Annotated in this window: 89 protein-coding genes, 5 tRNA genes and 1 pseudogene (1 of these 95 only partly in view); 41 read left to right on the top strand and 54 right to left on the bottom strand. The window is 39.3% G+C overall.

Features of this window, described 5'->3' with window-relative positions:
- From ACEXOE_RS23065 to ACEXOE_RS23040, 6 genes and pseudogenes are all read right to left on the bottom strand, one after another.
- Positions 1 to 512, bottom strand: a pseudogene (locus tag ACEXOE_RS23065) (hypothetical protein); the annotation flags it as partial.
- A gap of 555 nt (positions 513 to 1,067) precedes the next feature.
- Complete coding sequence (locus ACEXOE_RS23060; protein ID WP_394751238.1) at positions 1,068 to 4,811, bottom strand: beta strand repeat-containing protein; 3,744 nt, start codon at positions 4,809 to 4,811, stop codon at positions 1,068 to 1,070.
- A 231-nt stretch (positions 4,812 to 5,042) separates the two neighbouring features.
- Positions 5,043 to 10,055 (bottom strand): beta strand repeat-containing protein, encoded by a 5,013-nt coding sequence (locus tag ACEXOE_RS23055; protein WP_394751237.1) that lies wholly within the window; start codon positions 10,053 to 10,055, stop codon positions 5,043 to 5,045.
- 194 nt (positions 10,056 to 10,249) lie between these two features.
- Complete coding sequence (locus ACEXOE_RS23050; protein ID WP_394751236.1) at positions 10,250 to 12,193, bottom strand: OmpA family protein; 1,944 nt, start codon at positions 12,191 to 12,193, stop codon at positions 10,250 to 10,252.
- A 9-nt stretch (positions 12,194 to 12,202) separates the two neighbouring features.
- Positions 12,203 to 13,156, bottom strand: a complete 954-nt coding sequence (locus tag ACEXOE_RS23045) for a PorP/SprF family type IX secretion system membrane protein (RefSeq protein ID WP_394751235.1) — start codon at positions 13,154 to 13,156, stop codon at positions 12,203 to 12,205.
- A gap of 16 nt (positions 13,157 to 13,172) precedes the next feature.
- Entirely contained in the window at positions 13,173 to 16,634 is a 3,462-nt protein-coding gene (locus tag ACEXOE_RS23040) for a T9SS type B sorting domain-containing protein (protein WP_394751234.1), read from the bottom strand.
- Between the two features lie 406 nt (positions 16,635 to 17,040).
- Here ACEXOE_RS23040 and ACEXOE_RS23035 point away from each other — a divergent pair, with 406 nt between their 5' ends.
- The gene (locus ACEXOE_RS23035; RefSeq protein ID WP_394751233.1) at positions 17,041 to 18,630 is read left to right on the top strand and encodes a peptide chain release factor 3; all 1,590 of its coding nucleotides are present in this window, start codon (positions 17,041 to 17,043) and stop codon (positions 18,628 to 18,630) included.
- A gap of 51 nt (positions 18,631 to 18,681) precedes the next feature.
- On the opposite strand, the gene ACEXOE_RS23030 is transcribed toward ACEXOE_RS23035, so the two are convergent.
- The 24 genes from ACEXOE_RS23030 to ACEXOE_RS22915 all read right to left on the bottom strand — a co-directional run bounded on the left by ACEXOE_RS23030 (position 18,682) and on the right by ACEXOE_RS22915 (position 40,662).
- Entirely contained in the window at positions 18,682 to 18,993 is a 312-nt protein-coding gene (locus tag ACEXOE_RS23030) for a DUF3467 domain-containing protein (protein ID WP_394751232.1), read from the bottom strand.
- 63 nt (positions 18,994 to 19,056) lie between these two features.
- Entirely contained in the window at positions 19,057 to 23,355 is a 4,299-nt protein-coding gene (rpoC, locus tag ACEXOE_RS23025) for a DNA-directed RNA polymerase subunit beta' (protein ID WP_394751231.1), read from the bottom strand.
- 64 nt (positions 23,356 to 23,419) lie between these two features.
- Positions 23,420 to 27,229: a DNA-directed RNA polymerase subunit beta gene (gene rpoB / locus ACEXOE_RS23020; RefSeq protein WP_394751230.1), complete on the bottom strand. Its 3,810-nt coding sequence runs from the start codon at positions 27,227 to 27,229 to the stop codon at positions 23,420 to 23,422.
- A gap of 129 nt (positions 27,230 to 27,358) precedes the next feature.
- Positions 27,359 to 27,736 carry a 50S ribosomal protein L7/L12 gene (gene rplL / locus ACEXOE_RS23015; protein ID WP_394751229.1) on the bottom strand — a complete coding sequence of 126 codons (378 nt, stop codon included), beginning with the start codon at positions 27,734 to 27,736 and terminating at the stop codon, positions 27,359 to 27,361.
- 57 nt (positions 27,737 to 27,793) lie between these two features.
- Positions 27,794 to 28,309 (bottom strand): 50S ribosomal protein L10, encoded by a 516-nt coding sequence (gene rplJ / locus ACEXOE_RS23010; RefSeq protein WP_394751228.1) that lies wholly within the window; start codon positions 28,307 to 28,309, stop codon positions 27,794 to 27,796.
- Positions 28,310 to 28,330: 21 nt separating this feature from the next.
- Complete coding sequence (gene rplA / locus ACEXOE_RS23005) at positions 28,331 to 29,020, bottom strand: 50S ribosomal protein L1 (protein ID WP_394751227.1); 690 nt, start codon at positions 29,018 to 29,020, stop codon at positions 28,331 to 28,333.
- A gap of 17 nt (positions 29,021 to 29,037) precedes the next feature.
- A complete protein-coding gene (gene rplK / locus ACEXOE_RS23000) occupies positions 29,038 to 29,475 on the bottom strand; it encodes a 50S ribosomal protein L11 (RefSeq protein WP_394751226.1) in 438 nt (145 codons plus the stop codon).
- Positions 29,476 to 29,543: 68 nt separating this feature from the next.
- Positions 29,544 to 30,095 carry a transcription termination/antitermination protein NusG gene (gene nusG / locus ACEXOE_RS22995; RefSeq protein WP_394751225.1) on the bottom strand — a complete coding sequence of 184 codons (552 nt, stop codon included), beginning with the start codon at positions 30,093 to 30,095 and terminating at the stop codon, positions 29,544 to 29,546.
- Between the two features lie 12 nt (positions 30,096 to 30,107).
- Entirely contained in the window at positions 30,108 to 30,296 is a 189-nt protein-coding gene (gene secE / locus ACEXOE_RS22990) for a preprotein translocase subunit SecE (protein ID WP_394751224.1), read from the bottom strand.
- 216 nt (positions 30,297 to 30,512) lie between these two features.
- Positions 30,513 to 30,585: transfer RNA gene (locus ACEXOE_RS22985), tRNA-Trp, on the bottom strand.
- Positions 30,586 to 30,659: 74 nt separating this feature from the next.
- Positions 30,660 to 31,847: an elongation factor Tu gene (gene tuf / locus ACEXOE_RS22980; protein WP_394751223.1), complete on the bottom strand. Its 1,188-nt coding sequence runs from the start codon at positions 31,845 to 31,847 to the stop codon at positions 30,660 to 30,662.
- Positions 31,848 to 31,902: 55 nt separating this feature from the next.
- Positions 31,903 to 31,974: transfer RNA gene (locus ACEXOE_RS22975), tRNA-Thr, on the bottom strand.
- Positions 31,975 to 32,134: 160 nt separating this feature from the next.
- Positions 32,135 to 32,207 (bottom strand) — tRNA-Gly (locus tag ACEXOE_RS22970).
- 95 nt (positions 32,208 to 32,302) lie between these two features.
- A tRNA-Tyr gene (locus ACEXOE_RS22965) sits at positions 32,303 to 32,384 on the bottom strand.
- 49 nt (positions 32,385 to 32,433) lie between these two features.
- A tRNA-Thr gene (locus tag ACEXOE_RS22960) sits at positions 32,434 to 32,507 on the bottom strand.
- A 101-nt stretch (positions 32,508 to 32,608) separates the two neighbouring features.
- Complete coding sequence (gene hpf, locus ACEXOE_RS22955; RefSeq protein ID WP_394751222.1) at positions 32,609 to 32,911, bottom strand: ribosome hibernation-promoting factor, HPF/YfiA family; 303 nt, start codon at positions 32,909 to 32,911, stop codon at positions 32,609 to 32,611.
- A gap of 36 nt (positions 32,912 to 32,947) precedes the next feature.
- The gene (locus tag ACEXOE_RS22950; RefSeq protein ID WP_394751221.1) at positions 32,948 to 33,838 is read right to left on the bottom strand and encodes a tyrosine-type recombinase/integrase; all 891 of its coding nucleotides are present in this window, start codon (positions 33,836 to 33,838) and stop codon (positions 32,948 to 32,950) included.
- A gap of 137 nt (positions 33,839 to 33,975) precedes the next feature.
- Positions 33,976 to 34,170, bottom strand: coding sequence for a 30S ribosomal protein S21 (rpsU, locus tag ACEXOE_RS22945; RefSeq protein ID WP_394751220.1), 195 nt, complete (start codon positions 34,168 to 34,170; stop codon positions 33,976 to 33,978).
- Between the two features lie 137 nt (positions 34,171 to 34,307).
- Positions 34,308 to 35,477, bottom strand: a complete 1,170-nt coding sequence (locus tag ACEXOE_RS22940) for an acyl-CoA dehydrogenase family protein (RefSeq protein ID WP_394751219.1) — start codon at positions 35,475 to 35,477, stop codon at positions 34,308 to 34,310.
- Positions 35,478 to 35,492: 15 nt separating this feature from the next.
- Entirely contained in the window at positions 35,493 to 36,368 is an 876-nt protein-coding gene (locus ACEXOE_RS22935; RefSeq protein ID WP_394751218.1) for a ComEA family DNA-binding protein, read from the bottom strand.
- 16 nt (positions 36,369 to 36,384) lie between these two features.
- The gene (locus tag ACEXOE_RS22930; RefSeq protein WP_394751240.1) at positions 36,385 to 37,986 is read right to left on the bottom strand and encodes an alanine/glycine:cation symporter family protein; all 1,602 of its coding nucleotides are present in this window, start codon (positions 37,984 to 37,986) and stop codon (positions 36,385 to 36,387) included.
- An 86-nt stretch (positions 37,987 to 38,072) separates the two neighbouring features.
- Complete coding sequence (locus ACEXOE_RS22925; RefSeq protein ID WP_394751217.1) at positions 38,073 to 39,080, bottom strand: potassium channel family protein; 1,008 nt, start codon at positions 39,078 to 39,080, stop codon at positions 38,073 to 38,075.
- A gap of 2 nt (positions 39,081 to 39,082) precedes the next feature.
- Positions 39,083 to 39,310, bottom strand: a complete 228-nt coding sequence (locus ACEXOE_RS22920) for a PspC domain-containing protein (RefSeq protein WP_394751216.1) — start codon at positions 39,308 to 39,310, stop codon at positions 39,083 to 39,085.
- A 62-nt stretch (positions 39,311 to 39,372) separates the two neighbouring features.
- A complete protein-coding gene (locus tag ACEXOE_RS22915) occupies positions 39,373 to 40,662 on the bottom strand; it encodes a DUF2851 family protein (RefSeq protein WP_394751215.1) in 1,290 nt (429 codons plus the stop codon).
- 77 nt (positions 40,663 to 40,739) lie between these two features.
- Between ACEXOE_RS22915 and ACEXOE_RS22910 the strand changes: the two genes are divergently transcribed.
- Positions 40,740 to 41,615, top strand: coding sequence for a peroxiredoxin family protein (locus ACEXOE_RS22910; RefSeq protein WP_394751214.1), 876 nt, complete (start codon positions 40,740 to 40,742; stop codon positions 41,613 to 41,615).
- Between the two features lie 36 nt (positions 41,616 to 41,651).
- Here the strand turns inward: ACEXOE_RS22910 and ACEXOE_RS22905 are convergent, their stop codons facing one another.
- Positions 41,652 to 41,963 (bottom strand): rhodanese-like domain-containing protein, encoded by a 312-nt coding sequence (locus ACEXOE_RS22905; RefSeq protein ID WP_394751213.1) that lies wholly within the window; start codon positions 41,961 to 41,963, stop codon positions 41,652 to 41,654.
- A 225-nt stretch (positions 41,964 to 42,188) separates the two neighbouring features.
- Here ACEXOE_RS22905 and ACEXOE_RS22900 point away from each other — a divergent pair, with 225 nt between their 5' ends.
- From ACEXOE_RS22900 to ACEXOE_RS22840, 13 genes are all read left to right on the top strand, one after another.
- A complete protein-coding gene (locus tag ACEXOE_RS22900; RefSeq protein ID WP_394751212.1) occupies positions 42,189 to 42,635 on the top strand; it encodes a MarR family winged helix-turn-helix transcriptional regulator in 447 nt (148 codons plus the stop codon).
- A gap of 59 nt (positions 42,636 to 42,694) precedes the next feature.
- A complete protein-coding gene (locus tag ACEXOE_RS22895) occupies positions 42,695 to 43,273 on the top strand; it encodes a YceI family protein (RefSeq protein ID WP_394751211.1) in 579 nt (192 codons plus the stop codon).
- A 307-nt stretch (positions 43,274 to 43,580) separates the two neighbouring features.
- Complete coding sequence (locus ACEXOE_RS22890) at positions 43,581 to 44,978, top strand: anthranilate synthase component I family protein (protein WP_394751210.1); 1,398 nt, start codon at positions 43,581 to 43,583, stop codon at positions 44,976 to 44,978.
- A gap of 35 nt (positions 44,979 to 45,013) precedes the next feature.
- On the top strand, positions 45,014 to 45,577 hold the full coding sequence (locus ACEXOE_RS22885) for an anthranilate synthase component II (protein ID WP_394751209.1): 564 nt from the start codon (positions 45,014 to 45,016) through the stop codon (positions 45,575 to 45,577).
- 57 nt (positions 45,578 to 45,634) lie between these two features.
- On the top strand, positions 45,635 to 46,627 hold the full coding sequence (trpD, locus tag ACEXOE_RS22880) for an anthranilate phosphoribosyltransferase (RefSeq protein ID WP_394751208.1): 993 nt from the start codon (positions 45,635 to 45,637) through the stop codon (positions 46,625 to 46,627).
- A 32-nt stretch (positions 46,628 to 46,659) separates the two neighbouring features.
- The gene (gene trpC, locus ACEXOE_RS22875; RefSeq protein ID WP_394751207.1) at positions 46,660 to 47,442 is read left to right on the top strand and encodes an indole-3-glycerol phosphate synthase TrpC; all 783 of its coding nucleotides are present in this window, start codon (positions 46,660 to 46,662) and stop codon (positions 47,440 to 47,442) included.
- A gap of 6 nt (positions 47,443 to 47,448) precedes the next feature.
- Positions 47,449 to 48,108 carry a phosphoribosylanthranilate isomerase gene (locus tag ACEXOE_RS22870; protein WP_394751206.1) on the top strand — a complete coding sequence of 220 codons (660 nt, stop codon included), beginning with the start codon at positions 47,449 to 47,451 and terminating at the stop codon, positions 48,106 to 48,108.
- Positions 48,109 to 48,135: 27 nt separating this feature from the next.
- A complete protein-coding gene (trpB, locus tag ACEXOE_RS22865) occupies positions 48,136 to 49,317 on the top strand; it encodes a tryptophan synthase subunit beta (RefSeq protein ID WP_394751205.1) in 1,182 nt (393 codons plus the stop codon).
- 12 nt (positions 49,318 to 49,329) lie between these two features.
- Entirely contained in the window at positions 49,330 to 50,097 is a 768-nt protein-coding gene (trpA, locus tag ACEXOE_RS22860; protein ID WP_394751204.1) for a tryptophan synthase subunit alpha, read from the top strand.
- A gap of 109 nt (positions 50,098 to 50,206) precedes the next feature.
- The gene (locus ACEXOE_RS22855; RefSeq protein ID WP_394751203.1) at positions 50,207 to 51,694 is read left to right on the top strand and encodes a M20/M25/M40 family metallo-hydrolase; all 1,488 of its coding nucleotides are present in this window, start codon (positions 50,207 to 50,209) and stop codon (positions 51,692 to 51,694) included.
- 210 nt (positions 51,695 to 51,904) lie between these two features.
- The gene (locus ACEXOE_RS22850) at positions 51,905 to 54,937 is read left to right on the top strand and encodes a glycoside hydrolase family 2 TIM barrel-domain containing protein (RefSeq protein ID WP_394751202.1); all 3,033 of its coding nucleotides are present in this window, start codon (positions 51,905 to 51,907) and stop codon (positions 54,935 to 54,937) included.
- Positions 54,934 to 56,505: a sodium:solute symporter gene (locus ACEXOE_RS22845; protein ID WP_394751201.1), complete on the top strand. Its 1,572-nt coding sequence runs from the start codon at positions 54,934 to 54,936 to the stop codon at positions 56,503 to 56,505. The genes ACEXOE_RS22850 and ACEXOE_RS22845 overlap by 4 nt, the downstream gene beginning before the upstream one ends.
- 99 nt (positions 56,506 to 56,604) lie before the next feature.
- Positions 56,605 to 57,567: a carboxypeptidase-like regulatory domain-containing protein gene (locus ACEXOE_RS22840; RefSeq protein ID WP_394751200.1), complete on the top strand. Its 963-nt coding sequence runs from the start codon at positions 56,605 to 56,607 to the stop codon at positions 57,565 to 57,567.
- 3 nt (positions 57,568 to 57,570) lie between these two features.
- Here ACEXOE_RS22840 and ACEXOE_RS22835 read toward each other — a convergent pair whose 3' ends face one another.
- The 10 genes from ACEXOE_RS22835 to ACEXOE_RS22790 all read right to left on the bottom strand — a co-directional run bounded on the left by ACEXOE_RS22835 (position 57,571) and on the right by ACEXOE_RS22790 (position 67,725).
- On the bottom strand, positions 57,571 to 58,803 hold the full coding sequence (locus ACEXOE_RS22835; protein ID WP_394751199.1) for a transglutaminase domain-containing protein: 1,233 nt from the start codon (positions 58,801 to 58,803) through the stop codon (positions 57,571 to 57,573).
- A 218-nt stretch (positions 58,804 to 59,021) separates the two neighbouring features.
- Positions 59,022 to 59,477, bottom strand: a complete 456-nt coding sequence (locus tag ACEXOE_RS22830) for a GNAT family N-acetyltransferase (RefSeq protein WP_394751198.1) — start codon at positions 59,475 to 59,477, stop codon at positions 59,022 to 59,024.
- 51 nt (positions 59,478 to 59,528) lie between these two features.
- Positions 59,529 to 60,101: a sugar O-acetyltransferase gene (locus ACEXOE_RS22825; protein WP_394751197.1), complete on the bottom strand. Its 573-nt coding sequence runs from the start codon at positions 60,099 to 60,101 to the stop codon at positions 59,529 to 59,531.
- An 18-nt stretch (positions 60,102 to 60,119) separates the two neighbouring features.
- Positions 60,120 to 60,806, bottom strand: a complete 687-nt coding sequence (locus tag ACEXOE_RS22820; RefSeq protein WP_394751196.1) for a uracil-DNA glycosylase family protein — start codon at positions 60,804 to 60,806, stop codon at positions 60,120 to 60,122.
- Positions 60,806 to 61,570, bottom strand: coding sequence for a hypothetical protein (locus ACEXOE_RS22815; protein ID WP_394751195.1), 765 nt, complete (start codon positions 61,568 to 61,570; stop codon positions 60,806 to 60,808). Before ACEXOE_RS22815 ends, ACEXOE_RS22820 begins: the two co-directional genes overlap by 1 nt.
- Before the next feature lie 48 nt (positions 61,571 to 61,618).
- The gene (locus ACEXOE_RS22810; RefSeq protein WP_394751194.1) at positions 61,619 to 64,165 is read right to left on the bottom strand and encodes a phosphoenolpyruvate carboxylase; all 2,547 of its coding nucleotides are present in this window, start codon (positions 64,163 to 64,165) and stop codon (positions 61,619 to 61,621) included.
- 389 nt (positions 64,166 to 64,554) lie between these two features.
- Positions 64,555 to 65,316 (bottom strand): peroxide stress protein YaaA, encoded by a 762-nt coding sequence (yaaA, locus tag ACEXOE_RS22805; protein ID WP_394751193.1) that lies wholly within the window; start codon positions 65,314 to 65,316, stop codon positions 64,555 to 64,557.
- A 32-nt stretch (positions 65,317 to 65,348) separates the two neighbouring features.
- Positions 65,349 to 65,909: a murein hydrolase activator EnvC family protein gene (locus ACEXOE_RS22800; RefSeq protein ID WP_394751192.1), complete on the bottom strand. Its 561-nt coding sequence runs from the start codon at positions 65,907 to 65,909 to the stop codon at positions 65,349 to 65,351.
- A 196-nt stretch (positions 65,910 to 66,105) separates the two neighbouring features.
- Entirely contained in the window at positions 66,106 to 67,134 is a 1,029-nt protein-coding gene (locus tag ACEXOE_RS22795; RefSeq protein ID WP_394751191.1) for an RluA family pseudouridine synthase, read from the bottom strand.
- Positions 67,135 to 67,137: 3 nt separating this feature from the next.
- The gene (locus ACEXOE_RS22790; RefSeq protein ID WP_394751190.1) at positions 67,138 to 67,725 is read right to left on the bottom strand and encodes a PASTA domain-containing protein; all 588 of its coding nucleotides are present in this window, start codon (positions 67,723 to 67,725) and stop codon (positions 67,138 to 67,140) included.
- A 248-nt stretch (positions 67,726 to 67,973) separates the two neighbouring features.
- Here ACEXOE_RS22790 and ACEXOE_RS22785 point away from each other — a divergent pair, with 248 nt between their 5' ends.
- From ACEXOE_RS22785 to ACEXOE_RS22765, 5 genes are all read left to right on the top strand, one after another.
- On the top strand, positions 67,974 to 68,954 hold the full coding sequence (locus ACEXOE_RS22785; protein ID WP_394751189.1) for a D-alanine--D-alanine ligase: 981 nt from the start codon (positions 67,974 to 67,976) through the stop codon (positions 68,952 to 68,954).
- 41 nt (positions 68,955 to 68,995) lie between these two features.
- A complete protein-coding gene (coaD, locus tag ACEXOE_RS22780) occupies positions 68,996 to 69,454 on the top strand; it encodes a pantetheine-phosphate adenylyltransferase (protein ID WP_394751188.1) in 459 nt (152 codons plus the stop codon).
- Between the two features lie 212 nt (positions 69,455 to 69,666).
- Entirely contained in the window at positions 69,667 to 71,511 is a 1,845-nt protein-coding gene (locus ACEXOE_RS22775) for a PAS domain-containing protein (protein ID WP_394751187.1), read from the top strand.
- Positions 71,498 to 71,902, top strand: coding sequence for a response regulator (locus ACEXOE_RS22770; RefSeq protein ID WP_394751186.1), 405 nt, complete (start codon positions 71,498 to 71,500; stop codon positions 71,900 to 71,902). Before ACEXOE_RS22775 ends, ACEXOE_RS22770 begins: the two co-directional genes overlap by 14 nt.
- A gap of 47 nt (positions 71,903 to 71,949) precedes the next feature.
- On the top strand, positions 71,950 to 73,707 hold the full coding sequence (locus tag ACEXOE_RS22765) for a M14 family metallopeptidase (protein WP_394751185.1): 1,758 nt from the start codon (positions 71,950 to 71,952) through the stop codon (positions 73,705 to 73,707).
- A 14-nt stretch (positions 73,708 to 73,721) separates the two neighbouring features.
- On the opposite strand, the gene ACEXOE_RS22760 is transcribed toward ACEXOE_RS22765, so the two are convergent.
- Positions 73,722 to 74,309 carry an NUDIX hydrolase gene (locus ACEXOE_RS22760; protein WP_394751184.1) on the bottom strand — a complete coding sequence of 196 codons (588 nt, stop codon included), beginning with the start codon at positions 74,307 to 74,309 and terminating at the stop codon, positions 73,722 to 73,724.
- 7 nt (positions 74,310 to 74,316) lie between these two features.
- Between ACEXOE_RS22760 and pyrE the strand changes: the two genes are divergently transcribed.
- Together pyrE and ACEXOE_RS22750 are read left to right on the top strand one after the other, a co-directional pair.
- Positions 74,317 to 74,952, top strand: coding sequence for an orotate phosphoribosyltransferase (pyrE, locus tag ACEXOE_RS22755; protein WP_394751183.1), 636 nt, complete (start codon positions 74,317 to 74,319; stop codon positions 74,950 to 74,952).
- Positions 74,953 to 74,962: 10 nt separating this feature from the next.
- Complete coding sequence (locus ACEXOE_RS22750) at positions 74,963 to 75,355, top strand: SRPBCC family protein (protein ID WP_394751182.1); 393 nt, start codon at positions 74,963 to 74,965, stop codon at positions 75,353 to 75,355.
- Between the two features lie 57 nt (positions 75,356 to 75,412).
- Here ACEXOE_RS22750 and ACEXOE_RS22745 read toward each other — a convergent pair whose 3' ends face one another.
- Positions 75,413 to 76,144: a biotin--[acetyl-CoA-carboxylase] ligase gene (locus tag ACEXOE_RS22745; RefSeq protein WP_394751181.1), complete on the bottom strand. Its 732-nt coding sequence runs from the start codon at positions 76,142 to 76,144 to the stop codon at positions 75,413 to 75,415.
- Positions 76,145 to 76,237: 93 nt separating this feature from the next.
- On the opposite strand from ACEXOE_RS22745, the gene rsfS reads away from it, so the two are divergent.
- The 6 genes from rsfS (at position 76,238) to ACEXOE_RS22715 (ending at position 81,012) form a co-directional block, all read left to right on the top strand.
- On the top strand, positions 76,238 to 76,615 hold the full coding sequence (gene rsfS / locus ACEXOE_RS22740; protein WP_394751180.1) for a ribosome silencing factor: 378 nt from the start codon (positions 76,238 to 76,240) through the stop codon (positions 76,613 to 76,615).
- Between the two features lie 7 nt (positions 76,616 to 76,622).
- Positions 76,623 to 78,614: an ATP-dependent zinc metalloprotease FtsH gene (gene ftsH, locus ACEXOE_RS22735; protein WP_394751179.1), complete on the top strand. Its 1,992-nt coding sequence runs from the start codon at positions 76,623 to 76,625 to the stop codon at positions 78,612 to 78,614.
- A gap of 61 nt (positions 78,615 to 78,675) precedes the next feature.
- Entirely contained in the window at positions 78,676 to 79,287 is a 612-nt protein-coding gene (locus tag ACEXOE_RS22730; RefSeq protein ID WP_394751178.1) for an LUD domain-containing protein, read from the top strand.
- A gap of 1 nt (position 79,288) precedes the next feature.
- Positions 79,289 to 80,098: a phosphatidate cytidylyltransferase gene (locus ACEXOE_RS22725; RefSeq protein ID WP_394751177.1), complete on the top strand. Its 810-nt coding sequence runs from the start codon at positions 79,289 to 79,291 to the stop codon at positions 80,096 to 80,098.
- Positions 80,088 to 80,756: a phosphatidylserine decarboxylase family protein gene (locus ACEXOE_RS22720; protein WP_394751176.1), complete on the top strand. Its 669-nt coding sequence runs from the start codon at positions 80,088 to 80,090 to the stop codon at positions 80,754 to 80,756. The genes ACEXOE_RS22725 and ACEXOE_RS22720 overlap by 11 nt, the downstream gene beginning before the upstream one ends.
- Entirely contained in the window at positions 80,746 to 81,012 is a 267-nt protein-coding gene (locus tag ACEXOE_RS22715; protein WP_394751175.1) for an acyl-CoA-binding protein, read from the top strand. The genes ACEXOE_RS22720 and ACEXOE_RS22715 overlap by 11 nt, the downstream gene beginning before the upstream one ends.
- A 43-nt stretch (positions 81,013 to 81,055) precedes the next feature.
- Here ACEXOE_RS22715 and ACEXOE_RS22710 read toward each other — a convergent pair whose 3' ends face one another.
- The 4 genes from ACEXOE_RS22710 to ACEXOE_RS22695 form a co-directional block, all read right to left on the bottom strand.
- Positions 81,056 to 81,652 (bottom strand): RDD family protein, encoded by a 597-nt coding sequence (locus tag ACEXOE_RS22710; RefSeq protein ID WP_394751174.1) that lies wholly within the window; start codon positions 81,650 to 81,652, stop codon positions 81,056 to 81,058.
- A gap of 86 nt (positions 81,653 to 81,738) precedes the next feature.
- Positions 81,739 to 82,341 carry a DUF1684 domain-containing protein gene (locus tag ACEXOE_RS22705; protein WP_394751173.1) on the bottom strand — a complete coding sequence of 201 codons (603 nt, stop codon included), beginning with the start codon at positions 82,339 to 82,341 and terminating at the stop codon, positions 81,739 to 81,741.
- A gap of 90 nt (positions 82,342 to 82,431) precedes the next feature.
- Complete coding sequence (locus ACEXOE_RS22700; protein WP_394751172.1) at positions 82,432 to 82,701, bottom strand: hypothetical protein; 270 nt, start codon at positions 82,699 to 82,701, stop codon at positions 82,432 to 82,434.
- 190 nt (positions 82,702 to 82,891) lie between these two features.
- Positions 82,892 to 84,823 (bottom strand): spondin domain-containing protein, encoded by a 1,932-nt coding sequence (locus tag ACEXOE_RS22695; protein WP_394751171.1) that lies wholly within the window; start codon positions 84,821 to 84,823, stop codon positions 82,892 to 82,894.
- Positions 84,824 to 85,124: 301 nt separating this feature from the next.
- Here ACEXOE_RS22695 and ACEXOE_RS22690 point away from each other — a divergent pair, with 301 nt between their 5' ends.
- Entirely contained in the window at positions 85,125 to 86,318 is a 1,194-nt protein-coding gene (locus ACEXOE_RS22690; RefSeq protein WP_394751170.1) for a LytR/AlgR family response regulator transcription factor, read from the top strand.
- Positions 86,319 to 86,511: 193 nt separating this feature from the next.
- Here the strand turns inward: ACEXOE_RS22690 and ACEXOE_RS22685 are convergent, their stop codons facing one another.
- The 4 genes from ACEXOE_RS22685 to ACEXOE_RS22670 all read right to left on the bottom strand — a co-directional run bounded on the left by ACEXOE_RS22685 (position 86,512) and on the right by ACEXOE_RS22670 (position 91,699).
- Entirely contained in the window at positions 86,512 to 87,492 is a 981-nt protein-coding gene (locus tag ACEXOE_RS22685; RefSeq protein WP_394751169.1) for a DUF5777 family beta-barrel protein, read from the bottom strand.
- Positions 87,449 to 88,000, bottom strand: coding sequence for a YceI family protein (locus tag ACEXOE_RS22680; RefSeq protein ID WP_394751168.1), 552 nt, complete (start codon positions 87,998 to 88,000; stop codon positions 87,449 to 87,451). Before ACEXOE_RS22680 ends, ACEXOE_RS22685 begins: the two co-directional genes overlap by 44 nt.
- A gap of 5 nt (positions 88,001 to 88,005) precedes the next feature.
- Complete coding sequence (locus ACEXOE_RS22675) at positions 88,006 to 88,431, bottom strand: OB-fold protein (protein WP_394751167.1); 426 nt, start codon at positions 88,429 to 88,431, stop codon at positions 88,006 to 88,008.
- A gap of 634 nt (positions 88,432 to 89,065) precedes the next feature.
- Positions 89,066 to 91,699, bottom strand: coding sequence for a valine--tRNA ligase (locus ACEXOE_RS22670; protein WP_394751166.1), 2,634 nt, complete (start codon positions 91,697 to 91,699; stop codon positions 89,066 to 89,068).
- 201 nt (positions 91,700 to 91,900) lie between these two features.
- On the opposite strand from ACEXOE_RS22670, the gene ACEXOE_RS22665 reads away from it, so the two are divergent.
- Positions 91,901 to 92,290: a DUF1573 domain-containing protein gene (locus tag ACEXOE_RS22665; protein WP_449619021.1), complete on the top strand. Its 390-nt coding sequence runs from the start codon at positions 91,901 to 91,903 to the stop codon at positions 92,288 to 92,290.
- A 51-nt stretch (positions 92,291 to 92,341) separates the two neighbouring features.
- On the opposite strand, the gene ACEXOE_RS22660 is transcribed toward ACEXOE_RS22665, so the two are convergent.
- A complete protein-coding gene (locus ACEXOE_RS22660; protein ID WP_394751164.1) occupies positions 92,342 to 93,679 on the bottom strand; it encodes a PDZ domain-containing protein in 1,338 nt (445 codons plus the stop codon).
- 148 nt (positions 93,680 to 93,827) lie between these two features.
- On the opposite strand from ACEXOE_RS22660, the gene ACEXOE_RS22655 reads away from it, so the two are divergent.
- The 9 genes from ACEXOE_RS22655 to ACEXOE_RS22615 all read left to right on the top strand — a co-directional run bounded on the left by ACEXOE_RS22655 (position 93,828) and on the right by ACEXOE_RS22615 (position 102,712).
- Positions 93,828 to 95,018: a pyridoxal phosphate-dependent aminotransferase gene (locus tag ACEXOE_RS22655; protein WP_394751163.1), complete on the top strand. Its 1,191-nt coding sequence runs from the start codon at positions 93,828 to 93,830 to the stop codon at positions 95,016 to 95,018.
- Complete coding sequence (gene murB / locus ACEXOE_RS22650) at positions 95,018 to 96,031, top strand: UDP-N-acetylmuramate dehydrogenase (RefSeq protein WP_394751162.1); 1,014 nt, start codon at positions 95,018 to 95,020, stop codon at positions 96,029 to 96,031. Before ACEXOE_RS22655 ends, murB begins: the two co-directional genes overlap by 1 nt.
- A gap of 216 nt (positions 96,032 to 96,247) precedes the next feature.
- On the top strand, positions 96,248 to 96,814 hold the full coding sequence (locus ACEXOE_RS22645) for an RNA polymerase sigma factor (protein ID WP_394751161.1): 567 nt from the start codon (positions 96,248 to 96,250) through the stop codon (positions 96,812 to 96,814).
- A complete protein-coding gene (locus ACEXOE_RS22640; RefSeq protein WP_394751160.1) occupies positions 96,811 to 97,569 on the top strand; it encodes an anti-sigma factor in 759 nt (252 codons plus the stop codon). The genes ACEXOE_RS22645 and ACEXOE_RS22640 overlap by 4 nt, the downstream gene beginning before the upstream one ends.
- A gap of 73 nt (positions 97,570 to 97,642) precedes the next feature.
- Positions 97,643 to 97,849 (top strand): membrane or secreted protein, encoded by a 207-nt coding sequence (locus ACEXOE_RS22635; protein ID WP_394751159.1) that lies wholly within the window; start codon positions 97,643 to 97,645, stop codon positions 97,847 to 97,849.
- Between the two features lie 44 nt (positions 97,850 to 97,893).
- Positions 97,894 to 98,463 (top strand): RNA polymerase sigma factor, encoded by a 570-nt coding sequence (locus ACEXOE_RS22630; protein ID WP_394751158.1) that lies wholly within the window; start codon positions 97,894 to 97,896, stop codon positions 98,461 to 98,463.
- Positions 98,464 to 98,501: 38 nt separating this feature from the next.
- Positions 98,502 to 99,377, top strand: a complete 876-nt coding sequence (gene lipA / locus ACEXOE_RS22625; protein WP_394751157.1) for a lipoyl synthase — start codon at positions 98,502 to 98,504, stop codon at positions 99,375 to 99,377.
- 96 nt (positions 99,378 to 99,473) lie between these two features.
- Entirely contained in the window at positions 99,474 to 100,484 is a 1,011-nt protein-coding gene (gene gap, locus ACEXOE_RS22620; RefSeq protein WP_394751156.1) for a type I glyceraldehyde-3-phosphate dehydrogenase, read from the top strand.
- Complete coding sequence (locus tag ACEXOE_RS22615) at positions 100,481 to 102,712, top strand: ATP-binding protein (RefSeq protein WP_394751155.1); 2,232 nt, start codon at positions 100,481 to 100,483, stop codon at positions 102,710 to 102,712. The genes gap and ACEXOE_RS22615 overlap by 4 nt, the downstream gene beginning before the upstream one ends.
- On the opposite strand, the gene lpxK is transcribed toward ACEXOE_RS22615, so the two are convergent.
- Positions 102,693 to 103,691, bottom strand: a complete 999-nt coding sequence (gene lpxK, locus ACEXOE_RS22610; protein WP_394751154.1) for a tetraacyldisaccharide 4'-kinase — start codon at positions 103,689 to 103,691, stop codon at positions 102,693 to 102,695. The genes ACEXOE_RS22615 and lpxK overlap by 20 nt on opposite strands.
- 49 nt (positions 103,692 to 103,740) lie before the next feature.
- Between lpxK and ACEXOE_RS22605 the strand changes: the two genes are divergently transcribed.
- Both ACEXOE_RS22605 and ACEXOE_RS22600 read left to right on the top strand, forming a co-directional pair.
- Positions 103,741 to 104,835, top strand: a complete 1,095-nt coding sequence (locus tag ACEXOE_RS22605; protein WP_394751153.1) for a Nif3-like dinuclear metal center hexameric protein — start codon at positions 103,741 to 103,743, stop codon at positions 104,833 to 104,835.
- A 2-nt stretch (positions 104,836 to 104,837) separates the two neighbouring features.
- Complete coding sequence (locus ACEXOE_RS22600) at positions 104,838 to 105,617, top strand: zinc ribbon domain-containing protein (RefSeq protein ID WP_394751152.1); 780 nt, start codon at positions 104,838 to 104,840, stop codon at positions 105,615 to 105,617.
- Between the two features lie 81 nt (positions 105,618 to 105,698).
- On the opposite strand, the gene ACEXOE_RS22595 is transcribed toward ACEXOE_RS22600, so the two are convergent.
- On the bottom strand, positions 105,699 to 105,914 hold the 3' end of the coding sequence (locus ACEXOE_RS22595; RefSeq protein ID WP_394751151.1) for an FAD-dependent oxidoreductase. The gene runs 1,134 nt beyond the window's last position; only the last 216 of its 1,350 coding nucleotides appear in the window; its start codon lies off the right edge, out of view — the gene reads right to left on this strand; the stop codon is at positions 105,699 to 105,701.

Here is a 105,914-nt window from a genome sequence, read left to right as displayed (position 1 = left end):
TCCAACTGTGTGGTCACCCCGTCCTCGTCCGTATAATCTATGTTCGTATTGTCCGCATTCAGAGCGATCGTCGTGAGGGTCTCCAGGTTGGAGATATCTACATCCGTTGTATTTCCATTTTCATCTGTATACGTAAACGTACCATTTGCATTTTCCACAATAGTGGTCAACGTTTCCGTAAAGCGCAAAGCGCTTAAATCTACGCTTACACTTCCTCCTCTTTCCAATTGTAAGGTCAATAGATTCGTTGTTGGATCGAAACTAAAGTTTTGCAGTTGTTGGTTATCGGAAGACGTAAGTTCCCATGAATCTCCATCCCAAAAATATATGGTACCGGTATTGGTATTTACATAAATATCCCCTATATCCGCACCAGCTGGCGTAGTAGCACCCGGCGTGGTAATTGCTGTACCGCTTAGCACTTCGCAATTACATTGGTCCTGCAAATTGACCGTGGTCTGCGAAAATGCCACTCCAGATATGAGAAAAATTAATACTAAAACTTTTTTCATGGTTATGTTTTTACTTAAAATCGTCTTATACTATACTTCATTCATTTCACTGTGATTTCAGTGCCGTTCTAAAAAGTGATAACCGAAAGGTGTTTTGTGAAGTTTTCCTGGAAAAGAAAAATTTGGTTTGGAACAGTTAATACGATATCCCTGTAGATATGGTGTTAGTGGTTGCAAAAGCTTCATTCAGTTCGGTTAAATTATTTTAGTTTGGGGGTTATACTACCGTTTAGATTTCAATTCTTCACTAAAAGGTATAATAACACTCTACAAATTTAACCGTATGCTACTCAGATGAAAATAAATGTTGTGTAACTGTTAAATTGTACTGTATAGGTCACAAAAACTGAGGTTTCGGAGAAGATAAATGACATTTTAGGGAGGTGTTGTTAATCGATAAGCCCAATTAAATCAAGGACTACAGAAGCTGTGTTTGTAGGAAAAAGTCAACAATTTCTAAGGTTAAAATTTGAAAAACCGGAGGTGTTATTTAGCGCTAAAATGAACTAAAAGTGGGGCTGTTTTTTAGGTTTCCCAGTACGGAAAAATCAGGAATTACTCTCCATTTACGCGGTATGTAATACGCCGATTTGTGATAATCGTCCTCACGATTATCGTGCTAAAAGGGGAGAATTCCGAAGTTGAATTTGCGATAGTTGCCGTAGCGGTTACCATATCTCCCACAGCCACTCCTGAAGGGATAGGAATCGCAAATTCAAAGCGATTGGTATTATCTGTATTTCCATCGACATCTGTATATAAGGATGTGCCAGTATCCGTATCGGCCCCACTACCCTCTACAGCAGATCCCAAATACAACTGACCTTCCCCATAATCTACAAGAAATCCAAATCTATTATCACCTTCTGAAGCCGTACCTTGATTAATATCGGTTAAAAACACCTCAACAGTGGCACCAGGACGTGCCCATCCCCTTACAATAAGGTTGGATCCTGAAGTATAGGCTACATTAATAATCGGAAAATTTAATGATCCATTAGGACCGTTATCCCCATCTCCATTGTCATTTAAGGTCACTCCATCGCCTATTTCCCCAGATTGGTCAATATCTATGCCCAGTCCCCCGTTAGCAAACATGGAATTTTGAGAAATACGATTCCCTGTGAAATTTCCATTCCCCAATACGATTCCAGCTCCCCCATTAGTGGATATAATGTTTTCTGCCACGGTAGAATTGTTACCATCCAGTAAAATTCCCGAATTTTCTACATTTCCACTGCAGTTTCCTCCATCCTGCCCCGAATTAATGATGGTGTTTTCCAAAATACTGGCACTTCCTGGAAATGCATCTCCATCGATACCCAAAGAAGCCGCATTCTCAATCAAGTTACGTTGTATTACTACACCTGAGCCATCAGCCAAGGTAATATTGTCATCACAAGAATCGTCTCCATTGTCGGAAATTTGATTGTTTTGAATCGTAGAAGCTGTGCCTCCATCGATGAGGATTCCCGCTTCTGTATTTGTGGCAATATAGTTGCCATCCACAGTTACTGCACCGCCAAGAATTTCCACACCGAAATCTATATTACCAGCGTTCACACCCAAAGCATTGACTCCCAATAAATTATTAGAAATTATTGCTGATCCTGAATTCATTCGGATTCCTGCATTGTTATTGGCATATAAAGCTATATTTCTAATTTGGGCGTTGGTTCCTTCAAGATTTAGGACATCTCCATTATTCTTGTGCAATTGTATTTCCGGGCGATCAAAATCTGGTAATGCAATGGCATTTACCCCTACTGTGCTTCCTCCCGCTCCTACAGTTCCCGAATTTGTATTCCCGGAATATGCAGTTTGTGTTCTGCCATCAACGATCGTATTGGTACCATTGATAGCAGTTAAGGGATTGCTATTGGGAATTAAAATGTCAAAATAACCGCTCGTAAAATTGGCATCGGCTGTTCTTCCCAAAAGATCTCCTGACGGAGGAATCATAAAAATAGAAGTATCTTCTCCTGCAGCGGGATCAAAAATGGCATTGGCCTCGATATCCAAACCTGTTTCATCCAAGCCATTGGAATTTATAATGAACTGTTCCAAGGAACCTTGTCCATCATTATTGGTATTGACTATGGTATTAAAATTGAAACCAAAATCCAAATCCACTACTCCTTCACTAAGGATGCTCACTGTTGAAATCGTTTGTGCATTGGTCAACACTCCTGTACCTACATCGGTAGCTGTGGGATCTGCCCCTCCTATTTCATCAGTGATATCGTCCATACCCACTCCCGTGGTAAAGTTTCGTCTATATGTCTGTATGGGCAAACAGCTCGTACAGGCAGTACCTCCACCTCTATTGGAACGAATGGTAGTATTCGCTACTCGAACACTATAACTTCCATTAGCCATGCCTCCAAAAGAATACTCTCCGGTAGCATCGGAAGTTATGGATTCTTCAAAATTTCCAGCATTGTCATATAATTCCACCATGACGCCTTCTAGGCCAAGACCACCTGAAGTAGCCTGATCTCTTCCTGCTCCTCCGCCATAATTGACATCTTCAAAAACAGTTCCTACAATTAAGTTACTGGGTACTTTAAGCAATACAGCATTCAATAATACAAAATCGCCTCCCACACCCACATTTGTTGTAGCCGTGGATTCCCCTGCCGAAATTAAGGCAGAAATATCATACGTATCCAAATCCAGCCCCAAGGTTACTTGATCCGTAATCGTTGGGGTGGTATCATCATATAGGGTGGAATTGAACGGATTGTTTACGGTAGTTCCATTATTGTCTCCATCTCCAGAAAGCGTAGTCGTTCCCGAAGTTGTTGTCAAAGAGAGTAATTCATTATTGGCCAAGCCTACATCCCCTTCCCAGGACATTACTGTGGTCTTTGCCCCAGTAGCCCCAATGGCAAAGAATCCATCTAATGTAAAGCTGGTAGTGCTATTCTGTTCCCCGTCAAATCCTTGATACAAATTAATACTCACTGCAGGCAAGGAATCATCTGTATAAAAAACCAATAGACTCCAACCTCCCAATACCACATTACTGGAACAGTATGGGTCGCCATTATCCACATCAAGACCTGTAAAATCGAAGGTATTCGTACTTAAATTGGCAATACCACCTACCAAATCGGTTACGTCACCTATCATACTATAAAAAGTGAGTGTTCCGATGGAAGCTTGATTGGCATAAGCCGCATTTACCGTTTGTCCTTCAAAGGTTACCTGTAAATCTGGATTAGCATTGGAATGTGTCCAAAACAGATAGGCTCGCTCTATCTGAGCAGTTCCCGGTACAGTGGTGGTTAAGGTATTTGAAGAAGTTGTCGTAATATCACAAAGGTTAGTATCACTTGTCCGGAGGCTTCCCCCTGTTATCGCATAGTCGTAATATCCATTAAACTCATTGAACAAAGTTAGTGGTACATTTGATTGAATTTCACTATTGATCGTTCCTACTCCTACATCAGTAATGGTTACTCCTGGATCAGATACCGCCGTAAACTGAATGTTCAAGGTTTCCAACGCTTCTGCAAGACCATCATCTAAAATGGTTATTGTGATTTGTTGCGTATCGCCAGTTGTACCATTAAAATTCAAGGTACCTCCTATAATTGGGTTATAATCTATTCCTGCAGTGGTAGATACATCCACAGTTTGATAGGTTACCGTAAAGGGTCCTGCAGCGTCCAAACCAATATGTTCCACATCGAAGGTCATCAAGCCATCGGCTTCATCAACATTTACGTTATTAATGGCAATCGTGGGTGATGGAGGTGGAAAATTGGCACTGATCTGTATGTTATCCAAAAACACAATATCATTACTAAAAGACCAATTGGGCCCTAAGTTTATTACTCTAACCGTAGTATTTGCCGAAATAAAAGCGGATACGTCCTGAGTAAAAAAACCAGAGTCTGTTCCCGAAGCCGAGCCATTAATGGTGAATAGGGTGGTGTACGTTATGCCATCATTTGAAATTTGCACGGAAAGATTTTCCCCTATTTCAAGTCCGGATGTTCTCCAATCAAAGGAAAGTGTTGCATCTGAAGCTCCCGTTAAATCGGCTGTTCTACGGATGTTTTCAAGATTCGCAAAAATGAAAGAAAACCGAAGTTCTCCCCCTATAATTCTAATAAACCCTCCTCCAGGGTTGTTATCGTCATTGGCTTCTATCCAATTGCCCGCCCAATTCTGCGTTCCATCATTAATGGCATAGGAATTGGAACCAAATTGATCCAAATAGGTTTCTTGTCCAAAAAGTAGTGTGGTACTACAGAGGAAAAAAAGTAGAATGATGGGTTTTAGATTCATCTATAAAAACATTTCAAAGTCGGTTAACGCTAAAAATAACTTTTAAGCGTCTTCTCAAAGAATAAATGTTGTATAAGTGCTTATATAGAAGGTATATATGTTAAAAAATGAAGTTTCAATGGGAAACACTTACTATATAACCTCCTGTTTTTTCCTCTGCTTATAGGTGAAATCTATATTCCGATATATGTGCTGCTATGGTATTACATATGCGCTTTTTATTTTTTTGATTTAGCCTCCATTAACTCTATAGGTAATTCTTCTATTTGTGATTACACTTCCTGTTCTTACCGTAAGAAGTGCTTCTGCGGATGTTTCTACTGCACAAACAAAGCTTGCACTGGAAACAATGACACGATATCTTGTATTGTTTTGAGAAAGTGTCAATCCCGTAAATTGCAAAGTATTTGTAGTTGTCCCGCTAAGGGTAGCAGAATCTGTGAGGTCTACCCAAACCCCTAGTTCATTCTGTATTTGCCACTGAAAAAGAGCCGTACTAGCTGTACTTACAGACAAACTAGCATTCCCTCTAGTAAAAGCTGTGATACTTGTTGGTTGACCTGTAATTGTTGTTGCCGATCCCACTTGTCTAAATTCAAAAATTCCATCAGTATCATTATCCTGTGGTTCATCATAGGATGCTGCCAAAACCTGACCATTAGGCCCTACTGTTGGGGTTCCCGCCCCAAAAACGCCATCATTGTCCACATCCGTACCTGCATTTCCATAGGCTTCATTGGTATCAAAACAGCTATCATTATCACTGTCAATATCCCTAAAATCTGAAATGGCATCAGTATCCGAATCCAGAACTACATAATTGACCACTCCGCTATTTTCACTTCCTGAATCCTGAACGCTATTGGGTATTCCGTCCGTTCCCACTGCAGCATCCAGGACTCCGTTGGTATGGGCCTGATCATGACCGGCTTCCACCACATCATAGATTCCGTCATTATCGCTGTCCAGATCCAAATGATCTTCGATACCATCGTTATCCGAATCTGTAGCCGCAGCCCATATGATGGCGTTTACCAGCAAATCTTCGCCAAGGGCATTGAAACCACTGCCTTGATTGGAATGTGGTACTATAGCTCTACGCCCAGCTGCTATCCCTAGGTTCAGGGCTTCTCCCTGTTCCCACACTACTAAGGCGCTGCGACCATTAGTGGGATTCAGTCCTAAAACGGTTCCCGTATTTAAATCGACATTTGCGTGAAAAGAAGCATCTCCAATATTGATATCACCTAGTGATAATCCCTGGGTAATAGGATGGGTATTGTTGGTAATATTTAGAAAGGGGGTGACACTATTCCCTCCCGAACTAGAGCCAATTATTTCATCATGTAAGGCATTTTCACTAGTTAATACTCCTTTTGTTGTACTTACCAGATTCGTTATATTGGTAAAAGCGGTTCCACTGTTGACATCCTCATAGATAAAAGTTACCGAAAAATTATTTGCATCCCCCCCAACACTATCATCCACTACTGTCACGGTATATCCCAAGGCAGTCAATTTATCGATAACATTCTGCTCTTCGGAGGCAGGGGCTCCGTCTGTAACCCAAAGCACAGTCAAAGGGCATTCCACCGTATCCAATATCCCATCATTATCATCGTCCAAATCTACATTTACAGGAATTCCATCATTATCCGTATCACATATCAAAGCCACAAGATTAGGGTCAACCACGCGGGGATCAGTACCTGTATAGCCATCTCCTCCTGAAGTCACTACACCATTGGCATCTACAATTACTGGACTTCCACCGAGAAGACCATCCCCGTCATCATCCGTAAAACCGGCTTCCTGTACATCATTACATCCATCCCCATCACTATCCAATTCCGAAAAATCTGCATTCCCATCAGTATCACTATCTGATAAGGTATAGTTTATTGTACCATTATCTTCTTGTCCCGCAGCTTGAACTGCATCAGGCACACCATCTTCGCCAACGGCACCATTCACAATTCCATTGACCTGTGCTGCCCCATGTCCTGCTTCAATGGCATCGTAGATCCCATCATTGTCACTGTCTAAATCTAAGCTATTTGGAATACCATCACCATCAGTATCATCACTACAAAGTTGATCGCTTAAAATGGTAAAGGGTAAGTTTTGTCTTGGAATGGATGGGCCTTGATAGAAAACGTCAAGATTTTGTCCTCCTCCACTTTCAAAAAACAATACCGTAATGGTATGGGTCCCTTCTGTTAAGTTTATAATACCCGAGCGTTCTCGATTCCCATGCGTACCATCATTATCTACCACTTCTGTTCCATTGACGGATAAACTAGAACCATCGTCCGAGTTTGTAAAAAAGGTATAGTCACCGGCTGTTTCAATGCTGATAAATCCCGTATATCTAATCCCATAGGAATTATCATCCCCGGGATCCACCAATGATTGAAGGGCGTTCACGTTAAACGCTGTTACTGTTCCCGTACCTAAGGCACCCACAGTAGGAATGTTGTCAACTGTATCTCCCGCAGGAGTGCCATCATAAAATTCATAATTCAAGCTATTGGTCGTACAACCACTAGGAACTTCATCCAAGTCCAAAATCCCATCATTGTCATCATCCAGATCTACAAGAGGGGCAATGCCATCATCATCCGTATCACAGATCAACGCCACTCGTACTGGATCAGTGACATTGGCGCTCGTTCCACTATATCCATCCGACCCTGACGTTACTACGCCGTTGGCATCTAGGGTTACCGGACCGGTTCCCAGTATACCATCACTATCACCATCGGTGAAGCCAGCTTCCTGTACATCATTACACCCATCTCCATCGCTATCCAATGCTTCAAAATTTCGATTCCCATCGGCATCGCTGTCCAACAATAGATAGTTTACCGTGCCACTATCTTCCTGTCCTGCGGCTTGAACTAAATTGGGTACACCATCTGCCCCAACAGCACCATTTACGACACCATTGGTCTGACTTGCATTATGGCCCGCTTCAACGGCATCATAGATACCATCGTTGTCACTATCCAAATCCAATGCATCGGGAATACCATCATTATCAGAATCCGTATTGCGGACAAAGCCGCCTCCACTGATTTCCAAAATATAATCTACTCCAGAGATGCCATTATTATCCCCTACACCAGTTGATGTTGTCCCAACAATACGTATTCCAGGTACACCTCCACCAATATCAACTACGGTAAAGGCCTCGCTTACAGCGGGAGTCACTGCAATGAAAAAAGGATCTTCAAAGCCTGTTTGTAGGGGAGCTGTGGTCACCGCTCCGTTAAATTCCAACACAAAATTCTCATTGGCATCATCCAAAGGCCCTCTCGCTTCAACATTAGCCACTGAAACCAAATCGCCAACAATCAATCCAAAACTGGATAAATCAATATTTTGCGTACTTGAGCCTCCATTTCTCGGAATATTGAAGGAGGAAGTTACAAAGTTAAAAGGTGCGATGGAAGCACGTTCTTCAGTATCCAAGATACCATCATTGTCATCATCCAGATCTACAAGAGGTGCAATGCCATCATTATCCGTATCACAAATCAATGCAACGAGATTGGAATCAATAACCCTGGGATCCGTGCCCGTATACCCGTCAGTCCCTGAAGTAACGATACCATTGGCATCTACCGTAATTGGCAAATCTCCTAAAAGTCCGTCGTCGTTATCATCTGTAAAACCAGCTTCAATAACATCATTACACCCATCACCATCACTATCCAAATCTCCAGAATCCAAAATATCGTCAGCATCCGTATCCAATACTACATAATTAATAAGTCCGCTATCCTCATTCCCTGGGGCTTGTACGCTATCCGGAATACCATCTGCTCCTACGGGACCGGTGAGCCTCCCTCCAGTGTGTGAAATACCATGACCAGCTTCCAAAACATCATATATACCATCATTGTCACTATCCAGATCTACACAAGATTGTAAAACATCCCCATCCGCATCAGAAGCGGGAATCAAGGAATACCTAAAACTATCCAAACCATGAATATCTTCTCCTGTATTTCCTCCAAGGTGTTGCGAGCTTGTTCTAATTTCAATGGTATTGACCTCCGTATCACTGATAAAACCAAAAAACTGTTCCAGGTTTTGCCCTAAGGTTGCCGTACCCAAAGAATTGCCATCGCGATCGGTGATATTTAAATTTCCTGTATTTCCTGCTCCAATACTGTTCCCTACAATTCTATACACCAATAATCCATCCAGGTAAACCTCCCAAACATTGGAAAAGCTTCCCGCTTGTCCATTATCAAAAATATCCATGAGGTCAAAACCAAAACTGTATACCGGGTTTGTAAAATTAATGAAGGTGGAGAAGGTCATATTATCATCTGGTTCATCGGCCACATCTCCGGGGCTAATATTCAATCCAGATCCTGAATTTCCAGATATGAAGGCATTCACTGTGGTTGGTGCTACAGTAATGGTACTGTTTACGGCATCGCTGCTCACTGTGACCGTACCATTGGAGAACGAAGTGTTGTTAAAATCCAGATCTTCGACAATGGTTCCTCCCAGTGCCAGCACGGATTGTTCCCATCCTGATTCCTGAAAACCTAAAGCATTGTTATTATTCGCAATAGAAAAAAATTGCATCGCTCCGAAGGTAAAAAATACGGCATCTGGTTCTACATCCCCACCTGTTGGCGCATCCATTGGACATTCTACCGTGTCCGGTATTCCATCATTATCATCATCCAGATCACAGGCATCCCCAACACCGTCACCATCTAAATCCCGTTGATCGGGATTTGCGAAAGTAGGACAGTTGTCCACGTCATCATTAAACCCATCCCCGTCCGTATCTCCTGTACCCAGGTCAAAAGTTACGGTCTGGGTGTTTCCTGCACCCGTGACTGTCATATTTGCCGTGAGTACCAGAATACCATCACGAAAAACACGTACAAAAGGATTGGTACCGTTCCAGGCATCCCCAAAATTATCTTCTAGTAAAAGGGCATAACCTATACCATCGGGTATATTGGCATATATCTCTGGACTTCCAACGGTACTATAGGCCGTATTTACGGCTGAATTAAAACAGGAAGCCGGATTACATATAGAAGCTCCAATTTGTACCCCGAGAGGATCTAAAAAAGTTACTCGATTATCTGAAGACCATTGCGGCCAATCTACCTCAATAGTAATTGTAGCTTGCCCCTGTCCTCTTGTCACCATTAACAAGAAACCAAAAAGCAAGAGTATTTTAACAAATTTCAATGACATAGCAATCATAAGAATCGCATATTTACGATGCTTAAATGTAGATTTCTTTGTCAAACTTTGACAAAACTATGTTGTGAACTCTGTTAATTTCGGGGCAAAGTGGCCTTAATTTAGGTTTTGATTTTTTTCGACTTTGTCATCGAAAATAAATTATAACATATATTCCTACAAATCTTGTATTCAATGCTTGTTAAACACAAGAGCTATTCCAATATAATAAACTCCGATCTTCGGTTTAATTGATGCTCTGCACTGGAACATTTTACTCCATTGCTACATTTATTCACCAATTTTGTTTCCCCATAACCCTCCATCTGTAGTCTATCGGCCGAAATACCCTTTGAAATCATATAGGCCATTGTAGATTTTGCTCTGTTTTCCGATAATACGAGATTATAGGCATCCCGTGCTCTACTATCGGTATGGGAATTCACCTTTATTTTTAAGCTTGGAAATTTCTCCATGGCCGCAATTACTTTCTGAATCTCAATTTCGGCATCTGGGCGAATGTCATATTTATCCAAATCAAAATAAATGGTACTCAACTGCAATAGTTTGGCCAGATCATCTCCGAAACCAGCGGTAATCGTATCCGGTTCCAAATAGAAATCGATAATTTTATCTTTACCATCCGATACGCCCAAAAACTCTTCGGAGGGAATAAACCCTTCCGTAAGTGCCCTAACAAAATTTCCTTGATTACAATCTACCTCAACGGTATATTGACCGGCGTCGTCCGTAATCGTTTTGGTGATTTCCTTATTTTCTTCGTCGATAACCACAATGGTAGCGCCTACGAGCACCTCATTGGAAATCTTATCTCGTACTGTACCTGTTATCACCTGCACACAATCCAATTGTAAAGGCGTTGTTTCCACGAAGCTATAAATATCATCGGCTCCCATTCCCCCAGCTCTATTGGAAGCAAAATATCCTTTTCTGTTTTCTTCATTGATGATAAAGGAAAAATCATCTTGCTTGCTATTTACAGGTGCCCCTACATTGACAACGGGGCCTTCATATTTTTCATTCTTTATTTTGGTGATAAACACATCCAACCCACCAAGACCGGGATGGCCATCCGAAGCGAAGTATAAAATATCTTCCGTGGTGACAAAAGGAAACGTTTCCCTTGCCTCTGTGTTAATAGCACTTCCTAAATTTACCGGTTCTCCAAAAGTATCGTCATTGTTTATGGCCACCTTAAAAATATCGGATTCACCAAGGGTTCCTGGCATGTCCGATGCAAAAAATAAGGTTTTTTCATCTGGACTCAAGGCCGGGTTTGCTACGGAATATTCATTACTGTTAAAAGGTAGTTCCTTAATATTGACCCATTTTTCTTCTTCCTCATTCCAGGTTGCCCTAAAAATTTTGAGACGTATCACCCCGTCTTTTCCTTTCACATATTTGCGATCTACAAAGTTATTTCTTGTAAAATATAAGGTTTTACCATCTTTTGTAGTCACCGATGTAGATTCGTGAAGTCGGGTATTTACCCCTTTATTCAGTTTAAGTACTTTGTTCTCTGAGGAATTATCCACGTTGACCTTATAGAGGTCTAAAAAATCCTTGGCATTCCAAGTGTGTCGATATCTAGACAGGTTTCCGGTATCCCTATCCGAAGAAAAAATAAGTCCTTCTTTATAAAAAGATGGAGCGAATTCGGAATAGACCGAATTGTACTCAAAAGGTCCCATTTCATAACGTCCTGAATTTTTTTCAATCTCGGCCAAATAATCTTCTTCCCCTTTAAAAACCAAGGCTCTATTATCATTGGAGGTGGCTTGTGAAAATTGTGCCATAACCGCATCGGACTTGGCATAGTCTCCCAATGTTCGGAGCGTTTGCGCAAAGCGAAACAGGTATTCCGGGTTCATCTCGGAAGCATAAGCATCCATTAGGCGTTGATAGGTATCCGCAGCTTTCTTATATTCTGCCTTGAAATAATAGGCATTCCCCAACTTCTTCAGTAAATCCGCAGAAACATATCCTTTATCCAAAACCTTCTCGTAAATATCTATTGCGGGACTGAACGAATAATCCTGATATTTTGCATTTGCCTTATTCACCAATCGCTCCTGAGCGTAGGTGTTTCCAACTAGAGCGAAAATAAAGGCAAGTAATACTAGTATTTTTTTCATCATCTGTCGTATTTAGAAGAAACGGGGTGATACTAATTTTTGGAACGATTTGACCAATTCAAATCTCAAAAACACCTCAAAAGATCCATCATTGAACTGTGTACTTCCCAATTCGGTCGTCTCTTTATCATAGGCCAATCCCAACATCAACTGATCGGTTATTTGAAAACCAAAAAGGGCACTTACCGCGGCATCCCATCTGTAGGCGGCTCCTATACTGAACTTATCATTGAACAGGAAATTTGCAGAGACATCTACTTGCAAAGGGGCTCCCCCTACGGCTTTGGTCAATAATGCCGGTTTGAATTTTACATTTCCATTTAAGTCAAAAACATACCCTGTGATAAAATAATAATTGATGCGCTCCTGTGAAAGGAAATTGACCGCATTGGGATCTGAGCCAGAGTTATCAAAAAATTCTGTTTCCAATAGATTTGGAGCCGAAAAACCTGCATAAAACTTATTGCTGTGGTAATAAAACCCTAAACCAAAATTAGGAGCAAATCTATTGTCAATATTATTCCCATTTGCAGCTTCCTGATCAAAGTTTCGCAAACCGTTAAAATCCAAATTAAGGATATTCCCCCCTACCTTGAGCCCAAACGACAATTTGGCTTTTTGCGACACATCCAAGGTATATGAGATAACGGCATCCAATTCTGTTTCTTGAATAACCCCATCTCCAATATTATCATTGATGATCGAGATTCCGTAGCCTAGTTTACTGTTTCGTATGGGAGAATGCAAATTCAGGTTAAATGTTTCTGGCGCCCCTTCCAATCCTACCCATTGGGAACGGTATAAGGCCGCTGCACTTAACTGTCCCCTAGAACCTGCATACGCAGGGTTAACGCTCAATGTATTAAAAACATACTGCGTGTACTGCGCATCCTGTTGCGCATTTACGGTCTCTATAAAGGTCACTAAAAGCAGTGCCAATGGTAGAAAAATACTCTTTTTTATCATTACCTAGGATTCAATATTATCTGCTGATATAAATATATTCAGTATCAGTAACTCTTTCTCCATCAGGAGTTTGATACTCAAATATATAATAATATATTCCAGCAGGGAGGAAATCCCCTCCGGTTACGGTAGATCTACCTTTAGATCGTCCGTCAAAAACATTATTTTGATTGTTGTAATTCTCCCCTTCAAAAACGGCAACTCCCCATCGATTAAATATTCGCAATGAATTATTCAGGGCATTGTCTACATTTCTAATGAAGAGGAAATCATTTTTTCCATCACTATTCGGAGTTACAAACTGATTCACCAAGACCTCATTTGCTTCGGGCCTGTCATCTATGGGATCCAAGAAATCTGGAATACCATCTTCATCGATATCATCATTCGTTGGGTCACCATCATTGTTACCATCCTCATCTGGCGTATTTATGCCATCGCCATCATCGTCCAAATCACGATAATTGACATCTTCCGTACCATCCGTGTCCGGAAGGTCATTGGCAGGGTCATTGATTTCATCATTGACATCGAAACCATCATTGACGTCAGATCCTTCATAGCCATCATCCAGGCCATCCCCATCCGTATCTACTCCCGTAAACTCTTGATCTGGTTGACCATCAAAATTAAAATCGTTTCCTTCATTATTATCAGGCACTAAATCATTATCACTATCCTGATCAATATAATCCGGAGTATCTGTTCCATCGGTATTCACGGGATCAATTCCTTCATCTCCAGTACCCTCATAAGCATTGTCCAAACCGTCATTATCATCATCGGCACCCGAAGGGGCAATATAACCATCAGTAGTCTGTCCCTCTACATTATCTGGAATACCATCATTATCTGCATCGATATCCAAATGATCAAAAATACCATCTCCATCACTATCCAAGGGATCGGTAAGCGGGTCATTGTCCCCATCCAAATTGGGATCTTCCACAGTATCCAAAATACCATCATTATCGTCATCGATATCCACTACATCCGGAACACCATCACCATCCGTATCCAATCCTGGATCTAAATAATCTGGCGTGCCATCACCATCAGTATCGTCATTGGTAGGATCTCCATCCATATCAACATCTTCATCTGGTGTAAGAATGCCATCGCCATCATCATCCAAATCCCTATAGTTGACATCTTCCGTGCCGTCGGTATCCGGCAGATCATTGGCAGGATCGTTAATTTCGTCATTGACATCAAAACCATCATTTACATCGCTTCCCTCGTAGCCATCATCCAAACCATCGCCATCGGTATCTTCGCCTGTAAACTCCTGATCGGGTTGACCGTCAAAATTAAAATCGTTTCCTTCATTATCATCTGAAACCAGATCATTATCACTATCGTCGTCCAAGTAATCAGGATTGTCTTCCCCATCTGTATTTACTGGAGTCAATCCAGCATCCCCACCACCTTCATAGGCATTATCCAGACCATCATTATCGTCATCTGCACCTGTAGGAGGAATATACCCTTCCGTGGTCTGGGCTTCTACATTATCCGGGATTCCATCATTATCGGAATCAATATCCAAATGGTCATAGAAACCATCATTATCACTGTCTGCAGGATTGGTCAAGGGATTATTATCCCCATCCGTATTGGGATCTTCCACGGTGTCTAGAATACCATCATTATCATCATCGATATCTACATTATCTGGTATGGTATCCCCATCGGTATCGGGATCATCGAATGGATCTAAATAATCGGGCGTACCATCACCATCGGTATCATCATTGGTAGGGTCACCATCTCCATTGTCATCTTCATCAGGGGTGGAAATACCGTCCCCATCATCATCCAAATCCCTATAGTTGACATCCTCTGTTCCATCGGTATCCGGAAGATCGTTGGCAGGATCGTCTATTTCATCGTTCACGTCGGGGCCATCATTGACATCCGATCCTTCATAACCATCATCCAGACCATCTCCATCCGTATCCTCTCCTGTTAGCGTTTGATCGGGTATACCGTCGAAATTGGCATCATTCCCTTCATTATTATCGGGAACCAAATCATTATCACTATCATCATCCAAATAGTCGGGATTGTCTTCTCCATCCGTATTTATAGGAGTTAAGCCTTCATCTCCTTCACCCCCTTCATAAGCGTCATCCAAACCATCATTATCGGCATCATTACCAGAAGGGGGAATATAACCATCCGTGAGCTGTGCTTCTACATTATCCGGAATGCCATCATTATCGGAGTCAATATCCGCTCTATCCGGGAAACCATCGTTATCAGAATCAACATCTGTACTAAAGGTGATTGTTTCCGGGTTTAAAAAGTTGTCTATACAAGAAAATTGTATTCCCGACTGTCGTGGAATAGTAGTAAAATTTTCATCGGTGACCGCCTGAATTCCGAACCGGAAGACAAAGGTATTAATGTCCACAAAAACAACAGCAATATTTGCCTGAGGCTGTAAGTTGGAAATCCCTGGGTATTCTATATTACCTCCGCGCACTTCCAATCCGCCACCTGTACTGATTACAGAAATATCACGGACACCATCTATCGTAAAACTGGCAGGAGTATCAAAACGGTTAAACTCCCTATATTGGTTGTTTCCATCAATATCCACAAAATTGGCAATGAATTCATCTTGAAGTACAGGATCGGAAGTTCCCGAAAGGACTAGGGAAAGGCGCAGATCCACAAAGGGTCTTCTTACTTCATCTGTCGTAGTAAATTGAATTTCAGGCTTAAAGAATTCAGGATCGGTATCATTTTGATCTACGATAACAATTTCTCCATTTAATACCTGCTCTACTTCCACCAAAGCATCTATTCCCGTATCCACATTTGGAATTCTATAGACAGAACCCACGGCAATACCATCCCCACTTTCCAAAATGGCATCGGCACTAAAATCGAATTCCGGGATATTTTCTTGGGCATTACAATCAAAGTCGTTCGTAGTCTGAACACTGGATTCTATATTATCTAAAATACCATCATTGTCCGAATCAATATCAACATAGTCCGGTACGGCATCCAAATCTGTGTTCACTGGCGTAAGACCTTCACCGCTTCCCGGGCTACTCTCATAGGCGTCATCCAAACCATTTCTATCCATATCCACACCAGAAGGTGGAATGAAAATAGTGGCATTCTGCGCTTCCAGATTATCAAAGACCCCATCATTATCGGAATCCAAATCCAAATAATCCGGTATTCCGTCACCATCGGTATCCGTAGGATTGGTAGCAGGATCATTATCTCCATCTTCATTGGCATCTTCCACACTATCCAAAAGTCCATCACTATCATCATCTATATCGACAAGATCCGCAACCCCATCGCCGTCTATATCTGCTTCAAAAAATAAATCATAAACAGCAGTCTTGGCTATCACACCAAAGGAAGAGGTGGATACCACAACCAAAAAAGCAGCGGCTAAAGCAATGCCATACAATGCTTTACGTTTAAGTTTAATCAGAGTAAAAGTTTCCATAAATGATAGTTTTTAGATGAAACATATCACCATGGCTTTGTAGGAAATTAGTTCGTAAGAAGATAGGGCTTCTACATAAATCAACGCAAGATATATCTATTTTTTCGTTCAACAAATTGTTTCCAAAGCATTAACTTTTGAATATCTTTCAAAGACAGTAATATTCGTTGAAGTGTAAAAAAACCACACCTTACTTCATTTTACATACGGTACATCGATTAAAAAAGTTTCTTTATTTTCAGAAAAAAAATGTTTTTTTGGACCATATGCCTTAAAAATCGACGAGAAGGTGCAAGAATCTCTTTTTATTCATCTCATTCTTAGGGATTTTATAATCACCCGATGAAATTATACGCCTTTGTACAACAACTATCATATTTAGCTTATTTTTGCCAAAATTTTTTCAATGGAGTTTAAAGAAGAAACGCTAAGACGAAGAACTTTTGGTATCATTTCGCATCCCGATGCGGGAAAAACAACGCTTACGGAAAAGTTACTGTTGTTTGGGGGTGCCATACAGGAAGCGGGGGCTGTGAAGAACAATAAAATAAAAAAATCTGCGACAAGTGATTTTATGGAAATTGAACGTCAGCGAGGTATTTCCGTAGCCACCTCCGTACTTGCGTTTCTGTACAAGGATAAAAAAATAAATATTCTGGATACTCCGGGACACAAGGATTTTGCCGAAGATACCTTTAGAACGCTAACCGCTGTAGATAGTGTGATCGTGGTTATTGATGTTGCCAAAGGTGTTGAGGAACAAACGGAAAAATTGGTCGAAGTCTGTCGTATGCGAAGCATTCCCATTATTGTCTTTATCAATAAATTAGACCGAGAGGGGAAAGACGCTTTTGACCTTTTGGACGAAGTAGAACAAAAATTAGGACTCTCGGTAACCCCTTTGAGTTTCCCTATAGGTATGGGATACGATTTTAAAGGCATCTACAATATCTATGAAAAAAACATCAACCTTTTTAGTGGAGACAGCAAGAAAAATATTGAAGAGACCATTGCTTTTGACGATATCGAAAATCCGGATCTGGATAAAATTGTAGGTGCCGATGCCGCAACAGAATTACGGGACAATCTAGAATTGGTCGCTGGCGTATATCCCAGTTTTGATAAAGAAGCCTATTTGGCCGGAAAACAGCAACCCGTCTTTTTTGGGTCTGCGCTGAATAATTTTGGTGTTCGTGAGCTGTTGGACTGTTTTGTTGAAATTGCGCCATCCCCAAGAGCTAAAATGGCCGAAGAACGCTTAGTGGATGCCCATGAAAAGACCTTAACCGGTTTTGTGTTTAAAATACACGCCAATATGGATCCCAAACACCGAGATCGATTGGCCTTTATCAAAATTGTTTCCGGTACATTTGAACGCAATAAACCTTACCTCCATGTACGCCATAAAAAGAAATTAAAATTTTCTAGCCCCAATGCTTTTTTTGCAGAAAAGAAGGCCATTGTAGACATTTCGTACCCTGGTGATATTGTTGGACTTCACGATACCGGGCATTTTAAAATTGGAGATACCTTAACGGAAGGGGAGATTCTAAATTACAAGGGGATTCCCAGTTTTTCCCCGGAACATTTCCGTTATATCAACAATGCCGACCCTATGAAATCCAAGCAGCTTCAAAAAGGTATTGATCAATTGATGGACGAAGGGGTTGCGCAGCTGTTCACCCTACAGCTGAACAATCGAAAAATTATTGGTACTGTGGGAGCACTACAATATGAGGTCATCCAATACCGATTGGAGCATGAATATACGGCGAAATGTACCTACGAGAATTTTCCGGTATACAAGGCTTGCTGGGTAGATCCCGATGATGCTTCCAATGAGGAATTTAAAGAATTTAAAAGGGTGAAACAGAAGTTTTTGGCTACGGATAAGCAAGGGCAATTGGTATTTTTAGCCGATTCTCAATTTTCATTGCAAATGACCCAACAAAAATACCCTTCCGTAAAATTGCATTTTACCTCTGAATTTGAATAATAGTACGGGTATTATAAAAAAAGCCATTCCGTATGGAATGGCTTTTTACTTTTAAGCTTCTCCCGGAGTTCCAAAATTGAGTGGAATACTAGGTTGCTCGTAATCTTTTATGGTTCCGTGTGCCTGTTCAAAACGACTCACATTATCGGAAAGGGCTTTCAGAAACTTCTTGGCATGCTGTGGTGTTAACACAATTCTACTTTTTACCTTAGCCTTTGGTGCACCGGGCATCATACTGATAAAATCAACCACAAATTCTGATACAGAATGATTGATGATCGCCAAGTTGGAATAGGTTCCCTCTGCGGTCTTTTCATCAAGTTCTATATTGATTTGTTTTTGATTTTGATTATTATCGGCCATTTTACTATTACTATTTGAGGTTTAAAAAAAACCTCCGAGAAAATCTCGGAGGTTATCATCTATTTAGAATTTTAATTCTTCTTTCCGAGCCATTATCTCATCGTATTCTTCTTTAGATCCTACAATGATATTCTCGTAATCTCGCATTCCTGTTCCTGCAGGTATCTTATGTCCTACGATCACATTCTCTTTCAGGCCTTCCAAACTATCTACTTTACCGCTTACCGCAGCTTCATTCAATACTTTGGTCGTTTCCTGGAAGGAAGCCGCAGAGATAAAGGATTTGGTCTGTAATGACGCTCTGGTGATTCCCTGTAAGATCGGTGTTGCTGTGGCAGCAACGGCATCCCTTGCAGAAACCAATGTTTTATCATTACGTCTCAAGATAGAGTTCTCATCCCTAAGTTCACGTGCCGTGATGATCTGTCCAGCTTTAAGATTCTCGGACTCTCCAGCATCTTCAACCACTTTTTTACTAAAGATTCCATCGTTCTCTCTAATAAAGTCATCCTTGTGTGCCAGTTGATTCTCCAAGAAGATCGTATCTCCTGGATCTTGGATACGTACTTTACGCATCATTTGACGCACTACAACTTCGAAGTGCTTATCATTGATCTTCACCCCTTGCAAACGATAAACTTCTTGTACCTCGTTGACCAAGTACTGTTGTACGGCCGAAGGTCCTTTAATGGCCAGAATATCTTCTGGGGTAATGGATCCATCGGACAATGGCATTCCTGCACGTACATAATCGTTCTCCTGAACCAAAATCTGATTGGAAAGTTTCACCAAGTATTTCTTGATTTCTCCCAATTTAGATTCGATAATGATTTCACGGTTACCACGCTTGATCTTTCCGAAAGAAACCACACCATCAATTTCAGACACTACCGCCGGGTTGGATGGATTACGCGCTTCGAAAAGCTCAGTAACTCTTGGAAGACCTCCCGTAATATCACCTGCTTTTGCAGATTTACGTGGGATTTTTACCAAAATCTTACCTTCCTTGATCTTATCGCCATCATCTACCATGATATGTGAACCTACAGGTAAATTGTAGGATCGCAATACATCGCCATTGGAGGCTTTGATCAATAAAGTAGGAATCAACTTCTTATTTCTAGATTCAGAAATTACTTTTTCCTGGAAACCGGTTTGTTCATCGATCTCTACCTGATAGGTAACTCCCTGCTCTATATTTTCATAAGCAATTTGTCCTGGGAATTCAGAAACAATAACTCCGTTATACGGATCCCATTGACAAATAACATCATCTTTACTTACGGTAGCACCATCTTCGATAAACAATTGTGAACCATAAGGAATGTTATTGGTACTCAAGGTAATTCCAGTATTGGTATCTACAATCTTTATTTCAGAGGTACGAGAGATTACAATGGTTGCAGGATTTCCTTCCCCATCTTCTCCTTTTACTGTTCTTAAATCTTCGATTTCAGCTTTCCCGGCAAACTTGGCTACAAGCTTATTATCTTCAGAAATGTTTCCTGCAATACCTCCAACGTGGAAGGTACGCAAGGTTAACTGTGTTCCAGGTTCCCCGATAGATTGTGCGGCAACTACACCTACGGCTTCTCCTCGCTGTACCATTTTGTTGGTGGACAAGTTTCTACCATAACATTTACCACAGATTCCTCTTCTTGCTTCACAGGTCAATGCAGAACGTACTTCAATTTTCTCAATAGGAGAAGCTTCGATGCGTTTTACATCGGTTTCCATAATTTCCTGACCCGCTGTTAACAACAACTCTTCATTTAATGGATTATACACATCGTGCAAGGAAACCCTACCTAGGATACGCTCTCCCAAGGTCTCAACAACCTCTTCGTTCTTCTTCAGTGGTGTCACTTCAATTCCTCGAAGGGTTCCACAGTCTTCAATATTAATGATCACATCCTGGGATACATCTACCAAACGTCTCGTCAGATAACCTGCATCTGCCGTTTTTAAGGCCGTATCTGCAAGTCCCTTACGGGCACCGTGCGTAGAGATAAAGTATTCCAAAATGGATAAACCTTCCTTAAAGTTGGATAGGATCGGGTTTTCAATAATCTCTCCTCCACCCGCTGTAGATTTCTTAGGTTTCGCCATCAATCCTCGCATACCGGTCAACTGACGAATCTGTTCCTTAGACCCCCTTGCTCCAGAATCCAACATCATATATACGGAGTTAAACCCTTGTTGATCCTCACGGATACGTTTCATGGCCAATTCCGTAAGTTGGGCATTGGTGGACGTCCACTCATCAATAACTTGGTTGTAACGCTCGTTATTGGTGATCAATCCCATATTATAGTTCGCCATAATGCCATCTACTTTCTCATTGGCATCGGCAATCATCGTATGCTTTTCTGGTGGGATGATAATATCCCCTAAACTAAAGGATAGTCCGCCTCTAAAGGCAAAGTCGTACCCCATTGTCTTAATTTTATCCAAGAAATCGGCTGTCGTAGGCACATCGGTAACGGCCAATATTCCACCTATAATATCCCTTAAGGATTTTTTATTAAGAACATCATTGATGTATCCTGCTTGTTCTGGCACTTTCATGTTGAACAATACTCTACCTACCGTAGTTGGTATTACTTTGTATACCAATTCCCGCTCTTCATTAAAGTCTTTAGCCCTAACCTTGATTCCGGCATTCAAATCTACCATACCTTCATTGTAGGCGATTACCACCTCTTCCGCGGAATAGAAGGTCAACCCTTCTCCTTTGATCGGTACTTCTGGTGTAGATTTTCTTTCCTTGGTCATATAGTACAATCCCAAGACCATATCCTGAGATGGTACCGTAATTGGAGAACCATTGGCAGGATTCAAGATGTTATGGGAAGCCAACATCAGCAACTGCGCTTCTAAAATCGCTTCAGGTCCCAATGGCAAGTGAACGGCCATTTGATCCCCATCGAAATCCGCATTAAAAGCCGTACAAACCAATGGGTGAAGGCGAATTGCCTTTCCTTCGATCAGTTTTGGCTGGAATGCCTGGATTCCCAATCTGTGCAATGTAGGGGCCCTATTCAGTAGTACTGGATGTCCTTTTAATACATTTTCAAGAATATCCCAGACTACCGGCTCTTTCTTATCGATAATCTTTTTGGCCGATTTTACCGTTTTTACAATTCCTCTTTCAATTAATTTTCTAATGACAAAAGGCTTGTACAGTTCGGCAGCCATATCTTTTGGAAGACCACATTCGAACAATTTCATCTCTGGCCCTACAACAATTACGGAACGTGCTGAGTAATCTACACGTTTCCCCAAAAGGTTTTGACGGAAACGTCCTTGTTTTCCTTTCAACGAATCCGAAAGAGATTTTAAAGGTCTATTGGATTCTGTTTTAACCGCAGAAGCCTTACGGGTATTATCGAACAAAGAATCTACAGCTTCCTGAAGCATACGTTTCTCATTTCTAAGAATCACTTCAGGGGCTTTGATTTCCATCAATCGTTTCAAACGATTATTTCTAATAATTACCCTTCTGTAAAGATCGTTCAAATCCGAAGTGGCAAAACGTCCTCCATCCAATGGCACCAATGGGCGTAATTCTGGTGGAATAACAGGAACAACCTTCATGATCATCCATTCTGGTCTGTTCTCCCTATTTTCCTGAGATTCACGCAAGGCTTCCACAACTTGAAGACGTTTCAAAGCTTCCGTCTTACGTTGTTTGGAGGTCTCTGTATTTGCTTTATGACGCAAAGAGAATGAAAGTTCGTTTAAATCGATTCTAGCCAATAGATCGATCAAACACTCGGCTCCCATTTTTGCGATGAACTTATTGGGGTCGGAATCTTCCAAATACTGATTCTCAGCCGGAAGTTCTTCCAATATGTTCAAATATTCTTCTTCCGTCAAGAAATCCATTTTATTGATTTCTTCTCCTTCTGGGCCTTTTGCAAGACCTGTTTGGATGACCACATATCGCTCGTAATAAATGATCATATCCAATTTCTTGGAAGGCAGTCCCAAGAGGTACCCAATTTTATTGGGCAAGGAACGGAAATACCAGATATGGGCCACAGGCACCACCAAATTGATATGTCCTACGCGATCGCGACGCACTTTCTTTTCGGTTACTTCAACCCCACAACGGTCACATACGATACCGCGATAACGGATACGCTTATACTTTCCACAAGCACATTCATAATCCTTTACAGGGCCAAAAATACGCTCACAGAATAGACCATCACGTTCTGGTTTGTGTGTTCTATAGTTAATGGTTTCAGGCTTTAAAACTTCCCCTCTGGATTCTGCCAAAATAGATTCTGGAGAAGCCAATCCGATAGAAATTTTATCAAACCTTTTTACTGTATTATTGTCTTTAAGTCTAGCCATAACAATATGGTGATAGTAAATTTAATGTTAGTTTACGAAATTATCCAATTGCGACAATTTCTTATTATTCCTCTAATCTGATGTCCAAACCTAAACCTTTCAGTTCGTGCATCAATACATTAAAGGATTCTGGTAAACCAGGTTCTGGCATGGTCTCGCCCTTCACTATGGACTCATACGTTTTAGCTCTTCCGATAACGTCATCCGATTTTACCGTCAGAATCTCACGTAAGGTCGCTGAAGCACCATAGGCTTCCAGTGCCCATACTTCCATTTCTCCGAAACGCTGACCTCCAAATTGGGCCTTACCACCTAATGGCTGTTGCGTAATCAATGAATATGGTCCTATAGAACGTGCGTGCATCTTATCATCTACCATATGCCCTAATTTCAGCATATAGATAACACCTACAGTTGCTGGCTGATCAAATCGTTGCCCTGTTCCACCATCATATAAATAGGTATGTCCAAATCTTGGAATACCCGCTTCATCGGTCAAGGTATTAATTTGATCTAGTGTAGCTCCATCAAAAATTGGTGTTCCGTATTTTCTTCCCAATTTAAGACCGGCCCAACCTAAAACAGTCTCATAAATCTGACCAATGTTCATACGTGAAGGTACCCCTAATGGGTTCAATACAATATCAACAGGCGTCCCATCTTCCAAGAAAGGCATATCTTCCTGACGAACAATACGGGAAACAATACCTTTGTTTCCGTGACGTCCCGCCATTTTATCCCCAACTTTAAGTTTACGCTTTTTAGCGATATAGACCTTGGCCAACTTCATGATACCTGCAGGCAACTCATCTCCGACAGAAATGGTAAACTTATCCCTTCTCAGGTTTCCTTGAAGGTCATTTAATTTAATTTTATAATTGTGCAACAAATCGGCTACCAAGGTATTGGTATCTTTATCCGTTGTCCAACTTCCTCCAACCAAATGTGCAAAATCATCTACGGAATTCAACATTTTCATGGTGTATTTCTTTCCTTTTGGAAGTACTTCTTCCCCTAGGTCATTCAATACCCCTTGAGATGTTTTTCCATTGATAATGGCGAACAATTTATCGACAAGAATGTCTTTTAATTGTTGGAATTTCACTTCGTATTCCAATTCCAATTTGGAAATGGCTTCTTTATCTTCAGAACGTTTCCGTTTGTCTTTGATCGATCTTGAAAATAATTTCTTATCAATAACAACTCCTCTTAACGATGGAGAAGCCTTTAAGGAGGCATCTTTTACATCTCCTGCCTTATCTCCAAAGATGGCACGAAGTAACTTCTCCTCCGGTGTTGGATCGGATTCTCCCTTAGGCGTGATCTTCCCGATCAAAATATCCCCAGGTTTTACCTCGGCTCCAATACGGATCATTCCATATTCATCCAAATCTTTGGTCGCCTCTTCAGAAACGTTTGGAATATCATTGGTCAATTCTTCCGTACCCAATTTTGTATCACGTACTTCTAAAGAATATTCATCGATATGAATGGACGTAAAGATATCTTCACGAACCACTTTTTCCGAAATTACGATTGCATCCTCAAAGTTATATCCCTTCCATGGCATAAACGCCACTTTAAGGTTTCTACCCAAGGCCAATTCTCCTTTTTCAGTGGCATATCCTTCACAAAGCACCTGTCCTTTCTTCACCTTATCTCCTTTTTGGACAATAGGTTTTAGGTTAATGCTCGTTCCTTGGTTTGTTTTTCTAAACTTCACCAAGTTATAGGTCTTGGAATCGTCTTCAAAACTGATCAGACGCTCTTGCTCTGTTCTTGTATATTTAATGGTAATCTTCTTGGCATCCACATATTCAATAACACCTTCTCCTTCGGCATTGATCAATACTCTGGAATCTGATGCCACCTGTCTTTCCAAGCCTGTTCCTACAATCGGAGATTGTGGTTTCAATAAAGGAACGGCCTGACGCATCATGTTAGATCCCATCAAGGCACGGTTGGCATCATCATGCTCCAAGAATGGAATCAATGATGCAGAGATGGAGGCAATTTGATTTGGAGCAACATCCGTGTAGTTCACTTCAATTGGATCTACTACTGGGAAATCTCCTTCCTCACGTGCAATTACCTTTTCCGTATCTATTTCCCCATTTTCCTTCATCGGAATATTGGCTTGGGAAATTTTCATACCTTCCTCTTCCTCGGCACTTAAGTATACATATTCTTCCTTGTTTACCTTTCCATTATCTACTTTTCGATATGGAGTTTCCAAGAATCCCATCGGGTTCACTTTGGCAAATACCGATAAAGAAGAAATCAAACCAATGTTTGGTCCTTCCGGGGTTTCAATAGGACAAAGTCTACCGTAGTGTGTATAGTGTACATCACGTACCTCAAATCCTGCTCTTTCCCTTGAAAGACCTCCTGGTCCAAGTGCCGACAACCTTCTTTTGTGTGTAATCTCGGCCAATGGATTCGTTTGATCCATAAACTGGGATAACTGGTTGGTTCCAAAGAAAGAATTGATAACCGATGACAAGGTCTTCGCGTTGATCAAATCTATTGGGGTAAACACTTCATTGTCCCGTACGTTCATACGCTCACGGATGGTTCTCGCCATACGGGCCAAACCTACTCCGAACTGAGAAGAAAGTTGTTCCCCTACCGTACGCACACGACGGTTGGAAAGGTGATCAATATCATCGATTTCCGCTTTGGAATTGATCAACTCGATCAAATACTTAATAATCGTTATGATATCTTCTTTGGTAAGCACCTGCTTATCCATACCGATATCCAACTGTAATTTTTTGTTCATTCTATAACGTCCTACCTCTCCAAGGTTGTAGCGTTGATCAGAAAAGAACAATTTATCAATAATACCGCGGGCCGTTTCCTCATCGGGCGGTTCTGCATTACGCAATTGACGGTAGATGTGTTCTACGGCTTCTTTTTCAGAATTCGTAGGATCCTTTTGCAAGGTATTGTGAATAATGGCATAATCAGACTGAGCATTATTCTCTTTGTGCAAAAGAATGGTCTTCACATCAGCTTCTAAAATCTCGGTGATATGGTCTTTCTCTAAAACTGTATCACGATCAAGAACGATTTCATTTCGTTCAATAGAGACCACCTCACCTGTATCTTCATCCACGAAATCTTCGTGCCAAGTGTTCAACACTCTTGCGGCAAGTTTACGGCCCAAAACTTTTTTAAGGCCGGAATTAGAAACTTTAACTTCCTCGGAGAGGTCAAAGATTTCCAAAATATCTTTATCCCGTTCAAACCCAATTGCCCTAAACAACGTGGTCACAGGTAACTTTTTCTTTCTATCAATATAGGCGTACATTACACCATTGATATCTGTTGCGAATTCTATCCAAGATCCTTTAAAAGGAATTACTCTGGCAGAGTATAATTTTGTTCCATTCGCGTGGAACGATTGTCCAAAGAACACCCCTGGAGAACGGTGTAACTGAGATACCACGACACGTTCGGCTCCATTGATAACAAAGGTTCCACTAGGCGTCATATAAGGAATGGTTCCCAAATACACATCTTGTACGATCGTTTCGAAATCCTCGTGCTCGGGATCGGTACAATATAATTTTAAACGAGCTTTCAATGGCACACTATAGGTAAGGCCACGTTCGATACATTCTTGAATAGAATATCTCGGTGGATCTATAAAGTAGTCCAAAAATTCCAATACGAACTGATTGCGCGTATCTGTAATTGGGAAATTTTCCATGAAGGTGTTGTATAACCCTTCATTGCCCCTTTCATCAGATTTTGTTTCAAGTTGGAAAAAATCTTGAAATGACTTAATCTGAATATCTAAGAAATCCGGATAATTTGGAATGTTCTTAGCGGATGCAAAACTTATTCTTTCAGTCTGATTTGTGAACATCAATAGAGAAAATTTTGATCGTGAATACTAATATTGGGTGTATAGTGTCCTATACGGTATGCATAAAATGGTTTAGGTCTAGCCACCAGAGGCGGGAAGACCTAAACCTAAATAGTATGGTTGTTGCTATTATTTAAGCTCAACTTCTGCTCCTGCTTCTTCTAATGATTTTTTGATTCCTTCAGCTTCATCTTTAGAAACACCTTCTTTAACTGCTTTTGGTGCGCTATCGACAATATCCTTAGCATCTTTCAATCCTAATCCTGTCAATTCTTTTACCAATTTAACAACAGCTAGTTTAGAAGCTCCTGCGGCTTTCAATACTACATCAAATTCTGTTTGCTCTTCAGCAGCTTCACCACCTCCAGCGGCTCCACCAGCGGCAACAGCAACTGCAGCAGCTGCAGGCTCTATACCATATTCATCTTTTAAGATGTCAGCCAACTCATTTACTTCTTTTACAGTAAGGTTAACCAATTGTTCTGCGAATTCTTTTAAATCTGCCATTTTTCTATCGTTTAATAAAAATTTTTAAAAATATAATTGTTTAATAGTGCGTACGTATTATCGTTCTGATAATGTTTTAAGGATACCAGCCAATTTACCACCTCCGGATTTCAATCCAGAAATAACGTTTTTCGCTGGAGATTGTAACAATCCAATGATATCACCAATAAGCTCTTCTTTGGATTTGATATTCACCAAAGTATCTAATTGGTCATCACCGACATATACATCCTCAATGATGAAAGCACCTTTCAATAATGGCTTATCAGATTTTTTCCTGAACGCCTTTATTAATTTTGCGGGTGCATTCCCGGTATTCGAGAACATTAAAGAAGTATTTCCTTTTAATACTTCAGGAAGTTCACCGAATTCCTTATCAGAAGCTTCCATTGCTTTTGCAAGCAAGGTATTCTTAATCACTGCAAGTTTGATATCGGCTTTAAAACAAGCCCTTCTCAAATCGGAAGTCGTTGCTGCATCCAAGCCAGATATATCCGTAAGATAAATCGTATTGCTTTCCGCTAACTGAGCAGTCAAATCCTGTATAACGTCTAATTTTTCTTCTCTTGTCATAATATAAATTTAAACGAGCAGTTAAACTGTTTTAGGATCTAATTGTACACTTGGACTCATGGTACTGGACATAAAGATGGTCTTCATGTATACACCTTTTGCAGCCGTTGGCTTCAATTTATTCAAAGTATCCAACAACTCTTTTGCATTTCCTGCAAGTTTGTCCGCAGAAAACGAAGCTTTTCCTATCGCTGCGTGCACAATACCTGTTTTGTCTACTTTAAAATCGATCTTACCAGCTTTTACATCAGATACCGCTTTCGCAACATCCATGGTCACTGTTCCTGTTTTTGGATTAGGCATTAAACCTCTTGGTCCTAAAATACGTCCCAAAGGTCCTAATTTCCCCATTACGCTTGGCATGGTGATGATGACATCAACATCTGTCCAACCGCCTTTGATCTTATCCAAATACTCATTCAACCCAACAAAATCTGCTCCAGCCGCTGTGGCCTCTGCTTCTTTGTCCGGTGTTACCAAAGCCAAAACTTTAACATCCTTACCTGTTCCATGAGGAAGGGTAACAACGCCACGTACCATTTGATTCGCTTTTCTAGGATCCACCCCTAAACGAACTGCGATATCAACAGATGCGTCAAATTTTGCATTGGTTATTTCTTTTACTAAAGCTGAAGCCTCATCCAAAGAATATAGTTTATTCTTATCTATCTTGGCGTGGGCCTCCTTTTGCTTCTTTGTTAACTTTGCCATGCTAAAATTTCTTTAAATTAAAAAGGTTGTTTTCCAGAAACTTTTAAACCCATTGATCTTGCCGTACCTGCGATCATGCTCATTGCAGATTCTACAGTAAATGCATTAAGATCAACCATCTTGTCTTCTGCGATCGCTTTTACCTGATCCCAGGAAACACTTCCGGATTTTACTCGATTAGGTTCTCCAGATCCTTTTTTAATCTTAGCCGCTTCCATAAGCTGAACTGCCGCCGGCGGTGTCTTTACGATAAAGTCGAACGACTTATCCTTATAAACCGTGATAACAACAGGCAATACTTTGCCTTGTTTGTCCTGTGTACGCGCATTAAATTGCTTACAGAACTCCATGATGTTAACGCCGGCAGCACCTAAAGCGGGTCCAACCGGTGGCGACGGATTCGCTGCACCTCCCCTAACTTGTAGTTTAACTACTTTACTTACTTCTTTTGCCATTGTTTAAAATTAAATTAAAATCGTGTTTTGGAAGCAACACAATTTTTCTTCTATGTAACAGTTCTTAATTATACTTTTTCTACTTGCATATAACTCAATTCCAATGGCGTTTTTCTTCCGAAAATCTTAACCATTACCTCAAGTTTGCGCTTTTCTTCATTAATTTTTTCTACGGTACCATTAAAGCCATTAAAAGGTCCATCGATTACTTTTACCGTTTCCCCTAGAACAAAAGGAATAGCAACACTATCTGTAGTAACAGCCAATTCATCGACCTTACCTAACATTCTATTCACTTCTGATTTACGCAATGGAACGGGATCTCCACCTTTTACCTCTCCTAAAAAACCGATCACATTGGTAATCGACTTAATAATGTGAATCATTTCACCGCCCAAATTGGCCTTAATCATGATATAGCCAGGAAAATAAACACGTTCTTTGTTTATTTTCTTTCCATTTCTAATTTGAATTACCTTTTCTGTAGGCACCAAGACATCTTCCAAGTAGTCCGAAAAACCCAATCTAGCTACTTCGCTTTCGATGTACCCTTTGATTTTGTTTTCTTGACCACTAACAGCCCTAACTACATACCACTTCTTTTCTAATACTTCAGACATATAAAGGTATTCTTAGTTTATGACGTTTTCGAAATACAATTTTATCACTTCGCTCAAAGCTGAATCCACGCCCCATGTTGCCAATGCAAACAAAATAGAAAATACAGCTACCACCACCATCAAATTAGATGATTCTGCCTTTGAAGGTAATGTAACGTTATTTCTAAGTTCTTCTATGGATTCCTTTATGTATGTCAACATCTTGCAAAATATTTTTTAATTCATATAGAACAATGGGAATACAAATCATTCCCCGTGACACGTGCACTATTCATGCAATTTCAATTTCATGCCAGTTTGTTCCAAACTATGCCTGCCTTTACTAAGGCCATTCCAATCGCAAGGGAGGAGAGACTTCCTTCGACTTCGCTCAGGATAGACTTCTCGTCTCAAGCAATTTCTTTTCATTTCCAATCGCACGGGAGGAGAGACTCGAACTCCCGACACCTGGTTTTGGAGACCAGTGCTCTACCAACTGAGCTACACCCGTTTCTATTTACATTTAAAGGTATCCCGCAAATAGCGGGACACCCTTAATGCATTATCTTATACAATAAATGTATCTTAATTTAAAATCTTGGTAACCTGACCTGCACCAACAGTTCTACCACCTTCACGAATTGCAAAACGCAAACCTTCGCTCAATGCTATGGAAGACAAAAGCTCCACTGTGATAGTCAAGTTATCTCCAGGCATTACCATCTCAACTCCACTAGGAAGACTAATAGTACCTGTTACATCTGTAGTTCTAACATAGAACTGAGGACGATAGTTATTGTGGAAAGGCGTGTGACGACCACCTTCTTCTTTCTTAAGGATATATACCTCAGCTTCGAATTTATCGTGTGGCTTTACAGATCCTGGCTTACAGATAACCATTCCTCTTTTGATATCAGATTTTTCAATACCTCTCAAAAGAATACCTACATTATCTCCAGCTTCTCCTCTATCCAAAATCTTACGGAACATCTCAACCCCTGTGATTGTAGAAGCCAATTTCTCGGCACCCATTCCGATGATATCAACTGCATCACCTGTGTTGGCAACACCAGTTTCGATACGTCCTGTAGCAACAGTACCACGACCAGTAATCGTAAATACATCTTCAACAGGCATCAAGAAATCCTTATCTACATCCCTTTGAGGCAATTCGATCCAGTTATCAACAGCTTCCATCAATTCCATAACCGTATCTACCCATTTTTGCTCACCATTCAAAGCACCAAGTGCAGAACCGGCAACAACAGGTCCGTTATCTCCATCATATTCGTAGAAAGAAAGCAATTCTCTTACTTCCATTTCAACCAACTCTAAAAGCTCCTCATCATCAACCATATCCACTTTGTTCATGAAAACAACAATTCTTGGGATACCTACCTGACGACCTAATAAGATGTGCTCTCTAGTTTGTGGCATTGGACCATCAGTAGCCGCTACAACTAAAATTGCACCATCCATTTGCGCAGCACCAGTAACCATGTTCTTTACATAATCGGCGTGACCTGGACAATCCACGTGAGCATAGTGACGGTTAGCCGTTGCATATTCAACGTGAGATGTATTAATAGTAATACCTCTTTCTTTTTCCTCAGGAGCGTTATCGATAGAATCGAAACTTCTCAATTCGGACAATCCTGCATTTGCCAAAACAGTTGTTATAGCAGCAGTCAATGTAGTTTTACCGTGATCTACGTGTCCAATAGTACCTATATTTAAGTGCGGTTTGGAACGATCAAAAGTTTCCTTTGCCATGTTTAATGAATTTTAATCTTAGTTTATATTAGTGTACAAATTTATACCTTAATTGAGCCAATGACGAGATTTGAACTCGTGACCTCTTCCTTACCAAGGAAACGCTCTACCCCTGAGCTACACCGGCGTAAAGTGTTGAATCTTCAATCTGGACAATTTGTACGTTTATCCAGCAGGAGATTCATTGCCTTTGCCGAAACAAAACCCAGCAGTGGCCAAGGAATGACAATAGTGTCAATCTCAGATAAGGCCACCACATAACCATGAGATGACCTTATCTTTTTTTGAGCGGGAGACCGGGTTCGAACCGGCGACATTCAGCTTGGAAGGCTGACGCTCTACCAACTGAGCTACTCCCGCTTTTTAACGAGCGCAAAACTCGTTATTTTTTTCAACATTTCAAAAGATTATTGCAATTAAATCAATAATCCAATTTATGCAGAGATTTTAAAAAGTGGGGAGAGCAGGATTCGAACCTGCGAAGACATAGTCAGCAGATTTACAGTCTGCCCTCGTTGGCCGCTTGAGTATCTCCCCGAACTTCTAAAATTTCTTTCAATATGTAATGAACTTTTCACTTATTTTGAGCCGATGGAGGGACTCGAACCCACGACCTGCTGATTACAAATCAGCTGCTCTAGCCAGCTGAGCTACATCGGCTTTTTAAGTTACTTTTTTAACATAAAAAAGCCCGCTATTTCTAACGGACTGCAAATGTATATATTTATTTTTCTAATCAAAACATTTTTTGAAAAATTTTATCATCCATGTGGCCTTAATTTTTCTTTGCGCTTTACCAATTGACGCTCCAACGAGTTACAAGCAGAATCTACCGCTCCTTCAAATGAGTTACTTAACTTCTTAACAATGAACTCATCCCGTGGCACCTGCACCTTAATTTCTACAATTTTATTTTCTTTTGACTTTGTGTTTTCGACTTTCATATACACATTGGAGCTAATTATTTTATCATAAAAAAGTTCCAATTTATCCATTCGTTGCTGAATGAAACCAATCAATTTTGCGTCTGCATTAAAGTTTACGGATTGCGCATTTACTTTCATAGGCTGTAGTTGTTTTAAATTAAATACTAAAAAGCATTACTTTTTGTTTCTGGGATGTGCCTTTAAGTGCACTTCTTTGAGTTTAGCAATACTATTGTGCGTGTATACCTGAGTAGACGCTAAACTAGAATGTCCCAGTAATTCTTTTACCGAATTTAAATCTGCCCCTTTATTCAACATATGAGTAGCGAACGTATGTCGTAAAATATGGGGACTCTTTTTTACCTTGGAGGATACCAAACTAAAATAATGATTTATTATTCTATAAACAAGTGTTTCGTATACTTTATTGCCTGACTTGGATAAAAAAAGATACTCCTGGTCCCGAGTCACCCCCAAACATTTTCGCTCCGCTATATATTTCTCCAATAAGAAAATTGTGGACGGCAACAAAGGCAATATGCGCTCTTTATTTCTTTTCCCAAGAACTTTAATTGTTCTTTGTAAAAAATCAATATCACCCTCCTTGAGATTGATCAATTCGGAACGCCGTATTCCCGTAGCATACAGCAACTCTATGATCAACTTGTCTCGATGTCCTTCAAAATTATCTTCAAAAGGAATCTGTTGAAGCATCTTTTCCATTTCGTTTTCCGAAAATGGAATCTCTATCTTTTTGGATGTCTTTAGGGCTTTATGTTTGGCCAATGGGTTTCTATCCAACTCTCCTATTTGCAATAGGAATTTATAATAGGCTTTCAATGAAGCCACTTTCCTATTGATGGAGCGATTGGAAATGCCGGTATTTACCAAAGTGACGATCCATTGCCGAATTAGATTATACTCCACCGTGGCAATATCAGAAATCCCGTATTCGAGGGAGCAAAAAGAAGCGAATGCCTGGATATCCTTCCCATAGGCATGGGTAGTGTGCCCAGAGTAGTTTCGCTCTAAAGACAGGTAAGACAAAAAGGACTCCAAGGACATAACACAAAGTTACTAAAGTTAACTCCTTTGACCTAATGAAGGTGTTTTCCCAGGTAGACAGGACAATGTTATCCATAAAAAAATCCCATCTCTAGAATAGAAATGGGATGTATGATTGAAATACCTTTAGGTACTCCTTATATCTCTTCTTGATCTCGCAAGCCCTGAATATACTGTGCTTTCTGAATCTGAGCTCTTCGCTCTACAGAAGGTTTTGTGAATTGCTGGCGTTTACGCAATTGACGCATAGTACCTGTCTTATCAAACTTACGCTTGAAACGCTTTAGTGCGCGATCGATGTTTTCTCCTTCTTTTATTGGTATAATTAACATTGGCTACAACCTCCTTTCTTTTGTGATTTTAAGAGTGCAAATATAGAAACAATATTTCAAACCCACTACATTTAGCGTATAAATTTAAAAACAATTGCCTACCATTTCCATGACAAGCAAACGCTTGTTTTCCAAAGTTAGTCGGTAGCCGGTTTATATTCCTTTTTATCGATGACCATTTTTGCAATAATTTCCCTTAGGATTTCAGAGGTGCCTCCACCAATGGGTCCCAAGCGACTATCGCGAAGCAATCGGGCTAAAGGATAGTCTTCTATATACCCATATCCTCCTAAAAGCTGTAAACAATGGTATGCCACTTCATCGGCCATTTTGGTAGATTTCAATTTAGAGATTGTTGCTTCCTTCACTACATATTCTCCCCTGTTTAATCTATCGGCAACGGCATAATTATAGGTCCTACATATGTCTATGTCGGCATACATATCCGCAATGCGATGTCTCAAAGCCTGATATTTGTCTATGGTCTTACCAAAGGTCTCCCTTTCCCCCATATACTTGATGGTGTAATCCAAAGCGTATTCTGAACGCGCATGGGCATTGATTCCCATGACCAATCGCTCCAAGGCAAAATGTTGCATGATATAGGAGAATCCTTTTCCTTCTTCTCCCATAAGATTTCCTGCTGGAATGACCACATTGTCAAAAGCCAATTCTGCAGTATCCGAAGCACGCCAACCCAATTTATTTAATTTGTTTGCGGAAACTCCTTTTGCATTTCGGTCTACCACAAAAATGCTGATTCCTTTATTTCCTGCAGCAATATCTGTTTTCGCAGCAACCACCATATAATCTGCATATACGCCATTGGTAATAAAGGTCTTTGAACCGTTGATTACATAGGTATCGCCTTCCTTAACCGCCGTTGTTCGCATTCCGGCAACATCACTTCCCCCAAAGGGTTCGGTAACGCATAAACATCCAATCATATCCCCTGCCACACTGGGTTCCAAATAAGCCTTTTTTATTGCTGCATCTGCCTCTTTATTTAAATGAGTCATGGCCAGATAGGCATGTGCCCATATCGCAGCGGCAAAACCTCCTGAATTAATTTTTTGTAATTCTTCCAACAAAATTACCGTATAGAACAAGTCCAACCCTAGACCTCCATCAGCTTCAGGTGTAGCCAGGCCAAAATAGCCCATATCCCCGAATTTTTTCCAAATAAAACGTTCAATAGTTCCTGTTTCTTCCCATTTTTCGATGTGTGGGACAACCTCTTTTTTCAAAAACTCTTTTAAGCTTGCTCTAAATAATTGATGTTCCTCTGTGAAGTACATTCCTTGCATACGGTATTTAATTTTTTACAACGACAAATATAACTTAATTCTATCGATTCGATTTATGGGAAAATCCTTGATTTTTGTTAATTCGTCAAAAGATTTAATCGTTTTTTGAGCATTTCTATAATTAACGATATCATAAGCCACTTTTCGTTGAAGATATACTAATTTTGAAAGCTCTTCTGCTGATGCAGAATTTATATTAATTTTATGAACAATAGGCGGATTTAGTACCTGAAACCGCTCCAAAGCTCGGGCAACAACCTCTGGTTTCAAACCATAGACATCCTTGAGTTGGTCGTTTACCAGAAAACCCCCTAAGCGCTTCCTGAATTTTACAATCCGCTCCGACAACTTTTCCCCAATACCATATATACTCCTTAGATCCTCGGCTGTTGCTGTATTAAGGTCTTTCAAAGAAATTTCAGCTTTCTTTTTTTGTACGTACCCCAATTGTCCCTCTTTTCTCTGGGATTCTTTTAATTGCCATGAAGGAAATTTAAAAAAGGGTTCCATGGTTTTCAACAAGGAATCGGAAACTCCTGTGACTTTTTGAAATTCTGCTGCCTTACGTACATAGTTATCTTTGCCACGAAAATGGTGTAAGCGATCAATTTCACCTACAGACATTCCTAAGGTATAACCTTTATAATCGGAAATAAAATTGGGATTAAAGGAATATTGTTTTTGGGTATTCGATTTCAAGGCCTCCTTGCGCAAGGCCTCCATTTCTAATTGAAGTACTCTGTCCACCGCAATTTGCCCTTCTTCCCTTTGAATGGGTATACTATGGTATAGCATATAACTAAGCTGCAGCACGACTATAATAAGTAGTAAAAAGAAAATCCCACTCCGTTCTTGTTTATTGAACTTAAAGTGGGATTTAAATTTTTTCATATTTTAAAAATTCCTTCTAGGATTTTATCGCCCTAATGGCTTCCATATAGCGTACCAATTCTTTCTTGACCACTGGGAACAAGAAGAATAGTCCTACCATATTGGGGAATACCATGGCAAAAATCATAGCATCGGAGAACGCCCAAATAGAACCCATACTTGCAGCTGCACCAATGACAACAAAGGTTAAAAACAATAATTTATAGGTTAAATCTGCTGCTTTACCCCTTCCAAATAAAAATTTCCATGATTGTAAGCCATAGTAGGACCAGGATATCATTGTAGATACGGCAAACAGCACTACGGCTATGGTTAAAAATACATTGGAATACGGAATATACTGTGCAAAAGCCTTAGACGTAATCCCTGCACCTTCAAATGCCTGCCCATCTATCATTACGGAACCAGAGCCATCTCCTCCATATTCAAAGAAACCACCAAAATTAAAGATGATGATTACCAAAGCAGTCATGGTACAGATCACTACGGTATCAATAAAGGGTTCCAATAAGGCTACTAGGCCTTCAGAAGCAGAGTATTTTGTTTTTACTGCGGAATGCGCAATCGAAGCAGAACCAGCTCCAGCCTCATTAGAGAATGCTGCACGTTTGAACCCTACCAATAGCACACCAATAACACTACCTACTCCAATTGCTGTAGGCTTAAATGCCTCTGTTATGATTAGACCAATAGCATCATCGATCAATCCAAAATTGCTAAAAATGATGTATAAACATGCCAGTAAATACATTACCGCCATAAATGGCACTACTTTTTCGGTTACCGAAGCAATTCTCTTGATTCCTCCTATAATGATGATACCCACAAGAATGGCCAATACCAGGCCGATGACCGCACCTGCGCTCGTACTATCCAAGCCCATAAGCTCTTTTAGGACAATTGTGGCCTGATTGGATTGCGCTGCATTTCCACCTCCAAAGGAACCTCCGATACAGAAAATTGAAAAAACTATGGCCGCAATTTTACCAAAGGTCTTAAACCCTCTTTCTTTAAGTCCTTTACTGATATAGTACATGGGCCCACCATACACGGTACCATCTTCTCCTACATCCCTATACTGCACCCCTAAAGTACATTCCACAAACTTCGTAGACATGCCCAGAAGACCGCAAATGATCATCCAAAAGGTGGCTCCTGGTCCGCCTAGGGCAATAGCCAGTGCCACTCCGGCAATATTACCATTACCTACGGTACCGGAAACAGCTGTTGCCAATGCTTGAAAATGACTTACCTCACCTTCTTCGCTTTCATCCCTAATAGTATCTCGAATATCCCCATCAATAGCCAATTCAGGATTTGCTGCATGACCATGCTCTACATCATCGTATTTTCCTCTTACGGTATTTATCGCCTTACCAAAATATCTGATATTTGGAAATCCAAAGTAAATAGTGAAAAATAATGCACTTGCTACCAATAACATAAGGACGAAAGGCACGTCATATCCCCCTATTGGAAGTGTAAAGAAAATGACATCGGAAAAGAAGTCCGAAACGGGTTTGAAAGCCTTATCAATGCGTTGGTCCAATCCCTCATCTTGAGCCATACCTAAAAAGGGCAGAAATACTGCAAAAAGCGTAAGAAGCTTATACTTCATCATATGTAATTTAATTTTTAATTAGTCAGTAAGGTTGGCAATATCCTAAAAATATCCATCCTAATCAAGAAATGATTCAAATATCCTCAACCAATATGAAACATTTCGTTTAATTTTTTAATTTGTTCGGGCCTTCCCAAAACGATTACTTTACTCTTCGGCTCTAAAATTAAATCGGCTTCAGGATTAATGATATAATTTCCATTGGGTTCTATATATCCAATAATGGTACATCCCGTTCTATTTCGTAAATCCAAGTCGCGCAAGGAATTACATTCTACTTGATCTGCAAAATCCTCAATAGGCACTTCTTCTAGATTGGTGGTATCCTTTCCGTCTGTAGACAGCTTATCCATGAAGGTGATCAAATCTGGAATTACCACCAAAGAAGCCATATGATCTCCTCCTATTTTATCTGGCATGATTACTTTGTCTGCCCCGGCCAAATGTAATTTCTTCTGGGAAGTCACTAGGGATGCCCTACTGATAATGAATAAATTGGAATTTAGTTGTTTGGCCGACAATACCACAAATAGGTTGGCCGCATCATCGGGCATTGCGGTAATCAAATATTTTGCCCGTAAGATTCCTGCTTCTTTCAACACCTCATCGTCACTGGCATCTCCTTCAACAAAAAGCAGTTCATCTTCATGTTTTTCTATGATTTCCCGGTTTTTTTCAATGACCACAAAAGGCATTTTATACGCCCTTAGTCGTTCAGCCGCCTGATTTCCATTACGCCCGTATCCGCATACAATGACGTGTTGGGATAGGCTATTGACCTTATTTTTCACTTTCTTCTTTTTTAATAGTTGTAATGAATTTCTACTTAAAATATATTCTGTAATGACCGAAATGGCATAGGCAAAAATGAAAACACTGGAAATAATTAAAAAAATGGTGAAAATCTTTGCCTCAGGGGATAATGGCTTTACTTCGGAAAATCCTACCGTAGTCACCGTAATAACGGTCATATAAAATGCATCGAACCATGAAAACCCGGAAAAGTAACGATACCCTAATATTCCTATTAGTTGTATCAATACCAGTAAAATAAGTGCTCTATATATCTTAGAACGAAAAAATAGCATCATATTTAAAGGTCAAATACGGAAGTTCTTTTGGTGTATACCAAATCCTTGATTTTCAACCAAAATGCCAAAAACAAGTAGAGGGCAAACCCAAAACCGACGGTTACAAAGGTTAAATAAATAAATGAGGTTCGCACAATACGCGTCCGTATACCCATGCGTTCCGCGATACGTCTGCATACCTCAAAACCTCTCTTTTGAAAATAGTAAAGGATATGATAAAAAAAATCCATGCGCTAAAAGTAATTAATTAATTTAAATATCTTCTTGAAAAGCAGTGCAAGCTATCATTAGATTACACTGCTGTATGCATTAGATTGCTCCCAATGGCGCATTGCAAGCATCTATTTGCACTACAATACGATGTATATAGTTGGAGAATTGCCTGACTGTGCATTGCATGTGCAATAGGTATTTTTAAGGTTTCAAAATTAGTCACAATGCTATTATGTTCTTTTTTTATCGCCATACCTATGGCCAACAAACTTTCACTTACATCTTCTCCGCGATATCGCGAATAACAAAATTTCAACGGTATAATCGTATTAATGATAAGAAGGTCAATAAATGCCTTGCTCAAACGCTTTGTGCTGGACTTTGATACTTTCCCAAATGTAAAATGATCTTTCCAATATATACTTGCGCTTATTTCAAAGATGGCACGGAGTTCAGCTATGGTTTCAGCAGCCATCAATTTACCAAATACAGTGTTGTGTTTTTCATATAAACCTGCAAATTGCGATAAGCGAATCGTTGGAAAGTTCGTTGGACGTAATCTGAAAAACTCAGGATAGCCTCCGGAATGTTGTTTTAAATTCCATTTGGATTTTAAAAAATGAAATTCGTCCTGTAAAGTAGTATAATAACGATCAAAGATCGTAGTATTCTCCAATAAACCTGCCATACCAAAAAGCACGCTCTCTAACTGATGTCGATCATGTCGTATTTTACGAATCATAGAGAAATTTAATCCCTTTCCGATCTCATGAAATGAATTTCCATTTATTTTTGAGCCGAAATTCTTCAGCAATAGTATAAATGTTAGCTGCTCCCAATCATTTTCAAATTGCTTTAAGCGTTTTTCTATCCGCCGTGTTTTCTCTTCCAAACGTTCTATGAAAAGACTATCCATCCAATTTTTAATCAGAAAATGGGATAAATTTCCAATTTCTTTTTCGCAATTGATGAATTTGTGTTCTTTCTTGTTCAAGAGCTTTTCATGGGCCATTAGCAGCTTGCTTGAAAGATATTCTTTTAGCACCAGAGTAGGGATTCTAGTGGTATCATTTCTAAAAATATCAATGTCGTTTTCCCAGACAATGTGCAAAATAACAGTGTTGTATTTCGGATCTTTTTCATGTCCATGTACGTACCAATCCGATGCCTTAACATGCATTTCTATATTTCCTGCCCATTCTTGTGTTCCAATAACCACTTGAGCATTAAAAAAATCAGGCCCTGATAAATGGTTGTGCAAGCCGGGGCGTAAAACCATAAGCTTTTCTCCTGAGGAAGTGTACAGGTCTCCCAAGGGTAACTTTTGGTGTTTCCATACAAAATGTAGTAAATTTTCTCTTATCATCATACACGAAAATACAATTTATTTCTTTACTTTAAAAGGCAGATGAGTATCTTTGGACTCACCGTTATAAACAGTGTTTAATGAGGAACAGATTACATTCCATATTTATTTCTTTCTTTCCCATTCTTTCCCTCTTCATTATGTTTTATTCCCTGATTCTGTATTTTATGTATGGGTTCCTTGGGTCTGCCGGTATGTTCTTATCGGCCATGACCATAGCTTCCTTGTTCATGGGTTTTTATATAAAAACAAAAACCATCTTGAAATTAAACCTGAATATTTTCACCTTTTTGGTCAGCATTGGCTGTATTCTTAGTTTTATTTCCTTTTTATCCTCGGAAGATGTGGGCAAAACCAGTCTTATTATTAGTTCTCTTCTATTGGTAGGGTGGTTTTTCTACTTAAGGTGGTATTCGGTATTTATGAATAGGGAATCTGAACTTTTGAAAATTGGAAAAACAGTGCCGGAATTCAAGGTTATGGATACCAAAGGAAAGTCAGTCTCTTCACGCTCCTTTAAGGGCAAGGTCTCCATTTATATTTTCTATCGTGGTAATTGGTGTCCCATATGTGTCTCCCAAATAGAAGAAATAGCGGGACTTTATAAAGATTTGGAAAAACGCAATGTACATACTGTATTGATAAGCCCCCAACCCCAGAAGCAAACCTTGATCATGGCCAAGAAAATCGATATTGGATTTCATTTTCTGGTAGATGAGGATAACAAAGCGGCTCAACAACTAGGTATTGCTGCCAATTATGGTGTTCCTTTCGGATTTCAATTTCTCGGATATGATAGCGATACCGTACTCCCAACCGTATTTATTACTGATGAAGAAGGCCGTATCCTGTATAGGGACCTTACCAATAATTATAGGTTGAGGCCCAAGCCTGAAACATTTTTGGACGTTATTGACACCCATTATGTAAAGCAAAAAAAAGTCCGCTCAATCTAGTGAGCAGACCATAGTATATAAGGAGGTTGAGCCAAATTATTCTGCTACATCCCCAGCCCAATTCATAAAACCACCTTCCAAATTATACGCATTGGCAAAGCCGGCATTGTTCATCAAAGCACATGCTTGACCACTTCGAGCTCCAGATCTGCAATACACATAATAATTTTTGGATTTGTCCAATTTCTCCAGTTCTTCCAAAAAACCTTCCCCCAAATAAATATCGATATTCGTTGCTCCGGGGATATAACCTTCCTCAACCTCTTCCGGAGTGCGCACATCCAGAATAAAGGCGTTCTGATCATTTTCCAATTGCTCTTCCCACGCTTCCTGTGATAAATCTGCCATTTCAATCTTTTTTTATTAATAAAACACAAAAGTAAAAATACCAACGAAATTCTACGCCCATACCACCACTTAATTTTCCAAACCTATTTTTTTTTATGTGTTATGCTACCCCTAACGGATGACCAAAAAAGTATGCCTCTATATTTTTAACACAAAATTATGAGCACAATATTTTTGAAACCACAGCAATAATACTACATTTGTATATACAATTGTTGTATAAACATGAATGTAGAAGATAGCATAAAAACCTCTAAAGAGATTCCGTTGAACAAGAAAACCATTATTCACTTAATGATGGTTTCCAATATTGTATCCGAAAACATCACGGCCACCTTGAAGCCTTTTGATGTTTCCATACAGCAATTCAACGTTTTACGTATTCTTAGAGGTCAAAATGGAGAACCGGCAAATCTCTCCACCATTAATAGTCGTATGGTAACCAAAATGAGCAACACTACACGCCTTGTAGACAAATTATTGGCAAAAGACTATGTAGAGCGCATCTTATGCCCTTCCAATAGACGTAAAGTAGAAATTACCATTACAGCTCAAGGATTGAAGGCTTTGGAAAAAATGGACGCTGTTATTGCAAATGCAGAGAATACCCTTGTTCAAGGATTCACCAAAAAAGAATTGCTAAAATTAAATCAGTTATTGGATAAATTTTAGTCTATATAATATAAACGTTTTAACCATTAAATAAATCACAATAATTAAAGTAAAGTAAAATGAAAAAAAATGTAGTAAGTATAGTTTTTGCCCTAGTTTTTGGTCTTGCAGCAACGGCAAGCACACCTAAACATGAAGATACGAAAAAAGTAAAGGCAAGTGAAAGTACGGTTACCTGGAAAGGATATAAAGTAACAGGTTCCCATACAGGAACAATTGACTTAAAAGAAGGTTCCTTGACTTTCGACAACGGCAAACTTACCGGTGGTGAATTTGTAGTGGACATGACCTCCTTGGCTTCCACAGATTTATCTGGAGAATACAAAGGAAAATTGGAAGGGCACCTAAAATCAGATGATTTCTTTGGTGTTGCCAACCACCCTACCTCGAGATTGGTATTTACTAAGGTAAAAGCCAATGGCAAAAACTCTTATGAAGTTAGCGGAAATCTTACCATCAAGGGTACCACCAAAGCATTGACATTTGATGTTTCTGTTTATGGGAGTAAGGCAACAGCAACCCTAAAAGTGGATCGCGCCTTATACGATATCAGATATGGTTCTGGAAGTTTCTTTGACAACTTAGGAGACAAGACCATCTATGACGAGTTCGATTTAGTAGTTGACTTGGTATTCTAAATTAGAAAATATAACATTTTACCCCTATCATTTTATATTTTTGATAGGGGTTATTTTTTTTGAGTCCCTTGGTTTGAAATTAGGAAAATCATTTCTATCTTTGACCTCATAATGGAGAACAGAAATTTAAACATATGGTGGTGGAGTAACTTGCGGAAACAGTCGTGAGCGAAGCACTATTGTAGTTACACTATATCAAAAGGCTTGTCATCACGACAAGCCTTTTGCATTTCAGCATAGTATTGAATTAAAGAAATATCAGGATATACTTAAGTACAATCGCATCAAAATTAAATAGCTAAAGGATATGTCATATCAGCTTAAAACACATTACAAAAAAATTCTTGCAGATACTATTACCCCTGTAAGTGTTTATTTAAAAATAAGGGATCGTTTCCCCAATAGTATTCTTCTGGAAAGTAGTGATTATCACGCCAGTGATAATAGTTTTTCCTATATCTGTTTCAATCCTATCGCTTCTATTAAAGTGCAAGACGAAATCATTGTTGAAGAATTTCCCAATGGAGATCGGCAGGAAACCTCTATAACACCGACTACGGACGTTGTACAAATTCTTCATGATTTTAGTGGAAAGTTTAAGGTGGCGGATCACAGTTTTAAATTCATTAATAATGGATTGTTTGGATATATGGCCTATGATGCCGTGCGTTACTATGAATCTGTTCATATTTCCAAAAAGGAAGGTGCTTTTGCCATTCCAGATATCTACTATGCGGTTTGCCAAAATATTATTGCTATTAATCACTTTAAGAATGAAGCCTATATTTTTGCCCATTGTTATGAAAGTGAAAGCAACATCGCAGCCATTGAGCAGATTCTTAATGTAAAGAACTTTGCCTCTTATAATTTTTCCAAAGAGGGTACTGCAACCTCTAATCTTGAGGACGAAGAATACCGGAAACATGTTGCCCTGGCCAAAAAACATTGTCAACGTGGTGACGTTTTTCAATTGGTACTTTCCCGACGGTTCTCCCAAGGTTTTAAGGGTGATGAATTTAACGTATATCGCGCCTTACGCTCTGTAAACCCTTCTCCTTATCTTTTTTATTTTGATTATGGAGACTTTAAGATATTTGGAAGTTCTCCCGAAGCCCAGCTCATCGTTGCCGATGGTAAAGCTGAAATACATCCTATTGCGGGTACGTTCAAACGCACAGGAAATGACGAACAAGATGCCATTTTGGCCAAAAAATTAAGCGCGGACGATAAAGAAAATAGCGAGCATGTGATGTTAGTGGATCTTGCCCGGAACGACTTAAGCAGAAATGGAAATACGGTTGCCGTTGAGAATTATCGGGAAGTCCAGTTCTTTTCTCATGTTATCCATCTGGTTTCCAAGGTCACCGGACAGAAAAAACCAGAAATCCCGACCATGAAAGTGGTTGCAGATACCTTTCCCGCTGGGACATTAAGTGGGGCGCCAAAACATAGAGCCATGCAGTTGATCGAGCAATACGAAAAAACCAGTAGAGGATATTATGGAGGCGCTATAGGTTTTATGGACTTTAAAGGAAACTTTAACCATGCCATTATGATCAGAACTTTCTTAAGCATGAACCATGCGCTACACTATCAAGCCGGAGCCGGTTTGGTGGCAGCCTCAGATCCAGAATCTGAACTGCAAGAAACTTATAATAAACTAGGAGCGCTGACCAAGGCACTTGAAATTGCAGAATCTATTTAAAAAATTGACCCTAAAACGGGGAAATACGATTAGAAATGAAAAAAATATTAGTCATTGACAATTACGATAGCTTTACGTACAACCTTGTACATTACCTAGAAGATTTAGACTGTGAGGTTACCGTAAAACGGAACGACCAATTGGCATTGGAAGAAGTAGACGCTTTCGATAAAATTGTGCTGTCTCCCGGTCCCGGTATTCCAGATGAAGCCGGACTCCTTAAAGCCATCATTAAAGAATATGCGCCCACCAAAAGTATTTTTGGCGTTTGCCTTGGGCAGCAGGCCATAGGGGAAGTCTTTGGAGGAAGTTTGATCAACCTAGATCAGGTATACCACGGTATCGCCACCACAATTTCTATCAAAGAGGAAGGTACTTTATTCAAAGAAATCCCAAGAGAGATTGAAGTGGGCCGGTATCATTCCTGGGTCGTAGATCCCCAACTGCCAGAAGTTCTTGAAGCTACTTCTTTTGACGAAAATGGGCAGGTAATGTCGTTACGCCATACATCTTATGATGTCCAAGCCGTTCAATTTCATCCAGAATCAGTATTGACCCCGCACGGAAAGAAAATATTGGCCAATTGGGTACATGCGTAAACATCATCAAATTATCCAATTCATGACCGTATTGGTCGTCACAAAATCATAGTATTCATGAAAACAATTTTAAATCGTCTTATCAATCACGATGTGCTCTCTAAAGAAGATGCAAAGCAAGTATTGGTGAATATTGCCAAAGGATCGTACAATGCGAGTCAAATCGCGGCTTTTTTGACCGTCTATATGATGCGCAGTATTACTATTGAAGAATTGGAAGGTTTTAGGGATGCCCTCTTGGATTTGTGTTTGCCCATTGATTTATCGGCCTATAACCCTGTTGACCTTTGTGGTACGGGAGGAGATGGCAAAGATACTTTTAACATCTCTACTTTAGCTTCCTTTGTCACTGCTGGTGCAGGTGTTAAAGTAACCAAACATGGCAATTATGGGGTTTCTTCCAAATGCGGGAGTAGTAATGTCATGGAGTATTTAGGAATCAAATTTAGTAATAATGCCGACTTTTTGGAAAAGTCCATTGATAAAGCGGGTATATGTGTATTGCATGCGCCATTATTCCACCCGGCCATGAAAAATGTAGCCCCTATCCGCAAAGAATTGGCTGTAAAGACATTTTTCAATATGCTAGGTCCTATGGTGAACCCTGCTTTTCCTAAAAATCAGATGGTTGGGGTATTCAACTTGGAGTTGGCACGCATGTACGGATATCTCTATCAAAATACCGACAAGAATTTTACGGTGCTACATGCCTTGGATGGGTATGATGAAATTTCTTTGACCGGCAACACCAAAACCATTTCCAATAGTACGGAAACCATGTTAAAACCTGCTGATTTTGGAGTAGCACAAATTTCACAAGCCGATATTGTAGGCGGTGATAGTATTGAGGATTCTGCTCGAATTTTTGTAAATATCCTTGAGGCCAAGGGAACAGAAGCACAAAACAATGTGGTCTGTGCCAATGCAGGAATGGCCATTGCCACGGTGCAGGGAATTACTCCAAAAGAAGGCTTTGAAAAAGCCAAGGAATCGTTACTCGGCGGAAAAGGCCTTACGGCTTTACATAAATTACAAGAGATAAGTAAATAATGATTTTCAAGATTATAAGGACGAAGTAGTATATGAATATATTAGACAAAATAGTTGCCGATAAACGTAAGGAAGTTGCCTTAAGAAAACAGCTGATTCCTGTTTCTCAATTGGAAACCTCCGTACTTTTTGAGCGATTATCGCCTTCGTTGGCCGATGCGCTTAGAAATAGTTCTTCTGGAATTATTGCCGAACACAAGAGACGCTCTCCGTCCAAAGCAGTGATCAATCAAGGATTGAATGTACAGGATGTGGCGCAAGGGTATGAAAAAGCTGGTGTCTGTGGAATGTCTGTTTTAACCGACGGAAAATATTTTGGTGGCTCCTTAGACGATCTTATATTGGCACGGGCTGCTGCCCGCCTTCCCCTTTTAAGAAAAGAATTTATTATCGACACCTATCAAATCTTGGAAGCCAAGGCCTATGGTGCCGATGTAATTTTATTGATTGCCGCAATTTTGAGTCGGGAAGAAATCAAATTGTTTTCCGAGTTTGCCAAAGCTTTGGGGTTAGATGTCTTATTGGAAGTACACAATGAAGAGGAACTGCATAAATCCTTAATGCCAAGTTTGGATATGTTGGGTGTCAATAACAGAAACCTAAAGACTTTTGAAGTTAGCCTGGAAACCAGTAAATCCTTAGCGACTCAAATTCCGACGGACTTTGTAAAAGTGTCGGAGAGTGGTATTAGTACCGTAGCCGCCATTCAAGAACTAAAACCCTATGGATATCAGGGTTTTCTGATCGGTGAGAATTTTATGAAAACCGATAGTCCGGGAAAACATGCAACACTATTTATTGACCAATTAGGATAAAAAGAGATGAAACTGAAGGTTTGTGGCATGAAATACGAAGGAAATATTGGAGATGTAGCCAAGCTACAACCCGATTATTTGGGATTTATCTTTTGGAAAAACTCCAAACGCTTTTTTGAAGGTCCTATGCCCCAATTGCCTGAACATATTAAAAAAGTAGGTGTTTTTGTAGATGCTACCATTGAAGAAGTTTACGTGCACGTAAAAAAATACAATTTACAGGCCGTGCAATTGCATGGAAAGGAAAGTCCGGCATACTGTAAGGCGCTCCAAGAATTGGCCACATCATCCAAAACAATAGACGATGATCTGAAAACACCTGCTTTTGAAATCATAAAAGTCTTTTCTATAAAAGATGATTTTGATTTCTGCCAATTGGAAGCTTTTGAAGAGGTGTGCGATTATTTTTTGTTTGACACTAAGGGCAAATTACCGGGCGGGAATGGCTATACCTTCAATTGGGCGGTATTGGAGAATTATCCGTCTACCAAGCCCTATTTTTTAAGTGGGGGCATTGGTCTCCAAGAATTGGATAATATTAAGGCGTTTTTACAAACACCCGCTTCAAAATATTGCCATGTCATTGATGTGAATAGCCAATTTGAAGTGGAGCCTGGTTTAAAAAATATAATGGCATTAGAAGAATTTAGAAAAACGGTTCATTGAGTTTTCATGGACCATAAACTAGAAAAAATGACTTATCACGCTAACGAAAAAGGATATTACGGAGAATTTGGAGGAGCCTATATTCCCGAAATGTTATATCCAAATACGGAGGAACTTCGTCAAAATTATCTGCGAATCATGGAAGATCCTTCGTTTAAAGAAGAATTCAACCAATTGTTGCAGGATTATGTGGGAAGACCAACACCGCTCTACTTTGCGGAACGCCTATCCAAAAAGCACAACACCAAGATATATTTAAAACGGGAAGATTTATGCCATACCGGTGCCCACAAAGTAAATAATACAATCGGACAAATTCTAATGGCCAAAAAATTGGGCAAGCATCGTATCATTGCCGAAACAGGTGCAGGACAGCATGGAGTGGCCACAGCAACCGTTTGTGCCTTAATGGGCATTGAATGTGTGGTATATATGGGAGAAATTGACATTGCCCGACAAGCGCCCAATGTGGCCCGTATGAAAATGCTCGGTGCAGAAGTGCGCCCTGCCTTATCCGGAAGCCGAACCTTGAAAGACGCCACGAATGAGGCAATACGGGATTGGATCAACAATCCGGTAGATACACATTACATTATTGGTTCTGTAGTAGGTCCTCACCCCTACCCCGATATGGTAGCGCGCTTTCAATCTGTAATTTCCAGTGAAATCAAGATGCAATTACAGGAAAAAGAAGGTAGGGAACATCCAGATTATGTGGTGGCCTGTGTAGGAGGAGGTAGTAATGCCGCCGGGGCATATTACCATTTTTTAGATCAGCCAGAAGTGGGAATCATTGCCGTAGAAGCGGCGGGAAAAGGTATAGATTCTGGGGAAAGTGCCGCTACCTCTGCCTTAGGAAAAGTAGGCATCATCCATGGCAGTAAGACTTTATTGATGCAGACCTCGGATGGACAAATTACCGAGCCGTATTCTATTTCTGCCGGCTTAGATTATCCCGGTGTTGGTCCTATGCATGCCCATTTGTATCGCTCCAAACGTGCCGAATTCATTTCCATTACCGATGATGAAGCCATGACCGCTGGTTTAGCTATATCGCAATTGGAAGGCATCATTCCCGCTATAGAAACCTCGCATGCCTTTGCCGTATTTGAGCATAAAAAATTTAAACCGGAAGATATTGTGGTCATTAATTTATCGGGCCGGGGCGATAAAGACCTAAACACCTATATTGATTATTTTAAGTTATAAGGAGCTATGGATATGAATAGAATACATCTAAAATTACAGGAAGACAAAAAATTACTTTCCATTTATTTTACAGCAGGTTATCCCAACCTAAACGATACCGTTTCCATTATTCAATCCTTAGAAAAAAATGGCGTGGATATGATCGAGATAGGGCTTCCTTTTAGTGACCCCCTAGCCGATGGCCCCACCATTCAGGAAAGTTCCACCGCAGCATTGCGCAATGGAATGAATACCGCCCTATTGTTTGATCAATTGAAGGATATTAGACAATCTGTATCTATTCCCTTAATTCTTATGGGGTATTTTAATCCCATGTTACAATATGGTGTAGAAGCTTTTTGTAAAAAATGCCATGAAATTGGTATTGATGGTATCATTATGCCCGATTTGCCTTTGGATGTGTATCAAACCGAATATGAAGCTATATTTAAAAAGTATGGGCTCATCAATGTATTTTTGATCACTCCCCAAACCAGTGAGGCCCGTATTTTGGAGATTGATGCCGCTTCTGACGGATTTATCTATATGGTGAGTTCCGCTAGTGTTACAGGGGCAAAACAAGGTTTTGGAGATGCGCAACAGCAGTATTTTGAACGCATTGCCAGTATGCAATTAAAAAACCCTCAAATTGTCGGTTTTGGAATTAGCAACAAATCTACTTTTGAACAAGCTACCCAAACCGCAAAAGGAGCTATTATTGGTTCGGCTTTTATTAAACATCTCACCCAATTCGGTGTTGATGGTATAGGGGATTTTATTGGAGGAATTCGGGAGGCATAATCCACATTGTTTTCGAAAAAGTTTGTATCATTGTTTAGGAAATGGTTATTTGTATACGCCCATACTATTTTAACCCATTTTCCCTTATAATTTTAGCAAGAGCACACGCATGAAAAGACTTCTTCTTCTACTAGGATTGATTTCCAATATTGGTTTTTCCCAAGATGCCGCCCAGGTAAAATCCCATGTTCGCCATACCATTGATGAAATACGGGAATTTGTGGCTATTCCCAATGATGCCTTGGACCATGCCGATATCAATAGAAACCTAACCTGGTTGACCAAAAAATTCAATGATCGCGGTTTTAATAGTTCTGTTCTCCCCACGAGTGGAGAATCCTTGTTTTTTGCCGCCTTCCCTATTGATGATAATAAACCTACCATCTTATTTTACATGCACTTTGATGGGCAGTCCGTTGATCCGTCCAAATGGGATCAGCCTAACCCTTATGAGGTAGTGCTGAAAGCAGAGAATGGAGAAGATTGGACCACGGTTCCTTTTGATGAATTGGATACGGATATTAATTACGATTGGCGCTTATTTGGACGGTCTACTTCCGATGACAAAGGTCCTATTGTAATGTTTCTCAATGCTATTGACATGCTTAAGAAAAATAATATGGAGCTTCCATTTAATGTCAAAGTAATTTTGGATAGCGAAGAGGAGCGCAGCAGCAAACCCCTTCCGGAAGCGGTAAAAAATTATAGAGAATTGTTAGAGGCAGATTTTTTGGTCATCAATGATGGGCCCGTGCATATTTCGGGAAAACCGACCATGGTATATGGCTGCAGGGGAATAACCACTTTGTCCCTTACCACTTATGGCCCTATAAAACCTCAACATAGCGGTCATTATGGCAACTATGCCCCAAACCCTGGCTTTCAATTGGCCCAGGCATTGAGCAGTATGAAAGATACGGAGGGGAAAGTAACCATAAAAGGATATTATGACGGCATTTCCATGGATGAAGAAACGTTAGCTGTCCTGAAAAGCGTACCCGATGATACGGCAACCATTCACGAGCGTCTTCAGATAAAATCTTCCGAAAAAGTAGGTGGGTTTTATCAAGAAGCCTTGCAGTATCCCTCTTTGAATGTGAGAGGATTGGGATCAGGTTGGGTAGGTGACAAAGCCAGAACCATTGTTCCCGGAAGTGCCACCGCTGAAATTGATATTCGCTTAGTACCCGAATCCGATGGAAATCGGCTTAAGGGACTTGTAAAAAAGCATTTAAAAGAACAAGGTTTTTATATTATGGATAAGATCCCTTCCAAAGAAGAGCGTATGGCGAATGATCGCATCATGACCATTACCGAAGGAACGGTTACGGATGCTTTCCGCACGGATTTGGATAATGCTTATGGAGAATTCCTATCCAATATCTTAGGAGCAAATGACGATATTGTGCGTATTCGAATTATGGGAGGTACTGTTCCTATTGCCCCCTTCATCAACGAATTGAAAATACCTGCTTTTATTGTACCCATGGTAAATCCTGATAATAATCAACATAGTCCAAATGAAAATTTAAAAATTGGTCAGATTGCTTATGGAATCCAGACGTTTTATAAGATTTTAAGTACCCCTTTGCCCTAAGTTTTGGTCCCCCGCCCATTCCTGCTTCATCGGGGTCTAGCATAAATTCCTTGTTCCAAAAAGAGGGACATTCTGCCTTCATTTTTTCATAGGCTAATGCTATTGTACCCCCTATTCTTTCGTTAAAATATTGTTCTTCGCAAGAATAAACGTAATTTTTACTATTATTGTAATTGGGAATATTCCCCCATTCTTTACTCTTTCAAACCCATGGATTTGGATTTCGATTATTCTTGGCTCGAAAACCCCGCTGTCTTTAGTATAGGACAAACCCAACCCCGTGCATTCTCCATTGCATACCCCAATAAGGAAAAAGCCTTATCTGCTCATTTTTTAGATCATGACAATGTCCTTTTGCTAAATGGTTTATGGGATTTTTTTTGGGCCGAATCTTTTGAAGACATCCCTGAGAACTTTTATCAAAAGGAAGTACGATTCCCAAAAACGATTGAACTTCCCGTAAATTTTGAATTGGCAGGTTATGGAATTCCAATCTATGTGAATGACCGTTATGAGTTTGATAAAAATCCCCCTCGTGTACCTCAAAACAATTCATCCGGGATTTGCAAAAAAACATTTACCGTTCCCTCCCATTGGGAAGGCAAACAATTTTTTCTACACTTTGGTGCCGTAAGCAGTGCGGCTTATTTCTGGTTGAACGGTAGTTTCTTAGGGTATCATCAAGATTCAAAAACTGCTGTAGAATTTGACCTTACAGAACATATCCAAGAAGGAGAAAATGAAATTTGTGTGCAAGTATTTCGCTGGTGTGACGGCTCTTATTTGGAATGTCAGGATATGTGGCGTCTTAGTGGAATTGAACGGGATATCTACGTTTGGGCAGCTCCGAAAACGCAGCTTAGGGATTTTGAAATAGATGCTACTTTAGACGACACCTATATCCATGGTCTTGCCAACTTAAAATTATGGCTAAGTTCCCACGAAGCAGGCGTTAGGGAAAGTTCCCTCCACCTCACTACTACTGTTTTGGACCATGGGGGAGAAATCCTATGGGAAGCAACCCAAACCATTGCGCCCTTTGAAGGAGAAACCACTTTAGAATTTCAATTGAAAGTCCCGAATTGCATTCCCTGGTCTTCCGAAAACCCCTATCGCTATCAATTGCTATTTGAAGTTCGAAGAGGTACTACTCCCTTAGAATATCGCTCTCATTACTTTGGATTTCGACGTATTGAAATCGTACAAAACCAGTTATGTATTAATGGAAAAGCGCTTCGCATTAAAGGAGTGAACCGGCACGAGCACCATCCGGAGAAAGGACATGTGATTACAGAGGAAAGTATGCTTAAAGATATTCGTTTAATGAAAGAATGTCATATCAATGCCGTACGCAACAGTCACTATCCCAATCATAGAAGATGGTACGAACTCTGTGATCAATATGGCTTATATGTGGTTGATGAGGCTAATATTGAAAGTCATGGCATGGGTTATGAAGAGGCTTCATTGGCAAAAGATCTATTATGGTATGAGGCACATTTAGATCGCACCCAACGCATGTATTATCGTTCCAGAAACCATAGCTGCGTTATTGTATGGTCCTTAGGCAATGAAGGAGGCGATGGTATTAATTTTAAAAAAACCTATGCTTGGTTAAAGTCAAAGGAACAACATCGTCCCATACAATATGAACAAGCGGTTTTAGACGAACATACGGATATCTATTGTCCTATGTACCCTTCCGTAGATCATATTGAAAAATATGCTCTGACACATCCGGATCGTCCGTTGATCATGTGCGAATATGCCCATGCCATGGGGAATAGTCTTGGAAATTTCAAAGAATACTGGGATTTATTTGAAAAATATCCGGTCTTACAAGGAGGGTTCATTTGGGATTGGATGGATCAAGGCTTGAAAAAAACATCCAAAGACGGTCATTCTTTTTGGGCTTATGGAGGAGATTATGGAGGCGAAGGGATTCCCAGTGATGCCAACTTCTGTATCAACGGACTCTTATTTCCCGATCACACGCCACACCCTATGTATTGGGAAGCTGAAAAGATGCATCAGGATATCTTGATTTCTTTTGAAAAAGATCTTCTTGTCGTAGAAAGCAAATTTTTATTTAAAACGATATCCTTGGTGGTAACTTGGACCTTATGGAATATAGCAGGAGAGAAACAAACTGGTTCAGTAGTGCTGGAATTGGCCCCAGGTGCTTCCCACCAATTTTCGCCCTCATATACAGCTCTGGCCGAGGGTATTGCTACGTATCTGGATGTGAGCTGTACCTTAGTCCATGATTTTCAATTCTTCCCCAAAGGCCATTCTATAGCCAAAGCGCAATTTAAAATGAACCAAGGCAGTATCCTTCCCTTATTGAATCCGCCTAATACCGCACATTTATCCTATCGACCAGAACACTATCAATTTTACAATGAACACACCTTAATACAGCTAAACCCTAAAACAGGCTTGATCGATACTATTCTTTTGGAGGGAGAAGCCCTGTTACTGGCCCCCATACAACCTCATTTTTGGCGCGCGCCCAACGACAATGACTTTGGAAATGGAATGCCAGAACGCTGTCATGTTTGGAAAGATGCCTTTTCTTCTGCCACTTTAGTCGATTTTACAATCTTGGAAGATGGCAGTATAAGAGCTCAGCTCGTGTTAAAGGAAATAGGGGTTCATATTAGCATGTACTATGAGCTTACTAAAAATGATGGCCTTCACCTAAAGATGCATTTTCGACATCAGAACGATGCCTTACCAGAACTACCTCGAATAGGCCTTTATACCGTACTTGACCCCAAATATGACCGCATTTCTTATTTTGGAAGGGGGCCTTTTGAGAATTATCCTGATCGTAATGCAGCTGCCCATGTAGGAAGGTATAAAACTTCTGTTTCAGAAATGTTTGAACCCTATATAAGTCCTCAAGAAAATGGATATCGCACCGATGTGTATTCCCTGGAGTTGACCAATGGCTTTGGCAAAGGCCTGACCCTTGTAGCGGAAACGCCCATTGGATTTAGTGCTTTGCCCTATTCCCCACTTCAGCTTACACAGACTGCAGCAGGAAGCCAGCATCTCCATGAATTACACACAGATCATAAAATACACCTCTGTTTGGATGCAAAAATGATGGGAATTGGCGGAACTGATTCCTGGCAAGCATTTCCTTTGGAAAAGTATCGACTTCTTAAAAAGGAATACCGCTTGGAACTCTACCTCCATACCCATACTACGAACAATCCTAAAACCCGTACGCCATGAACACTTCTATTTCTAATATCGATATTATTATCATACTAAGCTACTTCCTGATCGTTCTGGCTATTGGGTTTTATATTTCCAGAAAAACAAAAACCGGAGAAGATCTTTTCCTGGGGGGTCGTACTTTTGGTTGGGGCCTCATTGGTTTATCCTTATTTGCTTCCAATATATCGAGCGCCACGATTATTGGCTTATCGGGAGCGGCTTATACCACGGGTATCGTAAATTCGGTCTACGAGTGGATGTCCGGCTTACCACTCATTATTGCAGCCTTGGTGTTTGTGCCCTTATACCTTAAAAATAGGATTACTACCATTCCAGAATTCTTAGAGAAGCGATTTGACCGAAGGAGTCAGCTTTTCTTTTCCGCCATTAGCATTTTTAGCACTATCATTATCGAAACCGCTGGCGGCCTTTATGCCGGAACGCTCGTATTACAAGCTTTTTTTCCGGATTTAGTGATTTGGCAGACGACCTTAGCCTTGGCCATCATTGCCGGGATTTATACGGCTTCTGGAGGGCTTAAGGCCGTAGTTATCACAGATTCCATTCAGGCCATTATTCTCATTGTAGGCTGTACCATCATGACATGGATTTTATTTGGAAAGCTCGATTATTCCTGGGACAATGTATTGGCTTCTGCCCCTGAAGGCCACTTTTCCGTGGTTCGTCCCTTGGATGATCCTGGTATACCCTGGCCTGGATTGATCATGGGCGTGCCTTTTATGGGATTTTGGTATTGGTCTACCAATCAGTATATCATTCAGCGCGTATTGGGAGCCCGTGATTTAAATCAGGCGCGATGGGGAGTTGTTTTTGCAGGTTTTATGAAAATTATCCCGCTATTTGTTATGGTATTTCCCGGAGCAATGGCCATAAGCCTGTATCCCGGACTTCCCGATGGAGATGCTGTATTTCCCAAATTAGTTACCGAAGTATTGCCCGTAGGATTGATCGGCCTTGTTCTTGCTGGATTGATTTCGGCCATTATGTCCAGTGTTGATTCTGCATTAAATTCTTCTTCCACTTTAGTGGTGATCGATTTTATAAAGCCGCGAAAACCGAATATCACAGAAAAAGATGTGGTAAAATACGGAAGGATTGCTACGATTGTTTTTATGCTCATAGCGGCACTTTGGGCTCCACAAATTCAAAACTTTGAAGGTTTATGGGACTACCTCCAACAGATGTTTTCTATTATAGTTCCTCCTATTGCCGTAATTTTCTTGGTAGGGGTATTCTTTAAACGAGGGAATGGACATGGCGCTTTTTGGACTTTGATTTTGGGTACTGGTTTTGGCATTTTAACCTTCATCCTAGGCGAAAACAATTTATGGAATCTCCATTATACGATGAATGTTGGTATTATGGTTCTTTTGAGCACCTTTGTATTCATTACAGTAAGTATGTGCACCGCTCCTCCATCTAAAACCCAAATTGCGCAATTGACTTTTAATCGGAGCGACATGAACGATCAAATGGAAGACATTCCCTGGTACGCCAATTATAAATATCAAATGATAGTACTGGCCCTCTTGATCTTCCTAATTTTATATTGGTTATGGTAATATTTGCTTTGATTTTTCGTTACAACTAGTGCTATTTCCAAGGAAATTATGTGGTACGATCCTTGCGATAGATAACTGTGAAACGCATCTGTATTCGGTATGAAGCTATTTTTTACTATTGTCCTATTGTTCTGGTGTATGCCTACTATGGTGGGGCAAAACATTCAAGTTATTGATAGTCTTACGGAAACTCCCGTTCCCTATGCAACGATTTCTTTTGGCAATGGATTGGGAACCTATGCCGATGGAGATGGTGTCTTTTCGTTCTCCAAAAAAAGATATGCCGATGTAGATACCCTCTATATTTCTGCCGTGGGCTACTATGAAAAGGTGGTTATGGCCTTAGAGCTTTCGGAAAAAATTTACCTAAAACCTCAAGTGATGGCCTTGAGCGAAGTGGTCTTATCTGCGCCCAAACGGGGAAAGTATAAGGTAAAAAAGCAAAAACACCTCACCCATACCGAGCTATTTTCTTCCTGGTTGCCCACTGTAGAAAGTGAAGTTGCGGTTTTCTACAATCGCTACGAGGGTAAATCTACACAGATATCCAAACTATATCTCCCTATAAATGCCGAGGCAAAATACAAAACCAAGGGAAAGGGGAAATTTGCAACCTTTTTTAGAATACAATTTTATGAAAATGACAACGGACTTCCTGGAGCGGCCATTGCCCATAGGGAAATTGTTTTTGCTATTGATGAAAAAAAAGATAAGGTGTTTACTTTAGACCTTAGTTCCAAACAAATCTTTATACCGGAAACGGGAATTTATGCTTCGCTCCAAGTATTGGGATATGAAAACAGTAAGGGCAAATTATCCAAATCTAAAAAGTATCGCGAAGTACAGACTCCAAAAGGGATTCAAAAAATATCAACAGCCTTTCGTCCACTATTGCCCTTTACCAATAAGCAAGGCAATAAAAACACCTATGTAAGACGTATTTTTCTCAATGGCAGAAAATGGCAGATCTTTGATAAATCGTACAATAAAAACTCTAAGTTGATTCAAAACGGCTTTAGAAACTACGGTATGGGTGCTGAATTCAGGGTATACGAAAATTAAACGTCACAATTCACGAGGGACTGCAAAACGTAGGGGTTTCCACTTTTTAAGATAGCGTTGGGCATACTTCTTATTTTCTTCAATAGAAGGACCAATTTCCAATATTTTAAATTCTATTCGAGTGATAAAATCATATAGATTTTGAGTGTTTTCTGCTGCCAATTTCGCGTTTTCGGCCATATTCCCGGTATATTTCAATGCCAACAAATCTCGCTTACATTGTCGCAATGCGGCTTTTCCTGCATAGAAGGAATTGTTGGCCTTTTCTATAACCCGTTTTATCTCCTCTTTTTCAATTTTGGGTTTTTTAAAACGCTTATTCGCATAACTGATAAAGGTATTGTTGAATATAATTCCTTCATTCACGGAGTCTCTGGCCCTATTGACCCTATCATTGATCTCGCTAAAGCTGCTAAACCAACGGTAGGACTTAATATTTTCGATCTGGGCGCTGTAACGCGCTACCTCTTCTTTAATCAGGATATGGGTAAGACCCGACTTCTTTATTCTTGCCACTGCCCTTTCCAACATTACAATACTATCCATAGTAGCAATATGGGCTATAGAATCCTTAAAGGAAAACTTCCCTGGTTTAAAGAGTTTGGCGTATTGCCTATCTTCAAATTCTGAGTGATCCAAGGGGTTATCCAAAAACTGCCATACCAAATCAAAAGGCATGTGTGTTTTTATGAATTCCTTAGGTTCAATTAGGAAAAAATCGTCCTGAAAAATATGCCTGTAGGTTTTATCATCCTGATAGCCCGAGGCCCAAGTAGCATCTATAAAATAATGTTTTTTACCTATTTCCACGGCATTCCAGGCATGATCTAAATCTGCAATATCCATATCACCCTCCTGCCTTGTATATCCGGCAATCACATAGGATTTTACGCCAGCAAGGGCACACATCCTATGAAACAACTGGGCATAATGTTCACAGACCCCTTTACGACTTTCGAGGGCATCGACTACCATCTGATCGTAAGAGGTATACTTGACTTCTTCATAACTTTTGGAAATGTCATAGCGAATGTTGTGCGCTGTCCACACATAAATGGCCCTAACTTTTTCATCGATTTTGCTTAAACCATTCGTTAAGTAAGTCGTTATTTCTTCAATAGTCTCTAAAGAATCAGGAATCTTTTTAGAACGTTTATCGATTTCCGTATAATCAGAAGCTGCAAAAAGACAACTTCCATAGAGAAGAAAAAACAACGACAATATAGTTCTAATCATAGTATTACGCTCAAGCACAAATTTTTGATATCTACTGTACCACCTAGGATGATGGTTTATTTTAAACGCTTTAAAAATTCAATTATTTCTTTAAAGGTCGTAAAATCAGTATTCTTACCCTAAAATAAACATTTCCAAAGCTTTATCCGGAAACCTTAACATTTCCTACACAATAATGCGTACCTATGGACTATTTTAGTAGGCTTTCCATTCGTATGCTAACCCTTACTTTTTGCATTCAACCCCATATGTATGATAGGGTAAGGTTTACCGGTGCCATCGACCTCGGATCGCCCGATCTTTTGAAATCCCATATGCGTATAGAATTGAAGGGCTTGTTCATTTTGCTCATTTACATCTACATATTGTACCTCCATTGCCGATATGGCATAGGTCAAGAGTGTTTTTCCAATCCCTTTACCTCGGCATTCCGGATCAATGAACAACATTTCCAGATTTTGTTCGGCAACGCCTAGAAAACCAAGGATATCGCCTTTTTCATCTCGGACACAGCGCAAGTTAACGGCATCCAAATACGTATTCAATATCAAAGGCCTAAAATAATTGATATCCTCTTCTTTCAGAAAGTGATGGGTCGCTCTAACCGAAGCTTCCCATAAGGAGACCACCGCTCCATATTCTTCTTTCTTTATCCGATCTATAGGGTAATACATTTTTGTGCTGACTTAAGGCTGTTTGTTGTTTTCTGTTTTTCTATATAAAACCTATATTTTTTTTCTTACTACGCAGGGGTTTCCAAAGGCCAAAACATGGTCGGGAATGTCCTTGGTCACCACACTGCCCGCGCCAATGGTGACATTATTCCCAATAGTAATACCGGGGCAGATGACTGTATTTCCGCCAATCCATACATTATCCCCGATAACCACAGGCCTAGCGGAGGTTATATAAGACGATTTTCCATTGTTTTTTCTAATGCGATCCTCTGCTTTTAAGGGATGATCGGCCGTATAAATTTGAACATAAGGTCCAATAAGGCCATTTTTCCCAATACGAATCGTATTGTCATCCAAAAACATGCAGTTCACATTAACAAAGGTATTTTCTCCTATGGAAATATGCGCGCCATAATCACAAAAAAAAGGACTTTCAATCCAAATTCCTTCTCCTTTGAAAGAGAGCAAATCTCGAAGAATACGTTCTCGTTCTTCCGTTTTTTCCACATCAAGGGTATTATAGGCTTTCAATAATTTTCTAGCCCGATAGTACATTTGGATCAATTCCGGATCTCTTGAATTGTAAGACGCTCCTTGTAGCATTTTTTCTTTTTCGGTCATAATAGTATATCAAAATTCCTAAAAAAACTCACGATATTGCATTACCCTAAAATCCAAGGTATTAAAATTGGAATCTTTAGCCTTTAAATCTTTGTATAATTGCAAACTCCCTACTGCCCTATTGGCCGCTCCAGAAGGTGCCGTCAAAGAAACGGTACGTATGGTCCTAAACCCATTTTGAAGGTCTTTTACCTCATCCCCTAAAGGCAACTCAAAGCTATGAATGCGAGGAACAACATCAGACACCACATGATACGGTATTCCATAGGTCTTTATGTGCTTCCTAAAAAAATATTCGGGACCATTCTTACTGTTCCCTCCAGTGAACAAGAGCGTATCTATTTTGGGATATTGTTTTAAATAGCCAATGATATCACGCAATTCTACCTGTTGCATTCCCAAATCGGATGCATCTATTTTATCGCGCATGGCACTTGCTACAATATCGCAAACACCTATTTTATGCGCTATGAGAAAGTCCTTTCGTTGTTGGGCAGCAGCAGCCGTCGTTTCATACTTCAATCCTAAATCAAAAATACGATCCAATATAGGCCAAAGCATTCCATTTCTACTCCCGTAACAAAAATCAACATCATCGTCCTTTAAGGCTCCCTGTGTAAAACGGGGCGGCGGCAGGGTACCTACGATTAATTTTGTGGCTTCCGGAAAAAGAAAAGGTTCGTATGGATGATAATGGTGAAACATTAGGCTAAGGTAGCTAGAATTTCACTTGCTTTTTTAATCAATACCCGATGCGTTCTATAATTTTGTTTGGACATGCGTTCCGATTCATGAACAATTTCCTGTAATACTTCCTTGGCCGCTTCAGGCCTTTTATTTCTCATGTAAAATTGCCCCAATACCAAGCGTTCCTGATAATGGGAATAGGGTGCATCAAATTTTTTTAATTGTTCTTCCGCTGCCGTAATCTGATGATTCTTTTCAAGGGCCAGACCGTATAAGAAAACCGCTTTGTTTTTCTTGAATTTGGGATTGTCCTTTATTTTTTCGGCACAGGCGATAGCCTCATCAAAACGGGAAGAAAAATAATAGGCCTCCTCCAATCTGGACAACACATAAAAATCGTTCTGAAATGTACCTTTAAGGGCAGCTTCATAGGTTTCAATGGCCTTTTCAAAGATTTCTGCTTCCAAATAGGCATCTGCCAATGCTACTTTGTTTTCAAAAGTTTCGGCAAATTGCAGTTGTTTTTCAAGATCTGTAATTTTTTTTGAAGGATTTATTACAGACACCAGTCCTTCTTGTACCTTGTCAATATCCCTTTGACCAAATACCTGGGTAAATAGGTAGGCAAGACTTCCCAATACTGGAATAAAAAAAATAACGAAATACCAGAAATAAGGCTTTCTGTTGATATAACAATGATATAAACAAAAACCATTTAAGGCTAGGATAAGGTAGTAATACATTCCTCTAAAATACGTCCTTTTTTCGAAATTTACGGACAACCCTTTTTAGAAAATAAAACAAGGCATACGTTTCCTCAGCATATTTATTTAGGCAGAATTTCTACTTGCATTAATATTACCGTATAACGATCTGGTTACTATTTTCTCATACAACTCCTTATGTTGGGTAGTTCCTCCAATTTTCTGTAGGGCATATTGTTGAATTACCAATAATGGAAGCACAATATTTTCTCGGATCTTAATGGACTCTCGGGAAACCGCCTCTTTTTCCATTAAAATATCCATATTGGAAATACGCAACAACATCTCTTTGGACAGTTGATACTCGGTATACAGGATCATCCAAAAATCAGCATATTCCGGATCTCCCTTCATATAAGCCGTCAATTCAAAATAACACTTGGATAAGGACATCATGCTATTGAGCATTAGTGCCTTAAAAAAGGGAACATCATTGTACAATTGTTTTACCTCTTCCAATCTTCCCTGATCTTCAAACGTTTTAATGGCCGTTCCCAATCCAAAATATCCAGGTACATTCTGTTTTAACTGACTCCATGACCCCACAAAGGAAATGGCCCTTAAATCCGTTAATTCCAACTTTGCCTTATTTCCACGTTTACCAGGACGACTACCAATATTGGCTTTGGTATAATATTTTAAGGTACTTCTATGTTCCAAGTAGGCCATAAAATTAGGGTGATGCTTAAGTGCATCATATTTTTCAAAACTCAATTCCGACAATTCTTCAATCAACTTTCTTGATGTTTCGGAAATGGTATTTTGCTCTCCAAAAAAATCATTGGATAGGCCTGCAGTCAATAATTGTTCACAATTGTACTGGAACTGTTCCTTAGTACCATAGGTACTGGTAATGGTTTGTCCCTGAATGGTCAATTGTATTTCATTATTGGCTATAGCTTTGGTTTGCGCTGCATAAAAACGGTGTGTCTTACCCCCTCCTCTAGCCGGTGGTCCACCGCGGCCATCAAAAAATATGGCTTTAATATCATTCTGATTACAGACTGCAGACAATTGTTCTTTGGTCTTTAAAATGGACCAATTGGCCTTTAAATAACCACCATCTTTGGTGCCATCCGAAAAGCCTAACATTATGGTCTGTTTGCTATTTCTTTTTTGCAAATGATCCTGATATTCCGGCAAGTTAAATACATATTGCATGGTGGCTTCCGCTCCATCCATTCCTTTCATGGTTTCAAAAAGAGGCACAATATCAAAGGTAATGGCATCCAACTCCCATCCGCACCAACGGAAGAGGCCAAAAACGAATAGTATGGAAAAAATATCCTCGGAATTACTGATGATATATCGATTACAACCCTCTTCCCCATTCTTTTCCTGAATGGTTTTTAATTGCATGATATTTTGCAAGGTATCCCTAACAATACCTTCTTCATACCTATCCAAAGTCAGGGAAACGCTATCGTGCAATAAGGCTTTGACCAATGCTTCCTGGGAAAGTTCTTCTAAAGATGCTGTTATGATTCCATTGTTCTTCAATACTGCTGTTACCACCTGCACATGCACACTATGATCTTGGCGAATATCCAAAGTGGCGAAATGCGTCTTAAAGATTTTTACCTTATCAATAAGTCGTTCAAGTTCTTTGAGGTATAGTTTATAGTATTTATCCTTTAAAATACTGTGGATATAGGTCAATGGTTCAATAATTTGCGCATAGCTCAATGCCGTATTGGGATCGAACATGGCCTTGTACAAATTTTTACGCAATAGAGCGATAGGTTCCTGTACTTCCTTAAAAGTAAGTTTCTTTTGAAGTCGTTTTAGGTCATTATAATAGCATTTCATTAAGGTGACTCGAAGTTCATCGGCTACATCTGCGGTAATAGACGAGGTTACAAAAGGATTCCCATCCCGATCTCCACCAGGCCAGAAGCCTAGTTTCATAATATTGTGGTTGTCAAAATCCGCATCATTGATATTATTTTTAATAGAAGTGTACAATTCTCCCACGGCATCGTAATACACATTTCTTAAAATGTAAATAATATTTTTGGCTTCATCCAAAGGAGTTGGCTTTTTGGCATTGATCAAGGATGTTAATCCCAATTGCTGGAGCACCACATCTATTTCGTCTATTTTATCTTCAATGATCAAGTTCCTTAAGTCTCCAATAATATCCAATACCGCTGGGGTATAGAACTGTGTAGGATGCGCTGTAAGTACGATCCGAGCACTGAAAGTGGACAATTTTTCTGCTAAGCTATCCCAACTCTTATTTTTGTCGACCAACTGAAAGTAGTCCTTGATCGACAAGGAGCTGCTGTGTTCATGCAGTTTAGGGAAAGCGGCATCTTCTACGCTATCATAGAGGACAACCTGTCTTTCGACATATTGAATGATACGGAACATAAAATCGATCTGTTCTTTCTCATCTGTGATAGCTACATAATTTTTAAAAAAAGCCTCAAGGATTTCTTTAGGGTTTTTCCCCTTTTTTAAACCTTTTTGGCATTGATCCAATATCAATGGAATGAGCATCCCAACATTTTCAATGTTGCGATAGGGCAAATTTAAAAATAGACTATTGTAAACGTTGAATTTATTTTGAACGGACTTCTTAAAAGTTACTAATCTTTCTAACTGCTGCATACATCATGGAATAAAATAATAGTTCTTCTTTCTAGCTGCATGGATTGCATCCCCCAAAATAAGGGCAGAAAAAAGCGAACTACAAAGCTACAGTTTTTGTAGCTGCATCCCAATATCATAAATGCATAAAATAAGTAAATTTTGTTGTAATTTGATACTTATTGCCCATTTGAACGAACAATAACTCACGAAAACGTTTTCTTTGATACGAATTCTTTTTTGCGATTTTCGTAAAAACAGAAAGGCTTTTTTGTTAATAATCCAAAACGAATCATTGTCTTTCCATCCCTGAAGCTCTCCCTATAAGGAAGAGGGCCATGAAGGCCTTCTATTTCACGCCTAAAATGATTTTTTAGGGCTATGGTTAAACAGTGTCTTGTCTAAAAAAACTAACGTAAAAATACAGGTTGGTTTTCCTTTAAGGTGTGTTCTTGGCTGTAGACATACCCATCACGATCAAAGCCTTTAATATCCGCTAAACTTTGTGCGTTGGTATCCAAAATATAGCGTACCATAGAACCTCTTGCCTTTTTGGCAAAAAAGCTGATTACCTTTAGCTTATCATTTTTCCAATCCTTAAAAATAGGCGTGATTACTGGAGTCTTCAATGCTTTTTCATCAATTGCCCCAAAATATTCATTGCTTGCAAGGTTTACAAAAAGCTCTTCATCCAATAACTCGGCATTGAGATGTGCGGTCAAGTCTTTTTTCCAGAACTCATAGAGATTCTTTTTGCGGCCTACTTTAAGTTGGGTACCCATTTCCAAACGATACGCCTGAACAAGATCTAGAGGTTTAAGAATACCGTACAAACCAGATAGGATTCTAAGCGTGTTCTGCAATTGATCTAATTTGGCTTCTGGAATGGAGTACGCATCCAACCCCTGATATACATCACCATTAAACGCATAAACCGCTTGTCTGGCATTCTCCGGTGAAAAGGGTACTGAAAAATCCTGATTCCGCTGCCAGTTCAATTCTGCCAGTTTATCGGAGATGCCCATTAAAGTAGAAAGTGCTTTTGGTTTTTTCTTGGCCAAAACTTTATTGAGTTGTACTGATTTCTCCAAAAACTCCGGTTGTGTATGGATCGCTGTGGGTATGTTGCTTTCAAAATCCAAGGATTTTGCCGGTGATATTACAATCTTCATGCTAAAACTTTGTTACTTTTTAAACCTAATATTTATCTATGCGTTCTTATAAATTCTGTGGGATCTACGTAGCCCGCTGTATTCTGGGAATAACCTCCTCCAATGGGCATATGTATATTTTCCCGTATCTCAAAATGTAAATGCGCATAATACAATCCATGCGCAGTACCTATAGTACCAATTTTTTGTCCAATGCTCACTGTATCCGAAGTTGCCACTAAAATAGTATCACAATGCGCATAAAGCGATTCAACCTTATGACCGTCTTCAAGTACATGATGTATTCTGATCACATTGCCCCATCCTCCACCAATATCCTCGGCAAAAGCCACCTTTCCATTTGCAATGGCATATATAGCATCTCCTAAATCTGTATTTCCACCACCTGTACCGTTCCAATCATCTCCAAGATGGTTATTCTCCCCAAATGATTGGGCGTTATAATACCCTATACCTTCAGGTTTCCCTACTGGGAAATCAAAATGATCAGCTATGACCTCCACCTGTTTGACCGAAACGTCTAAAACCTCCAATGTATCGTCTTTTATAGCAGAAGGCATATTGGTATGATCGAGTCGTTCCTTCTTTTCCATCTTATTAGCACACCCATACGACAAAGCTAAAATGGACGCTAGAAACAATTTCACTGCAAAATGAAATCGGTTCTTAACATCTAGATGGATATTTAGCCAATGAAACACCATTACATTTAAGTGGTAAAAATACTATGCTTTTTTGGAATTAACTATCTCTGAACAAAGGAGTTCTCAATAGTTCTATTGAATAAACCTATATCTTCATATTATGCTTTACATAATTTCTCCATTTCGCTATGCAAAGTTGCATATCCTCTGGCATTTCAGAATTAAATTGCAAATGTTCCCCGGATACTGGATGCACAAAACCAAGGGTTTTGGCATGTAATGCCTGTCGGGGCAATACTTTAAATGCATTGTCTACAAATTGTTTGTATTTAGAAAAGGTAGTGCCCTTCAAGATTTTTTCCCCGCCATAGCGTTCATCGTTGAACAAGGTATGGCCAATATGCTTCAAATGCACCCGGATCTGGTGTGTTCTCCCAGTTTCCAAACGACAGGAAATCAGTGTAACATATCCCAGCCGTTCCAACACCTTATAATGGGTTGTAGCTTCCTTCCCCTGATCACCCTCGGGAAATACTGTATTTTGCAATCTATTTTTAGGATGCCTCCCAATATGTCCCTCAATGGTGCCACTGTCTGCTTCCACATTTCCCCAGACCAGAGCTACATATTCCCGTTCACTGGTTTTATCAAAAAACTGTTTGGACAAATGTGTCATGGCGGAAGCCGTCTTTGCCACCACCAATAACCCCGAAGTATCTTTATCTATACGATGGACCAAGCCCGGTCTTTCGTCTGCATTAAGAGGCAAGTCTTTGGCATGGTACAACAAAGCGTTGATCAAGGTACCCGAATAATTTCCATGACCCGGATGGACCACCATTCCCGCAGGTTTATTGACCACCAAAAGAGAGGAATCCTCATAGACAATATCCAAAGGAATATCCTCTGGGGTCAGCAGAAGTTCATATGGCGGATGTTCAAAAAGAACTTTGACCTCATCTCCTGCTTTTACTTTGTAATTTTGCTTTACTACCGCATCATTGACCCAAATATGACCATCTTTGGCTGCTTTCTGAATTTTATTACGGGTAGCATTTTCAATAAAATTCATCAAAAATTTGTCCACCCGCAAAGGTTCCTGTCCCTTTGATGCCGTAAACCGATAATGTTCATAGAGTTCTTCCTGTGGTCCTTCAATTGGTCTTTCCTCCATATACTATTCTGAGTCGGCCTTGATCTGTGCCCTTTCGGTTTTATTGCCATTTCCGCACACCAATTCTATTTTGGCCGTTTTTGGTAGCTTATCCCCGGGTTTAATATCTTTGCCCTTATATTTTAGGTAGTAGACCATGTCCACACCCAATTCATCAATATAAGTAACTCTTTGCACATCCAATCCCACTGCTCTAAGCATAGAGGTTGCATTTCTTTTCGTCACTTGAATAATCTTTGGAATGGTCACTTTTTTATACCCCGAAGGATTCACGGTCACATAAATCATTCTGTTTTCCTTGACCTTATTTCCTGCTGGCGGATCCTGTTCAATAATCGAAAATCGGGGGTAATTTGGGTTATAATTCGCAGAGTCCAATACCTCATAGCGTAGTTTGGCATCTTCAACAACTTCCCTCATATCCAATACCGTCATCTTGGCCAAATCCGGAACTTCTACAAATTCTCCATGATTTGTGGTTGATTTTAGCCACTGCATCATCCCAAAAACCAAAATAACTACTGCCAATACTGCCAGTCCTATCTGGATTAAAAATGTTTTACTTTTTAAAAAATTGAAAAAATTCCTCATAAAAAAAATATTACGCTACAAATATATAAAACCGGATAGGTTTCTTTACTTTGAATATACGATATTTATAGGATATCGGGATGTTTACCTTTAACAGTTTGCATCCAAAAAAATTGTTTCCAAAAAGAAAAAAATGCCAATACCTACGGAATTTTATAAAACTCTTTGTTCTTTTGTTTTCAGGTATTACTTTGCCCGCGAAATCTATTGATGTGCAATAAAACAATGATCTATTATAACCGAAAGAAATGAGTGCAATAAAGAATATCGGAGTAATCATGGGAGGTTACTCCAGTGAATATGGGATTTCCTTAAAAAGTGGTGCTGTGGTCTGCGAGTACCTGGATAAAGGAAAATTTAAACCCTATGCCCTACATATTTTCAAGAACAAATGGGCCTATGTTGCTCCTGATGGCTCGGAACACCCCATTGATAAAGATGATTTCTCGATCACGGTGAATCAGGAAAAAATTCATTTTGATTGTGTATTCAATGCCATACATGGATCTCCCGGGGAAAATGGTTTTATGCAAGCGTATTTTGAATTGTTGGAAATTCCCCAAACCTCCTGCACGCATTATCAGGCCGCCCTTACATTTAATAAAAGAGATTTACTGAGCGTGCTTAAGCCCTATGGTATACAGGCCGCTCCCTCCTACTATCTAAATTTGGGCGACCCCATTGATGTCAACGCCATCGTTAAAAAAGTTGGGCTTCCCTGTTTTGTAAAGGCGAACAAAGCTGGAAGTAGTTTTGGCATTACAAAAGTATACCAGAAAGAAGCCTTGGAACAGGCCATAACCGTGGCTTATAAGGAAGATGACGAGATAATTATTGAAAGCTTCCTGGACGGAACGGAAGTTTCCGTGGGCGTCATCAGTTATAAGGGAAAAACCAAAGTACTTCCTATCACCGAGATTGTTTCTGAAAATGATTTTTTTGATTATGAAGCCAAATACGAGGGTAAATCCCAAGAAATTACCCCCGCCAGAATTTCCAAAACCCAAGAAGAGGCCGTTTCGGCTATTGCAAAACGTGTGTATGAAATTCTAAAAATCCAAGGATTCAGCCGAAGTGAGTTTATTTTTGTGGATGACATTCCCTATATGCTAGAAATGAATACCACTCCAGGGCTAACGGAAGAAAGTATCTTGCCGCAACAAGCCCAAGCTGCCGGAATATCCCTATCCGAATTGTTCGAAAATGCCATTTGGGAAGCCCTGAAATAAATTTAAGTAACTTTATCCAAAATACCTGTAAACCATACTGTATGAGACGCGCAATTTTCCCAGGCTCTTTTGACCCCCTTACCCTAGGACATCATGATATAATACTTCGAGGGATAACTTTATTTGATGAGTTGATTATTGGTATAGGCATCAATGCGGAAAAAAAGTATATGTTCAGTCTAGAGGAACGGAAAAAATTTATTGAAGAAGCATTTAAAGATCAGCCCAAGGTCAAAGTGGTAACCTATAAGGGTCTTACGGTTGATTTTTGTAAAGAAATAGGGGCTAACTTCATTTTGAGAGGACTGAGAAACCCGGGAGATTTTGAGTTTGAAAAAGCAATAGCCCATACCAATAGGAAACTTTCTGAAATAGAAACCGTCTTTTTGCTTACTTCATCTGGAAAATCATTTATTAGTTCTTCTATCGTACGCGATGTCATTAGAAATGGAGGGGATTACACCGGCCTAGTTCCGGATACCGTTAGCATTCCTTCTTGATCGCTCTTTTGGATTTCCTACATAACTGTTTGAAAAGCTTCTTTTAGTATTAAAAAAAGAAGTATATTTAGTAGGAAAATACTTTCTTATAAAGAAATATTTTTCATCAGTCTCCATTTTTATGGCCTGATACCACTAATTTTGATAGGTTCACAACAATCTATGTGGAATTTTCGTTTTAAAATTTAAATTGTAGGAAAATACATCAATAAATGGTAAGGATTAATTCCATATTGAACAATAACTATTTAATAAAACAACTACCTCAAGCAACAGTTTTTATTAATCATAAAAGAGAAATTGTACATGCTTCCGACAAGTGGGTAACTGATTTTAATTTAGCAGATAGGGATATTGTTGGAAAGAATATCGTTCTCTTACTTCAAGACATTGGTGATAATATTACCCAGACCATGGAAGAATGCCTGCAGGATATGCAAGCTAAGAAATTTACTTTGCCCTACGAAAGTGCTACAGAGACCAGATGGTTGGAGTGGACGACCATTCCATGGCATGATGAAAAGGAAAATATCATTGGTATTATTGTTCAAACCGAAGACATCACACAAACCGTATTGAATGAAACCAAGTTGGAAAAATCCGAGATTTTCTTAAATGAAATTTCTGAAATCAGCAAAATCGGCAATTGGCATTACGATTTCATCAATAAAAAATTCAGCTGCTCCGATATGGTCCGAATCATTCACGAGGTTCCGTCCGATTATGAATTCAATCCTAAAAATGCCATCAATTTCTACAAGAAAGGGTATGATAGAAATACCATTTCCATGGCAGTATTTAAAGCTACCGAAAACGGAATACCATGGAGTGAAAAGTTGCAAATCATTACTCAAAAAGGAAACGAAAAATGGGTGATCTCCTCTGGCAAACCCACCTTTAAAGATGGAAAATTGGTAGGCATTGTAGGTACTTTTCAAGATGTAACGGACTATGTGATTTCGGAAATGAAAACTCGGGAAAACGAACAACTGCTCCGTACCTTGATCAACAACCTCCCACTTAATGTATTTATTAAAGATCTGGAATCCAGAAAGGTATTGGTCAATAAAGCCGAAATGGAATTCCATCATCTTAGCGAAGCGGAAATTCTTGGTAAGAACGATTTCCACTTTTATGATGAAGAAACTGCCCGAACCTGCCGTGAGGAAGATGTTTCTGTCTTTAACAATAAAACTTCTATCCTGGGGAAGGAAAATATTGCAGTCAAGAAAAATGGAGAAATGATTCATTTGTTGACCTATAAGATTCCCTTAAAGAATGAAGAGGGAAAAATCACTGGATTGGTGGGGTTCAATTTGGACATTTCCGATCTTAAACAAAAAGAAAGTGCCCTGCGCGACTTGGTAAATGTTACTTCCATCCAAAACAAAAAACTTATTGATTTTGCCCATATTGTTTCCCATAACCTAAGATCGCATACCGCCAACTTTGCCATGTTATTGGATTTTCTGGTACAGGAACAAGACGAAGACGAAAAGAAGAGAATACTGGGAATGCTGACCTCCACTTCGGACAACCTTTTGGAGACGCTCGATAATTTAAACGAAGCTATCGTCATCACCACCAATACACAGATTAAAAAAGAACCTGTTTTACTGTGCAAAGCCCTAAAAAATATTGTTCAAACATTGACTCCTCTCCTGGAAGAAAGCAATACTAAAATTTCCTGTAATGTTCCAGAGGGTACTATAATTAATGTAATTCCTGAATATCTGGATAATATTCTGGCCAACTTCATTAGCAATGCCGTGAAGTACAGAAGCGCAAAGAGAGCTCCAAAAATTGTCTGTAGTACCGAGAAGCAAGGAAAATACACCATCCTTAGTATATCGGACAATGGAATAGGTATTGATATGGAAAAATATGGAGACAAGCTTTTTGGGATGTACAAAACATTTCATAACAACGATAATTCTAAAGGCATAGGACTCTATGTAACCAAAAATCAGATTGAGGCTATGAAAGGAAAAATAATGACGTTCAGCAAAGTGGGAAAAGGGACCACTTTTAAAATTTATTTTAATGAAGAAGATTAATTCCATATGTATCATTGACGATGATCCGATCACTATTTTTGGAATACGGAAAATATTGACCACTTTGGATGTATGTGATCAGATTGTCACCTATGAAAATGGCAAAGTCGCGATAGACGGCATAAAGGATCGTATTTCAAAAGGAGAGCGCATGCCCGAAATTATTTTTCTGGATATCAATATGCCTATTATGGATGGTTGGCAATTTTTGGAAGAATTTATTCAATTGCCCATAAAAGAGAAAATCCGCATCAATATCGTAACCTCTTCAATTGATCCCTACGACAAGAAGCAATCTGAATTTTACAAGTTACAAACGCATCATATCATTGCGTATAAAAACAAGCCGGTGAGCAAAACCGATATTGCAGAAATAACGAAAGCGGCGTAGTCCCAAAAATCTCTTTTTTTTGTAATTTTGAGCAGATGTTCATCCAAATGAGAAGTTATTTTAAAGTACTGGCAATTTCCCTATTCCTATTTTCCTGTGAAACAGAAAAAAAAGATAAAGTAGCCAATTTCCAAACCCATTTTGAAACCACGAAAGGAAAAGAAACCGCAACCTACGATCAAACTATAGATTTTTACATTCGATTGGCCAGAGAATTTCCGGAAATAAATATCCAAACTATTGGAGAGACAGATAGCGGCAACCCATTGCATATTGTGACCTTTAATCCCGATGGGGATTTTAATTTTCAGAAAATTGGTGAGGATAAAACCATTATATTGATCAATAACGGCATCCATCCTGGAGAAAGTGATGGTATTGATGCCACGATGCTTCTCTACAGGGACCTGGCTACAGAAAACATCCCTTCTCCCAAAAATACCATTTTAGTCACCATTCCCATATATAATATAGGAGGGGCCTTAAATAGAAATTCTGGCACTCGTGTAAATCAAAATGGCCCCGTTTCCTATGGTTTTAGAGGGAATGCCCAAAATTATGACCTTAATAGGGACTTTATTAAAGCAGACACTAAAAACGCAAAGACCTTTGCGAACATATTCCACTTGGTATCCCCGGATATTTTTATCGATAATCATGTGAGCAATGGAGCAGATTATCAATATACCTTAACACATCTTTTTACACAACACAATAAACTCGGAGGTGATTTGGGGCAATACCTGCACCAAGAAATGATGCCCATGCTGGAAGAGTATTTGGAAGCCGATCAATGGGATATTACCCCATATGTCAATGTATTCAATGATGTTCCGGAAAAGGGTTTTTCCCAATTTGTAGATTACCCAAGATACTCTACAGGTTATACCACGCTTTGGAATACTTTAGGGATGATGGTAGAGACCCATATGCTAAAACCGTATAAGCAAAGAGTAGATGGCACTTATGCCTTGATGAGCAAAATCATAGCCATTGCCGACAAGGACAGCAAAAAAATTAAGCAACTTAGACAAAACGCTTTTAAGGATCGTACCCATTGGACCAATTATCCGGTGCAGTGGAAAATAGATACCACAAAATCTTCCATTTTAAATTTTAAAGGTTATGAAGGCACCTGGATTCCCAGTGAAATTACTGGTTTTCCCAGGCTAAAATACGATAGAAACCAACCTTTTGTAAAAGAAGTGGAATATCGCAATTACTTGGTTCCTTCAGCAAGTGTGACGATTCCCGAAGCCTATATTGTTAAGAAAGGATGGGCAAAAATAATGGAACGTATGGACATGAATCAAATTGACTATGATTTTGTTACCCAGGATACTTTGGTCAATGTTGAGGTCTATCATATTGATAGCTACAAAACCCGTCAAAATGCGTACGAAGGCCACTATCTACATTACGACACCAAAGTCCAAAAAAGTACGGAACAAGTTGCTTTCCATGAAGGGGATTATATTATTCCCACGAACCAACCCGGTATACGGTATATTCTAGAAACCCTTGAACCGGAAGCTTCGGATTCTTTTTTTAATTGGAATTTCTTTGATACGGTACTTCAGCAAAAAGAAGGGTTTTCTCCCTATGTTTTTGAGGATACTGCCTTAGCGTTATTGAAAAAAGATGAAAAATTACGAGAGGCTTTTCTATTAAAAAAACAAACAGATACGGTTTTTGCCGGGAATTGGTACAATCAATTAAATTGGGTCTATGAGAGATCCCAGCATTATGAAAAGGCATACCTGCGATATCCGGTATACCGTTATCTCAAAAAGGATATGGATTAACCCCCTTTGTTCTTTTAATCTTCGAAAAGCGTTTTGATATTGATATAGGAATTTTGAAGGGCCTCTTGAATCTTTTTTGGTCCCTTCCATTTTACTTTTTCAATACCTTCTTCTTTTTGGCCTACCAATTCTCCCTTATAGGAAGTTTTCATGGCAAACCAATGTACTTCTTTTAATTTATAGGTACTATTCCTTTTAAATATGTGATAGGTGGTCTTTAAAAAGTTTTCGATCTTAAGTCCTTTCACTCCGGTCTCCTCTTCTACTTCACGTATGGCGGCCTCTGGAATGGATTCTCCTTTATCGAGTTTTCCCTTGGGCAAATCCCACTTATCATTTCTGTAAATAAAAAGTACTTTCCCTTCTTTATTGGTAACAACCCCTCCCGCAGCAATGACCAAAGGTATTTTTTTGGTAAACTTTTTTAGAATTTCTTCATGGTTGGGATGGTAGATATAGGCGATTTGCAATTTTTTTTTGGCCAAGGCATCTATCGCTTCATTGATAGAGGACTCGTTTAACAAAAAATAATTTCCCTTTATGGTTTCGGATAATTTATTTGTTAGAATCAGGGGAGATTCATTAACAAAAACTTTATACATTTGCGTTATGGTTTTAGACAAAGACACCGCAAAAAAAACAGCAGAGCTTCTTTTACAAATTAATGCAATAAAGTTGAAACCTGAAAATCCTTTTTCTTGGGCTTCTGGATGGAAATCTCCCATCTATTGTGACAACCGTATTATATTATCCTATCCTGTGATTCGGAATTTTGTACGCCAAGAAATGGCAAAGCAGGTAGAAGCCTTATATGGGAAACCCGATGTTATTGCTGGTGTAGCCACAGGTGCCATTGGTATAGGCATGCTGGTAGCCGAACAATTGGGCCTACCCTTTGTTTATGTGCGGCCAGAACCAAAATCTCATGGGAGACAAAATCAAATAGAGGGTTATCTGGAAGCCAATCAAAATGTAGTGGTCATCGAGGATTTGATCAGTACGGGAAAAAGTAGTTTGAATGCCGTAAATGCTTTAAAGGAAAGTGGCGCGAATATCAAGGGTATGATTGCCATTTTTACCTATGGTTTTAAAGTGGCCAGTGAAAATTTCGAAAAAAACGAGGTTGAACTTCATACGCTAAGCGATTACGACCACCTTATTCAGCAGGCCTCAGACACCAACTATATCAAAGAAGAACAATTACAAACACTAATGGAGTGGAAAAGCAATCCCGCTGCCTGGTAATCTTATACATATGCACATAGAAACCCCAAAAAAAACAATAGCAAAAAGCGATAAAGAGGTCTTTGAATTTCTTACCGATCTTCAAAACTTTGAGCGCTTGATGCCGGACACCATAAGTAAATTTGAAATATTGAACGAAGATCGCTTCTTATTTGCCTTAAAGGGTATGCCGGAAATTGTATTGCAACGCCAAAGCCAAACTCCTTACAATACAGTTGTTCTGGGAGCTGCTAGCGACAAGCTTCCATTTACCCTTACTGCCGATATCAAAGCGTTAAACGATAAGGAATCTGAAGTATTCTTAAGCTTTCAAGGAGAGTTCAATGCCATGATGGCAATGATGATCAAAACACCGATTACCAATTTTATAGGAACACTTTCTGAAAATTTGAGTCGTATTTAAGTTTTCTGCTGCTCTAATTTTTACTGCTGTGTTTTATTGAATTTTCTTTAAGGTTTTTCAATACAGCAATTGTACATCTTTTAAATCAAACTCTTTCAAAATATTATCCTCTAATTGTATGCAAAGCAATCCTTTAGAGGATATTCCTTTGATGAATCCCATAAAAAGCTCCCCATCCTTATCTTTAAAAGTAGAAGGTTTATCTTTTCTGAACAATACCTTCTCATAAACTTCCGTTATAGCTTTTGTTGGTTTTTCGAAACCATTGGAAAAATAATTGGCCAATTGCTGAACAATACGATGTAGGAGCTCATCCAAATCAAAGGTGCGCCCCATAATACGTTTTAAGGACGAAGCATTGGGAAGATCTTTGAAAGTTATTTGGTTCACATTAACACCAATGCCTATGATTGCCTGTTGAATAGTAGTGCCCAATAGGATATTCTCAATTAAAATACCACATATTTTGGTATGACCTGACAGAATGTCGTTTGGCCATTTAATACTGAGGTTAGGGAGGTTTAATTGACGAAAGGTATCATATATCGCTAAGGAAACATAAATGTTCAATAGAAATTGATTCGCGATATCTAAACGCTCTGTTTTTTTCAAAACACTGAATGTGAGGTTTTTACCAGCTTCCGCATTCCAAACAGCTCCCATTTGTCCTTTTCCTTTTAATTGTTGATGTGCCATTACAACAGTAAGGTCCTTGAGTTTTTCAGACAAGGCCATTTTTTTTAAGTACGAATTTGTAGAGTCCGTGGCATTAAGTTTGATTATATGCATACATTGGCCATTGTAGAGATCTGCAATCTTATGTTAAAAACAGTAGCTAAGAAAACAAAAAAACAATAACTTTGTATAAATTAAAATTTTTGAATGCAAAAAAAGAAGGCTAGCGCAGATGAGTTAATAACTTTAATTTTACATGGAATAGAGGAAGTTAAAGGAAATGATATTAATTTACTTGATTTAAGGGAAATTGAAAATACTGTTTGTGACTACTTTATAATTTGTAATGGTACTTCCAATACTCACGTAAACGCGATTGTCAATTCGATCCAAAAAACAGTTAGTAAGGCAATCAAAGACAAACCATGGCATGTAGAGGGCTCCGAAAATGCCGAATGGGTTTTAATGGACTATGTGAATGTAGTCGTTCATGTATTCCAGAGACACATTCGGGAATTCTATGATATAGAAGGATTATGGGGAGACGCAAAAGTAACAGTGATCGAAAGTAGCATTAACCAGTAAAGAAATTATGGCAAAAGAAAATAAAACAAACCCCGGCAAGAAACCAAGATTTAGCTCCTGGTGGATCTACGGTACCATCGCAGTAATCCTTATAGGACTGCAATTCTTCAATAGTGATAGTTTTTCCAATACTGAAAAAACAACTACTTCCGAATTACAGGAATTTCTGAGAAATGGGGATATCGAAAAAATATTGATCATTACCAACATGCGTCAAGCCAAAATTTTCTTGACGGATGAGGCCATGGAAAAGGCGGTACACAAGGATGTTTCTAAAAAATCCTTTCCGCTGACGCAAGGTATAAGTCCTCAGTATTTGGTAAATTATGGAGATCTTCAAAATTTTGAAAACGAGATCAAGAATATCAAGACCGAAAATAACTTGGATACCATTGTCGATCACGACCAGGAATCCAATGTCCTTGGGGATTTGGTACTGACCTTGTTACCCTTTGTATTGATTATTGGAATATGGATTTATTTGATGCGAAGAATGTCTGGCGGAGGCGGAGGCGGTGCCGGAGGTCAAATCTTTAATATTGGTAAGTCCAAGGCAAAGCTTTTTGACGAAAAAACCGATACACGTACATCGTTTAAGGATGTTGCTGGTCTGGAAGGCGCCAAAGAAGAGGTTGAAGAAATTGTAGAATTTCTTAGAAATCCCGATAAATATACTTCCCTTGGAGGAAAAATCCCTAAAGGAGCCCTATTGGTAGGCCCTCCCGGAACAGGTAAAACACTTTTGGCCAAAGCTGTGGCCGGTGAAGCCAAAGTACCTTTCTTCTCTTTATCTGGTTCAGATTTTGTGGAGATGTTTGTAGGTGTCGGTGCTTCCAGGGTGCGAGATTTGTTCAAGCAGGCCAAAGATAAATCCCCTGCCATTATTTTTATCGATGAGATTGATGCCATAGGTAGGGCTAGAGGAAAAAATAATTTTACCGGATCTAATGATGAAAGGGAAAACACCCTAAATCAATTGCTAACGGAAATGGACGGATTTGGCACCAATACCAATGTTATTGTATTGGCGGCAACCAACCGTGCCGATGTCTTGGATAAGGCCTTAATGCGTGCAGGTAGATTTGACCGTCAGATTTATGTAGATCTGCCGGACATCCGGGAAAGAAAAGAAATTTTCGAGGTCCATTTAAGACCTATAAAAACAGCAGAGACCCTAGATTTGGACTTTCTTGCAAAACAGACCCCAGGGTTCTCTGGAGCAGATATTGCCAATGTCTGTAACGAAGCAGCTTTAATTGCTGCCCGTAAAGAAAAGAAAGCGGTAACCAAACAGGATTTTCTGGATGCCGTTGATAGAATCGTTGGTGGTCTTGAGAAAAAGAACAAGATCATCACTCCCGGAGAAAAAGAAACTATCGCTTATCATGAAGCCGGGCATGCTACGGTTAGCTGGATGTTGGAACATGCTGCTCCGCTAGTAAAAGTTACTATTGTTCCCAGAGGACAATCTTTAGGTGCCGCATGGTACCTTCCTGAAGAACGTCTTATTGTTCGCCCTGAACAAATGCAGGATGAAATGTGCGCCACTTTGGGAGGTAGGGCCGCAGAAAAAGTAATCTTTAATAAAATTTCAACCGGAGCATTGAGTGACTTGGAAAAAGTGACGAAGCAAGCTAGGGCCATGGTCACGGTTTACGGTCTTAATGATGAAATAGGAAACCTCACCTATTATGATTCTTCTGGACAAAGTGACTACGGTTTTTCCAAACCTTATAGCGAAGAGACTGCGCAAACTATCGACAAAGAGATTTCTAAAATCATTGAGGAGCAATATCAAAGAGCTATCGATCTTTTAGAATTGCACAAAGACAAACTTACGGCACTTGCCAAACGATTGCTGGAAAAAGAGGTGATTTTCAAAGATGATTTAGAGAAAATTTTTGGAAAGCGTCCTTATGGCAATGAAGAGGAAGGTGAGGTCAGAACTCGCGAAGAAGCGCCCGAGGTAGCAAGCGAAACCGAAGAGGATAATAAATAGGGATATTCAACGTTGTTCATTAGATAGACGCTAATCATTTATTATTAGACATCAATCATCAATGGGTTTATTTGATAAACTATTTGGGGGAGGCAAAAAAAAGGTTTCCAATGAAACTGCGGAGACCAGAGGCTTGCATATGCCCGATTTAAATATTCCTATTGACGAGAAATTTACGATTCACTTCAAAAAAAATGGCGGTAAATTTTTATACTGCGATTCCAATTCTGAAGTTTCGGATGCCCTTAACAATATCATTGAAGAAAACAGTTGGCAGACCCAAAAGTTTTTTTCCATGGATTCCAAATTAGAAAAAAGATTCTCAAAAGAAAATATCACTTTCTCTGATAAAGCCAGGGAAAGTGAAGTTTTTTTTACGGCATGCGAGCACCTTATTGCCCAAAATGGATCAATTTTAGTATGTTCCCATCAATTGCACGAAAAAAAACTGAACGAAGTGCCCGATAATCTTATTGTTTTTGCCAAGACCAGCCAACTCGTAGATTCCATTGGGGAAGGGCTCAAGAGCATCAAGAAAAAATATAAAAACAGCATTCCCGCAAACATTACCACCATAAAGCATTTCCAATCTACTCCAGAAAATAAAAATAACTTCCTCTCCTACGGTAGTAGTTCAAAAAATCTGTATCTTTTGCTTTTGGAAGATCTGTAGCATGAAAGAAATTTTTAGGCGTTTAATTACGGGGGCAGTCTACGTGGTATTGCTGTTGTCAGCAGTTTTTTTAAATTCGGATGCCTTTGATTTCCTATTTATGATTTTTGGTCTCGCGTGCCTCTATGAATACAAACGCATGACCCATCTCAAAGGCTATGCGATTTTTATTGCCTATTTAACGCTTTGGTGGATTTATATCTATTTTATCAATGCATTGGATAAGATTCCCATTTATGTCCTACTCTTCCTTACCATTACCGTAAACTCGGTACTATTGGTGCAGCTTTTCACCAGAAAAGGGAGACCCTTTAATCTGGTTCAAAAATTTAGCATCGGGTTATTTTACATCGGTGGCGGTTGTATTTTCTTAACCATGATTCCTTATAAGAACAATGATTTCTCGGAATTTCTGATTATGGGAATCTTTATTTTAATTTGGGTAAACGACTCTTTTGCCTATCTCGTGGGCAAGAGTCTTGGGCGAACAAAATTATATCCTGCAATTTCTCCGAAAAAAACTTGGGAAGGAACCATAGGGGGATATATCTTTGCACTGGTTGCAGCGTACTTCATGTCGAAATACGAGACCAATATTTCCGTACTGCAATGGCTTATTTTGGCCACTGTTATTGTTACCTTCGGTAGTCTGGGAGATCTTGTGGAATCCCAATTCAAAAGAACGGCCGGTATCAAGGATAGTGGCGCTATCTTGCCTGGGCATGGAGGAATGTTAGATCGTCTGGACAGTTTGGTATTTGCAGCACCTTTTGCCTATTTAACCTTAAATATCTTTACCTATGTTTCATAAAGAGGGCCAAAAAATTATATTGACCACTTTTTTTATCGTTTCTGCCCTAGTCATCATTTCGGAATATTACCTTCCGATCCCATGGTTGAAACTAGCTCTCCAGATAAGTGCCTTGATTATATTGATTCTTATTTTGCAGTTTTTCAGAAACCCGAAGCGAATACCGGTGAAAAGTTTTGATGAAATCCTGGCCCCTGTGGATGGGAAAGTGGTAGTGATAGAAGAGGTTGAGGAACCCGAGTATTTTCAGGGAAAGCGAAGACAAGTATCCATTTTTATGTCGCCCATAAACGTTCATGTCACCCGTTATGCGGCCAGTGGCACTATAAAGTATTCCAAATACCATCCAGGGAAATATCTCGTGGCTTGGCATCCCAAATCAAGTGAGGAAAATGAACGTACCACTGTGGTCATCAATACCCCTAAATTTGGAGATATTCTGTATCGTCAAGTGGCCGGAGCTTTAGCCCGAAGAATTGTCAACTACGCCGAGGTTGGAGAGAGCGTCCAACAAGGTGATGATGCTGGTTTTATAAAATTTGGTTCACGGGTAGATTTGTTCTTACCTTTAGATTGCGCCGTAACCGTTAAACTAGATCAAAAAGTGGTTGGTGCCAAAACTTGCATCGCCACTACAGTCCAAAAAGATGACGAATGAAAAGCTACATAAGGATTTCCAAAAAGCTGTGGAGTTTGTAAATAATTATAACGAGCCTTTTCCCGCGGACTTACTATTGAAATTATATGCATACTATAAAATAGCCAATAAGAATTTTGGCAATCCAGGTAGTAAAACCCCTTTGATCAACGCCTTTAAGGCAAATGCGCTTTTTCAATCGCAACATTTGAGTCGTGAAGAAGCCATGACCGCTTATATTGAATTGGTAGATAAAGAAGTACGTCAAAAGGAATGACCCAGCTTTTATTTTATCCTAGAGAAAAGTTCAAAGGAGGGTATTAGGAATCAATTTCCACCACCCTTGTTTTGGACCATCGATCATGCCACCCCACTCCTTCCCCTAGAAAGGAGAAGGCATCAAAGGGCACGAAGCGGTAAAAGGATCGGGCCAAGATACTTCCAAATGGAGGTTTATTTCCATTTTCATCCACCACCTTGGTCTTCGTAAAATATTTCCCTATGGACCTATTGGTAACTCCTTCAAAAAAAGCATAATAGAATACCCCTACGGTAAAGGCCACCGCATAATCCAGGAGTCGGTTATCCTCATCGATCACAGAGACCCCGTCCGGAGATACATAGCTCTCAATAATTACAAAGAGAGCATAGAAAACCACGGCGCAAACATAAACACATACACGGTCAACAATATAATTTACAAATCGCTTCCCTTGACTTGCCGTCTTTAATCGTGCTGCGCTATTCCAAGGGCTATTTGCCAGCGTTTCTTTCCGCATAGTGTCTTCCACAAAAGAAGCGCAATTTCCCTCAAAATCGGCAATACGATCGGTGAGACCACATACAATCCCTTGCTCCAGATCCTTTTTCTGATGGGTACAAACTTTACAAAATTCTAAATGTTGTTGTCGGGTCATGTGATATCTGTTGGGGTTATATCTTATTTTAAATACTGTAGCATATTGGTTTTCCCAGAGCAATTAAAGATTGCCTTTCCAAACCACTAATGTGCTTTTTTTGGTTTTTTGACGCCCGCCCTAATCCTGTAATTCAAGTTGTTTTCTGCCGGAGGTATGGGACAGGAATACCCTTCGGTATAAGCACAATAGGGGTTGTACGACTTATTGAAATCTATAAGCATCATATCTCCTTTGGGAATTTTTAAGTCTATATAACGCCCTCCACTATAGGTTTCCTCCCCATTGGTCAAATCGGTATAGGGAAGGAAGAGATGTTCTTTAAAGGCTTCCTTTTCCCTAAGGTTATGATTCTGATAAATGCTCAGCGTAAAGCTTTCTCCTTCTAGGACAAAAGTTACTTCTCCATATTTTTCATAAATGGGCAATCTACTTGTAGAAGTCTTCATTTGAAAGGGTATTGCTCCCACCGTACGCGTAAACTTAGCCTTAACCGCAAAAGTACTATCAATCTCAAAAAACTGATGTCCTTTAAATGTTTTTGCTCCTTCTTTTAAGGGAGATTCCTTGGGATCATGATATTGGGCATTCAGTTCTTTTTGAAATTCTTCGGCAGATTGCTCTTCTTGGGCCGTTGTGACATTCGCGAAAAAAAAGGCAGTAAGGGATATCAAAAGAAGATGTTTCATGGCATTCCATTTGGTTGGTTTTCTACCTAAAAGTATAAAAATTGAAAGAAGCCATGGCAATAGCAGTAGATAATAGTTGCGCTACAACTCTTAGTCTCTTGCCATTCGCATTAGAATACGAATAACAATAAAGACAATTCCTAAGATTCCCCAAATAGAGATGTTATTGGACTTTTCTTTTTCTGCAACATATTGCTTCGCCGCAGCTTTCTGTGCTTCTTTGGGGTCTACGACAAAAGTTTTACAACGGTCTTCAAAATCTGGTTTGCGCTGTGTTAGAGAACAGATAATACCCACAGCACTGTCAAATTTTCTATTCTCACATTGTTTACAAGATTGGAGGCGTGTATTTAAGTCCATATTTCTTGGGTATGTAGGTTAATTTGGTTTAGACCATAACGCTATTTAAAAGAAAATAGTATATACCCTTATATTCCCCCAATTGGTTTACTTAGAAAAATATCTAAAATAAAAAACCCTGACAATACTGCCAGGGTCTTTCGCTCTCAAATAACCTGCCCATAAGTAGGACAAATAAATCGATTAAAGCTTATTGCACTTCAATGTTAATTGAAATTACATTGTAACCACCTCTTGGATCTCTAAGGTAAACAACACCAGGTCCGTTAGAGTATACCCCTTTTCCGAATTGAACATCTTCCAAGTTACCTACTCGTCTTACTGTAGTGTTTTCATCTTCTGGACCTTCGTTTGGACCATTTTGTCTAGGCGCTTGATAGATTCCAAAACCAACAGCTTCGTCAATTTCAGTACCCGCATCGTATAAGTATGATTTTGCACTTGCACCAGTTCCGGATACAGGAGCTCCGTTCTCATCAAATAATGGGTATCCTTCATTGTTATACGCAATGAACCAGTCATTTGTTTGTACGAACATTGTTCCAAAACCAAATTTATATCCTTGTCCTTGTGGCACTTCCAAAGTAAAAGTAAGCTCTTCTCCAGGACCAATATTCATCGTTTGATCACTTGCCGCAACAGGAAGACCAAGACTTCTTACATAATCAACCGCAATACTATTGTTTCCATCCTCAGCCAATTCTTCCAATCCGTTTGCAGGATTATTGGTTTCTCCTTGTAATACTAATGGATCTCTTTCTGTGTTGAAAGCATATACCAAACCTGGAGAGAATACACTTAAAGAAGAGGAAAGACGCAATGGAGAACCATTAGATCCAGTTTCTGTAAACCAAGCAAAAAGCTCATCTGGATTTCCGTCTTCAGCAATAGCTTCAAGACCTACACCTCTATCTTCTGTTCCTAAATCGAACAATGGGTTTGCCAAAGCATGTAATACTGCAATACCTGGAGTTGGCACAAATCCGTTGGTAGAGCTAGCAGCTTCTGCAGGATCTGGAGCATTGATCGTTGTAATAGTAAAGGTAAAAGTACCCGCAGCCATAGGATCGCTAGAAGCTTCGTAAGTCAAAACTGCTGTAATATAGATATCACCAGTAACTCTTCCAGGAACCAAACGTACCAAAGGGTTCTCATCTGCAGGACCAACATTGGCACCTGCTGGAGGGAATGTTGCAGGATCGTTATCTGCCTCAGTTCCTAAATCATATAGGGATAATAAGCTTGCTACATCAACATTGTTCAAAGCTGCACCACCAGGGAAAAGGTCAATACCATTTAAATCCGTTGGAGCCAAGAACCAGTCATTACTGTTCCCCATCATTGTCACAGGGCTAAATCTTGTACCAGGTACAGCTTGGAAAGAAATCTGATACTGATCACCGTTCATATTTAACGGGCCACGTGTAGGAGCATCTCCTGCTCTCAATCTTTCTGTAAATGTATGTACGTTAAGGTAATTCGTTACGTTGTTGATCGTGATATTAAAAATAGAGGTAGCTACTTCTGAATTGTTGGCCAATCCTAAAGAAGGATTTACTTCCTCACTCCAATCGGTAGAAGCATCACCTTCTCCATCAAACTCAATACTAAAGCTGTTCAAACGCGTAGCAGGAACAAAATCCCCACTTGTCCATATTCCAGCTTCAACAGCTACATCTTCACGTGCACTTCCTGCAGCTCCGTACTGTACAAAATCTACAATAGCCTCTGCACTTGCAAAAGCATCAGAAGAATACAATCCTAATCCACCTTCATCATCAGGCATACTATATGGTAATACTAAAAAATCACCAGGAGCTAAATCACTCACAGAACCACTATCTGGAGTAAGTGTTCCCAATTGCACATAAGTACCAGGTCCAAGGCACAACCAATAGTTACTTAAATCAGCATTGATATTACCATTGTTGAAAATCTCAACACGGTCTTCTGCGCCAAATCTAATCTCATTCAATACTACAGAGACCATTTCAGGGTCTTCTGGTGTTACAGGGTCTTCTACACCCACTACAGGGTCATCAATTACTACATCATCATCATTGGAACAAGATGACAATACTAAAGCGGATAATAATAATCCTGTTAAAAACTTCTTTTTCATTACGTTTGTTTTTTTAATTACTAATTTTTCAATTGTCTTTCGTTTTCTTCTTTTTCTAAGACAGGACAAAATTGAGTATTTATGGACGTTTGCACCTACTAAAATGTTCTGAACGGGAAATTTTAGGCTTAAAAGTGAAATATTGACTTTCTTATTCTTCTTTATTTTATCGAAAAGACGTGGATCGTATCCCATATGATATTCCCCACTATTGTGGATGGAGAATTTGTCCATATTTAATAATTGAAGGATAAAGGTTATCTTCGCAAGGTTGAACCGCTATGATTATTGAACAATTAAAATGAGAAAAGACAGACTTTATCTTTTTACCTTTTTATCGGTTACTATAATATTTATTCTAGTTGCAGGAATTGCAACCCAATTTTTTGTAAAAGCCAGTACTTTTGAATTGTTTGATTCCGTACTGGAATCCAATAAACAGGAAAGTAAAAAAGTGGCGAGCCTTATTGGTTATCAACTTGCAAAAGGATTGGATAAAGATGACCTAAAACAACATATTCAAAATTTGCTTTCAGAATCTGACTCCAAAAATGGATCTATTGCAGTTTTGGATTGGTCCGGTAGAGTAATCTGTCATCCCGAAGGCACGCAAAGAGGCAGAACGATCAAATATGATGAAAGCCTTAAACTTTCTATAGATTCGGAAATAACAACAAGAGATTTTTATGAGTTTTTTATTCGAAAACAGGAAGCTGGAGAAATAAGTACGGCAGAAGATATTGGTGGAACGATGGAGGTAATTTACTTGTCCGGTGTAAATACTATTAATTCTGACTGGATCGTAGCTTCTTTAGTAAATCTCACTTCTATTTCCAATAGATTGGATAGCTTAAGAAATCAATTTTACATTACGCTTCTAATTATGGGATTCTTCCTAGTCTTAACCTCTGTAATTGTGGTACGTCTCATTGGAAGTATGTATGAAAAGAATTTGGAAAGTGAGAAAAAGAAACTGGAAGATGAAGTGCTCAATTTGGCCAAATTAAATTCGGCCTTAGGCGAATATCAGCAAAAAGTGAGCGAAGAAAAAGCGAAAGCTGAAGAAGTAGTGCAGGAAAAACCGGAACCTTCTCCGGAAGAAGTCACCGATGAAAAATCCAAAAGCGATACCAATACAACTATAGAAAAAGAAAAGGGCAAAAAACGAATTCTCACCTATTTACGAAATGAATTGTTGCCCGTTTCCACGGATGATATTGCCTATATCTATACCGAAAACACCATTACCTATGTCGTTCAGACCAATGGAAAACGATCTACGGCCAATAATAGTCTTGATGAGCTCTTCTCTAGCTTGGACAGCAGTATTTTTTATAGGGCCAATAGGCAATTTATTATTGCCATTTCATCCATTGAGAAAATCATTCGTTACGGCAATAGTCAATTAAAAATACTAGTTATTCCGAAATCCGAAGTGGATATCATTATAGGAAAGAATAAAGCCTCCGAATTTAAACAATGGCTTAATCTCTAGAGGTGATACCATAGTTTTATATCTTATAGATTTCGTATAATTGGATTGACATTAGACTTCATTAGAAGTAAAGAGATTCACCTATTTATACAACAATATGGTCCCCTTGGGTTATAAAAGTATTGTTCCTCTAGAAAGAACACTGCTAAAAATCATGGGAATCCCGACCTTCAGGTATAAAGAAGAACTATTCCTATTCAGAAGCCTTTTTCTGTTGTTTTCTTAACTTCTTGGCACTACGCTTTTTCTTGTTATTAAAGTGTAAGACGTAGGTGCCACTTACACCAATATGCAGATTACCATCCCTGAAATTAAAATTCTGAGTGGTCAATGTAATATTTGTAGGCTCGTCAAAGCTACGTGTATTGGTGAGGCTAAATTGCAATATTAAATCACTTACTTCCCAATTTACACCAATAGCAAAAGGATCAAAGGCGTGTATTCCATCTACTCTATTGGCCACATAATAATATTCAGAAGCTATGGAAACATGCCCTCCCAATTTATACCGTGCTCCAAAACCAACTGCAAAATGGTTGTTATCATCTCCATCGGGTTCAAACTGCTGGGAGGTCCTATGGACATAGGTAGGGGTAATTTGCAACGATAAATTCCTATCTACCTTTTTTGCAAAAATCACTTGACTTGCAAATGAGAAGCGTTCCGAAGAATCCTCAGGAAGGATTACATGATTGAAACTACGTGTTAGATAGGAAGAACTCTGCACTAAAGTAATTCCAATTCCAGCTCCTTTTTTATCTGCTCGTTGCCGGACCAAACGATATTTTCCCAAGAGATTAAATGTCCCGTCAAAAGTTCCCACACCAAATCCTGCAGTAAAACGATCGGAGAAAGAATAGTCGATGCCAAAACGTGTATTGACACGATCTGCCCCAAAACTGTTTGTTGTCTGCTCTGGAGTATTCCAATACTTTGTAATCACATTAATTTCTAAGGTGTTTTTTCTGCGCGTCTCTACCGATTGCGTAATCAATAGTCTATTGGCCTTGAATGTCGCCTGTGTGTAATTAGGAACATCCGGAGCGCTTTTTTCCAAAAGGGCAAACAAATCATCTTGCGCTTGAACAACATTATGGAAGCACAAAAAAATTAGGAATGCATAAACAATTTTACTGCTCGTTGGATTCATATTCAAATCTAAATGTAATTTCAATAGTTTTCGCAATATTCGGTGCCAATAGACCTGGAACCTTTATTTCATAGTCATCGATATTGATCTCAAATCCCCCGGATAAGGTATACTTCCCCTCCTTATTTTCAATCTTTGTCTTTACTTCTACCTTTTTTTCAACCCCATGGAAGGTCATATCCCCACTAACCAAGGTCGTTCTGGAATCGCCGGAGCCAATGTCACCAATTCCTTCTATTTTCCCTTTAAAAGTCAAGGTTGGATATAAATCGGATTCCACATAACTTTCATTAAAATGCTCTTGCATCAAGGCTTTTTTGAATTCAAACGTACGCATCAACATACTAACCACAATAACCTCATTAGATAAATCTATAGCTGTTTGCACCGTATTGTTTACAGCTTCTATATTTTCTACCGAAGTATATGAAAAGAAGGTTACCTGTCCCAAATTATCTTGAATGACATTATTGCTCTGTGCAAAGCCTCCATAAACCATTACCATACATAGTAGTGTATATATTTTATTCATCGTTTCTATTTATTTGCTAGTATGCAATTTAACATAATGACGTCTGAGAGGTAGCCTTTACAAATTCCTTTTAAACGCACATTCTCCCCAGGTTTTAAATTTTTAATACGATCTGATTTTGAAGGCTTCATAGCACAAATAATTTTTGAGCCTTTTTCTTGCGCCTGCAAAAATACGGAATAATGGTCGTTCTTAAATATTATTTTATCTATTATTCCTTCTACTTCTATTGTTTTTTCCACGAAAGTACTATTGGCCCTATCCTTGTCCATATGAAACATAGCGGCCAGATTTTTTGAGCTTACTTCTACTTCCGTTTTTACATTCTCAATATCCATTGGAGGCTTTGTATACTCAAAATACAAATAGCTCCCTCCTAATAATAAGAGGAGTAAAAAGCCAACTATGAATATTTTTAATTTTGCGTTCATTCCTTTTTGGGGGCAATGATATTTACCTATATTTTAAGCCCTTAGTTGTAGATATATAGTCTAATTAATCATAAATCATTACAACAAGCTGTTATTTTTTAAGATACAAAAGTTATATAAATTCCATAATTCTGTTATAACTCTTTGTATAAAATTTTGTTTACTGCCTTCGAAGTTTACTTAAAAGAAAGGAGAACCGACGAATCGACCCTCCTATTCCTCCTTCTTCTTTTTCAATAACAATCTTCATTAAAAAGTAAATTTCTTTTTCAATAGCAATTTTTGATTTTCGGTGATTTCACCTCATTTACTTTTCACAACAATTTCTAAAAACTTCGCTTTTTCATAAGCACAGGACAAAGCACGTTATTTATTGTCGTTAAATCCTTAAGAAACTGCTTAAGAAGGAAAAATTGGCTTTAAAAGTGAAAAATTACGATTGTAAATTCTCCGTGTACCCCTAATTTTAAGGAAGTTGACTTTTTAGCACTTTTAAAAACTGTGGTTAAAAAGGAATTGAAATGAGGCGAAAAAAAAGGCAAAAAAACTAAAAAACCCTTAAATAGTACTTGAACAAGATGCGTTTTGTTCAAACTACTTAAGGGTCAAAGGTACTTTCCTGAAAGGAACTAATTTATTGTAATCCCGCCAAACTTTTCTCCAAGGTGGCGATTTTTGCTTCAGCATCAGATGCTTTCTTTTTTTCCGTAGCCACTACTTGTTCCGGGGCATTGTTCACGAAGCGTTCGTTCCCTAGCTTTTTTTGGACCGATATAAGAAAGCCTTTCGTATACTTCAATTCTTCTTCAATTTTAGCAATTTCTGCCGCTACATCAATAGCGCCTATGATAGGCACAAAATATTCATTACTTTTTACGCGAAAAGAGAGCGCCCCATCCACTGGAGCATGTACATCGCTGATTTCCGAAAGATTGGTCAATTTTTTCAAAATAGCATTATAGGCTTCCGAAATTCCTTCCTTATTAATTAAGGAGAGGGTAAGTGCATCTTTATTGGCAATATTTTTCTCTTTTCGTATCGTTCTCACTCCCGAAATAACTTCCATGGTAAATGCAAAATCTTGAATAAGTGTCTTATCAATTTCACCCTGTTTAGGCCATTGCGACACCACCAAAGCTTGTTCGGGTGTACGAGGGCTGATATATTGCCATACTTCTTCCGTTAGGAATGGCATAAAGGGATGTAGTAATTTCAGGTTTTGTTCAAATAATCCGATAACCGCTTCATAGGTAATTCGATCAATGGGCTCCTGATAGGCCGGTTTTATGATTTCCAATAGCCAACTACTATAATCATCCCAAATTAATTTATAGGTGGCCATCAACGCATCTGAAATCCGATATTTACTGAAATGATCTTCAATTTCGATCAAGGCTTGGTTAAACTTTGACGCATACCATGCCAAACCGATCTTTGAAGCTTCGGGCTGTGGCAAATCGGCCACTTCCCAACCTTTTAATAAGCGAAAGCCATTCCATATTTTATTGGCAAAGTTCTTTCCTTGCTGACACAAGGCTTCATCGAACATCAAATCGTTCCCCGCTGCAGAACTCAACAATAGTCCTACGCGCACTCCGTCTGCACCATATTCTTCGATTAATTTTAGCGCATCCGGGGAATTGCCCAATTGTTTGGACATCTTTCTGCGCTGTTTATCCCGTACCAAACCAGTGAAATATACATTTTCAAAAGGTCGTTTTCCTCGAAACTCATAACCCGATATAATCATTCGAGCTACCCAGAAAAAAATGATATCCGGCCCTGTTACCAGGTCATTGGTAGGGTAATAATATTGAATCTCCTCATTATCTGGCTCCAGTATTCCATTAAAAACACTTATAGGCCATAACCAAGAGGAGAACCAAGTATCCAACGCATCTTCATCTTGTCGTAGGTCTTCCAAAGTCAATGGGCTACCTGTATTTTGTTTTTCATTGGCCAATACCAATGCTTCTTCCTTGGTTTCCGCTACGACAAAGTCGTTCTGCCCATCACCATAATAGAATGCGGGTATTTGATGGCCCCACCACAATTGCCGGGATATATTCCAATCTCGGATATTCTCCATCCAATGACGATAGGTGTTTTCAAACTTTTTTGGAAACAATTTAACCTCTTCATCCTCCAATACCGCCTTGATAGCAGGCTTGACCAAATCTTCCATTTTAAGAAACCATTGATCGGACAAGCGAGGTTCTATAACCGCTTTGGTGCGCTCAGAAGTTCCAACCTTATTAATATGTTGTTCGGTCTTAATCAAAAAACCTTTTTCTTCCAGTTCTTTTGAAATCTCCTTTCGAACCACAAAACGGTCTTTTCCCTGATAATGCAGGCCATTGCTATTGAGGCTGGCATCCGCATTGAAAATATCAATAACCTCCAATTGATGCTTCTCTCCCAAAGCTTTATCATTAATATCATGGGCAGGAGTTACTTTTAGGCATCCGGTTCCAAATTCCATATCCACATAGGTATCCTCTATGATTGGAATAGTGCGATCGGTTAAAGGTACTATGGCTCGTTTTCCCTTTAAATGGGCATAACGTTCATCATTTGGGTTGATACAAATGGCGGTATCGCCCAAAATGGTCTCAGGTCTTGTGGTTGCAATGGTTACCTTTTCATCAGAACCTTCAATCGCATAAGCCAAATAATACAAAAGTCCTTGCTTTTCCTGATAAATTACTTCTTCATCGGAAAGGGTTGTCTTTGCTTCTGGATCCCAATTCACCATTCGATGTCCCCTATAAATCAGGCCTTTATTGAAAAGTTCTACAAAGACTTTGATTACAGAAGCGGACATTTTGTCATCTAAAGTAAAGGCGGTTCGCTCCCAATCGCAGGAACATCCCAATTTTTTTAATTGCTCTAAAATCACTCCTCCGTACTCATGCGTCCAATCCCAAGCATGTTTTAAGAAGGCATCCCGTGTTAAGTCAGACTTTTGAATACCTTCTCCCTTAAGTTTAGCGACTACCTTTGCTTCTGTGGCAATGGAAGCATGATCTGTTCCGGGCACCCAACAGGCGTTTTTCCCCATAAGACGGGCTCTCCGGACCAATACGTCCTGAATAGTATTATTCAACATATGTCCCATATGGAGCACCCCGGTAACATTGGGAGGCGGAATTACGATGGTATATGACTCTCTTTCATCGGGTGTAGAATGAAAATAATTGTGCTTCATCCAGTAGTCATACCAGTGGTTTTCTACTTTCTGGGGGTCATATTTAGACGGGATATCCATGATTTTCGGAACAGTTTTTGTTTACTATTGGTCGCATTGTCCGCTTTTGCATGCGGGTTATGTTAAATTATAACAATACGGGTTTTTTTTACCTAAATTTAAATACGAAACAAAAATAAGTAACGTTAGTTGATAACAAAAGAATTTTGGACGTTCATATAAAAACATTTAAATTTGGTATTCACCCAAAACTAAAAAATGATGAAAAAAATAGTACTAGTATTATTCGTAAGCCTACTTGGATATAGTGTTACTGCCCAAGACAAGGCAGCTAAAATTGAGTTTAAAGCTGAAACTGTTGATTACGGAGAAATTGCCAAAGGCAGTGACGGAGTGCGCGTATTTCAGTTTACCAATACGGGAAGTGCCCCATTAATCATTACAAAAGTAAGTTCTAGTTGTGGGTGTACTATCCCCAAGAAACCTGAGGCTCCTATTTTACCGGGAAAAACGGGTGAGATTCAAGTTAAATATGACACCAACAGAGTTGGAAAAATAAGAAAAGCCATTACGGTTATTTCCAATGCGGACACGCCTACTAAAGTCTTAAAAATAAAGGGTGAGGTTATGGCTCCGGAAGGAACAAAATAAACTATTAATCAAATAGATAAAGAAAGCCTTTCAATATGTTGAAGGGCTTTTTTATTTGAACGCATTGGTCAACACAAAACTGAAAAGCACATCTTTTCCGTAGCGATTTATCAAAACGCGCATACGTTTACCCTCTTTAGCATTCAAAAGCCCTAGAATCTCCTGTAATTTATAGGTATGCACTCTTTTCCCATTTACCGCCAAAATAACATCTCCTTCCTGCAATCCTGCTTCTTCGGCAGGGCTCCCTGCCCGAATTCCGGAGACAATAATTTCGGGTACTACACTTATTTTGGTTCTATTGTCCAAAATGATAGATACATCTCCTAAGGGCGACTTATCATCTACTTTTCCTGCGCCACCATAATTGGCGATTCTTTCGGCAATATATCGTACCCCATTGTGTTGTAATTCTATACCACTAAAGTTGTATTGAAAAGGAGCATTAAATAGTCGGTTTTTTTTGAGAAACACCTTATTATTTCCATAATCAAAAATAATATTGAAGCGTTTCAGAATTTCTCCGCCAACACTTCCATTACGATCTTTTCTTGTTCCAAATGCACTAAAAGAATCCATATGTGGAAAAGCTGCCTTAGCATCGTTCATCTGAAAACCACCTATGTTAACACTTTTAATTTTAGTTCTTTTGCCATAGATTTTTCCTCCTAAACCTTTTCCTAAAAAGTCTTCATAACTTTTATCGGGAACCCGCATTCCTTTTTCCTCATCAGGAAAAAGCCAAACCGCATCACTACTTCCTGTATCTACCATAAGTTTGACCGGGATATCCTCTTTTTCATCCAAAAAGACATTACCTTCTATATAAGGTTTTCTATGAAGAATGGCCAAAGGTAGAACTGAGGTTTTCTTATGTTCTTTAGGTTGAAAATATTTGGGGTCATGGAATTTAAGAACTTTACTGCTATAATTGATTTCAACAACAAAATCCCGAAAAAGATCATAACCAATAATACCATGAATGGGAACTCCCAAGGAAGGAGAAAAATTTAAATCATTGTCCAATACCACATATAAGAGTTGTTGCGGATTTTGAATTTGTTTCAGCCTAAATATATTTCCGCCCGATTTCAAGGCTTGAATTCCACCGTCTTCCCCCAAACCCTTAATGGTAATTTCAGAGACATTGTTTATCTGCAAGGAATCTTGATCAAAGAGGTTGAACAGGATAGGCCTGGTTACTCCCGAGTCCAGAATGAAAGACAATTTTGCACCATTGACCTCCATGGGAATAACAATAAGATTGTTGATCAATTCGAACTTTACTTTTTCAGTTTTTTTCCCTTCAGGCAAACGAAAACCTTGTGCTGCACTTATAAATGGAAAACAGAGCAGCAGGAAAAAAGTGATTTGCAAGTAACGCTTCATTCGCTATCTTTTAAGAAGTTATCACTCCTCAATATACAAAATATGCCTTAATTTTCCTAAGAGTTTAACATTGGTTCCATCGCAAATTAAATACTTTAGAGTATTGTTTTCTTCCTTTGGATTTCCCATTTTTGTCAAAATTTTGCATATGCCATCGATATCACAAAAAGGGCTATCCATGCCCGAATCCCCTATTCGAAAACTGGTTCCTTATGCCGAAGCGGCAAAAAAAAGAGGAACGGAAGTCATCCATTTGAATATTGGTCAACCCGATATAAAAACACCCCGAGTTGCCTTGGATGCCGTAAAAAACAATACGCTGGATGTTTTGGCCTATAGCCGAACGGAAGGCTCCGAAGAATACCGTGAAAAATTAACACAGTATTACGCCAAACATCAAATTGCGGTTGAAGCTGAAGATATTATTGTCACCACAGGAGGTTCGGAAGCATTGGCTTTTGTAATGGGTACGATTGCAGATGCGGATAATGAGGTAATCATACCAGAACCTTTCTATGCCAACTACAATGGTTTTGCTACGGCTGCCGGGGTAAAAGTAGTCCCAGTTGTTTCGGACATTGACCATAATTTTGCCTTACCTCCTATTGAGGCTTTCGAAAAGTTGATTTCTCCGAAAACCAAAGCCATATTGATTTGTAATCCCGGGAACCCCACGGGATACCTCTATAGTAAGGAAGAGATTCAACAATTGGCCTATCTGGTAAAAAAGCATGATCTTTTCTTGATTGCCGATGAAGTCTATCGGGAATTTACCTATGATGAGAAAGAACATTACTCCATTTTGCAGGAAGCTGGTTTGGAAGAACATGCCGTTATTGTAGATTCTGTATCCAAAAGGTACAGTATGTGCGGCGCTAGAATTGGTTGTCTGGTCTCCAGAAATAAAGAACTTATTGCAACGGCCTTAAAATTTGCCCAAGCGCGACTCTCCCCTCCCACCTATGCCCAAATAGCATGTGAAGCTGCCTTGGAAACCCCGCAGCACTATTTTGACGATGTGAAGAAGGAATATGTGGAAAGGCGAAATGTCTTAATCTCGGCATTGGAAAAAATAGAAGGCGTGCAAGTGGCTAGACCACAAGGTGCATTTTATTGTATTGCAGCCCTCCCTGTTGAAAATGCAGATCATTTTGCCCAATGGCTTCTGGAGGAGTTTAGCCTAGACAAAACCACGGTTATGGTAGCTCCGGCTGCTGGTTTTTATGCCACTCCCGGACTGGGAAAAAATCAAATTCGCATTGCCTATGTACTGGATAAAGAGCGCCTGATCAAGGCTGTGGATATTCTTGCTGAAGCGCTTAAATCATACAACAACTGATGGTCATTGAAGAATACATATCACTAAAGCCCTACAATACATTTGGCATTGATGTGAAAGCGCGTTTTTTTTGCGAAGTCACTAGCATCGACACCTTAAAGAAAGCCCTGTCCTCTGCAGTGCACGAGCGACACTTCTTTATTAGCGGTGGAAGTAATATGTTGCTTACCCAAGATATTGATGCTTTAGTTATTTATATCAATATTAAAGGCATAGAAATTGTTAAAGAAGATACGGAGGAAGTGACCCTAAAAGTCATGGCCGGGGAAAATTGGCACCATATGGTACTATGGACCTTAGACCGCGCCTATGGAGGCTTGGAAAACTTATCCCTTATTCCAGGAAATACCGGAACAGCCCCTATACAAAACATTGGAGCTTATGGAGTAGAACTCAAGGATTGCTTTGTGTCTTGCGAGGCCTTGGAATTGGAAAGTTTAAAAATGCATACCTTTTCCAAAGAGGCTTGTCAATTTGGATATCGCGATTCTTTCTTTAAAAATGAGGGCAAAGGCAAATATGTTATCACTGCAGTGTATTTGGTCTTGTCTAAAAACCAGCATAGTTTGCATACCTCTTATGGTGCCATTCAAGAGGAGCTTCGTAGTCATAATATTGCGGAACCAACGATCAAAGATATATCCAATGCCGTAATTGCAATACGTCAACGGAAACTCCCAGACCCCAAAGTTCTAGGCAACAGTGGTAGTTTTTTTAAAAACCCCGTGCTCTCCAAAGATGCTTTTGATACTTTCATAAGAAAGAATAACGGGGCGCCTTACTATGAGTTATCAGATGGCACCTATAAAATTCCCGCGGGATGGCTCATTGAACAATGCGGTTTTAAAGGAAAACGATTTGGGGATGCGGGAGTACATAAACATCAAGCCCTTGTATTGGTCAATTATGGAAACGCAAGTGGCCAAGAAATCTTGGATCTCTCCCAAAATATTGTGGAACAAGTATATAAAACCTTTGGCATAAGCATTGTCCCTGAAGTAAACATCATATAAATAACCCCTAACAATACAAGATTATTAGGGGCTATACCAAACCAAACTAACCAAAACTAAATGTACAATTCCAGTTGTACATCTATATTAAATTAAACTTTAAGAAACGCTAGGTATAACAATCAATTTTATATTTTAGCGTTTACCCTATATACGTTTCAATTTTGAGGTTTGGACGTTATGTAAGATTTTTTTTATTAATATAGCTGATATATAGTGAGCATACTACTTGAAAAGCATATTGTAGAATTACTCCAAGAACGCGATGAGAAGGCAATTTCCTTGTTATACGAGCACTATGGGGACACATTATATGGGGTGGCCTTTAAAGTAGTTCGAAATGAAGATCTGGCCCAAGATGTATTGCAGGAAAGTTTCGTGAAAATTTGGAAAAAATCGGATTCCTACGATGCCACTAAGGCAAAACTGTTTACCTGGCTCTTTAGAATAACCCGAAATACGGCCATTGATAAGCTAAGAAGTGTAAACACAAAATCCGATAAAGAAATCCAAATTGACGTTTCGGACGTATATAACTTAGGTATCAATAGCATTCGGCCCGAATTCATTGATGTTAAGGAAAATTTGGACAAAATAGAATCCAAGTATCAAATTGTCTTGGACGCACTATTTTTCCAGGGAATGACGCAACAGGAAGCGAGTGATGAACTCAATATTCCTTTGGGAACGATCAAATCAAGATTGAAAATCGGTCTCCGGGAATTAAAGAAGATTTATGGAACACCAGCTTTATTCTTGTTCTTAATACCGTTATTATTATGAAAGAAAAAATACGCATATTTTTAGATACGGATTTATTGGAAAAGTACCTTTTGGGCACTACCAGTACTGAAGAAACCCTGCAGGTTGAGCGGTATATTGCGATGTATCCGGAAGTGAGAAAAACCTATGATGAACTGCAGGAAAACCTAGAGACTTTTGCCAAAATGCACGCCATTAAGACACCTGAAGGTCTTAAAGACACTATTTTGAGCAGAATAAAAGCGGAGAACAAGGGTCGCAGACGATTTTTGCGGTATGCAGTAGCGGCAAGTTTCATTGCATTTCTCTTTGCTGCAGCTTCCTATTTTTTCTGGAATCAGAATCAAGATTTGCAAGAGGAAAACAAAATTGTTTCAAACAAAATTAAAACGCTTGAAGCAGATATGCGGGAGCAATTGGAAGATGTTAGAAATCAATTTATTGTACTCAACAATCCTCAAACAAAACGGTATACGGTAAAAGGGAACAAAAAAGCAAAAGAGTTAAAGGCCGTAGCGTATATCAACCCTGTAAAAAAGCTATCTTATATCAATGTAAGCAAATTGCCAAATCTTCCAGAAGATCAATGTTTCCAGATGTGGGCAGAGGTCAATGGTGAAATGGTAAATCTCGGTGTCATTCGGGAAGCGGGTGACAAAGATAAGTTATTGGCATTGCCCTACGCTGAAAATGCCATAGGGTACATTACCATTGAACCCAAAGGAGGTAATGAGACTCCATCTGTGGAGAATATCGTTGCGAATATCACCTATTAATTGGAAATCTTAAAGTAATTCCAATTTCATAGAAAAGGGTATTTAATTTTGTACCTTTGCATAAAAATTTTAGATGAAATTAGTTTTACTGACCATTGGATTACTCGCACTTGCTTTTGCAGGAATCGCTATTAAAATATGGTCTAAAAAAGATGGTAAATTTGCCGGCACCTGTGCCAGTCAAAATCCTTTTTTAAATAAAGATGGGCAAGCCTGCGGTTTCTGTGGGAAAATGCCAGATGAACAAGATTGCAAACGCGATACGGTGACCAACGCCTAGTTTCGTATTTGCAATTTTTGGTATTTACTTCTTAAAAATAGGGTTTGGGCAATTCTGAAGACACATCATTGGAACATATTATTGAAAAGGCGAAACTGGGCAATCAGATTGCATTTAGTTCCCTTTTGGATACCTTTTGGAATGACGTATATGGATTTCAATTGATTCGGACCAAAAATGAAAATGATGCAGAAGACATTACCATCCAAACCTTTTCCAAAGCATTTGACAAGATAGATTCTTATGACAGTTCTTATGCTTTTAAAACTTGGCTGATCACTATTTCAAAAAATATCCATGTGGATCTTATTCGAAAAAAGAAAAAGAATGTACTGGAAAATAGTGACTCGGGAAATAATGAAGCCATCAAAAAAGTTCTGGACGATGCACCAAGTGTTGAAGATCGTTTGATAACAGAACAGAATTTGGCTACCCTTCTTTTGTACATCAAGAAACTGAAACCGCATTATCAACAGGTGATCAATCTCAGGTATTTTAATGAATTCACTTATGCTGAAATATCCAAAGAGCTTAATGAGTCTGTAAACAACGTAAAAGTAAAGTTGCTAAGGGCCAAAAAGTTACTGGCCGAAGTCATTAAAAACAAAGATTAGCCAGTTATTTTGTTCGTATATTTGTATAAAAATTTACTTTGAGCACAAAAATTATAGATCAAGCGAATCCGCCTAAAGGAAAACCCAAATGGTTACGTGTAAAACTCCCTACCGGGAAAAAATATACGCAACTCAGAGGCCTTGTGGACAAATATAATCTGCATACTATCTGTACTTCGGGTAGCTGCCCAAATATGGGAGAATGTTGGGGCGAGGGCACTGCCACTTTCATGATTTTAGGAAATATATGCACAAGGTCCTGTGGTTTCTGCGGAGTAAAAACGGGACGTCCTGAAAGTATTGATTGGGAAGAGCCCGAAAAGGTGGCGCGTTCTATAAAGATCATGGGAATTAAACATGCCGTGGTTACTTCTGTAGATCGGGATGATATTAAGGATATGGGATCCATTATTTGGTCCGAAACGGTAAAGGCTATCAGGAGAATGAATCCAAATACCACTTTGGAAACTTTGATTCCCGACTTCCAGGGGATTCACACCCATCTCAATCGTATTTTGGACGTGGCTCCAGAAGTAATTTCCCATAATATGGAAACGGTTAAACGACTTACACGGGAAGTCCGCATACAGGCCAAATATGAACGAAGTTTAGAAGTCTTGCGCTACTTAAAGGCCAACGGAGCCAGAAGAACGAAGTCGGGCATCATGTTAGGGCTGGGTGAATTTGAAGAGGAAGTAATTGAGACATTGAAAGATCTTAGAAGTGCCAATGTGGATGTGGTCACTATAGGCCAATATTTACAACCTTCAAAAAAACATCTCCCCGTAAAGGAATTCATTACGCCCGAGCAGTTTAAAAAATATGAGGAAATTGGATTGAACATGGGATTTCGGCATGTAGAAAGTGGAGCGTTGGTACGCTCTTCGTACAAAGCGCATAAGCATATCGACTAAAAATATTCATTATGACTCGCATTCAAATTTCAAGAATAATGCCGTAGTACGTTAGCACAAAACGTATTTTATTCATTTTACAGACCCAACTCAAGCATGAAACAAGTTACCATAGGCATCAATGGTTTTGGTAGAATCGGAAGAACCTTATTTCGTTTATTGCACAAACATCCTCATTTAAAAGTAGTTGCTATCAACGATTTGGCAGATGCGCGCACCTTATCCCATCTCTTAAAATACGACAGTATCCATGGCGTTTTTAAGGAGACCATTGAACATCGGGACCAAGAAATCATCATCAATGGAGATACAATACCCCTCCTAAATCACGATAGCCCTGAAACTATTGATTGGGGATATCAGGGTGTTGATATTGTGGTTGAGGCAACGGGAAAATTTAAGTCCAAAGCCCTTTTGAATCATCACTTGGCCAATGGAGCAAAAAAAGTTATTCTGTCTGTACCTCCAACGGATGATGATATCAAAATGGTGGTCTTGGGAATCAATGAAGATTCGCTGACCGAGGAAGATACTATTATATCCAACGCCTCCTGTACTACAAATAATGCCGCCCCTATGATCAAGGTGATGCAAGATCTTTGTGGCATAGAGCAAGCTTATATTACCACTATCCATTCCTATACTACGGATCAAAGCCTGCATGATCAACCTCATAGGGATCTTCGTAGAGCGAGAGCTGCAGGACAATCCATTGTTCCGACCACCACAGGTGCGGCCAAGGCCTTAACCAAGATTTTTCCTGATTTAAGCGATGTTATAGGAGGTTGTGGTATTCGAGTTCCGGTACCCAACGGTTCTTTAACAGATATCACTTTAAACGTCAAAAAAGAGACCTCTATTGAAGAAATTAACCGCACTTTTCGGGAAATTTCGGAGAAAAAGCTTAAAAATATCCTTTTTTACACTGAAGACCCCATAGTTTCTATCGATATAAACAATAGTTATTACTCTTGTACGTTTGATTCTCAGATGACATCAGTTGTAGGTAAAATGGTCAAGATCATAGGTTGGTATGATAATGAAACTGGATATAGCAGTAGAATCATTGATCTTATGAATTTATTGATCACTAAAAATTATATTTGAAGTTTACATTTTTACATATAAGTAAAGGAAAAGCTATAGTACTAGGGCTTGTTCTCGCTATTTTTCAAACTGTTCATGGCCAGACGGACAACAGCTCTTCCAAAACCATCTATGACTACTTTCAAGAAGTACGAACCTACAGGCATCAGGATAAAATAACTTTGGCTCAGGAATCTTTGGAAAAGGCAGTTGCCCTAGCAGAGGAAAATGAAGATGAAAAGGCCTTAGTGGATTGCTATCATACATTTTCATTGCTGAATCTAGATCTTAACCGGGATGAAAAGGCCGTATTCTATTGGGATAGAGCCGCTGCCCTCCTTAAAGAATTGGAATTTCCTTATGGATCTGCCTTTCACAAATATATTGAAGCCTTACTGCTCTATAGAAGAGGGCAAAATTTTCAGGCACTCTATATGCTCAGCGAACCTGCTAAGATCAACAATGATCGGAACCTATTGAATAAAGTATTATTGGTAGAAGGGAATATTTTCATGAATATCGAAAAGTTCGAAAATGCCTATAAAAACTTCAATTCCTTGGTCGTCAACCAAGATATTTATGAAAAACACTACCTCACTACCCAGGCATATATTGGATTGGCACGACTGAATTTCCTAGAAGAAAAGTATGAAGAAAGTGTAAAAAATGGTTTGAGTGCCCTAGAAATAGCCAATGAAAACCTATTCTTTAAAGAGATTCTTGAAATCAATGAATTGCTGGGCACTACCTATGAAAAAATGGAAAGGTTTGATGAGTCCTTGGTACACAACAGGAATTTGCTCAAGATCAAGGATTCAATTTTCACCATAGAGAAACTGCAAACTGAAGTAAAAACTGCAGATAGGATACAGTTTGCGCGAATGAACAAAAAAATAAAGAGTCAGGAACAAGAAATTGAAGAGTTGAGTAAATCGGTCAACCGATCGGAAATCACGGCTATCTTAACTTCTGCATTCCTTACGATTATATCGCTCTTAGCCGTTTCTTTGTATCGAAACAATCAAATAAAATTAAAGACCAATGACCTTTTGCAAACAAAGAACAAAGAATTGCAATCGGCCAGGGACGAAGCGGTATCGGCCATGGAAGCCAAAACCAACTTTTTATCCACAGTAAGCCACGAATTGCGAACACCGCTATATGCCGTCACCGGGCTCACCCATTTATTGCTGGAAGAAGACCCCAGTGAACATCAGAAAGAGCATTTAAAGTCCCTGAAATTCTCCGGAGATTACCTCTTGAACTTTATCAATGATATTCTTCAAATCAATAAAATTGACGCAGACAAGCTAGAAACATTGAACATTCAGTTCAATCTTAAGAAAATATTGCAGGAAGTTATAGACTCCCTACATCCAAGTGCCAAGGAGAATACAACAGAAATCGTCTTAGACCACGATGAGAGCATCCCACAACACCTTATGGGTGACCCGCTTAAACTATCACAGATTTTTATCAATCTTGTAGGTAACGCCATTAAATTTACCAAAGGAGGAAAAGTAACCGTTATTACGCGCTTATCTAAAAAGGATGAGCATGATCTGGATTTATATTTTGAAGTAAAAGATAATGGTATTGGTATTTCCGAAGAAATGCAACAAGGTATTTTTGACAGCTTTGAACAAGGATCCATACAAATCAATAGGGAATATGGGGGCACCGGTTTAGGACTGACTATCGTGAAGAGTCTACTTGGTTTATTTGGTAGTAAAATACAATTGAAAAGTACCTTGGGCGAAGGGAGTTCTTTTTATTTCCATTTAAACCTAAAAAGCAAGGATGATGTCATAGATGATACTCCTTTCCAAATAACACCGGAGACCTATGAGTTGGAAGGTTTGCATTTGTTGGTGGTGGAAGACAATAAGATCAATCAGGTGATCACTAAGAAAATGTTGAATAAAAAAGATATCACCTGTGATATCGCCAGCAATGGTACCCTTGCCGTTGAAATGGCAGAAAAAAATACCTATCATGGCATTTTAATGGACATTCATATGCCAGGAATCAGTGGGGAAGAAGCAACGATCAGAATTCGAAAATTTGATAAAGAAATTCCTATTATTGCCTTAACAGCGATTTCTCTAGACGATAGTTTGGAAAGTTTTTACGCTGCCGGATGTAATGATGTGGTCACCAAACCCTTTAAACCCGAGCTTTTCTATCAAAAAATTGGAGAGAACATCTTTAATCCCAAATACAAAAAGACTAGTTCACAAAAGTCCTAATGGCCTGGAGCAAACTTGCTTCCCCCTCTCCTATAAAACCATGTGCCATTTCAATATAATATAGGTCCTTTACCTTTCCCTCCAAACGAACATAATCTTTCTCCGTGGTTAAAACGATTTCTTTACTATTGAAAAGTGTTATTTCCTCCGTTGAAAAAAAATGATGGTCTCTAAACGACAAATGTTCCACAATAATACCTTCTGCTTCCAAAAATGAGACCAATGGTCCAGGTATGGCGATTCCGGTCACCAAAGTGATTCTTTTGTTCTTTAGCGATTCCAAACTGATATTGTTTTGGGTTCCCCTTAATTCCCTTTCATACACTATGGTACTAAACAGCACTTGTTGATGTTCCAAAGGTTGCAAGCGATTTCGTACCTCTTCCATGGTCTCCTGGTCAATGTCTCTGGGGCATTTGGTCACTACAATAGTATCTGCACGTTTTACCTGATTCTTATGGTCCCGTAAGCTACCACTAGGGATATAATAATCATCTACATATAAATTACCATAGGCCGTCAGCAGAATCGCATAGTCCGCCTTGACTTTTCGATGTTGAAAGCCGTCATCCAATACAATGAGTTCAGGGGAGATTTCGCTTTCTAAAATACGTATCCCAGCACTCCTATTGGCATCTACGGCAACCGTGACATCTGGAAACTTGGATTGGATTTGAAAAGGTTCATCTCCCAATGCCTTCACTTCTTGGGTGTCATGCCCCCAAACAAACCCTTTGGATTTTCTGCCATACCCCCTACTGAGAACCGCTATGTTATAGGTTTCCTTTAAATTGCGCAACAGTAGTTCTGTCATAGGGGTTTTCCCCGTTCCGCCCAAACTTAAATTTCCAATACAAACTATGGGAGTATCAAAGGTATTGGACGTAAAAACACCTTTGTCATAGCAGTAATTCCGTAGAAAGACTACAAAACCATAAAGCCATGAGAAAGGAAGTCCTATAATTCTTAAACTGCGCATCGGAACGAAAATATAATATTTTATCTTTGATAACGCTATAAAATTTAAAATGATCGTAAAAGAAGTTATTGCTGTACTCGAAGAATTGGCCCCTCTGGCCAATGCCGAGGGTTTTGATAATGTGGGCCTCTTGGTAGGAAATAAACAAATGGAAGTTTCGGGCGTATTGGTCACCTTGGACACTTTGGAAAATGTAGTTGATGAGGCCATTCGTAAAAAGTGTAATCTTATCGTTAGCTTTCACCCTATTATTTTTGGAGGTTTAAAAAAGCTTACGGGAGCATCCTATGTAGAACGAGTGGTCATTAAAGCCATAGAGCATCGCATTGCTATATATAGCATGCATACCGCCTTAGATAATGTTCCTAAAGGGGTGAATGGAAAAATTTGCGAGGTATTGGGGCTCCGCAATACCCGTATTCTAATTCCAAAGGAAAAGGTCATCAAAAAGTTGACCACTTATGTTCCAAAGGATGATGCCGATAGATTGAAAGATGCCCTATTTTCTGCTGGTGCAGGAAATATAGGCAAATATTCCCATTGTAGTTTCAGCACAGCGGGTATTGGGAGTTATAAGGCAGGAAAAGATGCCAAACCCACAAAAGGGACGATAGGGAAGACGCATTTGGAAGAAGAGATTCAGCTACATATTACCTATACCAGAGCCCAGGAAGCGGAAATCCTTAAAGCATTGCGAAAAAATCATCCTTATGAAGAAGTGGCCTATGAAATCATTGGCTTGGACAATACTGACCAGCAAATGGGTATGGGCATGATCGGAGAATTGGAACAACCTATGGGTGAAATTGCGTTTTTTGAATTCTTAAAGGAAAAAATGCAGGTATCTTGCATACGCCACTCCCAAACTTTAGGAAAAGATATTCGAACCGTAGCTGTTTTGGGGGGAAGCGGAGCTTTTGCCATAGGAGCCGCGAAAGCCCAAAAGGCAGATATTTTTATTAGTGCCGATATCAAATACCATCAATTTTATGAAGCAGAAAACAAAATGGTCATTGCCGATATTGGGCACTATGAAACCGAGCAGTTTACAAAAAATTTATTAGTTGACTATCTTACGAAAAAAATTCCTAATTTTGCAGTCTCTTTATCAGAGAGTATAACAAACCCGATCAAGTATTATTAAGTATGGCAGGAAAGGCAGAAGCTACAGTAGAAGAAAAATTAAGGGCATTGTACGATTTACAATTAATCGATTCTAGAGTTGATGAAATCCGCAGTGTACGTGGGGAACTCCCCTTGGAAGTTGAGGATCTTGAAGATGAAGTTCTTGGATTAAAAACCAGATTGGATAAATTGAAAACCGATATTGAGACGGTCAATTATGAAATCGGTGCTAAAAAGAACCTTATTGAAGAAGCTAAAGGATTGATCAAAAAATATACGGAGCAGCAAAAAAACGTTCGAAATAGTAGAGAGTTTAATTCGTTGACCAAAGAAGTGGAATTCCAAGAATTGGAAATCCAATTGGCAGAAAAGAACATTAAGGAATTTAAAGTTCAGATCGAACAGAAGAAGGAAGTTGTCTCTGAAACAAAGGAACGCTTAAGTGAGAGAGAATCGCACTTAAAGCATAAAAAAGGGGAACTGAATGCCATTTTAGCAGAAACTGAGAAAGAGGAAAAAGCGCTATTGGATACTTCAGAGAAATACCAGCAAGAAATTGAGGAGCGATTGGTAAAAGCGTATAAGCGCATCCGCAACAATGTAAAAAATGGATTGGCGGTTGTACCTATCGAAAGAGGAGCTTCTGGTGGGTCTTTCTTTACCATTCCCCCACAAGTACAGGTGGAGATTGCCGCTCGCAAAAAAATAATCACCGACGAGCACAGTGGTCGTATTTTGGTTGACCCAACACTCGCCGAAGAACAACAGCAAAAAATGGAAGCTTTATTCGCTAGTTTATAAAGTACTTTCTAGGTATATAAAATCAGAACGCCATCGATATCGATGGCGTTTTTTATTTGTCTTTTCAATGGGAAGAGCGTATTAGGATGTTTTAAGGAGTCGTAGTATTTCTTCCTCCACACTTTTACTATCCCATCTATCCTCAATATCGGGCAATTGCATGATTTGTTGCATGATTTTCTCTTGCCTATCCCCTATTTCCAACGCTTCTTCATAGGGCCGTTCTGAAAAAGTTACCCTAGAATAAACGGGAATCCATTGGTCCGGATGCTTTGTGGAAAAGTGTTTTTCAATCTT

The organism is Spongiimicrobium salis (assembly GCF_043678055.1).
Lineage (GTDB): Bacteria > Bacteroidota > Bacteroidia > Flavobacteriales > Flavobacteriaceae > Spongiimicrobium > Spongiimicrobium salis.
Note: the sequence above shows the minus strand (reverse complement) of the source record. Positions and strands in the feature narration are given on the sequence as shown.

Excerpts from the sequence above, each read along its gene's own strand:
- ACEXOE_RS23060 (WP_394751238.1), bottom strand. The coding sequence starts at position 4,811 with ATGAATCTAAAACCCATCATTCTACTTTTTTTCCTCTGTAGTACCACA.
- ACEXOE_RS22670 (WP_394751166.1), bottom strand. The coding sequence starts at position 91,699 with ATGGATATCCCGTCTAAATATGACCCCCAGAAAGTAGAAAACCACTGG.
- ACEXOE_RS22950 (WP_394751221.1), bottom strand. The coding sequence starts at position 33,838 with ATGTCCTTGGAGTCCTTTTTGTCTTACCTGTCTTTAGAGCGAAACTAC.
- ACEXOE_RS22870 (WP_394751206.1), top strand. The coding sequence starts at position 47,449 with ATGAAACTGAAGGTTTGTGGCATGAAATACGAAGGAAATATTGGAGAT.
- ACEXOE_RS22810 (WP_394751194.1), bottom strand. The coding sequence starts at position 64,165 with ATGCAGCAGTTAGAAAGATTAGTAACTTTTAAGAAGTCCGTTCAAAAT.
- ACEXOE_RS22820 (WP_394751196.1), bottom strand. The coding sequence starts at position 60,806 with ATGTTTCACCATTATCATCCATACGAACCTTTTCTTTTTCCGGAAGCC.
- ACEXOE_RS22700 (WP_394751172.1), bottom strand. The coding sequence starts at position 82,701 with ATGGACTTAAATACACGCCTCCAATCTTGTAAACAATGTGAGAATAGA.
- ACEXOE_RS23040 (WP_394751234.1), bottom strand. The coding sequence starts at position 16,634 with ATGGAAACTTTTACTCTGATTAAACTTAAACGTAAAGCATTGTATGGC.
- coaD (WP_394751188.1), top strand. The coding sequence starts at position 68,996 with ATGAGACGCGCAATTTTCCCAGGCTCTTTTGACCCCCTTACCCTAGGA.
- ACEXOE_RS22920 (WP_394751216.1), bottom strand. The coding sequence starts at position 39,310 with ATGGATTTTTTTTATCATATCCTTTACTATTTTCAAAAGAGAGGTTTT.
- ACEXOE_RS22825 (WP_394751197.1), bottom strand. The coding sequence starts at position 60,101 with ATGACCGAAAAAGAAAAAATGCTACAAGGAGCGTCTTACAATTCAAGA.
- ACEXOE_RS22790 (WP_394751190.1), bottom strand. The coding sequence starts at position 67,725 with ATGAGGAATTTTTTCAATTTTTTAAAAAGTAAAACATTTTTAATCCAG.
- ACEXOE_RS22745 (WP_394751181.1), bottom strand. The coding sequence starts at position 76,144 with ATGCATATAATCAAACTTAATGCCACGGACTCTACAAATTCGTACTTA.
- ACEXOE_RS22655 (WP_394751163.1), top strand. The coding sequence starts at position 93,828 with ATGCCATCGATATCACAAAAAGGGCTATCCATGCCCGAATCCCCTATT.
- ACEXOE_RS22705 (WP_394751173.1), bottom strand. The coding sequence starts at position 82,341 with ATGAAACATCTTCTTTTGATATCCCTTACTGCCTTTTTTTTCGCGAAT.
- ACEXOE_RS22695 (WP_394751171.1), bottom strand. The coding sequence starts at position 84,823 with ATGAAAAAGAAGTTTTTAACAGGATTATTATTATCCGCTTTAGTATTG.
- ftsH (WP_394751179.1), top strand. The coding sequence starts at position 76,623 with ATGGCAAAAGAAAATAAAACAAACCCCGGCAAGAAACCAAGATTTAGC.
- ACEXOE_RS22800 (WP_394751192.1), bottom strand. The coding sequence starts at position 65,909 with ATGGAAAAGAAGGAACGACTCGATCATACCAATATGCCTTCTGCTATA.
- ACEXOE_RS22765 (WP_394751185.1), top strand. The coding sequence starts at position 71,950 with ATGAGAAGTTATTTTAAAGTACTGGCAATTTCCCTATTCCTATTTTCC.
- rplJ (WP_394751228.1), bottom strand. The coding sequence starts at position 28,309 with ATGACAAGAGAAGAAAAATTAGACGTTATACAGGATTTGACTGCTCAG.
- ACEXOE_RS22895 (WP_394751211.1), top strand. The coding sequence starts at position 42,695 with ATGAAAAAAAATGTAGTAAGTATAGTTTTTGCCCTAGTTTTTGGTCTT.
- gap (WP_394751156.1), top strand. The coding sequence starts at position 99,474 with ATGAAACAAGTTACCATAGGCATCAATGGTTTTGGTAGAATCGGAAGA.
- ACEXOE_RS22930 (WP_394751240.1), bottom strand. The coding sequence starts at position 37,986 with ATGAAGTATAAGCTTCTTACGCTTTTTGCAGTATTTCTGCCCTTTTTA.
- hpf (WP_394751222.1), bottom strand. The coding sequence starts at position 32,911 with ATGAAAGTAAATGCGCAATCCGTAAACTTTAATGCAGACGCAAAATTG.
- ACEXOE_RS22885 (WP_394751209.1), top strand. The coding sequence starts at position 45,014 with ATGAAAAAAATATTAGTCATTGACAATTACGATAGCTTTACGTACAAC.
- ACEXOE_RS22760 (WP_394751184.1), bottom strand. The coding sequence starts at position 74,309 with ATGTATAAAGTTTTTGTTAATGAATCTCCCCTGATTCTAACAAATAAA.
- ACEXOE_RS23045 (WP_394751235.1), bottom strand. The coding sequence starts at position 13,156 with ATGATAAAAAAGAGTATTTTTCTACCATTGGCACTGCTTTTAGTGACC.
- murB (WP_394751162.1), top strand. The coding sequence starts at position 95,018 with ATGGTCATTGAAGAATACATATCACTAAAGCCCTACAATACATTTGGC.
- ACEXOE_RS22770 (WP_394751186.1), top strand. The coding sequence starts at position 71,498 with ATGAAGAAGATTAATTCCATATGTATCATTGACGATGATCCGATCACT.
- ACEXOE_RS22680 (WP_394751168.1), bottom strand. The coding sequence starts at position 88,000 with ATGAATAAAATATATACACTACTATGTATGGTAATGGTTTATGGAGGC.
- ACEXOE_RS22675 (WP_394751167.1), bottom strand. The coding sequence starts at position 88,431 with ATGAACGCAAAATTAAAAATATTCATAGTTGGCTTTTTACTCCTCTTA.
- ACEXOE_RS22940 (WP_394751219.1), bottom strand. The coding sequence starts at position 35,477 with ATGCAAGGAATGTACTTCACAGAGGAACATCAATTATTTAGAGCAAGC.
- ACEXOE_RS22725 (WP_394751177.1), top strand. The coding sequence starts at position 79,289 with ATGAAAGAAATTTTTAGGCGTTTAATTACGGGGGCAGTCTACGTGGTA.
- rplL (WP_394751229.1), bottom strand. The coding sequence starts at position 27,736 with ATGGCAGATTTAAAAGAATTCGCAGAACAATTGGTTAACCTTACTGTA.
- ACEXOE_RS23055 (WP_394751237.1), bottom strand. The coding sequence starts at position 10,055 with ATGATTGCTATGTCATTGAAATTTGTTAAAATACTCTTGCTTTTTGGT.
- ACEXOE_RS22640 (WP_394751160.1), top strand. The coding sequence starts at position 96,811 with ATGAAAGAAAAAATACGCATATTTTTAGATACGGATTTATTGGAAAAG.
- ACEXOE_RS22785 (WP_394751189.1), top strand. The coding sequence starts at position 67,974 with ATGAGTGCAATAAAGAATATCGGAGTAATCATGGGAGGTTACTCCAGT.
- ACEXOE_RS22905 (WP_394751213.1), bottom strand. The coding sequence starts at position 41,963 with ATGGCAGATTTATCACAGGAAGCGTGGGAAGAGCAATTGGAAAATGAT.
- ACEXOE_RS22635 (WP_394751159.1), top strand. The coding sequence starts at position 97,643 with ATGAAATTAGTTTTACTGACCATTGGATTACTCGCACTTGCTTTTGCA.
- ACEXOE_RS22845 (WP_394751201.1), top strand. The coding sequence starts at position 54,934 with ATGAACACTTCTATTTCTAATATCGATATTATTATCATACTAAGCTAC.
- lpxK (WP_394751154.1), bottom strand. The coding sequence starts at position 103,691 with ATGCGCAGTTTAAGAATTATAGGACTTCCTTTCTCATGGCTTTATGGT.
- rpsU (WP_394751220.1), bottom strand. The coding sequence starts at position 34,170 with ATGTTAATTATACCAATAAAAGAAGGAGAAAACATCGATCGCGCACTA.
- ACEXOE_RS22795 (WP_394751191.1), bottom strand. The coding sequence starts at position 67,134 with ATGGAGGAAAGACCAATTGAAGGACCACAGGAAGAACTCTATGAACAT.
- ACEXOE_RS22850 (WP_394751202.1), top strand. The coding sequence starts at position 51,905 with ATGGATTTGGATTTCGATTATTCTTGGCTCGAAAACCCCGCTGTCTTT.
- ACEXOE_RS23035 (WP_394751233.1), top strand. The coding sequence starts at position 17,041 with ATGGAGTTTAAAGAAGAAACGCTAAGACGAAGAACTTTTGGTATCATT.
- ACEXOE_RS22660 (WP_394751164.1), bottom strand. The coding sequence starts at position 93,679 with ATGAAGCGTTACTTGCAAATCACTTTTTTCCTGCTGCTCTGTTTTCCA.
- ACEXOE_RS22750 (WP_394751182.1), top strand. The coding sequence starts at position 74,963 with ATGCACATAGAAACCCCAAAAAAAACAATAGCAAAAAGCGATAAAGAG.
- ACEXOE_RS22715 (WP_394751175.1), top strand. The coding sequence starts at position 80,746 with ATGACGAATGAAAAGCTACATAAGGATTTCCAAAAAGCTGTGGAGTTT.
- nusG (WP_394751225.1), bottom strand. The coding sequence starts at position 30,095 with ATGTCTGAAGTATTAGAAAAGAAGTGGTATGTAGTTAGGGCTGTTAGT.
- yaaA (WP_394751193.1), bottom strand. The coding sequence starts at position 65,316 with ATGAAGATTGTAATATCACCGGCAAAATCCTTGGATTTTGAAAGCAAC.
- ACEXOE_RS22720 (WP_394751176.1), top strand. The coding sequence starts at position 80,088 with ATGTTTCATAAAGAGGGCCAAAAAATTATATTGACCACTTTTTTTATC.
- ACEXOE_RS22730 (WP_394751178.1), top strand. The coding sequence starts at position 78,676 with ATGGGTTTATTTGATAAACTATTTGGGGGAGGCAAAAAAAAGGTTTCC.
- ACEXOE_RS22775 (WP_394751187.1), top strand. The coding sequence starts at position 69,667 with ATGGTAAGGATTAATTCCATATTGAACAATAACTATTTAATAAAACAA.
- ACEXOE_RS22830 (WP_394751198.1), bottom strand. The coding sequence starts at position 59,477 with ATGTATTACCCTATAGATCGGATAAAGAAAGAAGAATATGGAGCGGTG.
- ACEXOE_RS22840 (WP_394751200.1), top strand. The coding sequence starts at position 56,605 with ATGAAGCTATTTTTTACTATTGTCCTATTGTTCTGGTGTATGCCTACT.
- ACEXOE_RS22915 (WP_394751215.1), bottom strand. The coding sequence starts at position 40,662 with ATGATGATAAGAGAAAATTTACTACATTTTGTATGGAAACACCAAAAG.
- ACEXOE_RS22710 (WP_394751174.1), bottom strand. The coding sequence starts at position 81,652 with ATGACCCGACAACAACATTTAGAATTTTGTAAAGTTTGTACCCATCAG.
- ACEXOE_RS22855 (WP_394751203.1), top strand. The coding sequence starts at position 50,207 with ATGAAAAGACTTCTTCTTCTACTAGGATTGATTTCCAATATTGGTTTT.
- ACEXOE_RS22835 (WP_394751199.1), bottom strand. The coding sequence starts at position 58,803 with ATGATTAGAACTATATTGTCGTTGTTTTTTCTTCTCTATGGAAGTTGT.
- ACEXOE_RS22935 (WP_394751218.1), bottom strand. The coding sequence starts at position 36,368 with ATGAAAAAATTTAAATCCCACTTTAAGTTCAATAAACAAGAACGGAGT.
- trpA (WP_394751204.1), top strand. The coding sequence starts at position 49,330 with ATGAATAGAATACATCTAAAATTACAGGAAGACAAAAAATTACTTTCC.
- ACEXOE_RS22910 (WP_394751214.1), top strand. The coding sequence starts at position 40,740 with ATGAGGAACAGATTACATTCCATATTTATTTCTTTCTTTCCCATTCTT.
- rplA (WP_394751227.1), bottom strand. The coding sequence starts at position 29,020 with ATGGCAAAGTTAACAAAGAAGCAAAAGGAGGCCCACGCCAAGATAGAT.
- rpoC (WP_394751231.1), bottom strand. The coding sequence starts at position 23,355 with ATGGCTAGACTTAAAGACAATAATACAGTAAAAAGGTTTGATAAAATT.
- rpoB (WP_394751230.1), bottom strand. The coding sequence starts at position 27,229 with ATGTTCACAAATCAGACTGAAAGAATAAGTTTTGCATCCGCTAAGAAC.
- ACEXOE_RS22665 (WP_449619021.1), top strand. The coding sequence starts at position 91,901 with ATGAAAAAAATAGTACTAGTATTATTCGTAAGCCTACTTGGATATAGT.
- tuf (WP_394751223.1), bottom strand. The coding sequence starts at position 31,847 with ATGGCAAAGGAAACTTTTGATCGTTCCAAACCGCACTTAAATATAGGT.
- ACEXOE_RS22690 (WP_394751170.1), top strand. The coding sequence starts at position 85,125 with ATGAGAAAAGACAGACTTTATCTTTTTACCTTTTTATCGGTTACTATA.
- trpD (WP_394751208.1), top strand. The coding sequence starts at position 45,635 with ATGAAAACAATTTTAAATCGTCTTATCAATCACGATGTGCTCTCTAAA.
- ACEXOE_RS22890 (WP_394751210.1), top strand. The coding sequence starts at position 43,581 with ATGTCATATCAGCTTAAAACACATTACAAAAAAATTCTTGCAGATACT.
- ACEXOE_RS23030 (WP_394751232.1), bottom strand. The coding sequence starts at position 18,993 with ATGGCCGATAATAATCAAAATCAAAAACAAATCAATATAGAACTTGAT.
- secE (WP_394751224.1), bottom strand. The coding sequence starts at position 30,296 with ATGTTGACATACATAAAGGAATCCATAGAAGAACTTAGAAATAACGTT.
- rsfS (WP_394751180.1), top strand. The coding sequence starts at position 76,238 with ATGCAAAAAAAGAAGGCTAGCGCAGATGAGTTAATAACTTTAATTTTA.
- ACEXOE_RS22925 (WP_394751217.1), bottom strand. The coding sequence starts at position 39,080 with ATGATGCTATTTTTTCGTTCTAAGATATATAGAGCACTTATTTTACTG.
- ACEXOE_RS23050 (WP_394751236.1), bottom strand. The coding sequence starts at position 12,193 with ATGATGAAAAAAATACTAGTATTACTTGCCTTTATTTTCGCTCTAGTT.
- ACEXOE_RS22900 (WP_394751212.1), top strand. The coding sequence starts at position 42,189 with ATGAATGTAGAAGATAGCATAAAAACCTCTAAAGAGATTCCGTTGAAC.
- ACEXOE_RS22605 (WP_394751153.1), top strand. The coding sequence starts at position 103,741 with ATGATCGTAAAAGAAGTTATTGCTGTACTCGAAGAATTGGCCCCTCTG.
- pyrE (WP_394751183.1), top strand. The coding sequence starts at position 74,317 with ATGGTTTTAGACAAAGACACCGCAAAAAAAACAGCAGAGCTTCTTTTA.
- rplK (WP_394751226.1), bottom strand. The coding sequence starts at position 29,475 with ATGGCAAAAGAAGTAAGTAAAGTAGTTAAACTACAAGTTAGGGGAGGT.
- ACEXOE_RS22600 (WP_394751152.1), top strand. The coding sequence starts at position 104,838 with ATGGCAGGAAAGGCAGAAGCTACAGTAGAAGAAAAATTAAGGGCATTG.
- trpB (WP_394751205.1), top strand. The coding sequence starts at position 48,136 with ATGACTTATCACGCTAACGAAAAAGGATATTACGGAGAATTTGGAGGA.
- trpC (WP_394751207.1), top strand. The coding sequence starts at position 46,660 with ATGAATATATTAGACAAAATAGTTGCCGATAAACGTAAGGAAGTTGCC.